General features: G+C 66.5%; 110 protein-coding genes, 2 tRNA genes, 1 pseudogene and 1 riboswitch (2 of these 114 running past the window's edge). Of the genes and pseudogenes, 57 read left to right on the top strand and 56 right to left on the bottom strand.

The window, feature by feature from the left end:
- From L7H23_RS04765 to L7H23_RS04735, 7 genes are all read left to right on the top strand, one after another.
- On the top strand, window positions 1-1,060 hold the 3' portion of the coding sequence (locus L7H23_RS04765; protein ID WP_237838211.1) for a heme lyase CcmF/NrfE family subunit. Its footprint begins 911 nt before the window's first position; 1,060 of the gene's 1,971 nt are visible here — the last part of the coding sequence; its start codon lies off the left edge, out of view; it ends in the stop codon at window positions 1,058-1,060.
- On the top strand, window positions 1,057-1,587 hold the full coding sequence (locus L7H23_RS04760) for a DsbE family thiol:disulfide interchange protein (RefSeq protein ID WP_237838210.1): 531 nt from the start codon (window positions 1,057-1,059) through the stop codon (window positions 1,585-1,587). Before L7H23_RS04765 ends, L7H23_RS04760 begins: the two co-directional genes overlap by 4 nt.
- 26 nt (window positions 1,588-1,613) lie before the next feature.
- Window positions 1,614-2,027, top strand: a complete 414-nt coding sequence (locus L7H23_RS04755; protein WP_237839115.1) for a cytochrome c-type biogenesis protein — start codon at window positions 1,614-1,616, stop codon at window positions 2,025-2,027.
- The gene (locus tag L7H23_RS04750) at window positions 2,024-2,674 is read left to right on the top strand and encodes a cytochrome c biogenesis factor (protein WP_237838209.1); all 651 of its coding nucleotides are present in this window, start codon (window positions 2,024-2,026) and stop codon (window positions 2,672-2,674) included. Before L7H23_RS04755 ends, L7H23_RS04750 begins: the two co-directional genes overlap by 4 nt.
- Before the next feature lie 56 nt (window positions 2,675-2,730).
- Window positions 2,731-4,692, top strand: a complete 1,962-nt coding sequence (locus tag L7H23_RS04745) for a potassium transporter Kup (protein ID WP_237838208.1) — start codon at window positions 2,731-2,733, stop codon at window positions 4,690-4,692.
- A gap of 106 nt (window positions 4,693-4,798) precedes the next feature.
- On the top strand, window positions 4,799-5,602 hold the full coding sequence (locus L7H23_RS04740; protein ID WP_237838207.1) for a hypothetical protein: 804 nt from the start codon (window positions 4,799-4,801) through the stop codon (window positions 5,600-5,602).
- Window positions 5,599-6,087, top strand: coding sequence for an AHH domain-containing protein (locus tag L7H23_RS04735; RefSeq protein WP_237838206.1), 489 nt, complete (start codon window positions 5,599-5,601; stop codon window positions 6,085-6,087). The genes L7H23_RS04740 and L7H23_RS04735 overlap by 4 nt, the downstream gene beginning before the upstream one ends.
- Here L7H23_RS04735 and L7H23_RS04730 read toward each other — a convergent pair.
- The 4 genes and pseudogenes from L7H23_RS04730 to L7H23_RS04715 all read right to left on the bottom strand — a co-directional run bounded on the left by L7H23_RS04730 (window position 6,077) and on the right by L7H23_RS04715 (window position 9,492).
- Window positions 6,077-7,048, bottom strand: a complete 972-nt coding sequence (locus L7H23_RS04730; RefSeq protein WP_237838205.1) for a nitronate monooxygenase family protein — start codon at window positions 7,046-7,048, stop codon at window positions 6,077-6,079. The genes L7H23_RS04735 and L7H23_RS04730 overlap by 11 nt on opposite strands.
- Window positions 7,049-7,132: 84 nt before the next feature.
- Window positions 7,133-7,996: pseudogene (locus L7H23_RS04725) on the bottom strand (carbon-nitrogen hydrolase family protein); the annotation flags it as partial.
- 116 nt (window positions 7,997-8,112) lie between these two features.
- A complete protein-coding gene (locus L7H23_RS04720; protein ID WP_237838203.1) occupies window positions 8,113-8,607 on the bottom strand; it encodes a hypothetical protein in 495 nt (164 codons plus the stop codon).
- A 57-nt stretch (window positions 8,608-8,664) separates the two neighbouring features.
- The gene (locus tag L7H23_RS04715) at window positions 8,665-9,492 is read right to left on the bottom strand and encodes an alpha/beta hydrolase (protein ID WP_237838202.1); all 828 of its coding nucleotides are present in this window, start codon (window positions 9,490-9,492) and stop codon (window positions 8,665-8,667) included.
- Between the two features lie 139 nt (window positions 9,493-9,631).
- On the opposite strand from L7H23_RS04715, the gene L7H23_RS04710 reads away from it, so the two are divergent.
- The 4 genes from L7H23_RS04710 (at window position 9,632) to L7H23_RS04695 (ending at window position 12,513) form a co-directional block, all read left to right on the top strand.
- Window positions 9,632-10,642, top strand: coding sequence for a GlxA family transcriptional regulator (locus L7H23_RS04710; RefSeq protein ID WP_237838201.1), 1,011 nt, complete (start codon window positions 9,632-9,634; stop codon window positions 10,640-10,642).
- On the top strand, window positions 10,642-11,250 hold the full coding sequence (locus tag L7H23_RS04705; protein WP_237839113.1) for an SRPBCC domain-containing protein: 609 nt from the start codon (window positions 10,642-10,644) through the stop codon (window positions 11,248-11,250). The genes L7H23_RS04710 and L7H23_RS04705 overlap by 1 nt, the downstream gene beginning before the upstream one ends.
- Complete coding sequence (locus L7H23_RS04700) at window positions 11,226-11,915, top strand: DUF6445 family protein (protein WP_237838200.1); 690 nt, start codon at window positions 11,226-11,228, stop codon at window positions 11,913-11,915. Before L7H23_RS04705 ends, L7H23_RS04700 begins: the two co-directional genes overlap by 25 nt.
- A 253-nt stretch (window positions 11,916-12,168) precedes the next feature.
- Window positions 12,169-12,513, top strand: a complete 345-nt coding sequence (locus L7H23_RS04695; RefSeq protein ID WP_237838199.1) for a hypothetical protein — start codon at window positions 12,169-12,171, stop codon at window positions 12,511-12,513.
- A 25-nt stretch (window positions 12,514-12,538) separates the two neighbouring features.
- Here the strand turns inward: L7H23_RS04695 and L7H23_RS04690 are convergent, their stop codons facing one another.
- Entirely contained in the window at window positions 12,539-13,501 is a 963-nt protein-coding gene (locus L7H23_RS04690) for an SDR family NAD(P)-dependent oxidoreductase (protein ID WP_237838198.1), read from the bottom strand.
- Window positions 13,502-13,713: 212 nt separating this feature from the next.
- Between L7H23_RS04690 and L7H23_RS04685 the strand changes: the two genes are divergently transcribed.
- The gene (locus tag L7H23_RS04685) at window positions 13,714-14,589 is read left to right on the top strand and encodes an AraC family transcriptional regulator (RefSeq protein ID WP_237838197.1); all 876 of its coding nucleotides are present in this window, start codon (window positions 13,714-13,716) and stop codon (window positions 14,587-14,589) included.
- Here L7H23_RS04685 and L7H23_RS04680 read toward each other — a convergent pair.
- The 23 genes from L7H23_RS04680 to miaA form a co-directional block, all read right to left on the bottom strand.
- Window positions 14,586-14,966 carry an acyl-CoA thioesterase gene (locus L7H23_RS04680; RefSeq protein WP_237839111.1) on the bottom strand — a complete coding sequence of 127 codons (381 nt, stop codon included), beginning with the start codon at window positions 14,964-14,966 and terminating at the stop codon, window positions 14,586-14,588. The two genes, L7H23_RS04685 and L7H23_RS04680, sit on opposite strands and share 4 nt — an antisense overlap.
- Window positions 14,967-14,982: 16 nt before the next feature.
- Window positions 14,983-17,301 carry a 5-methyltetrahydropteroyltriglutamate--homocysteine S-methyltransferase gene (metE, locus tag L7H23_RS04675; RefSeq protein ID WP_237838196.1) on the bottom strand — a complete coding sequence of 773 codons (2,319 nt, stop codon included), beginning with the start codon at window positions 17,299-17,301 and terminating at the stop codon, window positions 14,983-14,985.
- Between the two features lie 116 nt (window positions 17,302-17,417).
- Window positions 17,418-17,622: riboswitch (cobalamin riboswitch) on the bottom strand.
- Window positions 17,623-17,683: 61 nt separating this feature from the next.
- Entirely contained in the window at window positions 17,684-17,890 is a 207-nt protein-coding gene (locus L7H23_RS04670) for a hypothetical protein (RefSeq protein ID WP_237838195.1), read from the bottom strand.
- A gap of 27 nt (window positions 17,891-17,917) precedes the next feature.
- Window positions 17,918-18,052 carry a hypothetical protein gene (locus tag L7H23_RS18505; RefSeq protein WP_275671223.1) on the bottom strand — a complete coding sequence of 45 codons (135 nt, stop codon included), beginning with the start codon at window positions 18,050-18,052 and terminating at the stop codon, window positions 17,918-17,920.
- 121 nt (window positions 18,053-18,173) lie between these two features.
- Window positions 18,174-18,437 (bottom strand): translation initiation factor IF-1, encoded by a 264-nt coding sequence (gene infA, locus L7H23_RS04665; protein ID WP_058457547.1) that lies wholly within the window; start codon window positions 18,435-18,437, stop codon window positions 18,174-18,176.
- A 2-nt stretch (window positions 18,438-18,439) separates the two neighbouring features.
- Window positions 18,440-18,646, bottom strand: coding sequence for a cold-shock protein (locus L7H23_RS04660; RefSeq protein WP_237838194.1), 207 nt, complete (start codon window positions 18,644-18,646; stop codon window positions 18,440-18,442).
- A 490-nt stretch (window positions 18,647-19,136) separates the two neighbouring features.
- Complete coding sequence (leuA, locus tag L7H23_RS04655) at window positions 19,137-20,801, bottom strand: 2-isopropylmalate synthase (protein WP_237838193.1); 1,665 nt, start codon at window positions 20,799-20,801, stop codon at window positions 19,137-19,139.
- A 360-nt stretch (window positions 20,802-21,161) separates the two neighbouring features.
- The gene (locus L7H23_RS04650) at window positions 21,162-21,533 is read right to left on the bottom strand and encodes a hypothetical protein (protein WP_237838192.1); all 372 of its coding nucleotides are present in this window, start codon (window positions 21,531-21,533) and stop codon (window positions 21,162-21,164) included.
- 69 nt (window positions 21,534-21,602) lie between these two features.
- The gene (locus L7H23_RS04645; RefSeq protein WP_237838191.1) at window positions 21,603-22,097 is read right to left on the bottom strand and encodes a rhodanese-like domain-containing protein; all 495 of its coding nucleotides are present in this window, start codon (window positions 22,095-22,097) and stop codon (window positions 21,603-21,605) included.
- A gap of 63 nt (window positions 22,098-22,160) precedes the next feature.
- Window positions 22,161-22,802 (bottom strand): YceI family protein, encoded by a 642-nt coding sequence (locus L7H23_RS04640; protein ID WP_237838190.1) that lies wholly within the window; start codon window positions 22,800-22,802, stop codon window positions 22,161-22,163.
- Between the two features lie 86 nt (window positions 22,803-22,888).
- The gene (locus L7H23_RS04635) at window positions 22,889-26,311 is read right to left on the bottom strand and encodes a CHAT domain-containing protein (RefSeq protein WP_237838189.1); all 3,423 of its coding nucleotides are present in this window, start codon (window positions 26,309-26,311) and stop codon (window positions 22,889-22,891) included.
- A gap of 95 nt (window positions 26,312-26,406) precedes the next feature.
- Window positions 26,407-26,814 (bottom strand): hypothetical protein, encoded by a 408-nt coding sequence (locus L7H23_RS04630; protein WP_237838188.1) that lies wholly within the window; start codon window positions 26,812-26,814, stop codon window positions 26,407-26,409.
- Between the two features lie 171 nt (window positions 26,815-26,985).
- Entirely contained in the window at window positions 26,986-27,381 is a 396-nt protein-coding gene (locus tag L7H23_RS04625; protein ID WP_237838187.1) for a DUF805 domain-containing protein, read from the bottom strand.
- A 161-nt stretch (window positions 27,382-27,542) separates the two neighbouring features.
- Entirely contained in the window at window positions 27,543-28,799 is a 1,257-nt protein-coding gene (locus tag L7H23_RS04620) for an adenosylmethionine--8-amino-7-oxononanoate transaminase (RefSeq protein ID WP_237838186.1), read from the bottom strand.
- On the bottom strand, window positions 28,796-29,404 hold the full coding sequence (bioD, locus tag L7H23_RS04615; RefSeq protein ID WP_237838185.1) for a dethiobiotin synthase: 609 nt from the start codon (window positions 29,402-29,404) through the stop codon (window positions 28,796-28,798). The genes L7H23_RS04620 and bioD overlap by 4 nt, the downstream gene beginning before the upstream one ends.
- Window positions 29,401-30,543, bottom strand: a complete 1,143-nt coding sequence (locus L7H23_RS04610) for an 8-amino-7-oxononanoate synthase (protein WP_237838184.1) — start codon at window positions 30,541-30,543, stop codon at window positions 29,401-29,403. The genes bioD and L7H23_RS04610 overlap by 4 nt, the downstream gene beginning before the upstream one ends.
- Before the next feature lie 40 nt (window positions 30,544-30,583).
- Complete coding sequence (locus L7H23_RS04605) at window positions 30,584-31,189, bottom strand: DUF6151 family protein (RefSeq protein WP_237838183.1); 606 nt, start codon at window positions 31,187-31,189, stop codon at window positions 30,584-30,586.
- A 40-nt stretch (window positions 31,190-31,229) separates the two neighbouring features.
- Window positions 31,230-32,270, bottom strand: a complete 1,041-nt coding sequence (gene ilvC / locus L7H23_RS04600) for a ketol-acid reductoisomerase (protein WP_056371067.1) — start codon at window positions 32,268-32,270, stop codon at window positions 31,230-31,232.
- Window positions 32,271-32,329: 59 nt separating this feature from the next.
- Window positions 32,330-32,797 (bottom strand): hypothetical protein, encoded by a 468-nt coding sequence (locus L7H23_RS04595; RefSeq protein WP_237838182.1) that lies wholly within the window; start codon window positions 32,795-32,797, stop codon window positions 32,330-32,332.
- Window positions 32,794-33,309, bottom strand: a complete 516-nt coding sequence (ilvN, locus tag L7H23_RS04590; RefSeq protein ID WP_237838181.1) for an acetolactate synthase small subunit — start codon at window positions 33,307-33,309, stop codon at window positions 32,794-32,796. Before ilvN ends, L7H23_RS04595 begins: the two co-directional genes overlap by 4 nt.
- Window positions 33,306-33,632, bottom strand: coding sequence for a hypothetical protein (locus L7H23_RS04585; protein WP_237838180.1), 327 nt, complete (start codon window positions 33,630-33,632; stop codon window positions 33,306-33,308). Before L7H23_RS04585 ends, ilvN begins: the two co-directional genes overlap by 4 nt.
- Window positions 33,632-35,386 carry an acetolactate synthase 3 large subunit gene (locus L7H23_RS04580; RefSeq protein ID WP_237838179.1) on the bottom strand — a complete coding sequence of 585 codons (1,755 nt, stop codon included), beginning with the start codon at window positions 35,384-35,386 and terminating at the stop codon, window positions 33,632-33,634. The genes L7H23_RS04585 and L7H23_RS04580 overlap by 1 nt, the downstream gene beginning before the upstream one ends.
- Window positions 35,387-35,472: 86 nt before the next feature.
- Complete coding sequence (gene miaA, locus L7H23_RS04575; protein ID WP_237838178.1) at window positions 35,473-36,435, bottom strand: tRNA (adenosine(37)-N6)-dimethylallyltransferase MiaA; 963 nt, start codon at window positions 36,433-36,435, stop codon at window positions 35,473-35,475.
- Here miaA and serB point away from each other — a divergent pair.
- Together serB and L7H23_RS04565 are read left to right on the top strand one after the other, a co-directional pair.
- Window positions 36,434-37,318 carry a phosphoserine phosphatase SerB gene (gene serB / locus L7H23_RS04570; protein WP_237838177.1) on the top strand — a complete coding sequence of 295 codons (885 nt, stop codon included), beginning with the start codon at window positions 36,434-36,436 and terminating at the stop codon, window positions 37,316-37,318. The genes miaA and serB overlap by 2 nt on opposite strands.
- Window positions 37,319-37,399: 81 nt before the next feature.
- The gene (locus L7H23_RS04565) at window positions 37,400-38,056 is read left to right on the top strand and encodes a hypothetical protein (RefSeq protein ID WP_237838176.1); all 657 of its coding nucleotides are present in this window, start codon (window positions 37,400-37,402) and stop codon (window positions 38,054-38,056) included.
- On the opposite strand, the gene L7H23_RS04560 is transcribed toward L7H23_RS04565, so the two are convergent.
- Window positions 38,013-38,915, bottom strand: a complete 903-nt coding sequence (locus tag L7H23_RS04560; RefSeq protein ID WP_237838175.1) for a LysR family transcriptional regulator — start codon at window positions 38,913-38,915, stop codon at window positions 38,013-38,015. The genes L7H23_RS04565 and L7H23_RS04560 overlap by 44 nt on opposite strands.
- Window positions 38,916-39,010: 95 nt before the next feature.
- Between L7H23_RS04560 and bla the strand changes: the two genes are divergently transcribed.
- Window positions 39,011-39,931, top strand: coding sequence for a subclass B3 metallo-beta-lactamase (gene bla / locus L7H23_RS04555; protein WP_237838174.1), 921 nt, complete (start codon window positions 39,011-39,013; stop codon window positions 39,929-39,931).
- Between the two features lie 34 nt (window positions 39,932-39,965).
- On the opposite strand, the gene L7H23_RS04550 is transcribed toward bla, so the two are convergent.
- Window positions 39,966-41,204: an SPOR domain-containing protein gene (locus L7H23_RS04550; RefSeq protein ID WP_237838173.1), complete on the bottom strand. Its 1,239-nt coding sequence runs from the start codon at window positions 41,202-41,204 to the stop codon at window positions 39,966-39,968.
- Window positions 41,205-41,473: 269 nt separating this feature from the next.
- Between L7H23_RS04550 and L7H23_RS04545 the strand changes: the two genes are divergently transcribed.
- The 4 genes from L7H23_RS04545 (at window position 41,474) to L7H23_RS04530 (ending at window position 44,980) form a co-directional block, all read left to right on the top strand.
- Entirely contained in the window at window positions 41,474-42,196 is a 723-nt protein-coding gene (locus L7H23_RS04545; protein ID WP_237838172.1) for a ParA family protein, read from the top strand.
- Window positions 42,197-42,213: 17 nt separating this feature from the next.
- The gene (locus L7H23_RS04540; protein WP_237838171.1) at window positions 42,214-42,876 is read left to right on the top strand and encodes a hypothetical protein; all 663 of its coding nucleotides are present in this window, start codon (window positions 42,214-42,216) and stop codon (window positions 42,874-42,876) included.
- A gap of 21 nt (window positions 42,877-42,897) precedes the next feature.
- Window positions 42,898-44,331: an SPOR domain-containing protein gene (locus tag L7H23_RS04535; protein WP_237838170.1), complete on the top strand. Its 1,434-nt coding sequence runs from the start codon at window positions 42,898-42,900 to the stop codon at window positions 44,329-44,331.
- A gap of 130 nt (window positions 44,332-44,461) precedes the next feature.
- Window positions 44,462-44,980 carry a hypothetical protein gene (locus tag L7H23_RS04530; protein WP_237838169.1) on the top strand — a complete coding sequence of 173 codons (519 nt, stop codon included), beginning with the start codon at window positions 44,462-44,464 and terminating at the stop codon, window positions 44,978-44,980.
- Between the two features lie 17 nt (window positions 44,981-44,997).
- Here L7H23_RS04530 and L7H23_RS04525 read toward each other — a convergent pair whose 3' ends face one another.
- From L7H23_RS04525 to L7H23_RS04500, 6 genes are all read right to left on the bottom strand, one after another.
- Window positions 44,998-45,825: a hypothetical protein gene (locus L7H23_RS04525; RefSeq protein ID WP_237838168.1), complete on the bottom strand. Its 828-nt coding sequence runs from the start codon at window positions 45,823-45,825 to the stop codon at window positions 44,998-45,000.
- A gap of 84 nt (window positions 45,826-45,909) precedes the next feature.
- Window positions 45,910-47,133, bottom strand: a complete 1,224-nt coding sequence (locus tag L7H23_RS04520) for a dihydroorotase (RefSeq protein WP_237838167.1) — start codon at window positions 47,131-47,133, stop codon at window positions 45,910-45,912.
- Window positions 47,124-48,119 (bottom strand): aspartate carbamoyltransferase catalytic subunit, encoded by a 996-nt coding sequence (locus L7H23_RS04515; protein WP_237838166.1) that lies wholly within the window; start codon window positions 48,117-48,119, stop codon window positions 47,124-47,126. Before L7H23_RS04515 ends, L7H23_RS04520 begins: the two co-directional genes overlap by 10 nt.
- 13 nt (window positions 48,120-48,132) lie before the next feature.
- Window positions 48,133-48,450 carry a DUF1294 domain-containing protein gene (locus L7H23_RS04510; RefSeq protein ID WP_237838165.1) on the bottom strand — a complete coding sequence of 106 codons (318 nt, stop codon included), beginning with the start codon at window positions 48,448-48,450 and terminating at the stop codon, window positions 48,133-48,135.
- An 11-nt stretch (window positions 48,451-48,461) separates the two neighbouring features.
- The gene (gene ruvX, locus L7H23_RS04505) at window positions 48,462-48,920 is read right to left on the bottom strand and encodes a Holliday junction resolvase RuvX (protein ID WP_237838164.1); all 459 of its coding nucleotides are present in this window, start codon (window positions 48,918-48,920) and stop codon (window positions 48,462-48,464) included.
- Between the two features lie 96 nt (window positions 48,921-49,016).
- Window positions 49,017-50,285, bottom strand: coding sequence for a DUF3089 domain-containing protein (locus L7H23_RS04500; protein WP_237838163.1), 1,269 nt, complete (start codon window positions 50,283-50,285; stop codon window positions 49,017-49,019).
- A gap of 80 nt (window positions 50,286-50,365) precedes the next feature.
- Between L7H23_RS04500 and L7H23_RS04495 the strand changes: the two genes are divergently transcribed.
- From L7H23_RS04495 to L7H23_RS04465, 7 genes are all read left to right on the top strand, one after another.
- Entirely contained in the window at window positions 50,366-52,132 is a 1,767-nt protein-coding gene (locus L7H23_RS04495; RefSeq protein WP_237838162.1) for a DUF4153 domain-containing protein, read from the top strand.
- A gap of 73 nt (window positions 52,133-52,205) precedes the next feature.
- Complete coding sequence (gatC, locus tag L7H23_RS04490) at window positions 52,206-52,508, top strand: Asp-tRNA(Asn)/Glu-tRNA(Gln) amidotransferase subunit GatC (protein WP_054587141.1); 303 nt, start codon at window positions 52,206-52,208, stop codon at window positions 52,506-52,508.
- Window positions 52,508-53,989, top strand: a complete 1,482-nt coding sequence (gene gatA, locus L7H23_RS04485) for an Asp-tRNA(Asn)/Glu-tRNA(Gln) amidotransferase subunit GatA (RefSeq protein WP_237838161.1) — start codon at window positions 52,508-52,510, stop codon at window positions 53,987-53,989. The genes gatC and gatA overlap by 1 nt, the downstream gene beginning before the upstream one ends.
- A 1-nt stretch (window position 53,990) precedes the next feature.
- A complete protein-coding gene (gatB, locus tag L7H23_RS04480; protein ID WP_237838160.1) occupies window positions 53,991-55,457 on the top strand; it encodes an Asp-tRNA(Asn)/Glu-tRNA(Gln) amidotransferase subunit GatB in 1,467 nt (488 codons plus the stop codon).
- 47 nt (window positions 55,458-55,504) lie between these two features.
- Window positions 55,505-56,134: a hypothetical protein gene (locus L7H23_RS04475; RefSeq protein ID WP_237838159.1), complete on the top strand. Its 630-nt coding sequence runs from the start codon at window positions 55,505-55,507 to the stop codon at window positions 56,132-56,134.
- 3 nt (window positions 56,135-56,137) lie between these two features.
- The gene (locus tag L7H23_RS04470) at window positions 56,138-57,022 is read left to right on the top strand and encodes a hypothetical protein (RefSeq protein ID WP_237838158.1); all 885 of its coding nucleotides are present in this window, start codon (window positions 56,138-56,140) and stop codon (window positions 57,020-57,022) included.
- A complete protein-coding gene (locus L7H23_RS04465) occupies window positions 56,991-58,358 on the top strand; it encodes an amidohydrolase family protein (RefSeq protein WP_237838157.1) in 1,368 nt (455 codons plus the stop codon). The genes L7H23_RS04470 and L7H23_RS04465 overlap by 32 nt, the downstream gene beginning before the upstream one ends.
- Here the strand turns inward: L7H23_RS04465 and L7H23_RS04460 are convergent.
- The 4 genes from L7H23_RS04460 to L7H23_RS04445 form a co-directional block, all read right to left on the bottom strand.
- The gene (locus tag L7H23_RS04460; protein WP_237838156.1) at window positions 58,355-59,266 is read right to left on the bottom strand and encodes a hypothetical protein; all 912 of its coding nucleotides are present in this window, start codon (window positions 59,264-59,266) and stop codon (window positions 58,355-58,357) included. The two genes, L7H23_RS04465 and L7H23_RS04460, sit on opposite strands and share 4 nt — an antisense overlap.
- A 62-nt stretch (window positions 59,267-59,328) precedes the next feature.
- Window positions 59,329-60,078, bottom strand: coding sequence for a hypothetical protein (locus L7H23_RS04455; RefSeq protein ID WP_237838155.1), 750 nt, complete (start codon window positions 60,076-60,078; stop codon window positions 59,329-59,331).
- Entirely contained in the window at window positions 60,075-60,797 is a 723-nt protein-coding gene (locus L7H23_RS04450; RefSeq protein WP_237838154.1) for a hypothetical protein, read from the bottom strand. Before L7H23_RS04450 ends, L7H23_RS04455 begins: the two co-directional genes overlap by 4 nt.
- Before the next feature lie 153 nt (window positions 60,798-60,950).
- Window positions 60,951-62,636, bottom strand: coding sequence for an amidohydrolase (locus L7H23_RS04445; RefSeq protein WP_237838153.1), 1,686 nt, complete (start codon window positions 62,634-62,636; stop codon window positions 60,951-60,953).
- Window positions 62,637-62,781: 145 nt separating this feature from the next.
- Between L7H23_RS04445 and L7H23_RS04440 the strand changes: the two genes are divergently transcribed.
- From L7H23_RS04440 to L7H23_RS04425, 4 genes are read left to right on the top strand one after another with little or no spacing between them, the layout of a single operon-like run.
- Window positions 62,782-63,363, top strand: coding sequence for a hypothetical protein (locus L7H23_RS04440; RefSeq protein ID WP_237838152.1), 582 nt, complete (start codon window positions 62,782-62,784; stop codon window positions 63,361-63,363).
- Window positions 63,360-64,244, top strand: coding sequence for a hypothetical protein (locus L7H23_RS04435; protein ID WP_237838151.1), 885 nt, complete (start codon window positions 63,360-63,362; stop codon window positions 64,242-64,244). The genes L7H23_RS04440 and L7H23_RS04435 overlap by 4 nt, the downstream gene beginning before the upstream one ends.
- A gap of 13 nt (window positions 64,245-64,257) precedes the next feature.
- Window positions 64,258-64,803 (top strand): hypothetical protein, encoded by a 546-nt coding sequence (locus L7H23_RS04430; protein WP_237838150.1) that lies wholly within the window; start codon window positions 64,258-64,260, stop codon window positions 64,801-64,803.
- Window positions 64,800-65,687, top strand: coding sequence for a hypothetical protein (locus tag L7H23_RS04425; RefSeq protein ID WP_237838149.1), 888 nt, complete (start codon window positions 64,800-64,802; stop codon window positions 65,685-65,687). Before L7H23_RS04430 ends, L7H23_RS04425 begins: the two co-directional genes overlap by 4 nt.
- Here the strand turns inward: L7H23_RS04425 and L7H23_RS04420 are convergent.
- The gene (locus L7H23_RS04420; protein WP_237838148.1) at window positions 65,684-65,878 is read right to left on the bottom strand and encodes a hypothetical protein; all 195 of its coding nucleotides are present in this window, start codon (window positions 65,876-65,878) and stop codon (window positions 65,684-65,686) included. The two genes, L7H23_RS04425 and L7H23_RS04420, sit on opposite strands and share 4 nt — an antisense overlap.
- Window positions 65,879-66,057: 179 nt before the next feature.
- Between L7H23_RS04420 and L7H23_RS04415 the strand changes: the two genes are divergently transcribed.
- From L7H23_RS04415 to L7H23_RS04405, 3 genes are all read left to right on the top strand, one after another.
- A tRNA-Leu gene (locus L7H23_RS04415) sits at window positions 66,058-66,142 on the top strand.
- Window positions 66,143-66,230: 88 nt separating this feature from the next.
- Window positions 66,231-67,799, top strand: coding sequence for a trigger factor (gene tig, locus L7H23_RS04410; RefSeq protein WP_237838147.1), 1,569 nt, complete (start codon window positions 66,231-66,233; stop codon window positions 67,797-67,799).
- Window positions 67,800-67,913: 114 nt separating this feature from the next.
- The gene (locus L7H23_RS04405; RefSeq protein WP_237838146.1) at window positions 67,914-68,438 is read left to right on the top strand and encodes a hypothetical protein; all 525 of its coding nucleotides are present in this window, start codon (window positions 67,914-67,916) and stop codon (window positions 68,436-68,438) included.
- A gap of 4 nt (window positions 68,439-68,442) precedes the next feature.
- On the opposite strand, the gene L7H23_RS04400 is transcribed toward L7H23_RS04405, so the two are convergent.
- From L7H23_RS04400 to L7H23_RS04390, 3 genes are read right to left on the bottom strand one after another with little or no spacing between them, the layout of a single operon-like run.
- A complete protein-coding gene (locus L7H23_RS04400; protein ID WP_237838145.1) occupies window positions 68,443-69,030 on the bottom strand; it encodes a GNAT family N-acetyltransferase in 588 nt (195 codons plus the stop codon).
- Window positions 69,027-69,428, bottom strand: coding sequence for a ketosteroid isomerase-related protein (locus L7H23_RS04395; protein ID WP_237838144.1), 402 nt, complete (start codon window positions 69,426-69,428; stop codon window positions 69,027-69,029). The genes L7H23_RS04400 and L7H23_RS04395 overlap by 4 nt, the downstream gene beginning before the upstream one ends.
- A gap of 34 nt (window positions 69,429-69,462) precedes the next feature.
- Window positions 69,463-70,080 carry a DNA-3-methyladenine glycosylase 2 family protein gene (locus L7H23_RS04390; RefSeq protein ID WP_237839109.1) on the bottom strand — a complete coding sequence of 206 codons (618 nt, stop codon included), beginning with the start codon at window positions 70,078-70,080 and terminating at the stop codon, window positions 69,463-69,465.
- A gap of 103 nt (window positions 70,081-70,183) precedes the next feature.
- Here L7H23_RS04390 and L7H23_RS04385 point away from each other — a divergent pair, with 103 nt between their 5' ends.
- Together L7H23_RS04385 and L7H23_RS04380 are read left to right on the top strand one after the other, a co-directional pair.
- Window positions 70,184-70,501 (top strand): 2Fe-2S iron-sulfur cluster-binding protein, encoded by a 318-nt coding sequence (locus tag L7H23_RS04385; protein WP_237838143.1) that lies wholly within the window; start codon window positions 70,184-70,186, stop codon window positions 70,499-70,501.
- An 18-nt stretch (window positions 70,502-70,519) separates the two neighbouring features.
- Window positions 70,520-70,834, top strand: coding sequence for a DUF6678 family protein (locus L7H23_RS04380; RefSeq protein ID WP_237838142.1), 315 nt, complete (start codon window positions 70,520-70,522; stop codon window positions 70,832-70,834).
- Window positions 70,835-70,838: 4 nt separating this feature from the next.
- Here the strand turns inward: L7H23_RS04380 and rlmB are convergent, their stop codons facing one another.
- Window positions 70,839-71,609, bottom strand: coding sequence for a 23S rRNA (guanosine(2251)-2'-O)-methyltransferase RlmB (gene rlmB / locus L7H23_RS04375; RefSeq protein WP_237838141.1), 771 nt, complete (start codon window positions 71,607-71,609; stop codon window positions 70,839-70,841).
- A 78-nt stretch (window positions 71,610-71,687) separates the two neighbouring features.
- On the opposite strand from rlmB, the gene L7H23_RS04370 reads away from it, so the two are divergent.
- Window positions 71,688-71,773 (top strand) — tRNA-Tyr (locus tag L7H23_RS04370).
- 109 nt (window positions 71,774-71,882) lie between these two features.
- Here L7H23_RS04370 and L7H23_RS04365 read toward each other — a convergent pair.
- On the bottom strand, window positions 71,883-72,863 hold the full coding sequence (locus L7H23_RS04365) for a nitronate monooxygenase family protein (protein WP_237838140.1): 981 nt from the start codon (window positions 72,861-72,863) through the stop codon (window positions 71,883-71,885).
- 180 nt (window positions 72,864-73,043) lie between these two features.
- Here L7H23_RS04365 and L7H23_RS04360 point away from each other — a divergent pair, with 180 nt between their 5' ends.
- From L7H23_RS04360 to L7H23_RS04335, 6 genes are all read left to right on the top strand, one after another.
- Window positions 73,044-73,715, top strand: a complete 672-nt coding sequence (locus L7H23_RS04360; RefSeq protein ID WP_237838139.1) for a hypothetical protein — start codon at window positions 73,044-73,046, stop codon at window positions 73,713-73,715.
- Window positions 73,716-74,116: 401 nt separating this feature from the next.
- Complete coding sequence (locus L7H23_RS04355) at window positions 74,117-74,878, top strand: SDR family oxidoreductase (RefSeq protein WP_237838138.1); 762 nt, start codon at window positions 74,117-74,119, stop codon at window positions 74,876-74,878.
- A gap of 24 nt (window positions 74,879-74,902) precedes the next feature.
- Window positions 74,903-75,322 (top strand): hypothetical protein, encoded by a 420-nt coding sequence (locus L7H23_RS04350; RefSeq protein WP_237838137.1) that lies wholly within the window; start codon window positions 74,903-74,905, stop codon window positions 75,320-75,322.
- 28 nt (window positions 75,323-75,350) lie between these two features.
- Window positions 75,351-75,935: a glutathione S-transferase N-terminal domain-containing protein gene (locus L7H23_RS04345; protein ID WP_237838136.1), complete on the top strand. Its 585-nt coding sequence runs from the start codon at window positions 75,351-75,353 to the stop codon at window positions 75,933-75,935.
- Window positions 75,936-75,939: 4 nt separating this feature from the next.
- The gene (locus tag L7H23_RS04340) at window positions 75,940-77,166 is read left to right on the top strand and encodes an alpha/beta fold hydrolase (RefSeq protein ID WP_237838135.1); all 1,227 of its coding nucleotides are present in this window, start codon (window positions 75,940-75,942) and stop codon (window positions 77,164-77,166) included.
- Window positions 77,163-77,912 carry an NAD(P)H-binding protein gene (locus L7H23_RS04335; RefSeq protein ID WP_237838134.1) on the top strand — a complete coding sequence of 250 codons (750 nt, stop codon included), beginning with the start codon at window positions 77,163-77,165 and terminating at the stop codon, window positions 77,910-77,912. Before L7H23_RS04340 ends, L7H23_RS04335 begins: the two co-directional genes overlap by 4 nt.
- Before the next feature lie 6 nt (window positions 77,913-77,918).
- Here the strand turns inward: L7H23_RS04335 and L7H23_RS04330 are convergent, their stop codons facing one another.
- The 4 genes from L7H23_RS04330 to L7H23_RS04315 form a co-directional block, all read right to left on the bottom strand.
- Window positions 77,919-78,338 carry a DUF1810 family protein gene (locus tag L7H23_RS04330; protein WP_237838133.1) on the bottom strand — a complete coding sequence of 140 codons (420 nt, stop codon included), beginning with the start codon at window positions 78,336-78,338 and terminating at the stop codon, window positions 77,919-77,921.
- Window positions 78,339-78,344: 6 nt separating this feature from the next.
- Complete coding sequence (locus L7H23_RS04325) at window positions 78,345-78,629, bottom strand: GNAT family N-acetyltransferase (protein WP_237838132.1); 285 nt, start codon at window positions 78,627-78,629, stop codon at window positions 78,345-78,347.
- Window positions 78,630-78,717: 88 nt separating this feature from the next.
- The gene (locus L7H23_RS04320) at window positions 78,718-79,377 is read right to left on the bottom strand and encodes an NAD(P)H-dependent oxidoreductase (RefSeq protein ID WP_237838131.1); all 660 of its coding nucleotides are present in this window, start codon (window positions 79,375-79,377) and stop codon (window positions 78,718-78,720) included.
- A 12-nt stretch (window positions 79,378-79,389) separates the two neighbouring features.
- Window positions 79,390-80,841 carry a PLP-dependent aminotransferase family protein gene (locus L7H23_RS04315; protein WP_237838130.1) on the bottom strand — a complete coding sequence of 484 codons (1,452 nt, stop codon included), beginning with the start codon at window positions 80,839-80,841 and terminating at the stop codon, window positions 79,390-79,392.
- Between the two features lie 272 nt (window positions 80,842-81,113).
- Between L7H23_RS04315 and L7H23_RS04310 the strand changes: the two genes are divergently transcribed.
- From L7H23_RS04310 to L7H23_RS04290, 5 genes are all read left to right on the top strand, one after another.
- Entirely contained in the window at window positions 81,114-83,060 is a 1,947-nt protein-coding gene (locus L7H23_RS04310) for a ferritin-like domain-containing protein (RefSeq protein ID WP_237838129.1), read from the top strand.
- 28 nt (window positions 83,061-83,088) lie between these two features.
- The gene (locus L7H23_RS04305; RefSeq protein WP_237838128.1) at window positions 83,089-83,838 is read left to right on the top strand and encodes an SDR family oxidoreductase; all 750 of its coding nucleotides are present in this window, start codon (window positions 83,089-83,091) and stop codon (window positions 83,836-83,838) included.
- A gap of 169 nt (window positions 83,839-84,007) precedes the next feature.
- Window positions 84,008-84,658, top strand: coding sequence for a response regulator transcription factor (locus L7H23_RS04300; protein WP_237838127.1), 651 nt, complete (start codon window positions 84,008-84,010; stop codon window positions 84,656-84,658).
- 85 nt (window positions 84,659-84,743) lie between these two features.
- On the top strand, window positions 84,744-85,145 hold the full coding sequence (locus tag L7H23_RS04295) for a response regulator (RefSeq protein ID WP_237838126.1): 402 nt from the start codon (window positions 84,744-84,746) through the stop codon (window positions 85,143-85,145).
- Window positions 85,142-87,172, top strand: coding sequence for an ATP-binding protein (locus L7H23_RS04290; protein WP_237838125.1), 2,031 nt, complete (start codon window positions 85,142-85,144; stop codon window positions 87,170-87,172). The genes L7H23_RS04295 and L7H23_RS04290 overlap by 4 nt, the downstream gene beginning before the upstream one ends.
- 36 nt (window positions 87,173-87,208) lie before the next feature.
- On the opposite strand, the gene L7H23_RS04285 is transcribed toward L7H23_RS04290, so the two are convergent.
- Window positions 87,209-88,180, bottom strand: coding sequence for an alpha/beta hydrolase (locus L7H23_RS04285; protein WP_237838124.1), 972 nt, complete (start codon window positions 88,178-88,180; stop codon window positions 87,209-87,211).
- Between the two features lie 238 nt (window positions 88,181-88,418).
- Between L7H23_RS04285 and L7H23_RS04280 the strand changes: the two genes are divergently transcribed.
- A complete protein-coding gene (locus tag L7H23_RS04280; RefSeq protein ID WP_237838123.1) occupies window positions 88,419-89,201 on the top strand; it encodes an alpha/beta hydrolase in 783 nt (260 codons plus the stop codon).
- 155 nt (window positions 89,202-89,356) lie between these two features.
- Complete coding sequence (locus tag L7H23_RS04275) at window positions 89,357-91,168, top strand: DUF885 domain-containing protein (RefSeq protein ID WP_237838122.1); 1,812 nt, start codon at window positions 89,357-89,359, stop codon at window positions 91,166-91,168.
- A gap of 12 nt (window positions 91,169-91,180) precedes the next feature.
- Here the strand turns inward: L7H23_RS04275 and L7H23_RS04270 are convergent, their stop codons facing one another.
- Genes L7H23_RS04270 through L7H23_RS04260 form a run of 3 tightly spaced genes read right to left on the bottom strand, consistent with a single transcriptional unit; the run spans window position 91,181 to window position 96,561 of the window.
- Window positions 91,181-92,113 carry a DUF4886 domain-containing protein gene (locus tag L7H23_RS04270; protein ID WP_237838121.1) on the bottom strand — a complete coding sequence of 311 codons (933 nt, stop codon included), beginning with the start codon at window positions 92,111-92,113 and terminating at the stop codon, window positions 91,181-91,183.
- Window position 92,114: 1 nt separating this feature from the next.
- On the bottom strand, window positions 92,115-95,195 hold the full coding sequence (locus tag L7H23_RS04265; protein ID WP_237838120.1) for a TonB-dependent receptor: 3,081 nt from the start codon (window positions 95,193-95,195) through the stop codon (window positions 92,115-92,117).
- 34 nt (window positions 95,196-95,229) lie between these two features.
- Window positions 95,230-96,561 carry a dicarboxylate/amino acid:cation symporter gene (locus tag L7H23_RS04260; protein WP_237839107.1) on the bottom strand — a complete coding sequence of 444 codons (1,332 nt, stop codon included), beginning with the start codon at window positions 96,559-96,561 and terminating at the stop codon, window positions 95,230-95,232.
- 207 nt (window positions 96,562-96,768) lie between these two features.
- Between L7H23_RS04260 and L7H23_RS04255 the strand changes: the two genes are divergently transcribed.
- The 8 genes from L7H23_RS04255 to L7H23_RS04220 all read left to right on the top strand — a co-directional run bounded on the left by L7H23_RS04255 (window position 96,769) and on the right by L7H23_RS04220 (window position 108,793).
- Window positions 96,769-98,523 carry an ATP-binding protein gene (locus L7H23_RS04255; protein WP_237838119.1) on the top strand — a complete coding sequence of 585 codons (1,755 nt, stop codon included), beginning with the start codon at window positions 96,769-96,771 and terminating at the stop codon, window positions 98,521-98,523.
- A complete protein-coding gene (locus L7H23_RS04250; protein ID WP_237838118.1) occupies window positions 98,520-99,857 on the top strand; it encodes a sigma-54 dependent transcriptional regulator in 1,338 nt (445 codons plus the stop codon). Before L7H23_RS04255 ends, L7H23_RS04250 begins: the two co-directional genes overlap by 4 nt.
- A gap of 139 nt (window positions 99,858-99,996) precedes the next feature.
- A complete protein-coding gene (locus tag L7H23_RS04245) occupies window positions 99,997-102,330 on the top strand; it encodes a TonB-dependent receptor (RefSeq protein WP_237838117.1) in 2,334 nt (777 codons plus the stop codon).
- 81 nt (window positions 102,331-102,411) lie between these two features.
- Entirely contained in the window at window positions 102,412-103,647 is a 1,236-nt protein-coding gene (locus tag L7H23_RS04240; RefSeq protein WP_237839105.1) for an MFS transporter, read from the top strand.
- Window positions 103,644-105,269, top strand: coding sequence for a carboxylesterase family protein (locus tag L7H23_RS04235; protein ID WP_237838116.1), 1,626 nt, complete (start codon window positions 103,644-103,646; stop codon window positions 105,267-105,269). Before L7H23_RS04240 ends, L7H23_RS04235 begins: the two co-directional genes overlap by 4 nt.
- Window positions 105,266-106,852, top strand: coding sequence for an AMP-binding protein (locus L7H23_RS04230; protein WP_237838115.1), 1,587 nt, complete (start codon window positions 105,266-105,268; stop codon window positions 106,850-106,852). The genes L7H23_RS04235 and L7H23_RS04230 overlap by 4 nt, the downstream gene beginning before the upstream one ends.
- Window positions 106,839-107,579, top strand: coding sequence for a TetR/AcrR family transcriptional regulator (locus L7H23_RS04225; protein ID WP_237838114.1), 741 nt, complete (start codon window positions 106,839-106,841; stop codon window positions 107,577-107,579). Before L7H23_RS04230 ends, L7H23_RS04225 begins: the two co-directional genes overlap by 14 nt.
- Before the next feature lie 35 nt (window positions 107,580-107,614).
- The gene (locus L7H23_RS04220) at window positions 107,615-108,793 is read left to right on the top strand and encodes an aminotransferase (protein ID WP_237838113.1); all 1,179 of its coding nucleotides are present in this window, start codon (window positions 107,615-107,617) and stop codon (window positions 108,791-108,793) included.
- Here the strand turns inward: L7H23_RS04220 and L7H23_RS04215 are convergent.
- Window positions 108,790-109,566 carry an ABC transporter ATP-binding protein gene (locus L7H23_RS04215; protein ID WP_237838112.1) on the bottom strand — a complete coding sequence of 259 codons (777 nt, stop codon included), beginning with the start codon at window positions 109,564-109,566 and terminating at the stop codon, window positions 108,790-108,792. The two genes, L7H23_RS04220 and L7H23_RS04215, sit on opposite strands and share 4 nt — an antisense overlap.
- Before the next feature lie 10 nt (window positions 109,567-109,576).
- Window positions 109,577-110,344, bottom strand: the 3' portion of a protein-coding gene (locus tag L7H23_RS04210; protein ID WP_237838111.1) for an ABC transporter permease. 78 nt of this gene lie beyond the right edge of the window; only the last 768 of its 846 coding nucleotides appear in the window; its start codon lies beyond the right edge, outside the window; it ends in the stop codon at window positions 109,577-109,579.

The following is a 110,344-nucleotide window of genomic DNA, read 5'->3' as shown; positions in this document are numbered from 1 at the left end:
TGCCGTCGATCCCGAGCGCGGGACTTTCCTGCTCGTGCTGATGGCGCTCTATATCGGTGGCGCGCTGACGCTGTTCGCGCTGCGTGCGGGCGCGGTCGCCGAAGGCAAGAAGTTCGCGCTGATGAGCCGCGAAGGCTCGCTCGTCATCAACAATCTGTTGCTCACGACGATCCTCGCGCTCGTGCTCCTGGGCACGCTCTATCCGATCGTCGCCGAGGCGATGGGCGAGAAGATTTCGGTCGGTCCGCCCTATTACAACAAGGTCGCGGGACCGCTCGCGTTGATCCTGTGCCTCGTCATGGTCGCGGGACCGCTGCTGAGCTGGCGCAAGGACGATGGCAAGAAACTGTGGTCGCGCCTGCCTGCGGCCGTGTTCGCGGGGGCGGTCGTTCTGTTCGGCTTGGTGCTGTTCGGCGGCAAGGTCGGCGTGCTGCCGCTGCTCGGCATGACCGTGGCGGGCATCGTTGGCGTCGCAAGCCTCGCCCCCCTGTGGAAGCGCAACCTGCGCCGTACGCCGCTGCCCACATGGGGCATGGTGATCGCGCATTTCGGCGTTGCGGTCGCGCTTGCAGGGATGGCGGCCGAAAGCGCCTTCATCAAGGAGCGGCTGGTTGCCGCAGCGCCGGGCGAGACGGTGAAGGTCGACGATTTCGCGGTGAAATTCGCAGGCGTGAAACCCGTCGCAGGCCCCAATTACACCGCGATCCGCGGGACGCTGATCGCGACGACGCCGTCGGGTGCATCCTTCACGCTGCATCCCGAGGCGCGCATGTTCCCCGGGTTGATGGGAACCGCGCCGACCGAGACCAACGAGGCCGCGTTGCTGACGCGGCCGGGCGGGCAGCTTTATGTCGTGCTCGGGCAACCGGTCCCGAGCGCCGATGGCGCATCGGCCGACCGTTATCAGCTGCGCCTGTGGTGGAAGCCGCTGGTGTGGTGGATCTGGCTTGGCGGTGCGCTGATCGCGATCGGCGCGGCGTTGTCGCTGCTGGGACGAGCGCAGTTGATCGAAATCTGGCGCGCGCGGCGCGCGCGCAAGTCTCAGGAGCGCTTCGCATGAAGAGGAGCTGGGTCCTGTTCGTGCCGCTGGCGATCATGGGGCTGTTGTTCGGCGCCTTCATCTATCGCCTGACGGTGCCCGCCGAGACGCTGATCCAGTCGCAATGGATCAACAAGCCGATGCCGCTGTTCGACCTGCCGCCCGCGACCGCGGGAGTCGAGGGGTTGAAAAGCAGCCAGCTTTCCGACGGAAAGCCGCGGCTGGTCAATGTGTTCGCGAGCTGGTGCATTCCGTGCCGCGCCGAGGCGCCGCAACTCGAGGCACTGAAGGCCGCGGGCGTGCCGATCGACGGCATCGCGATCCGCGACCGGCCCGAGGATGTCGCGCAGTTCCTGGCCGAGAATGGCAATCCGTTCGACCGGATCGGGTCGGACGTGCAGAGCAGCGTCCAGATCGCGCTCGGGTCGTCGGGCGTTCCCGAAACCTTCCTGATCGATGGCAAAGGGATCATCCGCGAACAGATTCAGGGGGTGATCCTGCAGGAACAGGTCCCCGAGATCATCGCCAAGCTGGAGGCGATGAAGTGAGGGCGTATGCGCTTCCGCTGGCGCTGATGGCGCTGGTCGCGACGCCGATTGCCGCGCAGGACCGTCTGCCCCCCGCGCCCTATGCCTATCAGCAGCTGCGCGATCCCGCTCAGGAGGCGCAGGCCAAGGAGTTGATGGAAACGCTGCGGTGTCTGGTCTGTCAGGGCCAGTCGATCGCCGACAGCGATGCGCCGCTGGCGGGCGATATGCGCAATGAGGTGCGCACGAAGATCGCGGCAGGCGAAAGCCCCGACGCGATCCGCAAATGGCTCGTCGCGCGCTATGGCAACTGGGTGACCTATGATCCGCCGCTTGACGCTGCGACCGCGCTGCTGTGGTTCGGGCCGCTGCTGTTCCTCGCGCTCGGCGGGTGGCTGGCGTTCGGGCGGTTTCGGCGCGGAGAAGGCGAAGAGGAGAGAGGGGGGGAGCGCGGGGCATGATCTGGCTCTGGATATTCCTGTTCGCCTTGCTGACCGTCGGCGGCATCTTCTGGCTCGGCAAGCTTCCCGCCGCCTCGCGGCCGCTTGCCGGGGCAGCGGTGATGCTCGGTCTTGCCGGCTATGCGTTGCAGGGGAGTCCTTCGCTGCCGGGTCATCCCGTCGCGAAGGCGGCGGAGCCCGACGGCTTCGGCGAAGCGATCACGGACCGGCAGCAGGGCATGGCCGACCGCTTTGGTCCCGCGGCGCAATGGATCGGGATGTCCGACGGCTTCATGCGGACGGGCAAGACCGAGCTGGCGTCGAAAACGCTCGAAAAGGGGCTCGAGAAATATCCCGACAATGTCGACCTGTGGGTCGGTCTGGGCAATGCGCTTGTCGCGCACGGCGGCGGCGTGATGTCGCCCGCCGCCGCGCTGGCCTTCGACGAGGCGGCAAAGCGCGACCCGACGCATCCGGCGCCGCCCTTTTTCGCGGGGCTTGCGATGGCGCAAAGCGGCGATCTGAAGGGTGCCGAGGGCGTGTGGAGCCAGCTTCTCGCGCGCTCGCCCGCCGATGCGCCGTGGCGGCCCGACCTCGAAATGCGGCTGGCCCAGCTGCGGCAGGCGATGGGGCCGCAGCTGCCCGCCGAGGCGCCCGCGGGCCCGTAAGGTGCGTCCCGATTTGGAACCTATTATCGCCGCGCAAGCTCGTCTAAAGGCGCGCAATGACTGCTGAGTCGCAACAGGCGGCAAACGGGGCGGGTTCCGCCGCGACTGCTGCCGCCGAAACGGTCCATTACGGCCACGGACATCATAGCGATAGCAAGCTGAAGCTTGCCGTCGGCGCGGTCGGCGTCGTGTTCGGCGATATCGGCACGAGCCCGCTCTACGCGTTCCGCGAAACGTTCGCAGGCCATCACTCGATCGAGGCCGACCGGTTGCACATCTATGGCGTGCTGAGCCTCGTCTTCTGGTCGATGATGCTGGTCGTCACGTTCAAATATGTGCTGACGATCATGAAGGCCGACAACAAGGGCGAAGGCGGCAGCCTCGCGCTCCTCGCGCTGATCAGCCGCCAGTCGGAGGGCAAGCGCTGGACCTGGCCGATCGTCCTGCTCGGCGTGTTCGCGACCGCGCTCTTCTATGGCGACAGCATGATCACGCCGGCGATGTCGGTGCTGTCGGCGACCGAGGGTCTGCAATATGTGAGCCGCGGGTTCGAGCCCTATATCGTGCCGATCGCGCTCGCGATCCTGATCGGGCTGTTCGCGATCCAGTCGCGCGGGACGGCGAAGGTCGGCATGCTGTTCGGGCCGATCATGCTGCTCTATTTCACGATGCTCGCGGTGCTCGGGGTGATGCACATCCTCGACCATCCGACGATCGTCATGCACACGCTCAATCCGGTCAACGCGCTGCGCTTTTTCTATTATGACGGGTTCACGGCGTTCATCGCGCTGGGCGCGGTGGTGCTCGCGGTGACCGGCGCCGAAGCGCTCTACGCCGACATGGGGCATTTCGGGCGCGCGCCGATCGGGCTCAGCTGGATGTGCTTCGTGCTGCCGGCGCTGATGCTGAACTATATGGGGCAGGGCGCGATGGTGCTCGCCGCCGAGGTCGCGCCGACCGCGCAGCTGATCCAGGATCCCTTCTTCCTGATGATGCCCGATACCTGGCGCGTACCGGTCGTCATCCTTGCGATCCTCGCGACGATCATCGCGAGCCAGGCGGTGATTTCGGGCGCCTTCTCGCTGACCCAGCAGGCGATCCAGCTGGGCTTCATGCCGCGGCTGCGCGTCGATCACACCAGCGCGTCGGCGCAGGGGCAGATCTATATCCCGGTGGTCAACTGGGGGCTGATGGTGATGGTCATCCTGCTCGTCCTCTTCTTCGGATCGTCGAGCAACCTTGCCGCCGCTTACGGTATTGCGGTGACCGGCGCGATGTTCATCGACACCTGTCTGATGAGCGTCGTGCTGTTCGTGCTGTGGCGCTGGCCGGCGTGGAAAGCGCTGCCGATCCTGGCGGTCTTCTTCGTCGTCGACATCGCCTATTTCGGCGCGAATTTGATCAAGGTGCCCGACGGCGGCTGGGTGCCGCTGGCGATCGGGCTGATCATCTTCACGATGCTGACGACCTGGTCGCGCGGGCGCAAGCTGATGCAGCAGGAAATGGCCGAGGGGGCGATGCCGATTCCGGTGTTCGTGAAGTCCGCGGCGAACAGCGCGACGCGCGTGCCGGGGACCGCGGTGTTCATGACCTCGTCGTCGGACGGCGTGCCGCACGCGCTGCTCCACAATTTGAAGCACAACAAGGTGCTGCACGAACGGATCATCCTGCTGACGATCAAGATCGCCGACGTGCCCTTCGTTCCCGAGAGCAAGCTCTGCCAGCTCGAGGCGCTGGGGCAGGGGTTCCACCGGCTGATCCTGAACTATGGCTTCATGCAGCCGGTCGACGTTCCCGAAGCGCTGAAGCGCACCACCGGCTGCGGCGGCGAGTTCAAGATGCTGGAGACCAGCTTTTTCCTGTCGCGTCAGACGCTGATTGCGGCGAGCAAGCCCGGTATGCCGATCTGGCGCGAAAAGCTGTTCGCATGGATGCTGCGCAACTCGGAAAGCGCGATGGAATATTTCCGGTTGCCGACCAACCGCGTGGTCGAACTGGGAAGCCAGGTCGCAATCTGATCCGGTCCGGCGCGGTTAACTTGCCGCAATGCCCGAATAAGCGTTTGAACATTCTGGCAAGTCTTGCGATGCAAGGGCGAACCCTGGGCTAGGGGCGGCCGATATCGTGCAAGTGGGGCATGGCGACAATCCGATCTTTCCGATGCTATCGGAGCCCTTCGCCCTGATCGCAGGGCGGGCGCTTGCGGACCGCACAGACGATATGGTCGAGACCGCGTTGCGGCATATGGGGCTCCAGCCGCAACGGGTGGGTGGGGATTCGGCCGACGGGCCGCGTTACCGGGTGCATTTCGCGGCGTTATCGCTGCTCGCCAGCCGGGCGCCGTCCGACTTCCTCGACCTCGCCGATCCCCGCGATTCCTCGACGAGCCTGCTCGCCGCGAGCCTTCCCGACGATTGGCGGGAAGGCGGTCATTGCTGGCTGTTCTTTCCGGAGGCGAGCGAGGATGCGGCGTCGCAAACGCTGCGGATGCGCGAGTTCTTCAAGACGATGGTGCTATTGATCGATCTGTTCGATGCGAGCCATGTCTTCTGGTCGCCGGCAAGGCTGTGGTCCGACGCACCGCAGTTTCGTGCCTCGATCGCCGAGATGCTGAAGAGCGGCATGCCGCCGGTGCTCCATCTCGTGGCGTTTCGCCAGCAAGATGCCGGCGACGGGGCTTTCGTCCGTACGCGTGGGCTTGCGATGTTCGGTGGACAAGAGCTCGAAGCGCGCATCCCGTCCGGCTGGACCGTCGCAGAGATGGTCAAGCGGCTCGCGCGGCTGGCGCTCGACATCATCCTGTACGGCCCCGTTTCCGAGAGGCGGCGCTTGCGCGGGCTGGGTGCAGGCGAATGGGTCTCGCTCTCGCCGCAGGGCGGAACCTCGCCATCGACCGTCGTCGTCGAGTTCGGCAGCGATTTTGGATGACGCACCGCGGCTGGCACCGTGCGCCGCCGCCGCAACCGGGTTTTCAGCGCCATCATCTGATTCCCCTCGCGCTTCTGCATCGGCCCCAGATGGCGGCGATGTTCGATCATTTGCGCACCGACGGCTTCCTGCTGCAGCAGTTCGGCAGCAACGGGCTGGTGCTTCCGGCGTGCGAGGCGACGGCCTTATGGTCGGGTCACGCGCTCCATCGCGGTCCGCATCGGGGCTATAATGATGTGGTCGCCGCGCGGGTCGAGCGTATTCGCGTCCATTTCGCCGGGCAGTCGGCCGCCGACCTTCGCACCGCGAGGCGCACCGCTGTGATGCGGCTGCGCCTGTTGCAGGATGCGACGCGGCGCGCGCTGACCGACCGGCATGGCTGCGCCTTCTGGCTCAATCGCCGTGACCCGATGCGGCTGTTCGCCGACCGGCCTTATCTGGACGACGCGATCGAGCAGTTGTTCGGTGACATGATCAGAGTCTGACCTTGGCCTCAAGCTCGCGGCGTGCAGCGATATATTGCGCTTCGAGTTCGGCGACGAAGTCGGCGACAGGGCGCACTGCGGTGACGGGGCCGATGCCTTGGCCCGATCCCCAGATGTCCTTCCACGCCTTGACCTTGGTGTTGCCGCCCGAACCGAAATTCATCGTCTTGAGATCGCCTTCGGGCAGATTGTCGGGGTCCATGCCCGCCGAAACGATCGACTGGCGGAGGTAATTGCCGTGCACCCCGGTAAACAGGTTCGAATAGACGATGTCGGCGGCGCGCCCTTCGACGATGCCGTCCTTGTAGCCCTGATCGGCATTGGCTTCGGCGGTCGCGATGAAGGCGCTGCCGATATAGGCGAGGTCGGCACCGCAGGCCTGCGCCGCGAGGATCGAGCGGCCGTGGCCGATCGCACCCGACAGCGCGACCGGGCCGTCGAACCATTCGCGGATTTCCTGAATCAGCGCGAAAGGCGACTGGCGGCCGGCGTGGCCGCCGGCGCCCGCGGCGACGGGGATCAGGCCGTCGGCGCCCTTTTCGACCGCCTTGCGCGCGAAGCGGTCGTCGATGACGTCGTGGAGCGTGATGCCGCCCCAGCCATGCACCGCCTGATTCAGCTCCTCGCGCGCGCCGAGCGAAGTGATGGTGATCGGCACCTTCCACTTGGCGCAGGTCGCGATGTCCTGTTCGAGCCGGTCGTTCGATTTATGGACGATCTGGTTGACCGCATAGGGCGCCGAGAGGCGGTCGGGATTGTCGCGGTCCCATGCCGCCAGTTCCTCGGTGATCTGGTGGAGCCATTCGTCGAGCAACGCCTGCGGCCGCGCATTCAGCGCCGGGAAGCTGCCGACGACGCCGGCCTTGCACTGGGCGATAACGAGTTCGGGCCCCGACACGATGAACAGCGGCGAGCCGATGACGGGCAGGCGCAGGCGGTCGAAGATCGGGGGAAGGGCCATTGAATCACTCTCTCCAGTTGCGGTTTGAAACTTACCTTAACGTAAAGGGAAGGTCGCGCAAGAGGCGATGCGCTGGGGTTATCGCTAGCTCCAGTCGACGCGATAAAGATCGTGGCGACGGTCTGCCAGATTTCGGACGGCGCCATTGGCGCGTGCCTGACGCAGGTCGGCGAGCGAGAGGTCGGCGATGGCCATGCCTTCGGTGTTGGGCGTGACTTCGGCGGCGATGCCGTCGCGCGCGAAGGGCATGTCCGACGGGGTCAGGATCGCGCTTTCGGCGTGGTGGATGTCCATGTTGTGGACGTTCGGCAGATTGCCGGTGACGCCAGCGGTCACGACATAGCATTGATTCTCGACCGTCCGCGCGGCGCAGCAATAGCGGACGCGGAGGTGCCCGCGGCGGTCGTCGGTGCAATAGGGGACGAACAGGATTTCGGCGCCCCGATCGACGAGGCGGCGCGGCAACTCCGGAAATTCGCTGTCGTAGCAGATCATGATGCCGACGGGTCCGCAGTCGGTCTCGATCACATCGGCGTCGCGCGCGGTGCCACCCTCGATCCCCCAGGCGTCGCGTTCGGAGGGGGTGGGGTGAAGCTTGTCGCGATGATGGAGGCTGCCGTCGCGCAGGAAGATATGGCAGCGGTTGCGGGTCGCGCCGCTGTCGATGCGGACGGGATGCGAGCCGCCGATGATGTTGATGCGATATTGCTGCGCGAGGCCGGTCATGAAGGCGGTGAAACGCGGGGTGAGCGCGTCGATCGCGGTTATCGCTTCCGCAGCCGCGAGGCGTTCGCCCGCCGAGAGAAGCTGCATCGGGAAGAGTTCGGGGAAGGTTATGAAGTCGCAGCCATAATCGGCGGCAGAGATGACGAAATATTCGGCCTGCCGTTCGAACTCCTCGGGGCCGGAGATGCCGCGAAGGCCATATTGGACGGCGGCGACGCGGACTTTATCGGGGCGGGTGGGTGCGGTCATGAAGCGGCTTCTAGGCGGTTCGGCGACTTTCTGTCCATCGGACATGATAATGGCGGCCGCGCGGGCCGCCATTACGGAGAACAGCCGGTTCAGGCGGCCGCGCGGCGGCGGCTTGCCTTGAAGGCGAAATAGCCGAGGCCGATCATCAGGATCAGCAGCCCGCCCTGCGCCGCCGCGAATGGGGGCTCGGTTCCCGTCGGTGCGAGCGCGTTGAGCGCGGGAACCTTCAGGAAGGACTGGACGACCAGCACGAACAGGTTGAGCCAGAGTCCGATCGTCGCGGTGACGGCGTAGACCGGTGCGGCGCGGCCGGCGAGCTTGCGGCCGTACCAGCTCCAGAAGGCGATCGCGAGCACGAGCGTCGAGACGATCCCGGTACCGAGCGCCGGGGTGAAGGCGACGATCGGGAAGAGGAAGCCGGTCAGGCTGGTGAGCAGCGTGAACCAGAGGAAGATCACATTCGCGCGAGGCAGGATATGGCCGCGCGCGAAGGCGGGGAGGGCGATCAGGCCGGCGATGATGCCGACGAAGCTGATCAGGACATGCAGCGTGGTGAATTGCGGAATGGTGAGACCGAGGATCATGGCACGTCTCCTTTGAAGCAAGAGGAGGCGCGGTTGGGGGCCCGCGCCTCGTTTGTATCAGCTGTTGATGAAGTCGAGAAGGTCGGCGTTGAACCGGTCCTGATGGGTGATGGTCAGCCCATGATCGGCGCCTTCGTAGATCTTGAGCACCGCCTGCTTGACGATCTTGACGGTTGAGCGGGCCGAGGCGTCGACGGGGACGATCTGGTCGTCGTCGCCGTGGAGGACGAGGGTCGGCTTGTCGAACTTCTTGAGATCCTCGTTGAAGTCGCTTTCCGAAAAGGCGCGGATGCTGTCGAGCAGGCCCTTGAGGCCGCCGTTCAGGCCCTGACGGACGAAATCGTCGCGGACCGCTTCGCTGATCACGGCGCCTTCGCGGTTATAGCCGTAGAAGGGGAGGGTCAGATCCTTGAAGAACTGCGGGCGGTTGTCGAAGGTGCCCTTGCGGATGCCGTCGAAGACTTCGATGGGCAGGCCGATCGGATTGGCTTCGGTCTTGAGCATCAGCGGCGGGACGGCGCCGATCAGCGCGATCTTGGCGACGCGGTCCGTGCCATGGCGGCCGATATAGCGGGTGACTTCGCCGCCGCCGGTCGAGTGGCCGACGAGGATGATGTCTTTCAGATCGAGCTGTTCGATCAGTTCGGCGAGGTCGTCGGCGTACTGGTCCATATTGTTGTTGTCCCAGACCTGATCCGAGCGGCCGTGGCTGCGGCGGTCGTGGGCGATGGTGCGGAAACCCTTATTGGCGAAGAAGACCATCTGGGCGTCCCACGCGTCGGCGCTGAGCGGCCAGCCGTGCGAGAAGATGATCGGCTGGCCATCCTTCGGACCCCAGTCCTTGTAGAAGATGTGCGTGCCGTCGGTGGTGGTGATCGTGGTCATGTCGTGGTTCCTTTCGCTTCGTGAGAGGCGGGTCGTCCGCCGGTGAAAGGAGAGATAGGCTGGCTTGGGGTTGTGCGGCATTGGCGGACGCGACAATATGCGGGCCGATTCCGACAAACGCGTGATTGGGGAAACCGCCATGCCGAAACTGAAGGTGCCCGATGCGCCGCCGGCGCTCGTCGAGGTGGGGATGATGCTCTATCCCGACTGCCAGATCGGCATGGTCCACGGAATCACCGACCTGTTCCATGTCGCGGGGCGTTTCGCGGTCGATCACGGGCGCCAGCCGATCCGCGTCAGCCATTGGCGGTTGCAGGACGGTGGCGGCTTTGCGCGCTGCTTCGACAGCCATCCGGAAGAGGCCGCCGGCAATTCGCCGGGCGTCATCATCGCGCCGGGGAGCCTGCACAAGCTGCTCGAGGCCGAGGAAGCGGCGCCTTACGCGCGCTGGCTGCTCGACCGCCATGCGCAGGGGACGACGCTGGCGTCGAATTGCGGCGGAGCCTTTGCACTGGCGGCGACCGGGCTCCTGAGCGGCCGGCCGGCGACGACGCACTGGTTCTTCGCCGAAGAATTTCGCGACCGCTTTCCCGACGTGCGAATGGAAGCCGACCGGATGGTGGTCGATGACGGCGACATCATCACCGCGGGTGGGCTGATGGCGTGGACCGACCTGGGGCTCCGGATCGTCGAGCGGCTTTTGGGTCCGTCGGTGATGATGGAGACCGCGCGCTTCTTTCTGATCGACCCGTCGGGACGCGAGCAGAAGAATTATGCGAGCTTCGCGCCGAAGCTGACGCACGGCGACGAGGCGGTGCTGAAGGTCCAGCACTGGTTGCAGGCAAAGGGCGTCGGGCCGGTCGCGGTCGCTGAGATGGCGGCCGAGGCGGGGATGGAGGAGCGGACCTTCCAGCGCCGCTTCAAGGCCGCCACCGGCATGACTCCGGTCGAATATGTCCAGCATATCCGCGTCGGCAAGGCGCGTGAGCTGTTGGAGTTCACCAAACGGACGGTCGACCAGATCGCGTGGAGCGTCGGTTACGAGGACGCCGCGGCGTTCCGCAAGCTGTTCCACCGTATCACCGGGCTGTCGCCGGGCGAATATCGCCAGCGCTTTCAGGTGGCGCAGGTCGCGGCGGAAGCGGCGTGATGCGCGGGCTGGCGATGATTGCAGCGCTGCTCGTTGCGGGGCCGGTTGCCGCGCAGGAGGTGCCGGAGGAGCCGGCCGCCGAAGTCGTGGCGCCGCCGCCGGTCGAGGTTGCGACGCGAACCGAGGCCGACGGCACGGTGACGTTGACGCACAGCGCGCTGGTTGCCGCGCCGGTCGCCGAGGTGTGGACCGCCGTCTCGACGCCCGAGGGCTGGGCGACCTGGGCGGTGCCGCTGGCGCGCTGGGCCGAGGGGGAGAGCGATATCCTCGAGACGAGTTACAATCCGACCGAACTTGCGGGCGGGCCGGGTGCGATCTGGCAGCAGTTCGTCGCGCGCATTCCGGGGCGCCTGCTGGTATTCCGGACGATCAAGACCCCCGACGATTTCCCCTATGGCGATGAGTATAAGAAGGTCACGAGCATCTTCGAACTGACCCCCGAGGGGGAGGGGACGCGGGTGCGGCTGACGTCGACAGGATATCCCGACAGCGAGGGCGGGCGGGTGCTCGCGGGCTTCTTCGCCAAGGGCAATGCGGCGACGCTTGAAAGCCTGCAGCGCCGGTTCGTCGAGGGGCCGAAGGTGTGGGCGGCGCAGCCGGCGGAATGACCGTCCGCGTCGAAAGCATCGGCGCCGAGGCGCAGCCGCTGGTCGTCCTCGACGATTTCGCCGCCGATCCCGACGCGCTGCGCCGCTTTGCGATCGATGCGGCGTTCGAGCCGGCGCGCAACCATTATCCGGGCGTCCGCGCCGCGCTGCCCGCTGCCTATCTGGCGGCGCAGCTGCCGGTCATCGCGGCCGCGGCCGCTGAAGCCTTCGGGCGCAGCGGGCCGGTGCAGGTGATCGACGCCAGCTTCTCGATCGTCTCGACTCCCGCCGACGCGCTGACGGTGCCCCAGCGGCTGCCGCATGTCGATGCGTTCGGGTCCGACCGGATTGCGCTCGTCCATTATCTGGCGCCGGACAATGGCGACGGGACGGCCTTCTTCCGGCACCGCGCGACGGGGTTCGAGACGGTGACCGAGGAACGGCGCGATCTCTTTTTCCGGCACCTCGACACCCAGCTCCGCCACGGCGGGCCGCCCCCCGCGGGCTATGTTTCGGGTGACAGTGAGCTGTTCGAATGCATGCACACGGCCGTGGCAGCGTACAACAGGGCGCTGCTTTATCGCAGCTGGAGCCTGCATAGCGGCGCGGTCGGGCCAGCGACCAATCTATCCGCCGACCCGCGAGACGGGCGGCTGACGGTAACGGCGTTCCTGTCGATCGGCTGAGCCCCGGGCCGCCGTTGGTCGATTCGAAGCGGTCGCCGGTCGAAAGCGGCGGCACACGACGGGCCGTGTCATGAGAATGAAATCCCTGTGATTTTTTGCAAGGCCATCGGCGCTGTGGGAGCGTCGGCGTGCCGGCGCCGCTCGCGGTGAGGAGACGCATAGCAGACCAGATCCATTTCGCCCGGCGGCGGCGACGGCCTTTCGGCCTTTGCTCGCGGCCCCTTCGTTTCCCCCCATCGAAGGCCTGACCCAAGTGAAGAATCCCAGCCCTCATCAAGAAGAGCCATCGCGCGGCGGCTGCGATTGCCTGCCGCACCCCGCCGAGACCGAGGCAGCGGCGGAACCTGCGCCGGAACCCGGCCCCACCTTCGCGGTCGATCCCGCGGTGGCGGGCACCGCCTATGTCCTGCGCTACGAAGATCGCTGGTTCGGTTTCGAGAAGCGCGTCGCCTTTTCGGCGGACGATATCGCGGCGGCGATCGAGATGATGGAGCATGAACCGATCGGCCGCTGGGCCGAACTGTGGCACGAAGGACAACTCGTCTGCCGCCGCGGTCGCGCCGCAAGCGGCGAGGCCGATTACTGGACGATCGACTGACGGCGGCAGAGAGAAGCCGGTCTGGTTAGAAGGTCTCGCCGACCATTTCCTCGCTCTTCGCCCACAGCGCCTTCGCATTGTCGGGGTCGAGCGCATAGGCGCGGACACCTTCACGCAGGCCCTCATTCTCGGCGAGCTTTGCGACGTGGCAATCCTCGAGATAGAGCCCGCCGATTTCTTCCGGATCGGCGACCGCGGCGGCCCAGACCGAGGTCGCGGCGCCCTGCGGGATCGACTTGAACTCGAAATTTTCGCCGCCGGCTTCGCGGGCGGCGGCGTTGATCCGCTCGACAAGCGCTTCGAGCGCGCCTTCGTCGAGGTGGCGGCCGAGCTCGGTGTGGATGCCGCCGGGGTGAAGCGCGGCGGCGCGGACGCCGCGGCCCTTGTGGCGGCGGTCGAATTCGACCGCGAAGAGGATGTTCGCGGTCTTCGAGCGGCCATAGGCGACCCACGGCTCATAATCGCCGCGGTCGAAGTTGGGATCCTCGAGATCGACGTTCGAGAAGCGATGCCCCGACGAAGCGAGGCTGACGAGACGCCCGCCGTCCCTGATCAGCGACGCGATGCGATTGACGAAGGTGAAATGGCCGAGGTGATTGGTGCCGAACTGGGTTTCGAAACCGTCTTCGGTCTTGCCGAAGGGCGCGGCCATCACGCCGGCATTGGTGATGACGACGTCGAACGGACGGCCGTCGGCGACGAGCGCATCGGCGGCGGCGCGGACGCTGGCGAGCGAGGCGAGGTCGAGCTGGATCAACTCGAAGCTGCCGCCAGCGGCAGCTGCGGCGTCGCGGACGACGGCGGTCGCGGCTTCGGCCTTGGTAAGGTCGCGCGCGGCGCCAACGACATCGGCGCCGTGGGCGACGAGCGCGCGCGCGGTTTCGACGCCGAGCCCGGCCGACACACCGGTGACGAGGAAGCGCTTGCCCGACAGGTCGACGCCGGCCAGCACGTCGTCGGTGGTCGATTTGGCATTGAACTGGGTCATGAGGAACTCCTTGGGATGCAGGGCGGAGGAGGGGGTGCCCTGACCCGGACAAGATAAGCGCGCTGCGCCCGTTTCCGCTGCCCGATCATGGCGTTCGCTTGCCTATTTCTCTCAATGCGTGCCACGCTGATGTTGCGCAGCTTGCGCTTCGCGGGCGTGCATCCGATGTTGGTGCCATGCAGGACAGGCTCGACTCGCTCCGGTCGCAGGTAATGCGGCACGTGGATTCCCAATATTATGAGGCGCCGATCCCGCGCGTCGTGATCAGCCGGATGACCGGACCGACGAGCGGCACCGCTACGCTCTATGAACCCGTCACCTGCCTGATCCTGCAGGGGACGAAGCGCGTCGTCATCGGCGACACGGTCATCACCTACGACGCGTCGAGCTATTTTGTCGCCTCGCTCGACCTGCCCGCCGTCGGCAAGGTGATCGAGGCGACCCCCGACAAACCCTATATCGCAGTCGCGCTGCGCATCGACCGTGCGGTGTTGACCGACCTGATCGCCAGCATGCCGCCCGAGGCGATCGGCACCGAACCCGCCGAGGCCGATCAGGCAGGCTTTGCAGTGTCCGAAGTGACTCCCGACCTGCTCGACGCCTGGGCGGGGCTGCTCGGGCTGCTCGACCGGCCGGGCGACATCGGCATGCTGGCGCAGATGCGCGAGCGCGAGATTCTCTATCGCCTGCTGCAGGGGCCGCTGGGGCACCAGCTTTGCGCGATTGCGCAGGACGACAGCCGGCTGTCGCGGGTGCGGCGGGCGATCGAGTGGATCCGGGCGCATTATGATCAGGCGCTCCGCACCAATGCGCTCGCCGAGATTGCGGGGATGAGCGTCGCGTCGTTCCACCGGCATTTCAAGGCGGCGACCGCGATGAGCCCGTTGCAGTATCAGAAGACCTTGCGGCTCCATGCGGCGCGCCGCCTGCTGGCGGGCGGGGCCGAGGCGAGCCGCACGGCCTATTCGGTTGGGTACGAGAGCGCGTCGCAGTTCAGCCGCGAATATAGCCGCGCGTTCGGCGCACCGCCCTCACGCGATGCCGAACGGCTGCGCGGGATGGCGCCGCTCGGCATCGGCGCGGTTTAGCCTGGCGCGGCCGGCGGGACCGCCCGCGGTCTGCGGTCGGGACCGACGGCGACAAAGATGAAGATCGCCTGCGTCACCTTGTGACTATCCTCGGAATGGCGGTCGCGTGCCCAGGTTTCGACCTCGACGTGCATCGAGGTGCGCCCGACCTTTACGAGGCGGCCGAAGACCGAGACCTCGTCACCGACGAAGACGGGGCGGTGGAAGGACATGCCCTCCACCGAGATCGTCACCGCGCGGCCGCGCGCGTGGAGCGACGCGACCGACGAGGCGGCAAGGTCCATCTGCGCCATCAGCCAGCCGCCGAAAATATCGCCATAGACATTGGCGTTGGCGGGCATGGCGGTGACGCGGACGGCGGGCTGGCCCGTCGGCATCGCGTTGTGCGCGGCATCATTTGGCAAGATAGGCCTCCTTCACGAGCGCGCGGGCGCGCATCGATTTCGCCGCGGCGACCATCGCGATCAGCGCGGGGCGCACCTCGTCCCACTTGCGCGTCTTGAGCCCGCAATCGGGGTTCACCCAGATCTGCGCTGCGGGGACATGCTTTGCGGCCAGCGTCAGCAGGTCGGTCATCTCGCGCTCCGCGGGGATGCGCGGCGAGTGGATGTCATAGACGCCGGGGCCGACCTCGTTGGGATAGGCGTAGGAGGCGAAGGCGTCGAGCAGCTCCATCTGCGACCGTGCGGTCTCGATCGAGATGACGTCGGCGTCCATCGCGCCGATCGCGCGGATGATGTCGTTGAACTCCGAATAGCACATATGGGTGTGGATCTGGGTGTCGTCGCGGACGCCGCTGGCGGCGATGCGGAAGCTTTCGACCGCCCAGTCGAGATAGGCCTGCCATTCGCTGCGGCGGAGCGGCAGGCCTTCGCGCAAAGCCGCTTCGTCGATCTGGATGATCGCGGCGCCGGCGGCCTCCAAGTCCTGCACCTCGTCGCGGATCGCAAGCGCGATCTGGCGGCAGCTTTCCGCACGCGGCTGGTCGTCGCGGACGAAGGACCAGTTGAGGATGGTCACCGGGCCGGTGAGCATGCCCTTCATCGGCTTGTCGGTCTGGTCCTGCGCATAGCGCCACCAGTCGACCGTCATGGCCTCGGGGCGCGAGACGTCGCCGTAGAGGATCGGCGGGCGGACGCAGCGCGAGCCATAGCTTTGCACCCAGCCGGCGCGGGTGAAGGCGAAGCCGGCGAGCTGTTCGCCGAAATATTGCACCATGTCGTTGCGCTCGAACTCGCCGTGGACGAGGACGTCGAGGCCGATCTCCTCCTGCCATTTGACCGCGGCGCGCGTTTCGACGCGGAGATATTGCGCATAGGCCGCGTCGTCGATCTCGCCCTTGAGGTGTGCGGCGCGGGCCTTGCGGACTTCGGGGGTCTGCGGGAAGCTGCCGATGGTGGTGGTGGGGTAGGCGGGGAGGTTCAGGCGCGCTTGCTGCGCTTCGCGGCGGGCGGCGAAGGGGGATGCGCGGTTCGTGGCGCCAGCGTCGAGGGCGGCGAGGCGCTGGGTGACCGCCGGGTCGTGGATCTTCGGCGAGGTCTGGCGCGCGACCGCGGCGATGCGCGAGGCGGAGAAGGCAGCGAAGCTCGCGTCCTCGCCTTCGTTGAGCGCCTTGGCGAGTGCGGCGAGTTCCTCGACCTTTTGCACGGCGAAGGCGAGCCACTGGGCGATTTCGGGGTCGAGCGACGTTTCGAGCGCGAGGTCGACGGGGACGTGGAGGAGCGAGCAGCACGGCGCGAGGATGAGGTCGCGCTGGGCCGCGAGCGCCTTGAGGCGCCAGTAGAGGTCGGGGAGGTTGGCGCGCCAAATGTTGCGGCCGTCGATCACGCCCAATGAGAGCAGGACATGCGGCTGGAGCTTCGCGAGCGCGGGCTCGAGCTGGTCGGGGGCGCGGACGAGGTCGAGGTGAAGGCCGTGTACCGGAAGCTCTGCGACGAGGTCGAGATTGTCGCCGAGGCCGCCGAAGTATGTGGTGAGCATCAGCTTCGGCCCGCGGGTGGCGAGCGCGGAATAGGCGCGTTCGAAGGCGATGCGCTGCGCATCGGTCAGGTCGAGGACAAGGCAGGGTTCGTCGATCTGTACCCAGTCGGCGCCCAGCGCCGCGAGACGCGACAGGATTTCGGCGTAGACCTCGAGGAGCCGGGGCAGCAGGGCGAGCGGCTCGACCGCCTTGCCCTTTGCCAGCATCAGATAGCTGACGGGACCGAGGAGGGCGGGGCGCGTCTGATAACCCAGTGCCTTGGCCTCTTCATATTCGTCGAAGATCTTGGTCGAGGCGATGCGGAAACTCTGGCCGGCCACGAGTTCGGGGACGAGGAAATGATAGTTGGTGTCGAACCATTTGGTCATTTCCATCGCCGTCGTGTCGCCGCCATGGGCGTGCCCGCAGGCGGCGGGCTGCTGCGCGCCGCGGGCCATGGCGAAATAGAGGTCGGGGTCGACGCTCTCGCCCGCCCAGTCGTAGCGCGGCGGGACGGCGCCGATCAGCGCGCTGGTGTCGAGGACATGGTCGTAGAGCGAGAAGTCGTTCGACGGCAGGATGTCGGCGCCGAGCGCTTTCTGGCGGTTCCAGTTCAGCGCACGGAGGCCGGCGGCGGCGCTTTGCAGGTCGGCGAGGGTCGATTTGCCCGACCAGTAGCTTTCGAGCGCATGCTTGAGTTCGCGGCGAAGGCCGATGCGGGGGAAGCCGAGGGTGGCGACGGCGACGGTCATGTTTTCAGCACCTTGCGTTGGGCAAGGGCGGCGGACGGACGCGACGGCACGGTGATCCGCACCCCAAAAGGCAAGACGGGGCGCAGCCATGCATCGGCCAGCCCGGACACCCCGCCGGAGGACGTATCTGACGAGGCAGGTCTCCTGGCTCGCGGGTCAGTGCTGCGGTCGGGCCTTCCCGGTTCCTTGCCGAACCAGTGACACATGGTGACCGCCGCTCGCCGCTTACAGTTGCGGGGGCAGCGCCGGTTTCGCACCGGCTTCCCGTCTTAGCTTCGTGCCGTACGAACGGCGCGAAGAACCTCGACAGTCTTCAGCATAGGCGGCGCGGCGGCCGTGTCAACCATGATATAAAGAATTCTTTATATCATGGTCGGGGCGATCAGCCCGCGTCGGGGGTGGCCGCGATCGCGGCAAGCCGTTCCTTGTCGGCGCGCAGTTTTTCGCTGTGGAGCAGCTTGTCGGCCATCGCCTGCCACGCCGCCGCGGCGCGCAGATTGCGGTCGCGGACCTGCGTCAGCGGCGAGGCGTCGGCCTCGGTCCGGCACTTGTCCGCCTGTGCGATATAGAAATCGGTAGTGGCCGACATGGCTGCTTCCTTGGCGCTTACGGTCGATCAGTCGACCATATCGGCGATGATACGCCGGAGCTCGCGGCGCGACAGCGTCGGGCGGCGGCGGCGCGACGGACTGGCCGTCTGGGCCTTGCCGGCCAGCGACAGCGCGGGCAGAGCGGGAAAAATCGAGTTCATATTCGTATACATAGTCATCATCTTTATCTTTGATTTTACGTGTTTTGTTGTTGGAGACCGGCGCCGGATGCGCCGATCCCTGCAGTTCGGAGCCGGCGCCGTTTGCGCTGGCTCTCTTCGTTCAGAGCCCGCGCCGTTTGCGCTGGCTCGGCGGAACCGGCCCGCCCCCGCGTTCGCGGTAGACGAGGCGGCCCTTGCTGAGGTCATAGGGCGTCATCTCGACGCGCACAGCGTCGCCGACGACCGACCGGATGCGGAAACGCCGCATCCGGCCCGCCGTATAGACGATGACCCGATGACCGTTTTCGAGCACGACGCCGAAGCGACCGTCAGGCAGGATCTCGTCGATCTGCCCCTCGAAGGTCATCAGTTCCTCCTTGGCCAAGATCAGGCCGACTGGAGGTTGACTGCCGAAGTCTTGCCGTTCTTGCCGGTTTCGAGTTCGTAGGAGACGCGCTGCTCCTTGTTGAGCGTGTCCATGCCCGCGGCCTGGACCGCGGTGATGTGGACGAAGCTGTCGCCCGAGCCGTCTTCATTCTCGATGAAGCCATAGCCCTTGTCCTGGTTGAAGAATTTTACGGTGCCGATCGGCATGGGGTGTTTCCTTTCACGAAAACAGGGAATCCACCGGCAAAAGCACCGGCGGAGCTGGTAGCGTGTGAAGGGAAGAGTCTGCCCCAAGGGGCCGTCAAATTCCGTCGCATGCGACGTTAGCTTCCCGGATATGGGCGGTTTTCCTTGAAAAGTCAAGGTTGACGCCGATCGGGTGCCATCCGGCCGTGGTTTTGCGGGTAGTAAGCCGTCGCCGGGCGCGCGATCAGCAGCGCCGCGGCGCAGCCGATCCGGAGCGCCGCGCCCTCGGGCCGCTGTCCGGCTGATAGACGGCGGCGGGCGACATGCAAACCTTCGCCGCCGAAATCTTCACCGACCCGTTGGTAGCGAAAGCCTCCAGAAACTCGCGCTGGAGCCGCGGCGTCCAGTGGTGGCTGCCGGGGGCGGGGATATGTGCCGGTTAGTTCCGGGGATCGTGCGGGGCTAACGTTCCTTCGACCAATCGCTGCGCGATTGGTCGAAGGCCCAGCCTTTAAGCCCCATTCGCTGCCGACAAAATCGCCCGCACGCTGGCTGTCGCGACGTCGGTATCGAGCCCGCATCCGAACAGGCTTTTGCCGTCCGCGGTGCGGCACTCGACATAAGCCGCGGCCTGCACATTGCTGCCCTGGCCGATCGCGTGCTCGCTATAGTCGACGATGTCCATCACCGGGCCGCCGCTTTCGCTCAAGGCCGCGATGACGCTCGACATCAGGCCGTTGCCGCGGCCGCTGACGCTGCGCTGCATGCCGTCGATGGTGAGCTTGCCGGCGAAGATGCGGTCGGCGCCCGAATGCGTCTCCGACCAGTCGACGAGCTGGAAGCGTTTGGCTTCGGTGGTCAGATACTGGCCCTCGAACGCGTGCCAGATATCCTCGGCGCCGAGTTCGCGGCTCGTCTGGTCGGCCAGCGCCTGCACGACATGGCTGAAGCTTGCCTGCATCTTTTTGGGCAGTTTCAGGCCCTTGTCCTGTTCGAGCACCCATGCGACGCCGCCCTTGCCCGATTGGCTGTTGACGCGGATTACCGCTTCATAGCTGCGGCCGAGGTCGGCGGGGTCGATGGGCAGATAGGGGACTTCCCAGCGCTCGTCATTCTGGCGTTCGCGCGCGGCGAAGCCTTTCTTGATCGCGTCCTGATGGCTGCCCGAAAAGGCGGTGTAGACGAGCTCGCCGCCATAGGGGTGGCGCGGGTGGACGGGCAGGTTGTTGCAATATTCGACCGTCTGGATGACCTCGTCGATGTTCGAGAAGTCGAGCTCTGGGTCGACGCCCTGCGTGTACATGTTGAGCGCGATGGTGACGAGGCAGGTGTTGCCGGTGCGCTCGCCATTGCCGAATAGGCAGCCCTCGACGCGGTCGGCGCCCGCGAGCAGGCCGAGTTCGGCCGCCGCGACGCCGGTGCCGCGGTCGTTGTGCGTGTGCAAGCTGATGATCGCGCGGTCGCGATTGGGCAAGTTCTTGCAGAAATATTCGATCTGGTCGGCGTAGATGTTCGCCGTCGAGGCCTCGACCGTCGCGGGCAGGTTGAGGATGATCGGCTTGTCGGTCGTCGGCTGGAGAATATCCATCACCGCCTCGCAGCAGGCGATGCTGAAATCGAGCTCGGCGGTCGAGAAGGTTTCGGGGCTGTATTCGAAGCGCCAGTCGGTGCCGGGCAGGCGCGCGGCATTGTCGCGGAGCTGCTTCGCGCCCTCGATCGCGATGCCCTTGATCTCGTCCATCTCCATGCCGAAGACGATCTTGCGCCAGGCGGGGCTGACCGCGTTATAGACGTGGACGATCGCGGTTTTCGCGCCTTCGAGGCTGTCGAAGCTGGTGCGGATGAGGTCGGCGCGGCTCTGCGTCAGCACCTGCGGCGTGACGTCGTCGGGGATGCGGCCGTTCTTCACGAGCCCCGAGATGAAGTCGAATTCGGTCGCGCCCGCGCTGGGGAATCCGACCTCGATCTCCTTGAACCCGCATTTGACGAGCAGGTCGAAGAAGCGCGCCTTTTTCTCGGCATCCATCGGGTCGATCAGCGACTGGTTGCCGTCGCGCATGTCGGTGGAGAGCCAGATCGGCGCCTGGGTGGTGACGCGGCCGGGCCATTCGCGGTTCGTCAAGGGAACCTGCGGGAAGGCGCTGTACTTGACCGAGGGGTCGCGGAGCATGGTCATGGTGGGAAAACTTCTTCTGCTGTCGGTTGCGGTGCTTCGTCGATCGGACCCTTGAGCGGGTGGCCGCGACTAGCGCGCAGCCAGTGTCACGCCCAAGGGCGTGTAAGTCCCAGAAGAAGAAGGGCGTTGCCGCGCATGGGGGTGCCAATGATGCAAAATGTCGCGCTTGGCAAGGGAAAGGTGTCTAAAATTTCGCGGCAGACCGCCGCGGGGCAGAAAATGTCGCCGGGCGGCAAAGCGGCTTTGCCGCCCGGCGAAGTGCAGGGGAAGCATCCGTCATTCCGGCGAAGGCCGGAATCTCACCTTGGCGTCATGCGGCTACGGCGAGATCCCGGCCTTCGCCGGGATGACGTAACAGGATTAGGCTGCTTCGCTTTCTTCGTCGTCGCTGTCCCACGGGCCGAAGACTTCTTCCTCGAACATATTGTCGACCGCGTGGACGCGGACGCCGATGCACCAGTCCTCGAGCGGACCTTCGTAGCCCGCCTCGACCTCGGTGAGGGCGTCGGTGGCGGCGCCCTCTGAAGACATTTGGGGAGGACGATCGCCGACGAGGTCGAAGTCCTGGAAGCCGTCGTCTGGCGCGTCGATATAGGTGTGGGGTTCGAGGCGGACGCTGGTCCAGCCGCCGGTGGGGGCAAGCCCCTCGACATCGACGACCAGCAGCGGGTTTTCCTCGTCGCCTTCGATGCCGGCGTTCACTTCGACGATTTCGCGTACCAATTCGCTCATGGGAGACTCCTTGCGAACAGGGGATGGCGCGCCCCTGTTAGCGGAGTCGTGTGACAGATTGGCGGAGGGCTAGCCCGCCGACGTCACCCAGCCGACCTTCGGGTCGTTGAAATCGACGACGTCGGCGAGTTCGTACACATTGGGATAGCCATAGCCGACGAGGTTGATGAAGGTCTGGATATTGAGCGCGAGCGGCGCCGATTTGAGCGGCACGGGGGCGCGGTGGTTCGAGAAATTATTGTTGCAATAGATGAGGATGGCGCGGTCGGGGTTGGCGCCGATGACCGCGGCGAGGCTTTCGGCGGTGAAGTCGGTGAGGGGGAGGTTGACCGCGCCCTTTATGTGGCCGCGCGCGAAGGCGTCCTTCGAGCGGGCGTCGAGGAGCAGGACCTCCTTCTTCGCGGCCTCGGCCTTGAAGGCGTCGAATTTGAGCAGGCGGTCGGCGCGGGCGGTGCCGACGCTCGCGGTGAGCGTCTGGAACGCCGGATAGTCGATCTGGGGATTGGCTTGCCCGAAGGCGGGGGTGGCGACGAGCGCCGCGGCGAGCAGCAAGGCTTTGCGCATAAAATCCTCCCTTGAACGGAGAGGGTTATGCGCGCGCCTTGCTGGCTCTGCGATGAATGCGGCTTACTGCTTTTCGAACGCGGCGTGGATCTTCAGCTCGACCTCGTCGCTGACGTAGGGAATGCCCATGGTGATGCCGAAGTCGCTGCGCTTGATCGTCGCCTCGGCCTCGAAACCGACGGTTTCCTTCTTGCCCATGCCCATGCCGGCGCCGTGGAAGTCGACGTCGAGGGTGACGGGCTTGGTGACGCCGTTGAGCGTGAGGTTGCCGGCGACCTTGGCTTCGTCGCCGTCGGCGTCGACAACGACGCTGGTCGAGACGAATTTGGCGTCGGCGGGGGCGGCGCCGAAGAAGTCCGGCTTGCCGCCGTCCTTGCCCGCACGAAGCAGGTGCGCGGTGAGGCCGGCGCTGGCGGTGGTGACCTTCGACACGGGGATGGTCACGTCGACCTTCGCCGCGGCGGGGTTGGCGGGATCGAGGACGAGCGTGCCGGTGACGTCGCCGAAGATGCCGGTGTAGTTCGAGAAGCCGAGGTGATCGACTTCCCAGACGACCATCGTGTGGCCGGGATCGGCCGCGTAAGTGCCCGCGGTGACGCGCGACTTGTCGGGAGCGCCGGGAGCGCCGGGCGACTGGGCGATGACGGCGGGGACGACGGCGAGGATCGCGATGGCGACGGCGGCGATGGGAGCGAAGCGGCGCATTGGGGGGACTCCTGTTCTGAAGGACGCGCGACGCTAGGCGAGCCGGAGGGGCCGCGTCAATCAGGCCGATGGAAACGCTGGGTTTCCTAGCGCACCGAATCGCCGATCAGCGAGAAGGGCGCCCACGCGCTGGGGTGCGACCAGCTTTGCAGATAGTCGTCCTTGCGCGGATCGTTGCGAATTTCCTGCTCGGCGCGTTGCAGGGCCTCGGCGCGCGAGAGCTTCGGATCGGCCTTCATCAGTTCGAAGATGCGCACCGTGAGCACCGCCGCGACATCATCGCGCACCGGCCAGTGCGAGGCGAGCAGGCTTTCCGAGCCGGCGAAGAAGAAGGCGCGCGCGAGGCCCGAGAGACCGGGCGCACCCTCGGCGCCGTCGCCCGCGGCGGTGTTGCACGCCGAGAGGATCACCCAGCGCGCGCCGAGGCGGAGCGCCGCGACCTCACTGGCGGTGAGCAGGCCGTCGTCGTCGGCGCTCGCCGTGGCGGGCGGCGTGAAGACCAGCCCGGGCTCCGACACGCCCTTGAGCTCGCCCGCGACGAGGCCGTGGGTCGCGAGGAAGAGCACCGACAGGCCGGTGAGATTGCCGTGCTTCATATTCTTCTCGGTCGCCTGATCGGCGAGATAGAGGCGCGCGTTGGCGGTGCCGAGCAGGCCCTGCATGGCTTTCAGCTCGGTCTCGGTTCCCGGCAGCCGCGCGAGCTTGCGGAGCACCGCGGGATCGGCGAGCGGCGCAGTGCCGCCATAGTTCGGCTGAAGACCTTCGGACATGGCGAGTTCGCCGCCGCGCGTACCGCCGCCGCGCCCGCCCGCACCGCGCGGGCTGGGCTTGCCGTCGAGGACCGGGTCGCCGAAGCCGATCATCCGCTCGCCGGTCTTCGTCTCGCCGCGCGCCGCGACCGCGCGGAGGAGCTGGAGCGACTGGAGCGAAGGAAGCTGGAGCAATGCGGGGCCATCGGCGAGCCATTTGGTCGCGCGCAGCACCTTCGGGTCGCCGTCGGCGCCGACAGGCTTTTCGGTGACGAGAATGCCGAGCGGCAAGGACGAGAGCGATCCGGTCGCGGCGGTGAAGAGGTGGCGCTTGCCCTTGAGGTCGGCGGCGAAGGGCGACAGCAGCTCGTCGTAAAGGAGGAAGGCGGTGCCGCGGTCGAAGGGGAAATCGCCCTGACCCTCGGCCATCCATTTGTCCTTTTCCTCGTCGGTGGCGCCGACGTTGGCGCCGGCGTCCCAGAGCAGGCGGCGGACATGCTGCGCGAGTTCGGGCGCCTTCATGTCTGCGCGACGCCAGATGAGCTTGTCGTGCGTCACGAGGATCGCGTGGGTACCGAACTCCGACGGCACGAGCATGACGAAGGCCTCGTCGGGTGCGAGCAGCGCCTGCGCCTGCGCCGCCGTGAGCGCCTTCGGCCGGATCAGCGCGAAATAGTCGGGGGTCGCGGCGGCGACTTCGGCGTCGATCTGCGCGCGGCGGTCGCTCTTGCGGGCGATCTCCGACTGGAGCGCAGAGGCCTGGGCCTGACGGTCCGGGCCAGCGAGAAGGGTTTGGCTACGGGTTTCGAGGGCCTTGATTTCATCGTCGATGCGGCGGCGCTCTTCGATCAGCGGAGTGACCGAGGCGCGTTCGGCCGCGCGGTCGGCGGCGGCCTTTGCGACCGCGCGGCTCGCGGTGCCCGCCATCGCCTCCTGCAACGCCATGAAGGCGCGCTCGGCGGCGACGCCGTCATGCTGCCCCGCGGCCCAGAGCGCATCGGCTTCGAGCACGAAATAGTCGGCATAGCGGCGCTGGCCGAGAAAGGCCCAGGGATCGGATAGCGACCATTCGAGATTCATCTCGTCGAAGCGGTCGAAGCCGAGCGCGTCGCGATAGCTGGTCATCCCGAGCGTCGCGTGGCTTGCGGCCGTGAGCGCGCGCGCCGGATCGCGTCCGGAGCGGAGAAGCAGCGCCGCAAGCTCGCCGTTCATCTTGTTGAGCTGGTCGTCGGGGTCGCCCAGCATGCCGCGGCGGGTCGAGCGGCGATCGGGGTCGGTGTAGAGCGCACGGTGGTCGGCCGCGGGATCGCTCAGCACGTCCGATAGCGCCTTGGCCGCTTCGTCGTTGCGGCCGCGGCGGGTCAGAAAGTCGCTGAGGTTTCCAAGCGCATAGAGCGGGCGGAAGTTGTCGGCAGGATAAAGCCCGCGATTGACCGCGAGCGCTTCGCGGAATTTCGCCTCGGCCTCGGCATCGTTCGCGGGGATGTCGTCGAGATCCCAGGCGAGGTCACGCAGCGCCTCGGCATATTCGTCGCTTTGCTTGCCATAGCGGCTTTCGAACAGCGCCAGCTTTTTGCGGCTGTTGGCGATGCGCTCTTCCTCGTCGCCGAAACTGTCGATCTTGCTGCGCTCGGCTTTGATCGCCTCATATCGCGCGTCGAAATCGACCGTTGCCTGCTGCGCACCGACGAAGCCGTCATAGCCATAAGGGGCGAGTAACTTGCGCGCGCGGTCGCCCTTGCCGGCGGCGAGCGCGGCCTTGGCATAGGCTTCGGCGATCGCGGCCGTGTCCTCGACCATGTCCTTGTCGAAATATTCGGTGCTGCCCGCCTTGCCGCGCTTGTAATGCGCCGAGCCGGTAAAGACCGGGATCATCTTTTCGTCGAGCGCGAGCACGTCGTCTGTGCGGCCAAGCTCGTTCAGCGTGGCGCGCAAGGCGCGGTAGTGGCCGGCGAGCCGGAAATCGGGGCCCTCGCAATCCTCGCCGGTGCAGGCGTCGATCGCGGCAAGCGCTTCGTCCAATATTTCGCGGCGCAGCGCGAGCGAGGCATCGAGGCGGCCGTTGATCGCGAGCAGCTGCGCGTAGCTGCCGCGCATTTCGCGGCGCTTTTCGCGGGCGTCGACGCACTTCGTTCCCCATTGATCGGTTTCGCAGGCGGCCCAGCGCGGTTCGAAGCGCGCGAGCGCGGCGTCGAACGCGGCGATGCCTTCGTCGCCGCGGCCGACATCCTTCAGGATCCGGCCATAGTCGACGAGCGTCTCGCCGAGCGACACCTCGTCACGCGCGCAGCCCATGACCATGCCCGGGACGCGCCTGCCGCAGCCATAAGCCTCTTCGGTGAGGGCACGGACATAGTGCGAATAGGGTTCGACGGCTTCGGCGTCATAGCCGTTCATGCGGAGGGTGATCGCGTAGGAGCGCTCATAGTCGGCGGCGACATAGCTGTCGGGGCCATAGAGCTTCTTCGCGATGCCGACCGCCTTCAGCATCACCTGCCGCGCCTCGGGCGTGCGGCGCGCGAAGCTGAGATTGGTGCTGTGGACCATCAGTTTTTCGAGATATTCGCGGCTCTCTTCGCCCGTGTCGGCACCGATGACCTTCAGTATCTGTTCGGAGATCGCGGCCTTGTCGGCGAGGTCGGCGGTCATCTCCTTCGCTTCGAGCTCGGCGACTTTGGTTGCGGCGGCGGGCGACAGGTTGTTCGGAAGCTGTGCGGCGGCAGGAAGGGTGGCGCAAAGCAACGCGGCGGCAAGCCCCATCCCGATTCTACGCAAATATCGCATCGCCCCGTCGCCCCCGTTTCGACCAGACCCGCCAACGGGTTAGGGGAAAGCGATGCGGGGTGTAAAGCCCGTCAGCGGCCGTCGGCGCGCTTCGCCTCGAACCAGTCGCGGATCAGCGCCGCGGTGCAACCGGTCCAGCCGTTCGAGCCCACCGCCGAACAGCTGTTGGGGCGGCCGGTGCGGGCAATATTCTCATAGCCCTCGACCGCCGAAGCCCAGCTGCCGCCGCCAGCGGGGGCGGGGTCCTTCAACTCCTTGCGGAGTTCCTTCGGCACACGATAGCGTTCGGATTCGGGGCGCTGCGCGCAGACGACGATCTCGTCGCCCTGCGCCTGGGGGCAAGGTTCGTCGCCGTAGGTGTAGAGGATCGACATCTTCTGGGGCGGCTGGCTCGACTGGCCGAGCGGTTCGTCATCCTGCGCGAAAGCGGGCGCGGCGACGGCAAGCAGAAGGAGCAGATACGGGGCAGGTCTTTTCATTACGCGCATTCCCTGGCGACCATCCCCAACGGTCAAATTAGGCCGCCAAGATGAACCTCAGCCGAACTGGCGAACGAAAAGGCGCCCCAGTCCGATCGTCGAAGCGGAATGCCGGTGGCGTTTGTCGGCGAAAGGCGGGGTTCCCTGCGCAAATGCAGGGAACCCGCCCGGTCAGCCGAAGATGTCGGCGTGGCCGCCCTTCGGGTCCGGCCCGAACCGGTTCGACCCGTTGGTGCCTTCGATGCACATGAACACAAAGACGACGAGGCCGCCGATATAGGGAATGAAGCCGAGCAGATAGAACCAGCCCGACTTGTCCTGATCGTGAAAGCGGCGCACCGTTACCGCAATCGACGGTACGATGGTGCCAAGGGCATAGATGCCGATGAGCACAAGAAACAGCGTGCCGGGTCCATCGCCGCTGCTAAAGCCGCCGAGGAGCATCGTGATCAGAAAGATCGCGGCGACGACGATGACATTGAACAAGGTGAACATCCAATATTCCATCCGCTGCGATCGCCCCGAAAAATCGGCGTAGCGGCGAAACGGCATAAGCATCCAGTCCATATTTCCCCCTGATTTACGTTAGATACCCCCGCCGCGGCATTCCGCGACGATGTGGCAGAATATCAATTGATCGCAGCTCCACAACCTGTTGTGTCGAGGTCGTGTCCCGATTCAGTGCGATAATGGACCGTAGGGGTTTCGGCAGCGACGCGAAGCGCGCGTCAGGTTGCTTCGATTTTTCCGAGTGACGAGGCGATCGCGCTCCATATCCGGTTCAGTTCGGCGGACGCGGTGCAATAGGGCGGCATCACATAGACAGTGTTGCCGAGCGGACGAAGGAGGACGCCCTCGTCGCGGTAGAAGGCGATCAGGCGCGGGGCGAGGTTCGAGAGATAACCCGAGTCCGGCACGATGATGTCGAAGGCGGCGATAGTGCCGAGGCGGCGGGGTTTGGCGACGCGCGGGTCGTGCGACAGCATCGCGAGATGCGCGCCCTGTGCGTCGGCGAGCGCTTCGATGCGCTGTTGCACCGGCTCGTCGCGCCAGATGGCGAGATTGGCGTTCGCGGCGGCGCAGGCGATCGGGTTCGCGGTGTAGCTCGACGAATGATAGAAGGTCTTCGCGCGGTCCGTCGAGAAATGCGCTGCGAAGATCGGCTCGATGCAGAGCGTGACCGCGAGCGGCAGGCTGCCGCCGGTCAGGCCCTTCGACAGGCAGACGATGTCGGGGATCACGCCCGCCTGGTCGCAGGCGAAGCGCGTGCCGGTGCGGCCCCAGCCGGTCATCACCTCGTCGGCGATGAAGAGGACGCCGTGGCGCGCGCAGATCGCGCGCATCTCGGCGAGCACCCACGCGGGATAGATCAGCATGCCGCCGGCGCCGAGGATCAGCGGTTCGACGATGAAGGCGGCCGGTTTGGCAGCGCAGGCGGCTTCCAGCGCATCGAGGGTGGATTGTTCGAGGCCTTCGTGCGGGAAGGGGATGGTGTCGACGTCGAACAGCAGGGGCTGCCAGGCGCGGTTGTAGACGCCGCGCTCGCCGACCGACATCGTGCCGATCGTGTCGCCATGATAGCTGTGTTCGAGGACGAGGATGCGGCTGCGCGCCTCGCCGATGTTGTACCAGTAGCCGAGCGCCATTTTCAGCGCGACCTCGACGCTGGTCGAACCCGAGTCCGAGAAGAAGACGCGGGTCAGCGGGTCGGGGGTGATGCGGATCAGCTCGGCGGCGAGCGTCTCGGCGGGTTCGTGCGTCCAGCCGGCGAAGATGAGCTGGTCGAGCCTTTCGGACTGGTCGCGGATCGCGGCCATGATGCGCGGGTGCGCGTGGCCGTGGGTGGTGACCCACCAGCTGGAGATCGCGTCGATCCAGTGATTGCCGTCGGCGTCGTAGAGCCGCGCACCCTCGCCGCGGGCGATGAGCGGGATCGGGTCGCCGAGGCCGTGCTGGGTGAAGGGGTGCCAGACGGGGGATGTCATGCGAAATCGGCGCGGTCGAAATGGGCCGCGAATGCCTGCGCGAGCGTCTCGGGCGTCAGCGGATCGAGGAGCGGCAGGCGGCCTAGGCGGCGGACGCCACCGAGGGTGGCGATGATCGCTTCGCTGTCCTCGACCGCCTCGCCGAGAAAGGCGATGCCGTGGATCGGGGCGCCGCGGCTTTTGAGCGCTTCGATCGTCATCAGGCTGTGGTTGATCGTACCGAGGCTGGTGCGCGCGCAGACGATCACCGGGATCTGCCAGCGCGCGAAGAGGTCGGCGTAGAGCAGGGTGCGTGTGACGGGAACAAGCGCGCCGCCGGCGCCTTCGACGACGAGCGGGCCTTCGGGCGGCGAGAGCGCGCCGGGGTCGAGGGTCACGCCGTCGATCTCGGCAGCGAGATGCGGCGAGGCGGGGGTGATCAGGCGGTAGGCTTCGGGGAGGACGGGCACGCCGGCGAGGCGCTCGACGGCTTCGCTGTCGGCTTCTTCCTCGAGGCCCGACTGGATCGGCTTCCAATAGGGAAGGCCGAGCGCGCCCGCAAGCGCGGCCGAAAAGACTGTCTTGCCGATGCCGGTGTCGGTGCCGGTGATGACGAAGCGGGTCATGCCGCGGCCATAGCGGCGGCAAGGCTCTCCGTCATCGCATCGATTTCGCGTTCGCCGACGTTGAGCGTGATTGCGATGCGGAGGCGCGCGGTGCCGTGCGGGACGGTCGGCGGACGGATGCCGCGGATGTCGAAGCCGCCCGCCTGAAGCGCGCTCGCGATGCGCATCGTGCGGGCGTTGTCGCCGATGACGACGGGCAGGATCTGGCTGCCGCTGGCAGGAAGGCCGAGTTTGGCGAGGCGATCTTCTGTGTAGCGGACGAGCGCATGAAGGCGCGCGGCACGCTCGGGCTCGTTCGCGACGATCTCGAGCGCGTGGCGGACGAGCCACGCCATCAGCGGCGAGGGGGCGGTCGAGAAGATGAAGGGGCGACCGCGGTTGACGATGAAGTCGCGGACGATCTGCGGGCCGCAAAGAAGCGCGCCTTCGACGCCGAGCGCCTTGCCGCAGGTGTGGAGGGTGATCAGGTTTTCGCGGCCGGCGAGGTCGTGCGCGAGGCCCTGACCCGCGGGACCATAGACGCCAGTCGCGTGCGCTTCGTCGACGATCAGCACGGCATCGTGGCGGTCGGCGACGGCAGTGAGATCGGCGAGCGGCGCGCGGTCGCCGTCCATGCTGTAAAGGCTTTCGACGGCGATCCACGGCGTGCCGGTGCCGCCCGCGCGGCGCCAGCCGGCGATCGCATCTTCAAAGGCTTGCGGGTCGTTGTGCAGTGCCGATGCGCAGTCGGCGCGGCCGAGCTTCATGCCATCGTGCGCGCTCGCGTGGATCAGTTCGTCATGGACGATCAGGTCGCCGCGCTGCGGCAGCGTCGCGAAGAGTGCGGCGTTGGCGGCGAAGCCGGTCGGGAAGAAGAGTGCGGTCTCGCTGCCGTAGTGGCGCGCGGCATGCGCTTCGAGCGCTTCATGTTCGGGATGGTTACCGCGGAGCAGGCGCGATCCGCCCGATCCGGCGGGGAGGCCGCGTTCGAGGCCGCGCGCGAGCGCTTCGTTGAGCGCGTAGGAGCCGGCGAGCGCGAGATAGTCGTTCGAGGCGAAGTCGATGCCGGTACGCGGCGCGAGCGCGCGGCGGCGGTTTCCGGCGGCGAGGGCTTCGAGGTCGGCGCGGTGGGCGGCGAAGGGCGGGGGGCGGTCCGTCATGTGCGCTCCCTAAGCCGAAAGCCGTTCGCGGCAAGCCGATTCAATCGCGTTGCAGTGCCTGTCGTTCTTCGGCGGTCAGCCGGTTCGGGGTGGAGACCGGTTCGAGCGTTCGGGCGTCGAACAGCTCGCAGCGCCGGCGGTCGCCCGACAGCATGTCGCGGATCATGCGCGGGAAGAACCGCCGCATCAGCTTGCCCATGCTCATCTGCGGCAGTGCGCTGGTGTCGCCGATGCCGTCGGCAGTGAAGAGATGGCCGAGCGGCGCGCCGGTCAGCCGTTCGCGCGCTACCGGATCGCAAGCCGCGAGCTGGGTCGTAATGTAAGGAATCTTGCCGTTCCGGTAGCTGTTGAACAGCGGCATGCGGCAGCAGGCGGCGTACCAGCGGAGCGTCGGCTTGTCGGTCAGATGGACGCAGGCGAGCTGCTCGCGGCCCGAATGGAGCGTCATGCGCGCGCAGCGCGACTGGTAGAGCGCCGTGCCGCCATGCGCGTCGAGCACGCGGCCGGCCTGACCCAGATAGTGCGTCAGGTCCTGACAGTCGGTGCAATGGCATATGACATGGTCGCCCTCGGCGGGGCCGACCTCGATCAGCGACCCGGTAACGGTGCCGCAGGTGCAGGAAAAGCTGAGGTCGGACGATGCCATCGCCCGACCCTAGCCGCTTGCCCGCGATTGCGGAAGGCGATCAGTTCTTCGACTTGTCGACGAGCTGGTTCTTCGCGATCCACGGCATCATGGCGCGCAGTTCGGCGCCAGTCTTTTCTAGCTGGTGCGCGGCAGCGGCCTTGCGGCTGGCCTTCAGTTCGGGCTGGCCGGCCTGGTTGTCGAGCACGAAGTCCTTCACGAAGCGGCCCGACTGGATGTCGGCGAGGACGCGCTTCATTTCGGCCTTGGTCTCGTCGGTGATGATGCGCGGGCCGGTCTTGATGTCGCCATATTCGGCGGTGTTCGAGATCGAGTAGCGCATGTTCGCGATCCCGCCCTCATAGAGGAGGTCGACGATCAGCTTGGTCTCGTGGAGGCATTCGAAATAGGCCATTTCGGGGGCGTAGCCGGCCTCGACCAGCGTTTCGAAACCCGCCTGGATGAGGTGGGTGATGCCGCCGCAGAGCACCGCCTGTTCGCCGAAGAGGTCGGTTTCGCACTCTTCCTTGAAGGTGGTTTCGATGATGCCGCTGCGGCCGCCGCCGACGGCCGAGGCGTAGCTGAGGGCGAGCGCCTTGGCGAAGCCGTTGCCCGACGAACCCGCGCCTTGGGCTTCCTGCGCGACCGCGATCAGGCAGGGGACGCCGCCGCCCTTCTGATATTCGCTGCGCACCGTGTGGCCGGGGCCCTTGGGCGCGACCATGAACACGTCGATGTCGGGGCGCGCGTCGATCAGGCCGAAGTGGATGTTAAGGCCGTGCGCGAAGGCGAGCGCGGCGCCGGGCTTCATGTTCGGGCCGATATCGTCGGCGTAGATCTTCGCCTGATGCTCGTCGGGGGCGGCGATCATGATCACGTCGGCCCATTCGGCGGCTTCCTTGTTCGAAAGCACCTTGAAGCCTGCGGCTTCGGCCTTCTTCGCGGTCGCCGAGCCGGGACGGAGCGCGATCGCGACATCCTTCACGCCGCTGTCGCGCATGTTCTGCGCGTGCGCGTGCCCCTGGCTGCCATAGCCGACGACGGCGACCTTCTTGCCCTTGATCAGATCCTGGTCGGCGTCGCGATCGTAGTAGACTTGCATGATATTTCTTTTCCTTGGTGTGAACTGCCCGGAGGCAAAGCTGTGAAGAACCAGAAAGGCTAGAACCGCTCTACCGTCGGCGGATTGCCGTCGGATGCGAATGAAAGCTCGTAAACTTCCCCCGGTCGCGTCGCCTTGCATTCGATATGAGCGGGGTCGGCACCGGAGTCGGTGAAACGGCATTCGCCGTCCGCGTCGAGAACATCTGCGCCCTTGGCAAAGGGCAGGGTGACGAGGATTTTGGTGATAGCCAGCGTTGCGGTGTCGCCGTTTGCCGTCCCCTCATTGCCGTAAAAACCGATCAAAATGTTGCCGGCCACCGCTATGCGAAAGCTGGAGCGCCCGTCGCGATACGCGATGCGGGCGATCTTGCCGGCGCAGCGCGCGGTGTTGTCACCGCCGCCCGGCAGGATCAGCTTTTGACAGGTGCCTTGCAGCGTCGTCGTGCTGGCGATCCGGCTTAGATCGGGTCGGTCGGCAGCGGCGGGCGCCATGGCAAGCGCCATCGGGAGCAACATGCCGATCATAGCGCCTCCGACCCGCGGCCGATGGCGACGACGCCGGTGCGGCCGACCTCGACCAGTCCGCATTCGCGCATCAGTGCGATGAAGCGGTCGACCTTGTCGCTCGTTCCGGTGATTTCGAAGATGAAGCTGGTGAGCGTCGTGTCGACGACCTTCGCGCGGAAGACGTCGGCCATGCGCAGCGCCTCGATGCGCTTGTCGCCGGTGCCCGCGACTTTCACGAGTGCGATCTCGCGTTCGACATGCGCGCCGCCGTCGGCGAGGTCGGTCACCGAATGGACGGGAACGAGCCGGTCGAGCTGCGCGATGATCTGGTCGATCACCGGCGGCGGGCCGTTGGTGACGATCGTGATGCGGCTGAGCGCATGGTCGGCGCTGATGTCCGCCACGGTCAGGCTTTCGATATTATAGCCGCGCGCCGAGAAGAGCCCGGTGATCTTGGCGAGAATGCCCGCCTCGTTATCGACGGTGATGGCGAGCACATGGCGCTCGCCGGCTTCGGTCTTGATTTTCATTGTTTTTTCCGAGCGTGATACGTGTCGATTTCGAGACCGGTTTCGAGCAGGTCGGCTTGCTCTTCGCTGATCTCCCGCGCTCCGGAAATGCGATTGTCCAATATGGTCAGCGCAAAGTGACGCATATCGGTCCCCATTGTCCAAGCCGGCACGATGATTTCGTACGGCGAATTAGCTGTCGGAGGAAGCTCATCCAACGCCCACTGGATTTCGTCGCCGATCGCATATTCGATCTCGCGGCGAAATCCGTACCGGAACTGCAAAAATACCGAGTGACCGGGTCGCGCCGGATCGGCGACGGAGACGTAACTGCTGCTTCCCATTAGACGAGCGCTTTCGCTTCGTCGTCCATCGTGCCGGTGACGTCGCTCGGCTGAAGGAGCATTTCGGTGTGCGCGGCTCCCGACGGGATCATCGGGAAGCAGTTGGCAAGCTGTGCGACGCGGCAGTCGACGATCACCGGACCCGGAGTCTCGATCATCGTCTTGATGCCGTCCTCGAGCTGGCCGAGTGTATCGATCCGGATACCCGTCCAGCCATAGGCGTCGGCGAGCTTCACGAAATCGGGCAGGCTGTCCGAATAGCTGTTCGAATAGCGGCTTTCGTAGGTCAGTTCCTGCCACTGGCGGACCATCCCCATCCATTCATTGTTGAGGATGAAGATCTTCACCGGCAGGCGATACTGGCTGACCGTGCCCATTTCCTGGATGTTCATCTGGAGCGAGGCTTCGCCCGCGACGCAGATGACGAGGCGGTTCGGATGGGCGATCTGCGCGCCGACTGCGGCCGGAAAACCGTAGCCCATCGTGCCGAGCCCGCCGCTGGTGAGCCAGCGGTTGGGGGCCGAGAAGCCGAAATGCTGCGCCGCCCACATCTGGTGCTGGCCGACCTCGGTCGTGATGATCGGGTCGCGGCCGCGCGTCGCGTCGAACAAAGCCTTCACCGCGCGTTGCGGCATGATTTCGGCGTCGGCTTCCTTCTTTTCGGGGAAGTCGAGGCAGCGCGTCGCGCGCCAGCCGTCGACGCGGCGCCACCATTCGCCAAGGTCGCGCGCCTTGTGACCTTTGTCGGCCCAGGCGGCGATCAGCGCGTCGAGCGCGCGGCCGGCGTCGCCGACGATCGCGAGGTCGACGGGGACGATCTTGTTGATCGAGCTGCGGTCGATATCGATGTGGATCTTCTTCGAATCGGGCGAGAAGGCGTCGAGGCGGCCGGTCACGCGGTCGTCGAAGCGCGCGCCGACCGCGATGATCAGGTCGGCGCGGTTCATCGCCATGTTCGATTCATAAGTGCCGTGCATGCCGAGCATGCCCAGCCACTTCGGATCGTCGGCGGGGAAGGCGCCGAGGCCCATCAGGGTCGAGGTGACGGGCGCGCCGGTCAGCGACACGAGCTGGCGTAGCGCCGCGCTGGCGTCCGGCCCCGCGTTGATGACGCCGCCGCCGGTGTAGAAGACCGGGCGCTCGGCCGCGGCGATCATGTCGATGGCTTGCGAAATCGCATCGGCGTCGGGTTCGACCTGCGGACGATAGCTTTTGTGCTGGATCTTTTCGGGCACGACATATTCGCCCGTCGCGACCTGAACATTCTTCGGAATGTCGATCACCACCGGACCGGGGCGGCCATGGGTCGCGATATGGAAGGCCTCGTGCAGGATCGGGCCGAGGCGATCGGGGTCCATGACGAGATAATTATGCTTGGTGCAGTGGCGCGTGATGCCGACGGTGTCGCATTCCTGGAACGCGTCGGTGCCGATCAGCGCGGTCGACACCTGCCCGGTGAGCACGACCATCGGAATGCTGTCGAGCAGCGCGTCGGTGATGCCGGTGACGGCATTGGTCGCGCCGGGGCCGGAGGTGACGAGCACGACGCCGGGCTTGCCGGTCGAGCGGGCATAACCCTCTGCGGCGTGGGTCGCCGCCTGTTCGTGGCGGACGAGGATGTGCTTGATCGTCGGGTGCTTGAAGAGCGCGTCATAGATGGGAAGGACCGCGCCGCCCGGATAGCCGAACACCGTGTCGACCCCGAGGTCGACCAGCGCCTGAACCACCATGTCGGCACCACTCATTTCCGCCACGACGAAACTCCTTTCTTCATACCCGCTGTTTTCAGAATTCGCGCGTTGTGCGTTGCAGCAGGTCGGCGGGCAATAGGTGTATGATTCTATCCTGTCAACAGCTTATCACGTAATTTAATTGCGAAATCATTGATAGAATCATTGTTTAATGATTCTTCGTGGCGCGGCCAATCGGCGGGTGGCTGGTGCCGGAACCACGTAAATTGGCGCTTCGCATATTGGCGGGTGGCGGCCTGCGCCGCTTCGAGCGCTTCGGCGCGGGTCAGGTCGCCGCGGAGGTACGCCGCGATCTGGGGCACGCCGATGGCGCGCATGACGGGGAGGTCGGGGTCGAGATCGTGCGCAAGCAGCGCCTCGACTTCTTCGATGGCGCCTTGCTCGAACATCTGGACGAGCCTGCGGTCGCACCGCTCGCGGAGCCAGTCGCGCGGAGGCAGGAGGATCAGCGGGGCGAGGGCGATGTCGTCGGCGATGCCGCCTTCGCTCGCCTGTTGCCAATCGGCGAGCGTGCGACCGGTTGCGCGGACGACCTCGAGCGCGCGGGCGACGCGGGTGGTGTCGGCGGGGTTGAGCCGCTGTGCCGCTTCGGGGTCGGCTTTCCGCAGCGCGACATGGGCTTCGGCGACCGGAAGCGCGCGGACAGCCTCGCGAACCTGCGGGTCGATCTCGGGCACGGGCGCGATCCCGTAGAGCAAAGTGCGCAGATAAAGGCCGGTGCCGCCGACGAGAACGGGAACCTTCCCCGCCGCATGCGCGTGAGAGATGACGCCGCGTGCCTCGTCGGACCAGCGCGCGGCGTTGTGCGCTTCGGCGCCGTCGATGTGGCCGAAGAGGCGGTGGGGCACCCCTTGCATCTCTTCCTCCGACGGACGCGCCGACAGCAAGGCGAGGTTGGCATAGACCTGGCTCGCGTCGGCGTTGACGACGACGGCATCGCCCGCCATTTGCGCGAGCGCGACCGCCAAAGCGCTCTTGCCGCTCGCGGTGGGTCCGGCGATAAGTGCGACGGGCGTTCGCCCGCGAACGAAAGAGACAGAAGGAGACGCCATGTTCGTAGCGACGCTGATAGCAGCCGGAAAGCTGACCGACGAGGTGGTTCGCGAAGCGATCGACCGGCTCGACGCGACGGGGCACGATGTCGGCGCTCCGCACTGGCTCGACGTCGGCGATGCGGCGGATATCGTCTTTCAGGGCAGTCTGGTCAGCGCGCGCAAGGAACTGGCGCTGATGGACCATGGCGCGCTCGACGTCGTCGTCCAGCCGATGGGCGACCGGACGAAGAAGCTGATCGTCGCCGACATGGATTCGACGATGATCACGGTCGAGTGCATCGACGAGCTTGCCGACTATGCGGGGATCAAGGATCAGATCGCGGCGATCACCAAGCGCGCGATGAAGGGCGAGCTCGATTTCCGCGCCGCGCTGCTCGAACGCGTCGCGTTGCTCGGCGGGATGGCCGAGAGCGTGCTCGTCGAATGCCGCATGGAGCGGGTGAAGCTGACCCGTGGTGCGCGCACGCTGGTCCAGACAATGAAGGCACACGGCGCTTATTCGGTGCTGGTGTCGGGAGGGTTCACGGCTTTCGCGGGGCCGGTGGGCGAGGCGATCGGTTTCGACATGGTCGTCGCGAACGAGCTGGGGATCGCGGGCGGCAAGCTGTCGGGCACGGTTTCCGAACCGATCGTCGATGCCGCCGCCAAGCTGGAGACGCTGAAGGCCGAAGCCGCGAAGCACGGGCTGCCGCTGGGCGAGGCGCTGGCGGTCGGCGACGGCGCGAACGATATTCCGATGCTGACCGCCGCGGGACTGGGGGTCGGATATCATCCGCACGCCGCGGTCGGCGAGGCGGCCGACGCGGTGATCCGCCACCACGACCTGACCGCGCTCCTGTGGGCGCAGGGCTATCCGCGGCGGAGCTGGGTGCTGGGGTAAGGGCGGCGGAGCCTTCCGTGGCTCGCGCTCGCGAGACATAAAAAAGTTTCATTATCAGCATTTTGCCGCCATCATGCGGGCATGCTGATATTTGCCATGGCGCTTGCCACTTCTTCGCTTCCGGCCTTCGACACCGGATCGGCCATCGCGCGCTGCGTCGACGAAAGCGACGCCGGCGACTTCGATGCGCAGACCGAATGCATCACCGGCCGGATCCGCGACTATCGCGAGCTGTCGGCCGTATACCGCTATGCGAAGCCGCCGTTGCGCGAGGCGATCGACCGCTGCGTCGCGGAATATAGCGAGGACGGGGCACAGGACTGGAACATGATCCAGATCTGCGCGAACGAGGACGAAACGCTGCTGACCGAGGTGTCGATTGCCGACAGCAAGTTCGATCCGGAGCGCGCCCGGGCGCATTGCCGGCGCGAGCAGCAGGAGCGGCCGGGCGTCGTCCCCGCCGAATGCTTCAAGGACGCGGTCATCGGCAACCGCAACTTCACCCTGTTCAAGGCGGTTTATACGGACGCGCGGATGCGCGCGCCGTTTGCGCTGTGTCTCGATCGCTGGACGAAGGACGGCCTGACCGACTGGGACATGGTCAGCTATTGCGCGCAGGACCAGCTTGACGGCGTCGAGCAGCTCGCGCGCCTGTATCCGGGCGGCGCCCTGCCGCCGGCGAAGCGCGCCGCCGTCACTCCGGCGCCGGAGCCGGATGCGCCCCCGACGAAAAACTGAGCGCGTCGAGCAACCAGTTCCGGAACCGGGCCATCGCGTCGCTTTCGGGACGCGACATCAGGCGGGTCAGCCAATAGCGGCCGGCGTCGATTTCGAGGGCGAAGGGCTGGACGAGGGTTTCGGTCGCCAGCTCGCGGGCGAACATGGCGGCGGGCACCAGCGCAACGCCGTACCCCGCGGCGGCGGCGGTCGCCATCAGCGCGCTGCTGTCGAAGATCGGGCCGCGGAGGACGGGCGCGGGCAAGCCCGCAGCGGCGAACCAGCGCGCCCATTCGTCGGTGCGGTACGAGCGGAGCAGCGGCTCGTGCAGCAGGTCGGCGGGGGTTTTGAGGCGTCCGGCGACGGCCGGGGCGCAGACGGGCGCCATGGGTGCGGCGAGCAGCGGTTCGGCGTGGGTGCCGTGCCAGGCGCCGTCGCCGAAGCGGATCGCGAAATCGAGCGCTTCGCCGGCAAGGTCGACGCGGTTGTTGTTGGTCGAGATGCGCAGGTCGATCCCGGGATGCGCGCGGGCGAAACCGGCGAGGCGCGGGAGCAGCCAGCCGGTCGCGAAGGTGCCGACGACGCCGACTTTCAGCGCTTCGCGAAAGCGGCCGCCCGAATATTGGTCGAGCGTCGCGGCGACGCGGTCGAAGGCGTCGGCGACGACGGGAACGAGCGCGTGCCCCTCGTCAGTGAGCGCGAGTCCGCGCGGCAGGCGATGGAAGAGGCGGGTGCCGAGGCGGCGTTCGAGCTGTGCGACCTGATGGCTGACCGCGCCCTGGCTGACGCAGAGTTCGATCGCCGCGCGGGTGAAATTGAGGTGGCGTGCCGCGGCCTCGAAGGCGCGGAGGGCGTTGAGCGGGAGCTGGGCGCGATCCATGCTGCGTCATCAATTATTCTCATGGCTTTGTCGAGAAATCATGCTTTGCGGGCAGGCTGGGCGCTTGGCATTTCCCGCGGCGAAGGGAGATGAAAATGATTGCGATGATAATGATTTCCGCGGCGCTGGCGGGCGTGAGTCAGGTACCGCCTCCGGTGGTCGAGGAAACGAACCTGCAGGTTGTCGCGGGCGGCGTTGCGCCGGCAGAAGACCCGCTTGTCAAACCGATGGCCGTCGAACGCGCCAAGACCTGGCTCGCGCCGCAGCCGCCCGAGCGGATATTCGGCAAGACCTGGCTCGTCGGCTTCAAGGGCATGAGCGTCGCTATGATCGACACGGTCGACGGGCTGGTGCTGATCGACGGCGCGCTGCCGCAAGCCGCGCCGGCAATTCTTGCCAATATCCGCGCGGCGGGGTTCGACCCCGGAGACATCAAATATATTCTGAGCACCGAGCCGCACTTCGACCATGCCGGCGGGTTGGCGGCGCTTGCGCGCGATACCGGCGCGACTGTGGTGGCGAGTGCCCGCGGCGGCGCGGGATTGCGCGCGGGGGTGCTGGCGGCGGACGATCCGCAGCTTGCCTATGGCGGAACATGGCCGGCGGTGACCACGCGGGTGCGCGTCGTGAAAAATGGCGAGGTGCTGGACCTGGGCGATACCCGGATCACCGCGCATGCGACCCCGGGCCACACGATGGGCAGCATGAGCTGGAGCTGGGACGCGTGCGAGGGCAAGGTCTGCAAACAGATCGTGTTCGGTGCGAGCCTGAACCCGGTGTCGGCCGACGGCTATCGTTACACGTCCGCAGCGGGGAAGCCCTTCGTCGCGGGGTTCGGCAAGAGCTATCGCATCATGGACGCGCTGAAGTGCGACGTGCTCATCTCGGCCCACCCCGACAATGCGGGCGAGGGGCGGTTCAACGACAAGCCCGGCGCGTGCCGCGCCTATGCCGAACGCTCGCGCGCGATGCTGGCGAAGCGGCTGGCGGCGGAGAAGGCCGGAGCGGCGAAGTGAAGGGGAGGCCCCGGCGAAAGCCGGGGACCCCGACCTATTTCGAGACCACCATGCACGCCTGACCGCCCTTGCGGACGGTGGCGCAGAAGCTTTCGGCGTCGCCCTTGTTGGCGAAGCCGCCGGCCTGGAGGCGGGTGACCGCGCCGGCCTTCACCATATAGGGCTGGCGCGCGGCGACGGCGGGATATTTTCTTTCGAGCGACGCCCAGAGGCTGCGCGCATTGGCTTCGACGCCGAACGCGCCGAGCTGCGCGCGCCACGGGCTGTTGCCGGTCGCGGCGGGTGCGGGTTTGGGCGCGGCCGGTTTGGGAGCGACGGGCTTTGCGTCCGCGACCTTCACCGGTGCGGGCTTTACGGGCGCGGGTTTCGCGGCCGGAGGCAGCGTTCCGCTTTCGGGCGGCGCTTCATAGCTGGTCCCCGGCGCCGCAGAGACGGTTTCGACGGGCGCCGGCTTGCCGATCGCGGCGGCGGCGACGGTGGCGTCGGCAACCGAGGTCGCCTCGGTCGCGGCGCTGGCGGCGGCCTTTGCCGCGGGGGTGAGCGGCTTCGCCGGGACGGGCGCCGGTGCGACGACCGGAGGCGGCGAATAGCTGGTGCCGGGCGTCGACGCCGGGAGGCTGGCGGTCCTGATCGGCGACGGTTCGGATTTGGCGGGCGCGACCGGCGCGGCGGCGTTGACGGCGGCGAGGCGCGCCCGCGCCTCGTCCTTTTCCATCTGCGGCAGCAGCGACAGGCCGAGCTGGCGCTGTTCGAGCGGGATCAGGCGATCGAGCTGGGCGAGCCGCGCCGAGGCGATTTCGAGCCCGGCGTCGCTCGCGCGCTTGGTGAGCGCATAGGACCGCGGCCAGTCCTTCGGCGCGAGGTCGCCGTTGAACATCGCGGTGCCGAGGACATATTGCGCCCGCGGTTCGCCGCGCGCGGCCGACGCGTTGATATAAGGCATCGCCTCGTCGCGCTTGTTTGCGGTGAAGAGGATGAGGCCGAGATTGTCGCCGGCCTGGAGGTGGCCCTGTTTCGCGGCGCGGCGGTACCACACTTCGGCCTGTGCGAGGTCGGCGGGAACGCCGCGGCCGAGCTTGTACGCCTGTCCGAGGTTGAATTGCGCATCGGGATCGCCGGCGACGGCGAGCGGGCGCCATTCGGCGACGGCCTTCTGATAGTCGCCCGCGTCCCAGGCATCGACCCCGTCCTTGACGTCGGCGAGCGCGGGCGCCGCGAAAGCAAGCGCCGAAAGCGGGAGCGCCAGAAGGGCGAGGGTGCGGAATGGACGCATGTTATTCTCCAATGACTTGCGCTGCTTGCGGGCCCACACCCGGGCAATCGCAGTCCCCGCCCGGGCCTTACGCCATAAATGGCTAACAGCGCGTTAGCATCATATGCGGGCGACCCGATTCCGTTCCGTAACGGGACAGAAAGACGTTAAGTCGCCATTTACCATAGATGCGAGGAGGTCGTTCACCTTCTTTTTATCATCGTTAACTCAATTTTAGCGCCCTCCATGCCATTCCTCCGGCCGATTTTGGTTTTCCTAGGGGGACAGCAGTGCGCGTTCTGGCATTGGCTTCACAAAAGGGCGGGTCGGGTAAAACCACCTTGTCGGGTCATCTTGCGGTGCAGGCGCAGCTTGCCGGCGCAGGCCCGGTCGTCCTGATAGACATCGACCCGCAGGGTTCGCTCGCCGACTGGTGGAACGAGCGCGAAACCGACCTTCCGGCCTTTGCGCAGACCACCGTCGCGCGGTTGGCCTCCGACCTCGAGATCCTGCGCCAGCAGGGCTTCAAACTGGCCGTCATCGACACGCCGCCGGCGATTACCATGGCGATCCAGAGCGTCATCAGCGTCGCCGAGCTGATCGTCGTCCCGACGCGTCCCAGCCCGCACGACCTGCGCGCCGTCGGCGCCACCGTCGACCTGTGCGAACGCGCCGGCAAGCCGCTGGTGTTCGTGGTCAACGCCGCGACCCCGAAGGCAAAGATCACCAGCGAGGCCGCGGTCGCGCTGTCGCAGCACGGCACCGTCGCGCCGGTCACGCTGCACCACCGCACCGACTATGCCGCGTCGATGATCGACGGCCGCACGGTGATGGAAGTCGATCCGAACGGCCGCTCGGCCGAAGAGATCCGCCAGCTGTGGACCTATATCAACGATCGCCTCGAAAAGAATTTCCGCCGCACCGTCTTCAGCTCGCCCGTGCCGCCGCAGCCGGGTTACGGCACCGTCCGCCCGATGGGTGGTGGCTTCGGCCGCCGCATCGCCGGCCAGTGACGGAAGGAATCGGGAACATGGGCGAACCCAAACCGCTTGCTTCGCTGTCCGCCGGGCTTCTGGCCCGCAAGGGTGGCGCGCGTCCCGCGATGCGCCGCCAGCCGCTGGGCAGCGGCCCCGCCGCGCCGATGATCGAGGGCTATGACGACCTCGGCTGGAACGACATGGGCTATGACGTCGACCCCGACCAGAATGCCGCCGACACCGGCCGGCTCGTCGACCTGAAGCCGCTGCTCGCCGGATCGGTGCTGCATCACAATGTCGAGGCCGAGCATGCCGTCGACGATACGCCGGGTCATGAACTGACCCCGATCGTCGAAGGCGCGTTGGCCGACGATTTCGCGCCGGAAGCGGCCGAAGTGCCCGAGATCGTGCGCCAGCAGGAATCGCTGATCGACCGCGTCGCCGCCGTCGCCCGCAAGGTCGAGGCGCGTCCGGCACCGAAAGCGCCGAAGGAACGCGCCCCGCGTGCGCTCCGCGCCCGCGAGAAGGCGGCATTCACGCTGCGCCTCGATGCCGAGCGCCACCTGCGCCTGCGCCTCGCGAGCGCGGTGACGAACCGCTCTTCGCAGGTGATCCTGACCGACCTGCTCGACGAATATCTGGCCACACTGCCCGAGATCGACGCGATGGCGAGCCGCTTGCCGGCAGCCCGTCCCGCGCGCCGGACGCAGCCGTAACGAATGATGGGGGGACCGAAGATGAACCGCAAAGTCCTGATGAACCTGGCCGTTTCGGGCTTCGTGCTGAGCGTGGCCACCGGCTGCAGCGGCATGTCGAAGATGGCCAATGCCGCGCCGTCGAGCGAACCCGTGCCGGCATCGGCATCGAAGGCCGCCGACAAGGCGCGCGACGCGCTGGAGGAAGGCAAGGTCAGCAAGGCCGTGAGCCTGGCCGAGACCGCGGTTGCCGCAAGCCCCCGCGACGCGGGTTTCCGTGCGCTGCTGGGTCAGGCCTATCTTTCGGACGGGCGCTTTGCCTCGGCGAGCACCGCGCTCGGCGAAGCGATGGATCTGGGCGCGAAGGACAGCAACACCGTCATCGCGCTGACCCTGTCCTATATCGCGCAGGGCAAGAATAGCGAAGCGAGCGACCTTCTGAAGCGCAATTTCGACGTCGTTCCGGCGTCGGACCTGGGCCTTGCACTCGCCTTGTCGGGTGACACCAATTCGGCGATCTATGTGCTGACCGAAGCCGCACGCGCGCCGGGCGCCGATGCGCGGACGCGCCAGAATCTGGCGCTTGCGTTCGCGCTCGACGGCCGCTGGGCGCAGGCGCGCCTTGTCGCCTCGCAGGACCTGTCGCTGGCGAAGATCGAAGCACGCATGGCCGAATGGTCGAAGCTGGCCGACCAGCCGAACCCGCAACTGCGCGTCGCGAGCCTGCTCGGCACCAAGGCGCAGGACGACGCCGGGATGCCGGTGCGCCTTGCGCTCGCCAATTTCCCCGAATTGCAGATGGCCGCGGCCGATGCGCCGGTCGAACTCGCCAGCGCCGATCCGGCCCCGGTCGAGGCCTATGCCCCGCCGCCGCCGGCCGAAGAAAAGCCGGCCGCCGTGCTGGCATCGGCCGAACCCGCCGCGATCCGCACGGTCGAACTGCCGATGCCGAAGCGCGACGAAAACGGCGTCGTTCCGGTGACCGAACTGCCGCAGCCGCAGGCCGCCAAGCCGGCCGAAACGATCATGGCCGACGCCAAACCCTATCGCGCCGCACCGCGCGTCGCGGGTGCACGCGCCGAAACGGTTCGCCCCGTGCAGAAGCAGGCGCTCGATCTGGCGACCCGCGTCCTGCCCAAGGCAATGGCTTTCGATTCGAAGAAGCCGACGGGATGGGCGGTGCAGCTCGGCGCCTATGACAGCCTGGGCATCGCCAAGGAAAAATGGGGCGTTCTCAAGAAAAAGAGCAACATGCTCGCGAATTATCCGGCGTCCAGCCATGCCGCGACGGTCAACGGCCGCAACTTCTATCGCCTGACGGTCAACGGTCTTGCGACGCGCGCCGATGCATCGAAGCTGTGCGGCGAGCTGAAGGCGAAGGGCCAGACCTGCTTCATCCGCCAGATGGGCGGCAGCGAGAGCATCCAGTGGGCCTCGGCGGCGACCGCCAAGCCGATCCGGATGGCGTCGCGCTAAACGATATTGGGGGGCCTCCGCCACGGCGGAAGCTCAGGGGAGGGGCGCGGCCTGCGGGGGCCGCGCCCTTTTTCGTGTGCAGTGCATTGCCTCCGTTTGCGATATTGCCGGTTCGTATTATGCCATTGGCATGCTGCGCCTTCCGCTTTTGGTCATTCTGCCCGTATCGATGCTCATGACCGCCTGCGCGCCCCGCAATGCGCAGCGGTTCTGCATCACGCCGGGCGAGACCTATGTCTATCGCGGGCCGGAGAGACTGGAGTACCGCTTCACCGTCCACGATGCGACCACGATGACCGAGGATCTGCGCGAAGACGGCGAGCCCGTGGGAGGCCCTGTCGATGCGACCGTTTCGGTCGGCGGAACGCGCTTCGAGCATAGCCTGTTTGCCCTCAACCGCGACATGTGGAGCATGGACCGGTGGGAGAGCGAAAAGCTGATCTGCGAGCGCGACCGGGGGTTCAAGCGGCCCGACGGGTTTACCATCGCCTTTTCCTGCCGCCTGCCGGGCGCAACCGAGTCCGGGCATTTCCTCTTCGACAAGCGGGTCGGCATCACGAAATTCCGGCCGGCCGTTCTCGACGGCGACCGTTACTTCGAACTCGCCAGTGCGCAGGCGCTGGCACACCCTTGCCAGGGCAGGCGCTGAACGCGCGACTGCTTCGGCTATTCGCCGGTATCCTTGACCAACGCCCCGACGAGCTTGCCGCGCTGGTAGCGGCCCTTGCGCTCGTGCGGCATCGCGTAGAGTTCGGTCAGGAAGCGCTTGTCCCATTGGGTGAGCTCGCGCCGGCCCTGACGGTCGTCGAACAGGCCGAGGATCGATTGCGACTGGGGATCGGCGCGGATGCGGATGCCGCTCAGCGCGACGAAGGCGGCATAGTCGGTCACGGCGCGCAGCGTTGCGCCCTCGGCGTCGTTGACGTCGATGACGATCGTCGCGCCCTCGATGCTGCGGAGGGTCTGCGGCCCGATCAGGCTGATTCCTCCGCTCGTCCGGCGGACCGAATACCACCAGCGCACCGGCTTTTCGAGCTCGACGAGGTCGCGGATATCGGGTCCGGTCATGTCGGCGAACTGGCCGGGATAGCGCGCCTTGAACAGCTTGATGAACTTCGCGCCATCGTCGACGAACAGGAGGAGCACGTTGGTGTCGCACTTGCCGTCGGCGACCGGCGCGCGGGCGCTGCGCGCGGTATCGCGGAACCAGCCTTCGACGAGCGCGGCATGTTCGTCCGAGAGGCCGAGCGCGCGCGGGCACAGCTTGATCCTCCACCGCGCGACGCTGTCCTGGGCATATATGCCCGGCGCGACGCCGAGCGTGCGAATGAAGGCGTTGGCGCGCTTTTTCGCCTCCTCGCGCGTCAGCCGCTCACCCTCGACAACAATGTCGTCGGGCGAGCGGAGCGTCGGGTCGGGGGCGGGCTGGGCCAGGGCGGCCGGAGCCGGGGCAAGCAGCGCGGCGGCGAGCAGCAGGCGGGAGAGGAGAGGCATCGACCTGTTTCCTTCTGATCAGGAAACAGGTTTAACCCGTTAGGAACGCTGATGAAAGGGGCATCGCATCCGATGCGGGCGGGGTCAGCGGATTCGCTGGCCGCCCTTCCACAGCATCGTCGCGCGGCCTTGCACGGGCATGCCGTCGAAGGGGGTGTTCCCCGCGTAAGCCGCCATCTTCTTTGCGTCGACCTGCCACGGGGTGCCGGCGTCGACGAGGATGAGGTCGGCTTCCTTGCCGACGGCCAGGCTGCCTGCCTCGACGCCGAGCAGGCAGGCCGGCGTGCCGGCGAGCAGCTCGAACAGGCGGCCGGGCGAGATAAGCCCGTCGCGCACGAGGTTCAGGCCGAGCGCGAGCAAGGTTTCGGCGCCCGCCATGCCGGGCTGTGCCTCGGCGAAGGGGAGGCGCTTGTCCTCGGGCCCGCGCGGGTCGTGGCCCGACGAGAGGATGTCGATCGTCCCGTCGGCAATCGCGGCGAGGCAGGCCTGCCGGTCGTCCTCGCTGCGCAGCGGCGGGGAGAGGCGCGCGAAGGTGCGGAAATCGCCGATCGCGGTGTCCGAGAGAAAGAGATGCGCGGGGGTGATGCCGCAGAGCACCGGAAGCCCCTTCGCCTTGGCGGCGCGGATCAGGTCGAGCCCGCGCGCGGTGGTGACCTGGCGGAAACAGACCGGCGCGCCGGTTTCCTCGACCAGCGCGAGATCGCGCGCGATCGCCATCGCCTCGGCGATGGCGGGGGCCGAGGCGAGGCCGAGGCGCGTCGCCATCTCGCCGTCGGTCGCGACGGCACCGGCGGTGAGGCCCTCGTCCTCGGCGTGGATGATCGTGACGAGGCCGAGCGCGGCCGCGTACGATAGGACGCGGCGCATGACGCCGGCGTCGGCGATGCGGCCGCGGCCGGTCGCGACGGCGCGCGCGCCCGCCTGTTTCATCAGGCCGATCTCGGCAAGTTCCTTGCCCGCGAGGCCTTTGGTCGCGGCGGCGAGGGGGTGGACCCACAGGTCGGGCTTGCCGCCCTTCGCGGCGCGTTCGACGAGGCCGGCGCCGTCGAGCGGGCCGTTGTCGGGCATCAGGGCGGCGCGGGTGATGCCGCCGAAGTGGAAGGCGGGCTTGTCGGTCGCGAAAACGCCGAGGTCGATGATGCCGGGGGCGAGCCACTGGCCCCGGGCGTCGACGACCTCCGCCCCTTCGGGAACTTCGGCGGGGTCGAGCGCGGCGATGCGGCCGTCGACCACGAGCAGGCTGCCGTCGCGCGGGGTGTCGGCGCTGACCAGCTTCGCATTGACGATATGGGTCGGGGTCAGTTCCATCCGGGCACTCCCCGCTTGCGGCGCGTCAAAATGTCGAGGCAGGCCATGCGTACCGCGACCCCCATCTCGACCTGCTCGGTGATCGTCGAGCGGGTCGGGTGGTCGGCGACGCTGCTGTCGATCTCGACCCCGCGGTTCATCGGGCCGGGATGCATGACGATCGCGTCGGGCTTCGCCTTTTCGAGCCGCTTCGGCGTCAGGCCGTAGAGCGCGTGATATTCGCGCGCGCTGGGCAGATAGGCACCGTCCATGCGCTCGTTCTGGAGGCGCAGCATCATTACGACGTCGGCGTCCTTCAGCCCCTCGTCCATATCGGTGAAGGTGGTCACATGCATGCGGTCGATCGCGGGCGGGGTCAGCGTCGGCGGCGCGATGACGCGCACCTCGTTGCCGAGCAGGGTGAGCGCGAGGATGTTCGAGCGCGCGACGCGGCTGTGCAGCACGTCGCCGCAGATCGCGATCGTAAGGCCCTCGACGCGGCCGAGGCGGCGGCGGATGGTGAGCGCGTCGAGCAGCGCCTGCGTCGGATGCTCGTGGCGGCCGTCGCCCGCATTGAGGACGGGGCAGTCGACCTTGTCGGCGATGAGCTGCACCGCGCCCGAGCTCTGGTGGCGGATCACCATCGCGTCGGCGCGCATCGCGTTGAGCGTCATCGCGGTGTCGATCAGCGTCTCGCCCTTCTTCACGCTGGACTGCGCGGCGTGCATGTTGACGACGTCGGCGCCGAGGCGTTTGCCCGCGATCTCGAACGACAGCAAAGTGCGCGTCGAATTCTCGAAAAAGGCGTTGATGATCGTCAGCCCTGCGAGCCGGCCGTCATGCTTGGCCGCCCCGCCGCGGTTCATCTCGACCCACTCTTCGGCGGCATCGAGAACGTAGGAAATCTCCCACGGGGTGAGCTGGGCGATGCCGATCAGGTGGCGATGGCGAAAGGCATCGCCACCGGGCGGATAGTCGCTGGCGGGTCGGGTGGTTGCGCTTGTCATTAAAGCCACGCCTCTAGGCGGCTGCGGCGATTCTCGCAAGCGCCGAGGCGAGCCAAGGCTGCAATATTCCGAGCCACCAGAGGAGGAGCAGGATGATGTCGACCCAGAGCCAGATGAGCATCCATGTCGCGAAGGGTTGCTTGCGCGTCTTGTGACGGACGAGGCGCGCGGCGAGGACCGTGCCGAAGGCGCCGCCGAGGAAGGCCCATAGGAGCAGATTGCTCTCCGGAATGCGCCGCTGGCCGGCTTCGGCGTATTTCTTGTCGAGAACCATCTGGACGAACGCGATGAGGTTCATCGCGATCAGCCAGTAGAGGATATATTCGTTCAAGCGCGCGACGCTCAACGGGTGAGGGCGTCGATCGCGCCCTGCAGGATGAAGGCGGCGGCGGCGCTGTCGACGCGTTCCGCCCGTTTTGCCCGACTCACGTCGGCGGCGATCATCGCGCGTTCGACCGCGGCGGTCGACCAGCGTTCGTCCCAGAGGAGGATCGGGAGGCCGAGCGGCAGCAGGTTGCGCGCGAAGGCGCGGGTGCTCTGCGTGCGCGGGCTGTCGGTGCCGTCCATGTTGAGCGGCAGCCCGACGACGAGTCCGACGACCGATTGTGCGGCAAGGACCGCTTTCAGCGCCTCGAGGTCGAGGCTGAATTTCTTGCGGATGATCGTCTTGTCGGGCGACGCGAAGCTCCAGCCGGCGTCACAGAGCGCGACGCCGATGGTTTTCGTGCCGACGTCGAGCCCGGCAAGGCGGCCGGCTGCGGGCAGCGCGGCGGCGAAATCGGAGGCGGCGGTGGTAATCATATCCGCCCCTTTACCTGTTCGTGTCGAGCGAAGTCGAGACACCCTTAGGTCGCGCGTGACTTTGGGGCATCTCGACTTCGCTCAATGCGAACTGGATCAGGATTTAGCCGCTGGCGTGGTCGGGGAAGCTGCAGGTGCCGGAACCGGCGCCGCCGGCGGCGGGACCGGCGAGGGTTTGCCTTCGAAGGTCGCGAGGCGCCGGAGGACGTCGGCGCGGACATTCGCCCAGAACAGGGTGATGTCGAAGACATGATAATTGTTGCCGGGCAGCACATAGCTCGGCGCATAATTCTGTGCTGCCTCTGCATCGCCGATCAACAGGAAGCCGCGGTCGTCGTCGCATTTTGCGCCGACCTTCTGGGCGATCAGCACGCCTGCCTTGAAGCCCTCGCTCGGTTTCAGCGTGCCGATATTGGCGTCGGGGCCGGCAGCCGTGTCGGGAATGCCGGTGAGCGGATTGGTGCACAGCATGCGCGTGCCCGCACGCGGGCGGCCATCGAAGCCGATCGTGCCGTCATAGGCGCCGGTCACCATCGAGGTGTCGGCGGGCTCGGCGAAAGTGGCCCAGCTCAGGATACAGCCTTTCTGCTCGGGCGTCTCGCACGCGGGGAGGCCGAGGCCGGCGAGGTCGGTGTCGCGACTGATCGGCCAGCCGATGACGTAAGCGGCGACGATGCGCTTCGCGAGCGGCGTGCCCGCGATGCGGTTCCTGAGCAGGGTCGTCAGGTGAAGCGCGCCCTGGCTGTGGCCCGCAAGGATGATCGGCTTGTTCTTCGGTTGGGCGGCGAGAAAGGCGTCGAAGGCCTGTTCGACGTCGCGATAGGCGGCGTCGATCGCCTTGCCCGCGGTGACGCGGTCGGTCGCGAGGAACGCGCCCAGCGTGGCCTGCCGGTAGCGCGGCGCCCAGACCTCGCCCGCGTCGCCGAACGCGCTCGCCATGCCCTGCATGAACAGCTTGGCGCGATAATTGGCGTCGGCGTCGTCGAGCGGGGCGTTCCAGCTCGCCTTGCTGTAATAGCTGGTCGGGTGGACGAAGAAGATCGCGGCGTCGCCCTTGGGGGCTTCTTCGGTATCGGCCGCCGTTGCGGCCTTCGCCGGCGGAATCAGCTTGTCGGCGGGCTTCGCCGCTTCGGCACCATCCGCGGGCGGGCGCCAGTCGGCCGGATCATTCTCCATCCCCGGGCGCGCGAGCCACATTTTAGGATCGTCATAGGCGTTCGGTTCGGCGACCTTCTGTTCGACGAACTCGCTCGACGGCACGAACGCGACACGCCCGAACCAGCCGGGATTGATCTGATAGGCGACGCCGAAGCCGAAGATGATGAGGATGATCGCGGCGATGATGTAGAGGAATTTGCGGGCCAAAAGGCGCTCCATGCGGGGAGAGGGGCGGTCGCGTGCTATCTGGCTTGCGAAGCGCCGCGAAACAAGCCCAGATGTGGAGCATGACCGATGCGCCCGCAACTCCGCCCGTCCCCGAGTCGAACCGCCTCGACGGAAGCGACCCGCCCTGGCCGCTGCGGCCGTGGATCATGGCGGCGATCTGTGCGCTCGCGGGGCTCGCCTTTCACCTGACGATCGACTGGCGCTACGCACCCGATCATGATCCGGGCCGCAACGCGTTCGCGGCGTTCATCACGGTCGCGACTTTGGTCTTCGTTCTGGGGGTCGAGCTTCGCCGCTGGACGTGGGCGGCGGGCTTCGCGCTGGCGTGGGGCGCGGTGATCGCGCTGATCGTCTGGACCTCGGCGGGCTATAATGTCGACGCATCGCCGTTCGAATGGCCTTTCTGGTCGGGATTGCTCGCGGTGCTGATCGCGACGCCGCTGTTCCAGACGCGGCGCGACGTGGCGCCCGACTGGCGCTTCTGGAAGCTGTGGCAGATGCCGTACGAGCGGCTGCACAGCCACGCTTGGGCCGACGCGGTGATCGGCGCTGCGGGGCTTGCCTTCACCGGGCTGACCTTCCTGCTCGTGCTGCTGATCGGGTCGATGTTCGAACTGATCGGAATCAAGCTGATCATGAGGATGTTCGAGACCGGCTGGTTTCCGTGGATGCTGGCGGGCGCGGCGTTCGGCGGCGCCGTCGGTCTGCTGCGCGAGCGCGACAAGCTGGTCGCGACCCTGCAGAAGCTGGTGATGATCGTGCTCGCGGTGCTGGCGCCGGTGCTGGCGGTCGCGGTGGTGCTGTTCCTGTTGTCGCTGGTCGGCACGGGGCTGACGCCGCTGTGGGAATCGGGCTTTTCGACCGCGGCGCTGATGATGGGCGCGGCCGCCTTTGCCGTGCTGCTCGCCAACGCAGTTATCGGCAACGGGCGCGAGGAACGGTCGGGCAACCGTTTTCTGCACGGCGCGGCGGCGGTGCTCGTCGTGGCGGTACTGCCGCTGGCGATCATCGCCTTTTACTCGATGCATTTGCGCGTAATCCAGTACGGCTGGACGCCCGAGCGCATATGGGGCGCGATCGCGGCGATGGTCGCGCTCGCCTATGGCGCGGTCGGGCTGTGGGCAGTGGTTCGGGGCAAGCGCGATTTCGACGATGTGCTGCGTCCGTTGCAGCAGAGACTGGCGATCGGACTGACGCTGGTCGCACTGTTCCTCGCGCTGCCGATCATGGATTTCGGCGCGATCTCGACGCGCGACCAGCTCGCGCGGCTGCAGAAGGGGACGGTCAAGGCCGACAAGTTCGACTGGGCGGCGCTGGCGTTCGATTTCGGACCGAGCGGGCGCGCGGCGCTGGCGAAAATCGCGAAATCGCCCGACAAGGCAAAGGCCGATCTGGCGAAATGGGCGCTCCAGACGAAGAATCGCTGGGATCTGACCGTCGCCGGCGAACCGGTCGATGCCGCCGATGTCGCCTATGGTGCAAGGCCGATCCGCGAGAAGGTGCGCGTGCTGCCCGCGGGGCAGTCGATCGGCGACGACGCCTACAAGGCGATCGAGGATCGCGGACAGTGCCGCACGGCGCCGTGCGCGGCCTATGTGCTGGACGCGGACAGGATGCTCGTGGTCGGCGAAGGCAACAATGTCGTGCTGTTCGCACGCGATGCGAAAACGAAGGCGTGGCAGGAGGATTATCAGGCCTTCTCGGGCGGCGCGGTGGCCCCGGGGCCGACGAGCGACGAGGTCGAAAAGGCTGCGATCGAGGTGCGCCCTGTCACGCGGCGGCAATTGTTCGTGAACGGCAAGCCGGTCGGCGAGGATTTCGAGTGAGAATCGCGCGCCTGCCTTGAAGCGGACGGGGGAGGATGCTAGCGGCGCAGCTTCTCCCGATAAGGCGACAAGAATGGCAATCGATCAGGCAACAGTCAGGAAAATAGCGTCGCTGGCGCGCATCGCGATCAGCGATGCCGAGGCCGCCGCGATGGAAGGCGAACTCAACGGCATTCTCGGCTGGGTCGAGCAACTCGGCGAGGTCGATGTGACCGGGGTCGAGCCGATGACTGCGGTGATCCCGAACAACTTGCGGCTGCGCGACGACGTCGTCGACGCCGACCCGCTGACCGGCGGCAACCGCCGCGACGATATTCTCGCCAATGCGCCGGCGCCGCAGCACGGCTTTTTCGGCGTTCCCAAGGTAATCGAATAATGACCGATCTTACGAACCTGACCGTCGCCGGGATTCGCGACGGGCACCGCGCGGGCGATTTCAGCGCCGTCGAGGTCGCCGAGGCGTTCAACGCCAATGTCGCGGGCGCCAAGGCGCTCAACGCGTTCATCGTCGAGACGCCCGAGCATGCGCTCGCGGCGGCGAAGCAGGCCGATGCCGACCGGTCGGCTGGCAGCCTGAAGCCGTTGTCTGGCGTGCCGATCGGGATGAAAGACCTGTTCGCGACGAACGGCGTCCAGACCACCGCCGCGAGCCATATGCTCGAAGGCTTCGTACCGCGCTATGAATCGACCGTGTCGCAGAAATTGTGGGACGCGGGCGCGGGGATGCTCGGCAAGCTGAACCTCGACCAGTTTGCGATGGGGTCGTCGAACGAGACGTCCTACTTCGGCAATGTGATCAGCCCGTGGAAGCGCAACGACGGCGGTAATGCCGCGCTCGCGCCGGGTGGATCGTCGGGCGGCAGCTCGTCGGCGATCGCGGCGCGGCTGTGCCCCGCGGCGACGGGGACCGACACCGGCGGCTCGATCCGCCAGCCCGCGGCCTTCACCGGCATTTCGGGGATCAAGCCGACCTATGGCCGCTGCTCGCGCTGGGGCATCGTGGCGTTTGCCAGCTCGCTCGATCAGGCGGGGCCGATGGCGCGCGACGTGCGCGATTGTGCGATCATGCTCGAAAATATGGCGGGCTTCGATCCGAAGGATGCGACGAGCCTGAACATGGCGGTTCCCGATTGGGAAGCGGCCTTGTCAAGCGATCTCAAGGGCAAGACGGTCGGTATTCCCAAGGAATATCGCCTCGAGGGCATCGACCCCGAAATCGACGCAATGTGGGATGCGGGCATCGCGATGCTGAAGGATGCGGGGGCCGAGGTCGTCGAGATCAGCCTGCCGCACACCAAATATGCGCTGCCGACTTACTATATCATCGCGCCCGCCGAGGCGTCGTCGAACCTCGCACGCTATGACGGCGTGCGTTATGGTTTGCGCGACCTGCCCGAAAAGGCGGGGCTGCAGGACATGTACGCCGCGACGCGCGCCGACGGTTTCGGGCCCGAGGTCAAGCGCCGCATCATGATCGGCACCTATGTGCTGTCGGCGGGCTTCTACGACGCATACTACACGCAGGCGCAGAAGGTGCGGACGCTGATCGCGCGCGATTTCGAGCAGGCTTTTGCTAGCTGCGACGTGATCCTTGCGCCGACTGCGCCGTCGGCGGCGTTCGGGCTGGGCGAGAAGATGGCCGACCCGCTGGCGATGTACCTCAACGACGTGTTCGCGGTGCCCGCGAGCCTCGCGGGCCTGCCCGCAATGTCGGTCCCCGCGGCGCTGAACCGCGAAGGACTGCCGCTGGGCTTGCAGATCATCGGCAAGGCGTTCGACGAGCAGGGCGTGCTGAACGCGGGGCTGGCAATTGAAGAGCGGGCGGGCTTCAATGCCCGTGCCGAGAAGTGGTGGTAAGATGAGCGACTATCGCATCAAGGGCGAAACCGGCGAGTGGGAGGTCGTGATCGGCCTCGAGGTCCATGCGCAGGTCACCTCCAACGCCAAATTATTCTCGGGTGCCGCGACGGCGTTCGGGGCGGAGCCGAACACGCAGGTGAGCCTCGTGGACGCGGCCATGCCCGGCATGCTGCCGGTGCCGAACCGCGAGTGCATCCGCCAGGCGGTGCGCACGGGCATGGCGATCGAGGCCGAGATCAACAAATGGTCGCGCTTCGACCGCAAGAATTATTTCTATGCCGATCTGCCGCAGGGTTACCAGATTTCGCAGCTTTATCATCCGCTTGTCGGCGAAGGTTCGCTGATGATCGAGGGGGATGAGAAGGCGGGGATTCCCGAGCCGAAGCGCATCGGGATCGAGCGTATCCATGTCGAGCAGGACGCGGGCAAGCTGATGCACGACCAGCATCCGACGATGTCGTACGTCGACCTCAACCGCTCGGGCGTCGCGCTGATGGAAATCGTCTCGCGCCCCGACATGCGCTCGCCCGCCGAGGCCGGCGCCTATGTGCGCAAGCTGCGTTCGATCCTGCGCTATGTCGGATCGTGCGACGGCAATATGGAAGAAGGTTCGATGCGCGCCGACGTCAATGTCAGCGTGCGCAAGCCCGGCGACGAATTCGGCACGCGCACCGAGACGAAGAACGTCAATTCGGTACGCTTCGTGATGGCGGTGATCGAGGGCGAGGCGAAGCGCCAGGTCGAGCTGATCGAAAGCGGCGGCAGCGTGGTGCAGGAAACGCGGCTTTACGACCCCGACCGCAACGAGACGCGCTCGATGCGGTCGAAGGAAGATGCGCATGATTACCGTTACTTCCCCGATCCCGACCTGCTGCCGCTCGAACTCGACGATGCGTTCCTCGACGAATGCCGCGAGAGCCTTCCCGAACTGCCCGACGCCAAGCGCGCGCGCTATCTGGCGGCCGGGATTTCGGCGTACAACGCCGACGTGCTGACCGCCGAGGTCGAAAGCGCGCTGTGGTTCGATACGCTGCTCGAGACCGGCGCGAAGCCGGCTGCGGCGGCGAACTGGGTGTCGAGCGAGCTGTTCGGGGCGCTCAACCGCCTCGGCAAGAGCTTCGAGGATTGTCCGGTCACGCCGGCGCAGGCGGGCGAACTGCTCGGTCTGGTCGCCGACGGCACGATTTCGGGCACGATCGCCAAGCAGGTGTTCGAAAAGATGCTCGAAAGCGGCGACGCGGCGGGCGTGATCGTCGAGCGCGACGGCCTGAAGCAGACCAGCGATACCGGCGCGATCGAAGCCGAAATCGCCAAGATCCTGACCGCCAATGCCGACAAGGTCGAGCAGTATAAGGGCGGCAAGGAAGCGCTGTTCGGCTTCTTCGTCGGGCAGACGATGAAGGCGATGCAGGGCAAGGCGAACCCGCAGGTCGTCAACGAACTGCTGAAGAAGGCGCTGGCCTAAAATCCCGCCGCGTCTAATCTCCTCCGAAGACTCGGGGGAGGGCAAGGATGCGGTATAAGGCGTTGAAAGGCTGGCGGCTTGCCGTGCTGGGGTGCGCGCTCGCGGCCCCGCCGGCGCTGGCTCAGGAAACGGCGGAGGCTGGCGGCGATGGCGAGGATATCGTCGCGACGGTGACGATGCCCGCGGCCGACGAGGTGATCGACCCCGCAACGATCGCGATGCCCGCGCTGGCCTTTGCCCCCGATCCCAAATGGGAAAAGGACTTCGACAAATATTATTACTTCAACCGCGCCGACACCGATTTCGCGACCGCGCTCAAGGATCTGCGCGAGTGCGACGGGCTGTCGCGCGGACTGGCGAGCCCGTTCGGCAACAGCGACGTGCCCTATCCCTATAACAGCACCACGTCGGGGCTGGTCGGCGGTGCGATCGCCAATGTGATGATCGCGGCGATCGTCGGATCGGCGCAGCTCCGCGCGACGCGGCGGGTGAACATGCGCCGCTGCATGTTCTTCAAGGGCTACGACCGCTTCGGCCTGCCCAAGGATATGTGGCAGACGTTCAATTTCGAGGAAGGCTTCGGCGGCCTGCCCGAGGAGGAGCGGCAGGGGTTTCTGAAGCAGCAGGCGCGCGTCGCATCGGGGCCGCGGCCGACGACGCCGGCGCTGGGGAGGTAAGTCATGAGACCGTCGATCCTCGCGCTCGCGCTGCTCGCCGCCGCGCTTCCCGTTTCCGCCCTCGGTGCCGACGCCGAAGAGTTTGCGGCCGTCGGCGACAAGGAGGTCATCACGCTGGACCCCGCGGCCAGCTATGTCGTCCTGCAGACCAATTCGGACAGCTCGATGTATTCGTTCGGGCTGACGCTGCTGCGGCGGCCGACCGACGCCGACCGTAGCGACTATATCCGTCGACGCGGCGAGGCGCTGGCGAAGGCGCACGCGAAATGGGAACGCAAGCATGCGAGCTGGGCGGCCGATGCCGGGCGCTGGGACGCGATGAAGCCCAACCAGCGCGCCGGCAAGCGTCCCGTCGAGCCGGTCGAACCGACCGACGCGAACCTGGCTTTCCCGCCGATCGACCGCGAGAATATGGTTCAGGTCGGGCCGTTCGACCGCTTCGCGAAGAAGGACGGCCGCTCGACCTTCGTCCACAAGGTGAAGCCCGGACGCTATGTCTTCTATGGCCCGATCATCTTCAACGCGAATGCCGCGGGCGGTACCTGCATGTGCATGGGGTCGATCGAATTCGAGGTGCCCGAAAGGACCATCGTCCATGCCGGCATGATGACGCTCAACTGGATGGACGAGCGCGCGAAGGCGAAGGCCGAGGGGCGGCCGGTGCCCAAAACCGACCTCGACCTGCCGCCCGAAATGAACGCCGTGAGCTGGGAGCTGCCGCGAGCAGGGGCGAGCATCGATCCGCGGCTGTCCGCCTATCGCATCGTTCCCGCGGAGATGCGCGCGGCAGGTCCGTTCCCCAATTATTTCGGGGTCGGGATCGACCGGATCACCGCCATTCCCGGTATCATCACCTATGATCGCGACAGGATCGTTGCTGCGAATTGAGCGCACCGTCGCGGCAGCGCTGATCGCGCTGTGGCTGCTGCTTGCGGGCGCCACGGCGCACGCCGCGACGATCGTCCTGACCGACGTCAACGTCGTGCCGATGGACCGCGAGCGAGTGATTCCGCGCACGACGGTGATCGTGACCGACGGGCGGATCGCGAGCATCGGGATCAAGGCGAAGCTGCCTGCAGGGACGCCGGTGGTGGACGGCAAGGGCGCGTGGCTGTTTCCCGGGCTTGCCGACATGCACAATCATGTGAGCGACCGGAACGACCTGCCGCTGCTGCTTGCCAACGGCGTGACGACGATGCTCAATATGGGCGGCGCGACCAACGCCTTTGCCGGACGTATCCGGCTGGCGGTCAATCGCGGCGAGCTGCCCGGTCCGCATATCTTCACCGCCTTCGTCGTCGACGGCAGCGAGCAATATGGCCATTTCGTCGTCCGGACGCCCGAAGAGGCGCGCGCGATCGTGCGGCTGGCCAAGGCCAACGGCTACAGCTTCATGAAGGTCTATACGAACCTGTCGGCCGATGCCTTTGCGGCGCTTGCCGACGAAGCGCGGATGCAGGGCATCGGGGTCGTCGGGCATAATGTGCAGGCGGTGGGACTCGCCAGGCAGCTTGCCGCGGGGCAGTCGCTGGTCGCGCACATCGAAGAATTCTTCTACGGCTTCTTTCCCGAGCCGCCGGCCGACGACCAGCAGGCGCCGCCCGACGAGGCGCGGATTGCCGATGCGGTCGCGCTGATGAAGCGGACCGGGGCCTATGCGACGTCGGACCTTTTCACCTATCGCACGATCGCGGCGCAATTCGGAAAACCCGGGGTCGTAGCGGCGTATCTGGCGGCGCCCGAGGCGCGCTATCTTTCCCCCTCCGACCGGATCGACTGGGCGCGGTCGGGCTATCAGAAGAAGGAGGTCGACCTGTCGCGCCGCGTCGCGTTCGAAGCGCGCTTCGTAAAGGCGCTTGCCGACGCCGGGGTGCCGCTGGTCACCGGCGACGACGCGCCGTCAATCCCCGGCATCGTACCGGGGTTCTCGGTCCATGCAGAGATCGATGCGATGCTCGGCGCCGGCCTGACGCCGTGGCAGGCGCTGTCGGCCGCGACGCGGACGCCGGGCGAATTTATCGCGAAAACGGCACCGGGCGAGGAAAGGTTCGGGGTGATCGCGCCGGGCTATCGTGCCGACCTGCTGCTCGTTGCCGACAACCCGCTGGCAAACCCGGCAACCCTGCGCAGGCCGCTGGGCGTGATGGTGGCGGGCCGCTGGCATGATGCGGCGGCGCTGAAGGCGATGCTGGCAAAGGTCGCAGACGAACGGACGGTGCCCTAGGCGGCGGGCAGGGTCCGGATGTGGATGAGGCCGTCCTTCGTCCAGATCAGCAGATTGTCGGGATTGTCGGCGTCGCGTGCGACGAGCGGGCCGTAGAAGCCGCCGCCGAAGCCTTTCTCGCGGTCCTTGGCGGTGAAGGCCTTCACGTCGGCGGCCCCGAGGCCAAGGGCATAGGGGATCAGGCGAGCGTTTTCCGCAAAGCCCGCCTTGAGCGCGGCCTTGGCAAGATCGGCCTGGTTCGCGTTCCACAGCGCCACATTCTCGCGGGGCTCATAGCTCCGCTTGCCGAGCTGGACGATGCTGGTCACGGTCTGGCGATAGAAAAGGGGTGATGCGGCGGCGGTTCCCTTTCCCTTTGTCCGGTGCTGCAGCATGATTTCGGCGGTAACGCGGATCTGGGTGAAATCGGGCGACAGCGAATAGCGCCATGTCACGAAGGCGACCTGCGGCGTGGTAGCGGCAAAGGCGAAGGCGCTGCGGCCGGCGGGCGAGACTTCCTTGCTGAGCGTCACGCCTTGCGGCTGGAACCAGTCGGTCGCCGACAGTGCCGACGTGGTTGCGGCGAGCGCAAGGGCATCGACGTCGAAACCCGCAAGCGTATCGCGCAGCGGCGCGACGGCCGCCTCCGCCCGCGCATTCGCCGAATCGCTGAGGCGCTGGCGCTTGTCGTCCATGCCCGAAACGATCAGTGCGCCGATCAGGTCGCCGCCCGTGGCTGCCGCGACGCGCCCGACGTCGATGCTCGTTTCGATTTCGGTCTGGGCGATGCCGACCTGCACGGCGCGGCCACCCTCGACCCGGCGATATTGTTCGGCGACGACCGACGGTGCATCGGGCGCCTTGGGTGCGGCGACGGCAAGCGAAGGCGCAAGGGCCGCGGCGAGAAACAGGGCAGTGAGGGTGCGCACGATCGGCTCCGCCTGAGGGAAAGGACGGCGGGGACGGAAAGGACGCCCCCGCCGTGCCGGACTTATTTCGCGGGCTTCACGCCCTTTGCGAATTCAAGGAAGTTCTTGACGAAAACTTCGCGCAGCTCGTTCTCGGCTGCTTCGGTCTCGTCGGTGGTCTTCGGCGGGAAGTGCGACAGGCCATTGCCGCCGCGGCCCTTGACCAGCGCGGCCTTGTCCTTGCCGGTGCGGAAGTCCTTGACGATGAAACGGTTGTTCAGCGACCGGCCGTAGATCGCCTTTTTGGTGTAGAAATTCTGCGTGATCACCAGTTCGACATAGCAGGGTGCCTTCGAGCTGCTGAGGCGGGTTGCGGCCTTGGTCGTGATCTTGCGGTCGGCGATCGGCGTTTCATAGATGATCTGCGAGGGCGGCAGGCTCAGCGCAGCGACCGGATCGATCGACTTCAGCGCGTCGATCTGCATCTGCGGACCGAGAGCGTCCTTGAGATAGTCGGCGTCGCTGATGTTGCGGTTCTTGTTCGATGCCGCGTCCGCGACCGCGCCGACGATGCCGAAGCCCGACAGCCAGCCGGTCGTCATCGCCTGACCCTCGAGCGTCGGAAAGACGTGGAGTTCGCAGGCGGGCGGCGGTGCGACGGGTGCCGCCGCGACTTCGGCCGCCGGTGTCGGCTCGGAAGCGGCCGCCGCAGCCGCTTCGGCTGCTGCCTCGGCCGCCTTGGCGGCGCTATCGTCCTGCGCAAGCGCCGGTGCGATCGCGATACATGATGCGGCGATCGCGATCATTGCCGTTCTGGTCGGGGTAAATTTCATTGCTGTCCTCCTGTTTGACTCTGCTCTGGCGTATCTGCCGGTGTTTCGGGGGCGACGGTCGCCGCGGCGGGGGTATCTGCAGCTGGGGGGGCGGGATCTCCGGCAAGGATCGCGGCGTCGGCGATCGGCGCCGGCGGCGTTGCGGAAATGCCAGGCGTGAAGATGATCGGCTCGCCGGTTCGCGCCTTCAGCTCGCGCCCGCGCGGAATGACGCCGGGCTTGCCCTTGATGAAGGCGGAAAAGACTCCGACCGCGAACATCGTTGCTGCGGTTGCCCCGTCCTTGTTCGCACCTTCCTCGCGGTAGCGGCCGCTCAGCGCAAACTGGCGGTCGCCGATCTGGAGGTGACGCAGGGTGATGCCGATGATGCCGGGTTTGCCGAAGCTGCCCTTGTTCGTCGTGAAGGTGACTTCGCCATATCCCGTCGCTCCCTTGGGGATCACGATGGTGTCCTGTTCGACGACATCGTGCAGGACGACGACCGGAAAGCGGTCGCCGAGCACGGCGGTCATCGTCGACAGGTCGGCATCGAGCATGACGAAGACGGGCGTTCCTGCTGCGAGCGTCGCCGGAACGACCGGCGCGGCGGACAGGATCGGAGCGGCGGGAATCGCCGGATCGGTCACCGCCACGGCGGAACCGTCAGCGACCACCGGTTCGGTGGCGCCGGCGACGAGCGCAAGACTCCAACAAGCAGCCGCCGGCAAACCGGCGACCATTCCCCCAAAACGCATTGCTGCGACCCCCGTATCCGGACACAAGTCCGGATAAGCCGGTGCTAATTATTGCTTACATCTTTGCAAGCGGTTTTTGTTTCGGCCCCGGAAATTGCACAAACTATAAGAATCCGATCCGGTGATATCGGGCGCGGGTCATCCAGTGGTCTTCCACACGCTCTTTCCTTCCTTGATCGTTTCGAGCACGCGAATGCCCTTGATGGCTTCAACGGGCGTCGTCAGCGGATTTTTGTCGAGGATCACGAAGTCGGCGAGCAGGCCGGGCTTGATGCGGCCCTTGCGATCTTCCTCGAACGCCTGCCACGCGGGGCCGGTGGTGAGCGCCTGCAACGCTTCATAGGCGCCGAGCCTCTCGTCGGGGCCGCTGACGACGCCGGTCGGCGAGACGCGCGCCATCGAGGTCCACAGCATGAAGCGCGTGTCGAGCGGGGTGACGCTGTAGTCGCTGTGGTTCGATGCGATCAGCCCGGCACGCTTCGCCGAGCGAAGCGGGCTGATGAAATCGACCACCTCCTTCGGGAAGTTGGTCCGGTGGACGTCGGCCCAATACCAGGCATGGTTCGAGAAATAGGAGGGGCCGACCCCGATGCGCTTGTAGGCTGCAAGCTGGTCGGGCCGCTGGAACTGCGAGTGGATGACGATCGGGCGGCGGTCGTCGGCGGCCTTGATCCCGAGTGCATCGAAGCCGCGGATCGCCATGTCGATCGCGGCGTCGCCGTTGGCGTGGACGAAGAGCTGCCAGTGGCGGTCGTTCGCTTTCTTCGCCTGCGCGATGAACTCCTCTTCGGACAGGACCGGCTGGCCGTGCCAGGGGTGCGTGCCTTCGGGGCTGCCGCGGGCATAGTCGCGGGTGAAATAGCCGGTGCGCGCCTGCACCGATCCGTCGAGGACGAACTTGATCCCCTGCAGCTTCACATGGCCCCGATATTCGCCGAACTTCACGTCAGGCTTTGCCAGCAGCGCGTCGAGGCCGGGCGAGAAGGGAAGGAGCGCGAGGTCGATCTTCAGCCGCTCGCGCGCCGCGGGCGAGGTGAGAAACGCCACGTCGGGCGGCTGTGTCGCGCCGTCCTGCGCGTGGGTATAGCCCTCGGCGAAATAGGCATTCTGCGCGGCGTCGAGCGCGGCAAGTTTCTGCTCGGGCGTTGGCTGCGGCAATTTGGCGAGCAGCAGGAACATCGCCTTTTCGAGGAGGACGCCGTTGAGCTTGCCCGCGTCGTCGCGGAGCATCATGCCGCCGGGCGGGACGGGCGTCGCCTCGTCGATGCCGACCGCCTTCAGCGCAGCGCTGTTCGCGACCGCGCCGTGCAGCGAGACGTGGAGCAGGACGATCGGCCGGTCGGAGGCGACCGCGTCGAGTTCGGCGCGGGTGATGTGGCGCTTCTCGGCCAGCCCTTCATGATCATATTGCCAGACGACGACCCAGCCGCCGGGCGGGATCGCACGTGCGGCGATATAGTCGCGGATCGCCGCTTGCAGCTTCGGGATGTCGGTGACCCCGGCGTGCGCCTTGTCGCGAAGATCGAGCCCGCCCGCGCTCATCGTCGCGACGGTGAAATGCGAATGCGCGTCGATGAAGCCGGGCAGCATCGTCGCGCCCTTGAGGTCGTGGATGGCGGCATCCTTGCCGGCTTCCTTGCGCGCCGCCTTTTCGGATCCCGCAAAGGCGATGCGGTCGCCGCGGGTCACGACCGCCTCGACCGTTTTCGGCGTGTCGCCGTCCATCGTGACGATCGGGCCGCCGCGATAGAGGATGGTGTCCTGCGCGATCGCGGGTGTCGCGATCATCGCCAGCAGTGCGGCCAGGCCGGTCGATAGTTTCATTCGTCTCTCCCCCGGCGGCCATCGTGCGGAGCGACGGCGGCGAGTCAAGTATCGGAACGCAAGTTATCGGGGCGAAGCCGCGGAAGCTGCTTGCGAAACCGATCCCGGCGTCGCATGAAACGGGCAGGGGAGCAGGGGGATTTTCATGCGATTGATCTGCGCAGCGACGATGCTGCTGGCGGTTCCGGGCGCGGCGACGGCGGCGGGACCCGAAGCGGCGCCGCGCCATTTTACCGAAAGCGAAGTCGCGGCGGTCGAGATGCCGAAACTGGCGTTCACGCCGACCGCCGAGGACATCGGAACCTACGACAAATATTACTATTTCCACCGCGAGGACACGAGCTTTGACGAGGCATTCGCCGACGTCAGCGAATGCGACGCGCTGGCGAGCGGGATCAGCTACTATCGTGGCGGCAGCGAGCCCTATCCCGGCTATTATGCGACGCAATATGGCATGGGCGGGGTGATCGGCGGGATGATCGGCGAGGCGCTGGCCGATGCGATTTTCGGCTCGTCCGAGCGGCGAAAGGTGCGCCGGATCAACATGCGCAACTGCATGGGGTTCAAGGGCTATCAGCGCTACGGGCTGAGCAAGGATTTGTGGCAGGCGTTCAATTTTGAGGAAGGAAACGGACGCGAGGATGAGGCGACGCGCAATGCGGCGCTGATGAAGCAGGCGCGCGTGGCATCGGGCGACAAGCCCCGGCAAGCGGCGATCGAACTGTGAGGGCGGCGCTGATCCTCGCCGCGCTGCTCGGTATTTCGGGCGCTGTCGTCGCGGCGCCCGCCGACTCGCTCGACGAGAAGAAGGTCGTGAGCGGCAAGACCGTCCTCGACCCCGCGACGGGCTATATCCTCCTTCACGGCCCCGGCCGGCAGGGCGGGACTTTCATCCGCGTCCCCGATGCCGAGGATCTGGAGGCGTTTCGCAAGGAACGCGCAGAGGCCTTTGCGAAGGCCGAAAAGCGGTACCAGAAGAAGCTTGCAAGCTGGGACGGCGAGGCGAAGCTCGCCGCGGCGCAGAAGAAGGCGCCGCCCGCAAAGCCCGTCGCGCCCGACGAGGCGACCTTCTCGATCGGCGACATCGAAGCGCGCACCGCCGTCCAGTTCGGTCCCGATTTCGCCTATATCAAGGACAAGGCGAACGAGCGGTACAGCTATGCGATGGCGGTCAAGCCCGGCACCTATATTTGGTACGGGCCGGTGCTGTTCGATCCGGGTCAGGGCTTCGTCGGGCTCTGTTATTGCATGGGCAGCGTTCGCTTCGAGGTAAAGCCCGGCGTTGTGACCAATGTCGGCAATTTCCTGACCGCCGCGCCGCTCGCCGAGCAGCAGAAGAGCGCGCCCTTGCTCGACATCCGCCACAATGGCGGCTGGGCCGGGTTCAAGGTCGAGGTTCCGACGGCGTCGGTCCCGGTCGATTATGGCGTGCCCGCTTCGCTCGACAAATGGCCGGTCGAACAGGCGGTTTTCACCGCGAGCGGCAAGTTCAACAATATCTATGGCGTGATGGTCTCGCGCCTGCCGCCGGTGCCCGGCGTCCTCGCCTATGATCGCGACCGGGTGATCGACGCGAAGAGCGGTGCGCCGGTCGCGAGCGGTTTCTGACGGGGAAGGGCGGATGAGGTTGCGAACGGGATGGGCGCTTGTGACGGCGCTGGCCGCGGCGCCTGCGAATGCACAGACCGTGCCGCCCGATCCGGCAGGCATCGCGGTGCCCGACCTGTCGGGATCGGATGCGCCCGCGGTGGTCGATAACGGCTGGAAATATTTCTTCTACCACCGCGAGAATACGAGTTTCGCCGAGGCCTATGCCGATGTCGCCGACTGCTATCGCTTCCTCGCGCCCGCCGGCTGGGCGAATGTCGCGATCCCGCGCTTCATCCCGTGGGTCGAGCGCGTGCCGGGCGAGCGAGCCGCGACCGGCTATTTCGAGCATTCGGGGCTGGTCGGGCTCGCGATCGGGGGGATGATCGAAGGGACGCTGACCCGCCGCGACCGGCAGGCGAAGATGCGCCGCTGCATGGAGCCGCGGGGCTACACCCGTTACGGTGTTGCCGAGGAAATCTGGGAAAATGTCGCCGAGCTGCCGCCCGAACAGGGGATAGCGGTGCAGGCGAAGATCGCGTCGGGGCCGACGTGGGGCGGAAAGGTGCCGGTGAAATGAGGCGCTTAGCGCTGATGCTGCCGCTGCTCGCCGCGCTCGCCTTCCCCGCCGCGGCGCATGCCGAAGACAGGAAGGCGCCCGACGAGCTGGTCGAGATCGACGGCAAGAAGCCGTTCGAGATCCGGCCCGACCGCGCCTATCTGTTGTTTCGCGTGAAGGGCAAATGGTTCGCGCCGGTGTTCATGCGTGTGCCGACCGCCGCCGAGGTCGAGGCCTATTATGCCGCGAAGAAAGCCGCGTTCGACAAGGCATTGCCCGACCTCAGGAAGGCGCGCGACGCCGCGCTCGCGAAGCAGGCGGCGGCGAAGGGCGCGAAATCCGACGACGACATCCCGCCCGAGCCGAGCCTTGCGACCTTCGACTATCACCATCCCGACGTCCAGAATCTGCAGTCGATCAACCTCGGCAAGACGCTGGAGAAGGGGAAGGATGATCGGCTGATGCTGATCGAGGCGGTGCCCGGCAGCTATGTCCTCTATGGCGCGGGCAACCAGAATGCGATGCTCGCGTGCATGTGCCTCGGCAGCGTCGGCTTCGATGCGAAGGCCGGCGAGATCACCGATCTGGGCGCGGTGCATGTCGCGATCGCGTGGCAGAAGTCGGAGGATCCGGTGCTCGCGGATGAAACGGGTCTCGGCGCCAGCGTCAACGGCCATTGGGTGATGCCGGCGATGGGCGTCTCGCCGCCTGCGGCGGGAGCGCCCGCGCCGGCATCGCTCGCCGGAAAGCCGATCGTCGCGGTGCAGTATCGCGCGGTCGGCAAGTTCGTCGGGCCGCCGGTGTTCAACGTCAACCGGCTGGCGCCGGTGCCCGGCATTCTTTCCTATGACCGCGGCGCGGTGATCGATGCGCGGACCGGCGCGCGCGTCCCCGACAATTATTAGACCTGCTGCGGCGGGACTTCGGCGGGGCCGCGGCCGGGGGCGTCGAAATCGCCGCCGGGGTTGCCCGGAATTTCAGGTGGCTGGCCGGCGGGGTCTTCCTGCGGGGTCGGTTGAACCGGTTTTTCGGGCGGCGCTTGCGGCTCGATGGTGTCGGGCTTCGGCTTGGGAAGCGGGTCGGGGGCGCTCGTCATCGTCATTCTCCTCGATTAACCAACGAACGGGCGCATGGCATGTTCCGGCTGCTGCAAGGCGGGGGATTTTCGCGGCTTTCCGCCCTTGCCCTCGGCGATGCGTCTGCTATAGCCCCGCGCGGCCCGCACGGGCGTGCGCGGCAGCGCGCGATGTCGTGCATCCCGGCCGAAAGCTCTCAGCGGGCGTGGCGGAATTGGTAGACGCGCTGGTTTTAGGTACCAGTATCGCAAGATGTGGGGGTTCGAGTCCCTTCGCCCGCACCACCTTCGCGAGCAGAGACCGGGAATGGGGAACTTCGTCTGTCAGGCGGGGTTCGGACATGAGATTTTGAGCAAGGATAAGACCAAGGCAATGAAGACCGTCGAAACGCTGAACGAAGGCCTGAAGCGCGAATATCGCGTCACCATCACCGCGAAAGACATCGACGCGCGCGTCGACGACGAAGTGAAGGCGATCGCGCCGACCGTTCGCATGCCCGGCTTCCGCCCCGGCAAGGTTCCGCCGAACCTGATCCGCAAGATGCATGGCGAGGCGCTGAACGCCGACGCGCTCAACAAGGCGATCGATCAGGGCGTGCGCGACCTGATGGCGAAGGAAAAGCTTCGCCCCGCGCTGCAGCCCGGCGTTGCACTCGCCGACGGCTATGAGCGCGGCAAGGATGCCGAGATCACCGTCAGCCTTGAAGTGCTGCCCGAGATCGAAGCGCCGTCGATCGACGGCCTGAAGCTCGAGCGCCTTACCGTTCCCGCCGACGACAAGGCCGTGATGGCCAAGATCGAGGAATTCGCCGCGCAGATGAAGCGCTTCGAGGAAGCGCCGAAGACGAAGAAGGCCGCGACCGGCGACCAGGTCATTATCGACTTCGCCGGCAGTGTCGACGGCGTTGCCTTCGACGGCGGCACCGGCGAGGACATGGCGGTCGAAATCGGTTCGGGCCAGCTGATCCCGGGCTTCGAGGACCAGCTCGTCGGCGCCAAGACCGGCGACGAAAAGACGATCAAGGTCACCTTCCCCGAGGAATATCCGGTGGAGAATCTGAAGGGCCAGCCCGCCGAATTTGCGATCACCGTCAAGGAAGTGAAGGTCCCGGCGGCGTCGAAGATCGACGACGAGTTCGCGAAGTCGCTCGGCCTCGAAAGCCTCGACAAGCTGAAAGAGCTGATGAAGGATCAGGTCGAGCAGGAACTGAACGGCCTGACCCGCACCTATATGAAGCGCAAGCTGCTCGATCAGCTCGCCGCCAGCCATGACTTCGAAGTGCCGCCGACGATGGTCGAGGCGGAATTCGGCCAGATCTGGCAGCAGCTCGAGCATGAAGCCAGCCACGAAGCGGACCCCGAAGCGGCGAAGGCCGAGCTGGAAAAGGATCGCGACGAATATCACGCGATCGCGGTGCGCCGCGTCCGTCTGGGCCTGCTCCTCTCGGAAATCGGCCAGGCGCACGGCGTCCAGGTGTCGAACCAGGAAATGCAGCGCCTGATCATGCAGGCGGCGCAGCAGTATCGCCCCGAAGATCGCGGCCGTTTCATGGAATATGTCCAGCAGGACGCACTCGCCGCCGCACAGCTTCGCGCCCCCCTCTATGAGGACAAGGTCGTCGACTTCCTGTTCGAGAAGGCCGACATCACCGATCGCGAAGTGACCCGCGAAGAGATCGAAGCGGCGATCGAAGCCGACGACGATCACGTCCATGGTCCGGGCTGCGGCCACGATCACGACCATGACCACAAGCCCGCCAAGAAGGCCGCCGCGAAGAAGCCGGCCGCCAAGAAGGACGCGGTGAAGGAAGAGGCCAAGGCCGAGGAAGCGCCCGCGAAGAAGCCGGCGGCGAAGAAGGCCGCTGCTCCGAAGGCGGAAGCCGCGGAAAAGGCCGAACCCGCCAAGAAGGCTCCGGCCAAGAAGGCGGCCGCCAAGAAATAAGCCTGGCTTTTACGAGCTACGCAGGGAAGGCCGGGTGGAGCGATCCACCCGGCCTTTTTCGTTGTGGTGCGGACAGGTATCGACACGCGCCGACGCCCGTCCGATAAGCGCGCGATGATAAGGATCTGTTCTCCGGCCGTTTTCCTGTCTCTCGTCGCGAGCGTTCCCGCCGCGGCAGGCGAGGTCGCGGCCTCACCGGCGGTGGCGCCGGACCGGGCGGCCGAGGCATTTGGCGAGCTTGCTTCGCTTGCCGGGGTCTGGCGGATCGCAGACAGGCCCGACTCCACCCTGCGCATCCGCTTTTCGCTGACGGCAGGAGGTACGGTGATCGTCGAAAGCTGGGAGCGCGCGGGCCAGCCCCATTCGCTGACCCTCTATCACCGCGACGGGGCGAGCCTCGTCGCCACCCATTATTGCCCGCAGGGAAACCAGCCGCGCCTGCGGCTCGCCCGGGAGGCGGTATCGGGCAAGCCCGTCTTTTCGTTCAGCGACGCGACCGACCTCGATGCGGGAGAATCCTATCTCCACGATCTGCGGTTCGATCTCGCGGCTCCCGACCGCATTGTCCGGTCGGAAATCTACCGCCGCGGCGACGCCGCCGAACCGTCGTCGCTGGTGCTCGTGCGCGAGGCGCCCTGAAGGGTCAGAGGCTGCGCGTCCAGTATTGGAGCCGGTGCGGTTCTTCGACTGCGCTGCCGACAGTCTTCCAGTCGAACGATGCCGTGACGCCGTCCAGCGGCGCATAGCCGCGCCCGCGCCAGAAGGCGTCGAGGGCGCGGTAACCGACGGGACGGGCAGGGTGATCGGCAGCGCGTACGACGCTGCAGAAAGCGGCGTGCGAGGCGCCATGTTTGCGGGCCTGCGCTTCGCGATGGTCGAAAAAGGCGTGGCCGATGCCCTGGCCGCGATAGTTGTCGAGCAGCACCGATTCGCCGAAATGGAAGGTGCGGCCGATGTCGAAGCCGGCGGCGGCCAGCGGCTCCTGCCATGCGGCGTCCTGCGTGGCAAGCGGCGCGGCGGTGGCGGCGCCGACGATCCGCTCGCCATCCCGCGCGACGACGATCACCGCGCCGTCGGCGGCGGCAAAATCGGCGAGATAGCCGGCTTCATAGGCCGCGTCGCCATCGTAGAGATAGGGGAAGTCGCGGAACACCATAATGCGCAGCCGGGCGAGGGCGGGGATGACGTCGACCAGCCCCGTACCGGTGACCGGCGCGACGCCGATCGTCATGCGCCGACCTGCTTCAGCCAGTCCTGCAGATTATAATAGGTGGTGACGCGGTCGATCAGCCCATCGGCATCGACCGACAGGAACGCGCCGCCGGGCAGGCGGTAGGTCTGGCCGCTCGCTTCGGGCAGCCCCTCGTCGGTTGCGAGATAGGTGCCGCCCACGATGAATTCGGCAGCGGCGCGATCGCCCTCGGCAAAGATCACCATGTCGGTGAGCTGCTCGCGGTAGCAGCGGGTCATATGCGCGTTGAATTCGGCGAACAGCGCCTTGCCGTGGCGCGGTTCGCCCTGATTGACGTCATGACGCATGTCGTCGGCGACGAGCGCGAGCATCGCGTCGGTGTCGCCGGCATTGAAGGCGGCGTAATAGGCGGTGACGATGTCGCGGGTGGTGGTCATGCGAATCTCCGTTCGGTGTTTCGCGGCTCCCTTATCAGATCACGTCCATATTGTAGCAGTGCCAGCTGAAGATCGCCGCGGCACCGCGGTGGGGGCGCCAGGGTTCGGCGAGCTCACGCACGGCTTTCTCGCTCGGGCGGGCGCCGAGCAACAGGATGCGGCCGACGGCCTCCTGCACCGCAAGATCGCCTGCGGGCCAGATATCGGGGCGGCCCTCGGCGAAGAGGAGATAGATTTCCGCCGACCAGCGGCCGATCCCCTTGACCTTGGTGAGCAGCGCGATCGCTTCCTCGTCATCGGCGGGAAGCGAGGCGAAGTCGAGCTCGCCGTCGACGACGAGCTGCGCGAGGCTCTTGGCATAGCTTTGCTTCTGCGCCGACAGGCCGCAGGCGCGCAGCGCGTCGAATTCGGCCGCCGCCATCACTTCGGCCGGACAGCCCTCGCCGAACCCCGCCTCGAGCTTGTTCCAGATCGAGTTCGCCGCGGCGACGCTGACCTGCTGGCCGACGATCGTGCGGAGCAGCGTGGGATAGCCGCGGTCGCGGATGCGCGGTTCGGGATAGCCGGCGTTGCCGAGCGCGCGCGCGAAATTGGCGTCGCGCTCCGCCAGCGCGTCGATTCCGGCGTTCAACTGCTGCTGGCTGAGGCCCATCGGCATATTCTCCTTTTGTTCCGGAGGCTATCACTAGCAACGCTTGATTTGCCGCGCAACGCACGACATAGCGCCTCCAACAAAGAAGCTACGAGGGATTAGCATGGCCAAGCTGATTGTGGTGACGCGCGACGGGACCGAGCATGAGATCGAGGGCGATACCAGCCTGACCGTGATGGAAAATATCCGCGACGCGGGCTTCGACGAGCTGCTGGCGCTGTGCGGCGGCTGCTGCTCGTGCGCGACGTGCCATGTTCATATCGAGGGCGGCGACAAGGGCGCTATGCCGGCGATGAGCGAGGACGAGAACGACCTGCTCGATTCGACGACCGACCGCGACGACAATTCGCGCCTGTCGTGCCAGATCCCGTTCAGCGATGCGCTCGACGGCCTCCGCGTGCGGATCGCCGCCGAGGACTGAGGCAGGCGGGACGAGCCCATGCGCAATCCCGTCATGAACAATACCAAATGGGACGAGCTTCGGCTTGCGATGTACGCGCTGGACCCGACTCCGGCGTGGAGTACGCTGTCGACCAACGGATATCAGTCGAGCCGCGACACGGAATGGTTCCATCATTTCCGCGATGGCGGATATGCCGATATCGTCCATGTCGATATCTTCGCCACCGATGAGGCGATGCGGCAGCGCGTCGGGGACGCGCTACGGTCAATCCATGTGCCGGGCGAGGAGACTGCGGAAGGCTTTCGAGTCTTTGGCTATGCCGCGAACGGCAAGTTCGTCGACTATCTCTAGGGCGCTATGACACGCCCGCCGTTGCGACCGCGTAGAGCGCGATCGCTGCGGCGTTCGAGATATTGAGGCTCTCCATCCGCGGCGAGATGGGGAGCTTTGCCAGCACGTCGCAATGTTCCATGACGTTGTGGCGCATGCCGTCGCCTTCGGAGCCGAGCACCAGCGCGACCTTGCTGCCGTCGAGCGTCTCGCCCAGCGTCGTTTCGGTGTCGCCCATCAGCCCGATCCGCCAATATTGCGCCTCGGCAATCTCCTCGAGCGCGCGCGACAGGTTGACGACGCGGACCCACGGCACGGTTTCGAGCGCGCCCGACGCCGAGCGTGCGATGACGCCGCTTTCAGGCGGGCTGTGGCGATCCTGCGTGATGATCGCGGCGGCGTCGAAGGCTGCCGCCGAGCGGAGCACGGCGCCGATATTGTGCGGGTCGGTGACCTGATCGAGGACGACGAGCGGGCGCCGGCTTTCCGTATCGACTTCCTGCTGCAGCAGGTCGCCGAGATAGATTTCCTCGAGCGGATCGACCTCGATCACGAGTCCCTGATGCGGCGCGTCGCGCGCGACGAGCCGCGCGAGGTCGGCGACATCGGCGTAGGTGATCGGAACCACCGGCGGCAGGTCGAGCTGGCCCAGCGCTTCGCGGGTGCCCCAGATGCGCTTGACGGTGCGTTCGGGATTGGCGAGCGCGGCGAAGACGGCGTGGCGGCCCCAGAAACGGACGGCCTGACCGCGCGGGCCCGGGCCCTGCGGGCGGCGGTGACGGGAAAATTGTCTCATGCGCGCGCCTTTCCCATGACTGCCATTGACAGGCAAGCCTCGTTTCGCCATTGGACCGCTTCCCAAAGCGGGCCCCAAGGACAGGTGGCCGAGTGGTTAAAGGCAGCAGACTGTAAATCTGCCCGGTTTTCCGTACGCTGGTTCGAATCCAGCCCTGTCCACCAGGGGTTTCCCCCATATATCGCGCGCTTCGATTAAAGGACCGTCCTTGCCGGGCCTTTCGGCGAGTCGTGCCTGCGGACACCCGAGCGGTCCGCAGGCTTCCGGTCTTTCCTATTCCTGTGATTGCGTCAGCCGCTCCCGCACGCGTTCGGCCTGTTCCATGATGTTCTGTACGAGCTGGGCGCAGGTCGGGATGTCGTGGATGAGCGCCTGGCTCTGGCCGCTGGTCCAGATGCCGCCGTCGACGTCGCCGTCGCGGAGCACATTCTCGCGGCCGCGGACACCGGCCATCAGGTGACGGACATCGTCGAAGGTCTTGGTCGGGTCGCGCTGGATCTCGGCGACCTCGACCGACACCGCATTCTTTGCGACGCGCGCGGTGTTGCGCAAGGTACGGCCGACCAGAACCGTATCGAGCTCGGTGGCATCGACGATGCGCTGCTTCACATTCTGGTGGATCACTGCCTCGACAGTCGCGCAGAAGCGCGTGCCCATGTTGACCGCATCGGCGCCCAGCGCGAGCGCGGCGACGAGGCTGCGCCCGTCGGCCATGCCGCCCGAGGCGATGATCGGGGTATCGGGCAGGGCGTCGACCGTCGCGGGCAACAGCACGACGAGGCCGACATCGTCCTCGCCCGGGTGGCCCGCGCATTCGAAGCCGTCGATGCTGATCATGTCGACGCCCTTGTTCACCGCCGACGCCGAATGGCGCACCGAGGTGCATTTGTGGATGACGGTGACGCCGGCTTCCTTGAAGCGCGGCAGATGATCGGTCGGGGCGCGGCCCGCGGTCTCGACGATCGTGATCCCGCTCGCGATGATCGCCTCGCGATATTCGTCATAGGGGATGGGGTTGATCGACGGCAGCAGGGTGAGGTTCACGCCGAAGGGCTTGTCGGTCAGCTTGCGCGTCGCCTCGATCTCGTCGAACAGCGCCTGCCCGCTCGGGTACATGTGCGCGGTGATGAAGCCCAGCGCCCCGGCATTGGCGACTGCCGCCACCAGCGGGCCGTAACCCACGCCCGTCATCCCGCCCATGATGATCGGGGTCTCGATCCCGAACCTTTCCGTAATCCGCGTCCTGATCGCCATACCGCCTGTCTCCCTTTTTCTTCCGTTCTGCCATCACGTTGCAGCCTGCATGATAGCGGCTTTGGCGGCCGGACCTAGTGCCAGAATTACCAGCTTGCGACCGGACGGGAGCCCCGATCGTCTTCCGGGACCGATCCCGCCGCTATTGAAGATCGGGCGCATGTCGCGCATTCCGGCGACATGAGCAGCAAGTTCAGCCAGAGCCCGAAGGGGCTGCGCCAGTTTCTAGATATCGGGGATCAGGAGGCGTGGCTGGAGGGCGCCGTGGTGCCGGCCGACGCCGAGGAGCGCGAGGATTCGATCGAGCAACGGATGCGATATGCGTCCCGCTTCGAGAAACTGCTTCGCCGGCCGCAGGCGCCCGCACTGTTCGCCATTCTGGAGCTGTACGGCCGGACCTGCATTCCCGTGCCGCGCGCGACCGAGCGCGCCTACTGGTCGGTCTCGTGCCTCCCGTCGTCCTCCGACAAGCCTCTGGTACGCGTCAATGCAAGCTGGATGGAGTTGTTCACCCTGTACGCCGATGGCGACGATCTTCGTGCGCGGTTCATCCTCCATCTTTCGGATTTCACGATCGACCGGTCGTTTGCGCCCGAAGCGATCGACGGGGAGCTTCCCGGGCAACTGGCGGGCGCGCCCGATGACGTGGATTATTCGTGCCCCGGCAGCCGGGATCTTTTCGTCGTCAGGGTACGAAGCGCCGCGTCGATCCGGGCGTTTCTGACCGCCCCGCGCGCATTGCGCGCGATCCGGAGGTTCAACCTGACCTACATGAACCGCGGCAGGAATGCGTATCAGGCCAGCCACTCCTATAGCGTGGCCGACTATATGCTGGGCGAAGGCGAACCCTGAAGCCGGCGCGGACGGGCATCCCGGCAAAAGCGGTGGAGCCGGACAGGTGGGATGCTCGCCTGCCAATTCGTCGGCCATGAGGAGAAACCGGAAAAATCCCCATGTTCATCATCCCTGTCGCGTCCGATTGACACGGCTCCACAAGGGTCCGCAGCGCGGTCCGAGGGGTGGCGAGACGGACCGGCGGAGGAGGCCGCGATCCGTCTCGTGCCCCTTTTCGGTGCGGAAGCCTGTCGGGATAAGATGCGAGATATGCCCGGCGCATTGTACCAAGCCGCCGGGAGTGCGGCGTTCATGGTACACTGGCTTTTGCACCACTCGGGCCTCCATCACGCACCGGCCCTCCGATAGCTTTCGATGCATCGGACGCGACTGGCGTCGCATCAGGGAAAGGCAAGATCATGAAGATCGTGGTAATCGGCGGAACCGGGCTCATCGGCTCGAAAGTCGTCAAGAAGCTTACCGACAAAGGGCATCAGGCGATCGCCGCGGTGCCCGCGACCGGCGTCAATGCGCTGACCGGCGAAGGGCTGGCCGAGGCGCTGGCGGGCGCCGAGGTCGTCGTCGACCTCGCCAATTCGCCGGCGTTCGACGACAAGACCGCGATCGACTTCTTCACCACCGCGGGCAAGAACATCGCCGCGGCCGAACAGGCGGCGGGCGTGAAGCATCATATCGCGCTGTCGGTCGTCGGCACCGAGAAGCTGCAGGGCAGCGGCTATTTTCGCGGCAAGCACGCACAGGAAGAGCTGATCCGCGGCAGCGGCATTCCCTATACGATCGTCCACGCGACGCAGTTCATGGAATTCCTGCGCGGAATCGGCCAGTCGGCGATCATCGACGGCACGGTGCGCCTGCCGCACGCGCTGATCCAGCCGATCGCCGCCGAAGACGTCGCCGATGCCGTCGCCGCGATCGCGCTGGCCGAACCGGCGAACGGCATCGTCGAGATCGGCGGGCCGCAGAAATATCCGATGGACGAGATCGTCGCGAAGGTCCTCGCCTTCGACAGCGACCCGCACCCTGTCGTTGCCGATCCCGACGCGACCTATTTCAGCGTGAAGCTCGACAGGGATTCGCTTGTGACCGGGCCGGACGCGAAGCTCGGTGCGACGACGTTCGACTGGTGGCTGGTCAACGTGCCGCCGCCGCCGAAGAAATAATCGCAACAGAGGAGGAGGTTCACGATGTTGAAGAAAAGCTGTCTCGGCCTGGCCGTCGTCATGGGCGTATTGGCCGAACTCAACGGGCTTTACATGCTCGTGTCGCCGGCGAGCTGGTATTTCGCAGTGCCCGGCGTGACGACGACCGGCCCGTTCAACCAGCATTTCATCCGCGACATCGGGCTGATCTTCCTTTTCGTCGGGACGGCCTTCCTCGTCGGCAGTTTCCGGCCGCAATATCGCGTGTTGCTGTGGGCGACCGCGACGCTGTGGCTTTGCGCGCACGCGCTATTCCATTTCTGGGAAGTCGCGGTCGGCATCTGCGGTCCCTCGGCGCTCGTGCGCGATTTTCCGGCGGTCACGCTGCCGTCGATCTTGGGCATCCTGCTGACGATCTGGGCCGTCGCCGAAGCGCGGCAGACACGCACCGCACCTCAACTTTAACCCTCATTCTCCCGAAGGAGCCGCTTCGATGAAACTCTATTACGGCCCGTGGGCCTGCAGTCTCGCCGCGCATATGGTGCTTCACGAAGTCGGCGAGCCGTTCGACAGCGAGAGCGTCAATCTCAAGACCAAGGTCACCGCGACCGGCGGAGATTTCAGCGAGGTCACGCCGAAAGCCTATGTGCCCGCGCTCGAGCTCGAGGACGGCGAGATCGTGACCGAGAATATCGCGGTGCTCGACTATCTCGCGAGCCGCTATCCCGACTATGGCCTTGAAGGCCCGATGGGGCGGACGCGGCTGCTCGAACTGCTCGCCTATCTCTCGACCGAGATCCACAAGAGCTTCAAGCCGTTCTGGCATAATGGCACCGACGAGCAGAAGGCGGTCGCGGGCGCCTACATCACCGCGCGGATGCGCTATCTTGCCGACACGATGCGCGGCGATTTCCTGTGTGGCGATCAGCCGCGCGTCGCCGACTATTATGCGCTGGTCATGATGTTGTGGGCGGGCCGTTTCGGCATCGAGATTCCGTCCGCGCTCGCCGCACTCGGCGAACGGCTGAAGGCGCGCCCTGCGGTGCAGGCGGCGCTGAAGGTCGAAGGGATCGTCTGATCCGATGCCGACGCGCCCCTTCGACTTTCCCAATGCGACCGGCGAGCGCCTGTCGGGGCGGCTCGAATATCCGGTCGGTCCCGCGCGGGCGTGGGCGCTGTTCGCGCACTGCTTCACCTGCGGCAAGGACAACAAGGCGGCGGTCCGTATCTCGCGCCGGCTCGCCGGTGCCGGTATCGGCGTGCTGCGCTTCGACTTTACCGGGCTCGGACGGAGCGAAGGCGAATTCGGGGCGTCGGGCTTCGCGCATAATGTGAAGGATCTGGTCGCGGCGGCCGAAGCAATGGCGGCCGAAGGCATGCCGCCGATGCTGCTCGTCGGGCATAGCCTGGGTGGTGCGGCGGTGATCGCAGCGGCGGGCTCGCTGCCGGACGTCCGCGGCGTGGCGGCGATCGCCGCGCCGTTCGAGGTCGATCATGTGCTGAACCAGTTCGATCCCGATGCGCTCGCACGGGTCGAGCTCGAGGGGCAGGGCATGGTGTCGATCGGCGGGCGACCCTTCGCGGTCGGGCGCGAGCTGGTGCAGAATCTGCGCGAGCAGGAACTGGGCGCACATCTTGCGACGCTTCGGCGCCCGTTACTGTTGCTCCATTCGCCGGTCGACCAGACGGTCGGAATGGACAATGTGACGAGTCTCTATCTCGCGGCAAAACACCCCAAAAGCTATGTCTCGCTCGACGGCGCCGATCATCTGCTGACCAACGCGCACGATGCCGATTTCGCTGCGGACATGATTGCGGCGTGGGCCAGACGCTATCTGCCCGAACCGCTGTCGACCGCGCTCAGCCCCTTCGACGCCGAGGCCGAGGAGACGGGGCTTGGCAAGTTTCAGCTTGCGATGCGCGCCGGCAAGGCGAGCTTCATCGCCGACGAGCCCGAACAGCTTGGCGGGCTGGGCTCTGGGCCGACGCCGTTCAATCTTCTGTCGGCGGCACTTGCCGCCTGCACGACGATGACGCTGCGCCTCTATGCCGGGCGCAAGGGCTGGCCGGTCGAGCGCATCCGCACGGGGGTGCGCCACCGGAAGGAAGCGGGCGCCGATGTGCCCGACGTCTTCAGCCGCAGCGTCGAGATCGAGGGACCGATCGACGAGGCGCAATATGCCGAACTGATCGGCGTTGCCGACCGCTGCCCCGTCCACCGCACGCTCAATGCCGGATCGCGTTTCGACCCGACCGAGGCGGGATGGGGCGCCGACGAGGATATGTCAGCAAGGAGTGAATTGTCATGAAGATCACGATCCTTGGGGGAACCGGCCTGATCGGCCGCAGGCTCGCCGCCGAGCTGCGCGGGCAGGGGCATGAAGCGGTCGCGGCGGCGCGATCGACCGGCGTCGATCTGGTCACTGGCGATGGCCTCGCCGAAGCGCTGGCGGGCGCGGAGGTGGTCGTCGATGCGTCGAACCCCGGCTATGCCGATGCGGCCGCGATGGAACGCTTCTTTGAGACCTCCGGCGCCAACCTGGCGGCAGCGGCGCACGCGGCCGGGGTTCGCCATCTGGTGGCGTTGTCGGCCGTCGGGGCGGACGGGATCGACGGGGGCTATTATCGCGCCAAGCGGTTGCAGGAAGCGCGGCTTCGCGATGCAGGGCTGCCCTACACGATCGTGCGTTCGACGCCCTTTTACGAGTTCATCTACAAGATCGTCGATGCCGGCGGCGAGGGCGATACCGTTCGCCTGCCGCCGGTGCATATGCAGCCGATCGGCGCCGACGACGTCGCGGCGGCGCTGGCGCGGATCGCGCTCGGCGGCGCTGCCAACGGGGTTGTCGAGATTGCCGGCCCTGACCGGTACCGGCTGTCGGATCTGGCGCTGACGATCCTGACCGCGAACGAGGATTCGCGCTCGATCGCGGTCGATCCCGAGGCGCTCTATTTCGGCGCACGCTTCGATGGCGAGGCGCTTACGGGTGAACATCCGCGCTTTGCGCACACGAGCTTCGAGGACTGGCTGCGCGACTGGTTCGCGACCGTCTGAACCGGATCAGCTATATTGGCTGATCCGGACGATCGTGTCCTCGTCGACCAGATTGTCGAACCAGGTGATGAGCACCGAGCGAAGCAGCACCTCGTTCGACGCCTCGGCGAAGAGAGTGAGCGAGGCGTGGAGCTTTTGCGCATCCTCGTCGCCGAAGACTTCGCGCGCGCTGCTCTGCACGAGCTTGAACAGCGTCTCGACGCATTCGCGGTAGCGGTTGCCGATCGGCTGGAAGTCGAGATAGGCGCGCGCCGCGTCGAGCGAGGCGAGCGCATAGGGCTCGTCATCGGCCCCGCGCACGAGGCGCGGGAAGATGAAATCCATATAGGGCGTACACATCGCGCCGCGACGCAGGATGTCGATCGCATCGTCATAGGCGCCCGCTTGCGCTGCGACGAAGCGCTGGAGATCATAGTCGTCGGTCATCGCCGGTCACCCGGCCACGACGTCGGCATATTCGGGATGCCGGCCGAAGAAATTGACCATGAACTGGCAACGCAGCACGGCCTTGCGGCCCGCCTGGCGCATCAGGTGGAACGCGCCGGCCGCAAGCTGGCTCGCGATGCCCATGCCCCAGAATTCGGGCGGGACTTCGGTGTGGATCAGCACGAGCCGTCCTTCCTCGTCGACACGATAGTAAGCCGCGGCGGTCGAGCCGTCGGGCAGGTCGAGTTCGAAGCGGCGCTGGTCGGTGTTGTCGAAAACTTCGGCGTCCATGATCGTTCACCTTGCTGGAGAAGAGACAGGGACAGATTAGGCGGCCGGCGAGTCCGCGACAGACCCAAGGGATGCGAATGGAAGGGTACTATCCGGCGCGCGACAACGCGGGACGAAGCTCGTCGGCCCAGTTTCGGGCGGTTTCGGCGAGTTCGCGCTTCGCCCGGCGCAGCGCGTCGGCGCGCTCGATCTCGTGCGCGAATTGCAGGGGCTGCGCATCGACGAACTCGGGCGCGTCGACCCCGATAAAGCCGAAGGCGGCGCGGAGCGACGGGGTCAGCATGTCCATCGCCGCAAAGGGCGTACCGGCGCGGAGGTCGACGCCGCGCGTGGTCAGGAACAGCGTCCTGCGCCCACCGAGCTGGCCGACATAGCGGCCCTCCTCCGTCGCGACATAGGTGATCCCGCCGCGGACGATCGCGTCGACATAGGCCTTGAACGCCGCGGGCATCGTCCAGTTGTGCATCGGCATTGCGAAGAGCAGGGCATCGGCATCGAGGAGGCGGCGGCAAAGCGCGTCCGACGGGGCGAGCGCGCCCTGCATCGCGTCGGTGCGCTCGTCGGCCGGCGTGTAGGTCGCGGTGGTGAAGGTCTCGGTGATCACCGGCGCGGGTTCGACCGCCAGATCGAGATAGTCGACCGAGAGCGCGGGTAGCCGGCGGCGCAACTGATCGACGAAGAAGCGCGACAGCGCACGCGACGAGGAGGTGGCGCTTCGGGGGCTCGCGTCGACGTGGAGCAGTTTCATCTGTCCCTCCTGTCAGGCCGCCTGGGCGCGGACGAGCGTCGCGCCCCGATCGCCGATCAGCGCTGCAAGCGCATCGCACGCCTTGTCGACGAGCGGCTTGCGAAGATTGGTCACGCACAGGACCAGCCCGGGCTGTGCGTCCGCGGGCCGGGCGCTCCACACAGATAGCGGCGCGGGAGCTATGCCAAGATCGGGTGCGCGCTTTGCGAGCGCGAGATCGTCGGTGCCCTTGGGGAGATGCGCGATCACCGCGAGCCCGGCGAAAGCCTCGACCGCGATGTCCTTGTCCAACCGCGCGTGGAGGTCGTCGCGGCGTTCGCGGTACAGCGCCTTCATATGGCGCAGGTGGCGCAGGAAATGGCCGTCGCCGATGAAATCGGCCAGCGCGAGCTGCGTCGTCACATTGGGCGCGGGATTGAGATAGCCCGCGACCTCGCCGAAGCGCGCGGCGAGCGAAAGCGGCGCGACGACGAAGCCGAGCCCGAGCGTCGGGCTGATCGTCTTGCTGAAGGTGCCGACGTGGATCACGCGGCCCGAGCGATCGTCGGCTGCCATCGACGGCGCGGCACGTCCGCCAAGCTGAAGTTCGCCGAGATAATCGTCCTCGATCACCCAGGCCTCCTCGCGTGCCGCCCATGCGAGCAGCGCGGCGCGGCGTTCGGGCGAGAGGGTGACGCCGGTCGGCGCCTGCTGCCCGGGAGTGACGATCGCAAGCGCGGCATCGGGCGCGGCACGGACGCCGTGGTCGACCCGAATGCCCTTGGCGTCGACGGGGACCGGCACGGGCTTGAGGCCGGCGATTTCCAGCGCCTGCCGCGCGACCGGGTAGCAAGGATCCTCGACCCATGCGGTACGCCCGTGCGCCCCCAGTGCGAGCAGCGTCAGCGCGAGGCCGTTCTTGTAGCCGCTGGTCAGGATGACCTGATCGGGGTGGCAGCTGATGCCGCGCGTGATCGCCAGATTGGCGGCGATTTGCGCACGCAGCTCGGGCTCGCCGCGCGGGTCGGTCGGACTGAGCGGCGCCATCGCATTGGCGCGGCACGCGCGGGTGCGAAGGCGCGCCCATATCTTTGCGGGGAAGGCGTCCTGTGCGGGGACGCCCATCTGGAAAGGCAGCGGCTTCAGCGAGAAACCGCGTTCGAGATCCTGCAGCGGGCGGGGGATGTCGATGGTCGGGACCGCGACCGGGCGCGGTGCCTGCCGTTCCGCGACGCGCGTGCCTGCCGCGCCGGCCGAGAAGACGAGGAATTCGTCGGTCAGCGCTTCATAGGCGGCTTTGACCGTCCCGCGCGACACCCCGAGCTGTGCCGCGAGGTCGAGCCACGACGGCAGCCGGGTGCCGGGGCGCAGCCGCCCGTCGAGGATCGCGGTACGCAGCGTCGATGTGATCTGCGCGGTAATCGGCGTCGATTGTGAACGGTCGATGGAAAATGCGACACGTCCGGGGTCCCATGGTGCATTCATTTCGTCACCTCATGGTACTGTTGAAAACTCTCTGGATGACGGCGAGGCTAAGTCCGCGGGGGCGGTACTGTCGAGACGGGGGGCACCTATACGAAAGGTCAGGTCGGGCCCGCTCCGGGGTCAGGATCGTGACCGTATTGCAGCCCTTTCCGACCCCGCGGCGGTGATTTGGTACACTCGCCTTGTCGTCTCTCGCGTCTAACCCGTTCCGTCCGCCGACCTATTCTGCCCCGTCATCCGGCCTTCGACGGCCGCACAAGGAGGGCCAGGAAATGGACGACCCCAGGACTGCCGTAAGCCGCGAGAAAATCCTGCACGCGCTGTACGAAGCTGCCGAACTCGAACAGAATCTGATGTGCACCTATCTCTACGCCGCCTTCAGCCTGAAGGATGGCGAGAGCGAAGGGCTGAGTGCCGAAGAGGCCGAGGCCGTCGCGCGCTGGCGGCGCGCGATCCTCGACGTTGCGATCGACGAGATGAGCCACCTCGTGGCGGTGTGGAACATCACCTCGGCGCTGGGCGGTTCGCCGCGGTTCGGCCGCTCGAACTTCCCGATCACGCCGGGCTATCTGCCCGCCGATATCGTGGTCAAGCTCGCGCCCTTCGGCCCCGCCGTCATCCAGCATTTCATTTTCCTCGAACGGCCGGACGGGTCCGCCGAGCCCGAGGGCGAGGGCTTTGCGGTCGCCGATCCGGCGACACGCATGACGGTCGCGCCGCGGCTGACGCCTTCGGGGTTCGACTATGCGACGATCGGCGATTTCTATCTGCGGATCGAGAACGACCTGCGCGCGCTGGTCGATGCGATCGGCGAGGAAACCGTGTTCTGCGGCGATCCGGCGCTGCAATATTCGTCCGACGAGGTGAATTTCGCGGGTGCGCAGGTCGTGACGAACCTTGAAAGCGCGCTCGCCGCGCTGACCGAGATCGTCGTCGAAGGCGAGGGGGCGCCCGAGCATCGCGAGAATTCGCATTTCCAGCGCTTTTTGAGCGTGCGCGACGAACTGGCGACCTTCTCGGCCGCGAATGCGGACTTCCGGCCCGCATATCCGGCTGCGGTGAACCCCGTGCTGCGCAAACCGCCGCAGACGGCAGGGCATGTGTGGATCGAGGATGAAGAGGCGGTCGCGGCGGTCGATCTTGCCAACGCGATCTACGCGCTTGCGATGCGGCTGCTCGCGGGCGCCTTTGCGCTACCGCGGCCCAACCCCGACAAGTCGCTCTATGTCGGCTGCGCGATCGGGCTGATGCACGCGCTGACCGCGGTCGCCGAGCGCGCGGCGCGGCTTCCTGCCGGGCAGTCGAATCCGGACTGCAATGCCGGCGTATCCTTCACGGCGCTGCGCGATGCGGGCTCGTTCCCGCAAGGCGCGAGCGCGCGGCACCTCTATGTCGAGCGGGTCGAGGAACTGGGCGCGGTCGCCGCCGCGATGGATCAGTCCGATACCCGCATCGCGCGCGCGGTACGGATATTGCAGAAGCAGGCCGACCGCCTGAAGGCGGCGCCGGCACAGGCGGCACCTGCACCCTCCACGCCGGTTGCGGCCGCGCCGTCACCCGTCGCCGCACCCGCTTCGACGGAGGTCGACGGCGTCGAACGCGCCGAGGGCAGGGACCTTACGGTCAAGTTCGAAGGCAAGCGCTGCATCCACGGCCGCGTGTGCGTGACGCAGGCCTCCGACACGTTCCTCGGCAATGTCGAGGGGGCGTGGATCATCCCCGATGCTACCGACACCGAAATCCTGTGCGGGGTGATCCGCCAGTGCCCGTCGGGGGCGCTCACCTATGAGCGCCGCGATGGCAAGGCCGAGCCGGCGCCGCCGGTGAACCTGATCGCGACGCGCGAGAACGGCCCTTATGGCGTCCGCGCCGATCTGGTGCTCGACGGCAAGCGGCCGGGTTTCCGCGCGACGCTGTGTCGCTGCGGTGCGTCGAAGAACAAGCCCTTCTGCGACAAGTCGCACAAATATATCGGCTTCGAGGCGACCGGCGAACCGCCCATCAAGGACACGCCGGTGCTGGCGGTGCGCAATGGCCCGCTCGCTATTGATCCCGAGCTCGATGGACCGCTCGTGGTCCAGGGCAATCTGGAAATCGTCAGCGGCACCGGACGATCGGTCGCCTGTGTGCAGAAGGCGCGCCTCTGTCGCTGCGGCGGCAGCGCCAACAAGCCCTTCTGCGACAACACCCACCGCAAGATCGGCTTTCGCAGCACCTGAATTCTCTCCCCCCGAAGAAAGGAAAACCATGAAAAGTCTGGACGGAAAGGTCGCGGTGATCACCGGCGGCAACAGCGGTATCGGCCTGGCAACGGCAAGGCTGTTCGCCGACGAGGGCGCGAAGGTCGTGATTACCGGTCGTCGCAAGGATGTCGTCGATGCGGCGGTCGAAGCGATCGGCCCTGCCGCGAGCGGCATCCAGGGCGACGTCGCCGATCCCGCGCACCATGCCCATGTCGCGGAGTTCGTCCGCGAACGTTTCGGACATGCCGACATCTATGTCGCCAACGCGGGGGTCAACACGATCACGCTGTCGCAGGATGTGTCCGAAGCCGAATATGATGCGCAGTTCGCGATCAACGCGCGCGGCACCTTTTTCGGCGTCCAGAAGATCGCGCCGCTGCTGCGCGACGACGCCTCGATCATCCTCGTCGGCTCGCTCGCGAGCGACAAGGTGCTCGAAGGTCATGCGGTCTATGCGGGCACCAAGGCGGCGATCAATGCGTTCGCAAGGAGCTGGGCCATCGAGTTCAAGGAGCGCGGCATCCGCGTCAACATGCTGAGCCCCGGACCGACTGAAACGGCGATCCTCGAGAAGCTGGGCGTCGAGCCCGAAAATCGCGACGCGTTTGTCGAGATGATGGCAGGCGCGATCCCGCTCGGCCGGCTGGGCCATCCCGACGAGCTGGCCCGGGCGGCGTTGTTCCTCGCGTCCAGCGCGAGCAGCTTTGTGACGGGCATCAACCTGCGCGTCGATGGCGGCATGGCGCTGCTGTGAGAACGCATCGCCCCTTCGGGTCCGATAGCGAGGCGAGGGGGCCGGTCCTTGCCTCGCGAGAGGGGCAGTTGTACGATGACCGGGCGCGTGCGATGAGCAGCGCCCGAGGGGTAGGCCGGCGTCTCTCGATACAGGATTTCGCTCATCGCATTTCCCCAGGGGGCCAGTCATGACCAATACCGCCATCAGCGAAGACGCGCCGCTCGTCCTGATCGTCGACGACGATGTCGAGGTGCGCACCGCGATCGGCGAGCTGATGGAATCGGTCGGGATCGAGGCGGAAAGCTATGGGTCGACGCGCGAACTGCTCGACACGCCGCTGCCCGATCGTGCCGGTTGCCTAGTCCTCGACGTACGGATGCCGGGATCGAGCGGGCTCGACCTGCAGCAACAGCTTGCGAGCGCGGGGATCGCGAAGCCGATCGTCTTTCTGACTGGGCATGGCGACATTCCGATGTCGGTGCAGGCGATGAAGGCCGGCGCGATCGACTTCCTGACCAAACCGGTGCGCGACCAGACGCTTCTCGATGCCGTCGTCGCGGGGATCGAGCAGGATCGGGCGCAACGCGCCAGCGCGCGGGTGGTCCAGCAGCATGTCGACCGTTTCGCGACGCTGACCCCGCGCGAGGGACAGGTGATGCGCGAGGTCGCGCGCGGCCGGCTGAACAAGCAGATCGCCTATGACCTCGGAATCACCGAGATTACGGTGAAACTTCACCGCAGTAATGTTATGAAGAAGATGCAGGCGGCATCGGTTGGCGAACTGATCCGCGCGTGGGAGAAATTGCCCGCGCAATTGCGCGAAAGCGGCACGCTCTAGACTATGGTATAGTTACAATGGCTTGCAACCTGGACGACAAAGGCGGCGTTGACCCACAGGGTCGTATGCAGAAGGGTCAAGCCGCTTGCCCAAGATTCCCCTTGTCGCGGTGGTGGACGACGACGAAGCCGTTCGCGAAGCCTTGTGCGATCTGCTGATGGTTACAGGGCTGGCCTGCCGCACGTTCGAAAGTGCGCCAGCCTTCCTCGGCGACGCGGCTTCGCGTGATTGCGACTGCCTGATTACCGATGTCCGGATGCCCGGGATGAGCGGGATCGATCTGCTCGAAAAGCTGCGCAGCGACAGCTCGGATCTGCCGGCGATCGTCCTGACCTCGGTGGTCGACGAGCATCTGCGCGCGCGCGCCGACGCGCTGGGCGCCCTGGCATGGCTGCCGAAGCCGGTCACCGACGATGTGTTGCTCGGGCATCTGAAGGCCGCGCTGGAGGGAGGCGGTCTGGTCTGGCCCGAAGACCCCGGACCATGAGCGGGAGCGCGGGCGGCGAGCCCGACATAGCCGACCTTGCCTCCGAGAGCGTCGTCGTCTTCGATACGTCCGGAGTGATCCGGTACTGGAACCCGGCATCCGAAGCCCTTTATGGCTGGCCCGCGATGAGCATGGTCGGCCAAGGGATCGGCCATCTTTCCGAGCGGACCGTTGACGAGGGCGAGCATTGGCGCCTGTTGCTGCAGGAGGGCAACTGGCAGGGCCTCGTCAGCCGGCGGACGCCCTCCGGCGTGCAGATCGCGGCCGACGTCCGCCAATATGTCCGGTTCAACGCCGACGGGACCGCGCGGGACGTCGTCGAATATGGGCGTCGTGCGCAGAATCAGGAACAGCAGGGCGGGGGCGACTGGCACATTCCGGACCGGCTGATGGCGGCGAGCTGGGAAATGGACGTGTCGGAGGCGCTGCCGCTCATCCCCCTGATACTGGAGCAGAAGGCCGCGGCGGACCCCGATCCGGCGCGGCTGACCACGCTCGGGCTGGAATTCGTTCAGGCGATGCGCGTCCTCAACGTCAACGAACGTGCGGCGCGGCTGGTTGGCGGAAATCGCGGGCCGGAGCTGATGATCGGGCAATCGGTTGCGGTTTTCTGGCCGATCGAGGCGCGTGCGCCGCTCGCCGATCTCGTCATCGAAGCGGTGACGGCCAATGACCCCGGAACGACCCATCGCCGCCAGCTTCCGTCGGATGGCATCTTGCGCGATCCCGTCATGTCGGTGTGGTTGCCGCCGGGTCGCGACGTACCGGATCGGGTCTTCGTCGCGGCGAACGGCACGGCCGATGACGATCGGTCCTATCTCTATCTGCGCGCGAGCGAGGCGCGCTATCGCAAGCTCGTCCAGTTCATGCCGATGGCGATGTGGCAGGTCGATGCCAGCCACATGGCGAAAATCTATGCCGATGTCCGCGGGCAGGGCGTGGAGGACTTCGACGCCTATCTGACCGAGCATCCCGAATTGATCGAATTTGCGGCGACGAGCGTGTCGGTCACCGACGTCAACCGCAGCGCGGTGCAGCTTTTCGGAGCGGAGAGCTCCCACGACCTGATGCGTCACGTCGGCTATCTGTTCACGGCTACGCCGTCGGCGCTGCGCAAGGTGATGATCGGCCGGTTCAACGGGCAGCAGAACTGGACCGACCTGATCAAGGTTCACACGCTCGACGGGCGCACGCTCGACGTCCAGTTTTCGGTGACCTATCCCAAGCCGCCGGCCGAGCTGGATGTCACGATTTTCGGCATGATCGACGTGACCGAGCGCATCCAGATGGAAACCGAACTGCGCCAGCTGCAGGCCGACTTTACCCACGCTGCGCGTATCTCGACGCTCGGCGAGCTTACGACCTCGATCGCGCACGAGGTCAACCAGCCACTCGCCGCGATCGTCACCAATGCCGAGACGAGCCTGCGCTGGCTGTCGCGCGACGAGCCCAATGTCGAAAAGGTCAAGGAACTGACGACGCGTATCGCCGCAAGTGCGCGACGCGCGAACGAGATCGTTCAGCGCATCCGCAACATGGCCGCGAAACGCGAGCCAGAGCGCGTCGCGCTCGATCTCGACGAGGTCGCGCAGGAAGCGCTGATGTTCGTCCGCGATGAGGTCGAGGTGCGGGCTATCCGGATCGCAACCGATTTCGCCAAGGACCTGCCCAAGGCGATGGGCGACCGGGTCCAGTTGCAGCAGGTGCTCGTCAACCTGCTCGTCAACAGCGCGCAGGCGCTGGAGGTGCAGAAGCAGGGCGAGCGCGAGATCAGGCTGGCGACGAGCCGCGACGCCGACGGCCGGATCGCACTGACGCTGCACGACACCGGTCCCGGCATGGCGGAAGACCATATCGACCGTGTGTTCGAGGGATTTTTCACGACCAAGGACAATGGCATGGGCATCGGTCTTGCCATCTGCCAGTCGATCATCGCCGAGCATGGGGGATCGATCTCGGCGTCGAATCATCCCGACGGCGGTGCGCAGTTCCGCTTCGCGATCCCCGCGCACGCAGCCGACGCGTGACGGAAGGCGGCCCGGGAGCCGCCTCCCGCCGCCGCTTCACCTCGCCGCGAAAACCCGGCGCAGGAAGTCGGTCGCCTGCATCACCGCACCGCGGGCGGCGGGCGTCTTTGCGATCGGGTTCAGCATCATGAAGTCGTGGATCGTGCCGTTGTAACGCGTCGAAATGACCTTGACGCCCGCCTGTGCGAGCTTGCGGCCATAGGCTTCGCCTTCGTCGCGCAGCACATCATTCTCGTCGACGATCAACAGCGCGGGCGGCAGATCCCGAAGCTGTTCGATCGAGGCGTTGACGGGCGAGGCAAGGATGTCGCCGCGGCGGTCCTTGTCGGGAAGATACTGGTCCCAGTACCACGCCATGGCCTTTGCGGTGAGCCAGGGACCGTCGGCGAATTCGCGGTACGAGGCGGTGGCCATCGAAGCGTCGGTCACCGGATAGAAGAGCAGCTGGGCGTTGAAGGCCGGCCCCCCGCGATCCTTTGCCATCAGCGTCACCGCCGCGACCATATTACCGCCGACGCTGTCGCCCGCGATGACGAGGCGGGCCGGATCGGCACCGAATTCGGCGGGGTTGTCGGCGACGTGGCGTGCAACGGCATAGGCCTGTTCGATCGCGTTCGGGAACCGGCTTTCGGGCGAGCGCTGGTAATCGACGAAAATCAGCACGGCATTCGCACCGACCGCAAGATCGCGCACCAGCCGGTCGTGCGTCTGCTTGTCGCCGAGAACCCAGCCGCCGCCATGGATATAGATGATCGCGGGCAGCGTGCCGGTCGCGCCGGCGGGACGGACGACGCGGATGGCGGTCGCGCCCGAGGGGCCCACGGCGAGCGTGCGATCCTCGCTGTCGACCGCAAGCAGGTCGGGGTTCACCGACTGCTGGACCGCGGACAGGACGCCGCGGGCGTCGACGGGGCTCAGCGTATAGATCGGCGGACCGTCGGGCAGGCCGTCGATGAACGCCTGCGTCGCGGGTTCGAGGGGGGAGATATCGGGAATGGTCCTGGACATGGTTGGTTCCTTTCGAGAGCGGAGGGTTTCCGTCCGGACCAACGGGTGCCAGCAGGCGGCGCGCCGCTGCTATCGTGCCGAAGCAGGCGCTTTATTGGCGAAAAATTGCGGGCCCCCTATGCCTTGGAAGAGGATCGGCGAGACCCCTGTGGGCGCGTGGGCATACTTTGATCTGATAGGTCGCGACGCAGCGATGCGGCATCCCTGCGGGCAGGAAAAACCAGCAAGGAGAATGACCATGTATCGTTCCGTTCGCAGCCTCGCGCTCGCCGCGCTGATGATGGCGGGTACCGCCACCGCGCAAGCCGCAGAGGATGAAGGCAAGCCCACCGTAATTCTGGTCCACGGCGCCTTTGCCGACTCCTCGGGCTGGAACGACGTGATCGCCCGGCTTGAAAAGGACGGCTATCCCGTGATCGCCGCCGCCAACCCGTTGCGCAGCGTCGCGGGGGATGCCGAGAGCGTCTCCGCCGTCGTCCGCTCCGTTCCCGGCAAGGTGGTGCTGGTCGGCCACAGCTATGGCGGCGTGGTGATCACCGAAGCCGCGAAGGACAATCCCAATGTGACCGCGCTCGTCTATGTGGCGGGCTTTGTCCCCGACGCGGGCGAATCCGCGCTGACGCTGTCGGCGAAATTTCCGGGCAGCACGCTTGGCGCCGCGCTGTCGCCGGTGAAGCTGCCCGATGGCGCAACCGATCTGTACATCCAGCCCGCGAAGTTCCACGACCAGTTCGCTGCCGATGTTTCCGGGCCGCAGGCGGCGCTGATGGCGGCGACGCAGCGTCCGGTCACGCAGGCCGCCCTGACCGAACCCTCGCGCTATGCCGCGTGGAAGAGCCTGCCGAGCTACGTCATCTATGGTTCGGACGACCGCAATATTCCCGCCGCTGTGATGCGGTTCATGGCGGAACGCGCGCATTCGCGCAAAACCGTTTCGGTGGAGCATGGCTCGCACGCGCTGATGGTCTCGCATCCGGCCGAGGTCGCGGCGCTGATCGAGGACGCTGCGAGCGCGAACTGAGGCTTCGGTCCGGCCATGCGCCGGCTATCGGCCCTTGGCGGGGATAGCCGGCGCATGGCGGCGCGCGATGCAGCGGGTCGGCGACTGCAGCCCGACAGATTGTTGCGCGGCCCTTCTTCTTGGGTAACAAGCGGATAGCTCAACAGGAGACTATCATGCGCCTTGCCCTCGTCCTTGCCCTGTCAACCGTGCTGCCGCTGGCCGCCGCGAACGCCATGTCCGAGGCGCCGGCCGCACAGGCGGAGTCGCAGGACGAGGCACTGCTGCATTTCCTCGATCAGGCGTTCGACGCGCGGGTCGCGCTGTCGCCCGAATCGCAGACGCAGCTGGGACTCAAGACCGGCTATGACCGGCTGGACGACTATACCGCGGCGGCGGCGGTTCGCGAGCAGGAGCTGGCCGAACGGCAGCTGCAGGACATGCACGCGCGCTTCAAGCCCGAACAGCTCGGGGATCGGGCGCGGGTCAGCTATCGGCTGTTCGAATATGAGGTCGAGCGCGGCCGGGAATCGCTCCGCTTTCGCAAGCTGCGCTTTCCGGTGACGACCAATGGCAGCCCCGCGGGAGACATTCCCGTGCTGCTGATCAACAACCACAAGGTCGATACGGTCGCCGATGCCGAGGCCTATATCGCGCGGCTGCGCGACACCGACCGTGTGATGAACGAGGTCGCGGCAGTGATGCGCGAGCAGGCGGCGGCGGGGATCATCCCGAACAAGGTCAATTTCGCGCCGGCACGCGCCGATGCGAAGAAAATTCTGGTCGGCGCGCCGTTCGACGGTGGACCCGATTCGACGCTGATGGCCGATTTCCGCAAGAAAGTGAGCGCACTCGACGCGCCCGCCGCGACGAAGGAGAAATTGCTGCAGGATGCCGCCGCCGCGATGACCGGACCGTTCCGGAACGGCTATACGGTGCTGCTCGGCGCGCTCGACGAGATCGAGCCGCTGTCGAAGGGCAATTTCGGCGTGTGGAACCTGCCCGACGGCGCTGCCTATTATGCCGACCGGCTGAAGGGATCGACGACCACCGACCTGACCGCCGACCAGATTCACGAGATCGGCCTGAAACAGGTCGCCGCGATCCGGCAGGAGATGGAGGGGATCAAGCGCGAGGTCGGCTTCGACGGCACGCTCGAGCAATTCTTCGACCACATCCGCACTGATCCGAAGTTCAAATATCCGAACACCGAGGCGGGACGCGAGGAATATCTGAAGGATGCGCGGGGCGTGATCGCGGCGTCGATGGCCGCCGCGCCGCGCTATTTCAGCGTGCTGCCGAAAGCGCCGCTGGAGGTGCGCGCGGTCGAGAAATGGCGCGAGGGGACGGCGTCGACCGCCTTTTACAACCCGCCGTCGGCCGACGGATCGCGGCCGGGCATCTATTACGTCAACCTGGTCGACATGAACCAGACGCAGAAGGTCCAGGTCGCGGCGATCGCCGCGCACGAGGGCGCGCCGGGACATCATTTCCAGATTGCGCGCCAGCAGGAGCTGGTCGGGATTCCCAAGTTCCGCAAGTTCGGCGGCTATGGCGCCTATGTCGAAGGCTGGGGACTCTATTCGGAGCGTCTCGCGAACGAGATGGGGGTGTACAAGGATCCGTATGACCGGTTCGGGATGCTGTCGCTGCAGGTCTGGCGCGCGATCCGGCTGGTGCTCGACACGGGCATCCATTCGAAGCGCTGGACGCGCGAACAGGCGATCGCCTATTTCCGGGCGAACAGCTCGGTCTCCGACACCGACATCGCGCGCGAGGTCGATCGCTATTTCAACTGGCCGGGGCAGGCGACGAGCTACATGGTCGGGCAGCTGAAGATCGCCGAGCTTCGCGCGCGCGCCGAAAAGGAGCTCGGGCCGCGCTTCGACATTCGCGAGTTCCATGAAGCGGTGCTGGGCGAGGGCGCCCTGCCGCTGAATATTCTGGAAGAGCAGGTCGACCGCTATATTGCGGCGAAGCGCCGCTGACCGGGCAGCAGGTCAGCCCGCGGCGAGCGTGTCGCGGGCGATCCGTTGCAGCGCCGCGGCCTGCGCATCCGACAGCCCGAGTTCGTCCGCCCCCTTTTCGTGCGGGCCGAGGCTCGTCGGATCGCGGCCGGTGATCGCGCCGAAGGTGACGAGCGCCGAGAGATAATAGCCCGCGACGCTGGCGTGATAATGGTCATACGCCCAGAGATCGAGCTGGTCGTAGGCGATGCCGTCATAGGGATCGGGGTCGGCCACGCCTTCGGTCATCGCGCGATTCCACGCCTGTCCGACGGGCAGGATTCCCGCGACCGCGGGGTTGGCGGCGCGCGCACGGTCGGCGGCGGCGCGAAGGTCGTCGGCCATCGCGGTCACCGGCTTGCCGTACCAATGCCCCTCGGGCCGGTAGGTCTGGTCGGCGCGCGTCCAGGTCGCCGCGAGGCGGATGTCGACCGCAGGATTGCGCGCCTTGAAGAGCGCGGCGAGCCGGTCGACGTTGCGCATGTAGTCGGCGGGATCGCCGGGATTGGTACGGTCGAGCGTGCTGAATTCCTGCAGTACGACGACGTCCCACGCCTTGTCGAACAGCTGGCGACGCTCGTCGTAGTGGAAACCGAGCGACTTGCCGCCCTGCGTCTCGAGGCTGACCTCATAGTCGAGGCCCGCCTGTTCGCAGAAGAGTTTGAACAGCGCCGGCACCCCGCCATAGCCCGCCCCGTTGAGATCGGTGACGCTGCCCGCGCGCCAGTTGCGCGCCGCCGAATGCGCGCCCTGGGTGAAGCTGTTGCCGATGAACAGGATCGTGCGCGGCGCGGCTTTCGGCGCGGGGGCAGGGGAGGTCGCGCCGGCGGCGGTCGGCGCGGGCGCGCTCTCCTTTGCCATTGCCGCCGGCGCGACGGCGAGCGCGGCAGCGCCGATCAGAAACCAGATGCCGTGCCCGTATCGCATATCAGAACTCCGTGGTGACCGACGTGTACCAGTAGCGGCCATAGGGGTTGTAGAGCGACCCCAGATAGCCCTCCGACGACAGCGGCGGCTTTTCGTTGGTAATGTTGCGGACCCCGACGCGCCAGCGCATGTCGCCGCCGAGCCCGGCCGTATCGCGGATGCGGATCTGCGCATAGAGATTGCCCGTCACCTGCGACTTGATCCGCCACGGATTGCCGTTCGCATCGACGAAGGCGAGCTCGTCGACCGCACCGGTATAGCGGGCGAAGGCGCCGATCTGGAAATCGCCGAGCGACCAGGTGAGCGAGGCGGTGCCGCGCCATTTCGGGCGGCCGTTCGCCTCGATCAGATTCTGCGTCTCGGGCAGCGGGGTGGCGGCGTTGATATCGCCATCGGCGCGCGCCGCGACAAGCTGGTCGACGGTATCGCCCGGCGGGCGCGAGAATTTGAGCAGCCGGGTGGCGTTGATCGAGAAGTCGAATTTGCCGGCGTCGGTTTTCGGCGTCGTCCAGTAGAAACCGAAATCGAGCCCGCGGACCGTCTGCGGCTGGAGGTTGATGAACTGGTCGCGCACCGTCGTGATGCGGCCGACCGGGGCGATGCCGGTGCCGGCAAAGGCGGCGACGTCATCGGCGTTGGCGGCGTCGCGAATGACGTTGGGGTTCGACGACCCCTGGAGGCGCAGCAGATAGTCGAGCGCGATCGCGGTATCGTTGCCGAGGATGCCGACGATGCCCTTTTGCCGGATCGACCAATAATCGACGGTGAAGCTGATCTTGCCGAGATCGGGCGAGAGGAAGTCCGGTTCGAACACCGCGCCGAGATTATAGTTGGTGCTCTTTTCGGGCTTGAGGTCAGGGTTGCCCGACACGCGGCGCGAATAGCCGACATTGTTGCCGCACGCGGTGAAGCTGGTGATGCGCCCGGCGCGCAGATCGACCTCGCAGCGCAGGAAGTCCTGGCTGGTCGCGAGGCGCGCATATTCGACGGCGTTCACCTGTTCGAGGTTCGGCGCGCGGAAGCCCTGCGAGAAGGAGCCGCGGAAGCGGAAGCCGTCGAACACGTCCCACGCGGCGGCGATCTTCGGACGCGCGACGCTGCCGAAATCGCTGTAATGTTCGTAGCGGCCGGCAAGCTGAAGGTCGAAGCGGCGGATCAGCGGGATGTTCATATCCTCCGACACAAGCGGCACCGCGAGTTCGGCATAGGCCGCGGCGACGGTGCGCTTGCCATAGGTGTCTGGGTTGTCGCTGACCGCGGCCGCGTCGCTGATCGTCACCGCGCCGCTGACCATGTCGACAAAGGGACTCGACCCGTCGACCGCGGAGTCGCGGTCGTCGCGCTGTGTCTCGCGGCGGACCTCGGCGCCGATCGCGATGCCGACATCGCCGCCGGGCAACGCGAAGAGATCGGCGCGCGAGGCGCGGAAATCGCCCATCGTCAGCGTCGTCTTCGAACGGCGCCGGAGCTGGAAGGTGATGGCGTCGATCGCGGCCTGCGAGCTGGGCGTGCAATCGCCATAGCTGAGCGTGGTCTGGCAGCCGCCGTTGAAGGGGTTGTAGGCATCGGGCGTCGAGAGCGCGAGGCTCTGCTGGAGCGCGGAGCTGCGGACGGCGACGCTGCTGTCGACCGCCGAGGCTTCGGAATAGACGAAGGCGCTGTCCCATTTGAAGCCCGCGGTCTCGCCGCGGATGCCGATCAGGCCGCGCAGTTGCTCGCCCGTGACCTTCACCGTCTGCGGCCCGGTATCGACGAAACGATAGGTGGTGAGCAGAACCGGCAAACCCTCGGCGGGGACGTTGGTCAGCCCCGGGATGCGGTTCGGGTTCGGCTGGCCGTTGATCGTCGTGGCACCGAAGGGATTGTAATAGTTGCTCGCCGGGATCCAGATCTGGTTGAGATTGATCACCGGCGGCTGCTGGCGGATCGTGCTCGAGCTGTAATAGCCGAACTCGCCGAACAGGGTCAGCGTGTCGGTGAGGTCATAGTGGCCGTTGGCGAAGGCGTTGTAGCGCTGAACGCTCGGCATCACCGTCGTGCCGACCGCGGTGTCGTAGCGCAGATTGCGGAAGGCACCGGTCGTTGCGAGCGCGGTGTTCACGAGGCAGAGGTCGGCGGTCAGCGCCTGCGTACAGCCGCCGAGGCTGGTCGGACGCACGGTGAAGGCGCCCGCCGCGGTCGTCAGGTTGGTGGTGCCGCGGCGCGGACGGCCGCCGGTGACGGGCACCATCAGCGCGGGCCATGCGCCGCGCGTCGCACGCGCGTCGGGCGTCGTCGAGCCTGCAAAGTCGGGATAGTCGGCGAAGAGCGGCCGGAGGTCGGCGGAGGCCGTGAAATCCTGATCCTCGGCCCGCAGGGCCGAGCGGTCGGTGAATTCGAGCGAGACGGTGATATTGCCGCGCTCGAAGCTCTTGCCGGCAAGGATATTGCCCTGGAACTCGCGGAGGTGAGTGCCCTCGGCACCGCCATATTGCGCCTGCAGGCGCAGGCCGTCGTAATTGTCCTTGAGCACCGTGTTGACGACGCCCGCGACGGCATCGGAGCCATAGAGCGCCGCAGCGCCGTCGAGCAGCACTTCCAGCCGCTGCAGCCCCGTGGTCGGGATCGCGTTCGAGTTATAGCTGAGCACGGGCACCGTGCCGGTGTCCGACAGGCCCTGGCTCGCGGGGTGGGTGACGACGCGGCGCCCGTTGAGCAGCACCAGCGTGTTGCCGACGCCGAGCGAGCGGAGGTTGACCGAACCGACGTCGCCGCGCGCGGCGTTGCTGGTCTGGGCGTTGTTGCCGGGGTTGAAGCTGACGTCGCCCATCTGCGGGATCGCGCGGATGAGTTCGTCGCCGCTGACGGCACCAACGGCGTCGATCTTGTCCTGGCCCACGACCACGACGGGCAGCGCCTCGGTGACGCGCGCCCCCTCGATACGGGTGCCGACGACGACGATGTCGGTCGGCTGGCCTGCCTCGGCTTCGCTGCTCTCGTCAGCCTGGTCCGCCGGCGCGCCCTCCTGCGCGCGGGCCGGTCCGCAGGCGAACAGGCAGATCGCCGTGCTCGCGAGCAGCATTGCCGAAGTGGTACCCCTCATTGTTCTTCTCCCTTTATTCCAGGTCTTTGCGACCCTAGTCCGTGTCCTGTTCGACCGGCGGCGCGGCCAGTGGAGACGCCGCGCCGCCGTCCAGCGCCAGCCGCAACTGCTCGCGGTCCAGCGCATTGTCCCAGCGGGCGACGACAACCGTCGCGACCGCGTTTCCGATGAAATTGGTGAGGCTGCGACACTCGCTCATGAAGCGGTCGATGCCGAGGATCAGCGCCATGCCGGCGACCGGCACCGACGGCACGATCGACAGCGTCGCAGCGAGCGTGATGAAGCCCGCGCCGGTGACGCCCGCCGCACCCTTCGAACTGATCATCGCGACCGCGAGCAGCGCGATCTGGTCGCCGAGCGACAGGTCGACGTTGCAGGCCTGCGCGATGAACAGCGCGGCAAGCGTCATGTAGATGTTGGTGCCGTCGAGGTTGAAGCTGTAGCCGGTCGGCACGACCAGCCCGACGACCGACTTCTCGCATCCCGCGCGTTCCATCTTTTCCATCAGGCTGGGCAGGGCGCTTTCGGACGAGGAGGTGCCGAGGACGAGCAGCAATTCGGCCTTCAGGTAACGGATCAGCTTGAAGATCGAAAAGCCGGCGAGGCGCGCGGCGAGACCGAGAACCACGACCACGAAGATGAGCGAGGTGAGATAGAAGGTCGCGAGCAGGCCCGCGAGATTGGCGAGCGATTCGACGCCATATTTGCCGATCGTGAACGCCATCGCGCCGAATGCCCCGATCGGCGCCGCGCGCATCAGGATGCCGACCAGCCGGAAGATGACGAGGCCGACGCGCTCCAGCAGGTCGCGCACCGGTGCGGCGGGTTCGCCGACCATCGAGAGCGCGATCCCGAACAGGATCGAGACGAGCAGGACCTGCAGCAGCGAATCCCCGGTGAGCGCCGAGACGAGCGTGGTGGGGATCGCCGCCATGATGAAGTCGACGAGGCCGCTGTGTTTCGCCTTCTCGACATAGGTGTTCACCGCGCCCGCATCGAGCGTCGCGGGGTCGATGTTCATCCCCGCGCCCGGCTGGACCGTGTTCGCGACGATCAGGCCGACGATCAGCGCCAGCGTCGAGAAGAAGAGGAAATAGGCGAACGCCTTGCCCGCAACGCGGCCGACCGACCGGAGCTCGGTCATGCCGGCGATGCCGGTGACGAGAGTGATGAAGATCACCGGACCGATGATCATCTTGACCAATTTGATGAAGCCGTCGCCGAGCGGTTTCAGCGCTTCGCCGGTGGCCGGCCAGTAATGGCCGATGATCACGCCGAGCAGGATGGCGGCGAGCACCTGGACGTAGAGGTGGCGATAGAACGGTTTCGTTCCCGCCGGCACCTGTCCGGACCCGTCGATTGCAATGACAGCCACGCGTACATCCTCCCGAGCGCGGCCTTTCGCCGCTGCTTCTGCAAAATTATGGCCGGCACCATTGCCGGTCCAAAAGTTTCGGAATTCGAATTAAATATATGAAAATATTAGTCTAATTATGATTCATTCAGCTCATGCGTCGATATTATGTGCGATAATCCGCTTATCAATTCCGATTTTGTGCGATAATTCGCACATATGGTCGAGACAAGCCCCTCGCATGATTCGCGCATAGCCGGTGTCGGGCGCAGACTCATCTGGGCATCGCTGCTCGCCTTTCTTCTGCTCGCACTGATCGCCGTGGCGGCCTTTGGCTGGGCGCGCGATCATGCGCGGGCGGCGTCCGATATCGCGGCGCAGCAGCAGGCGCGCAGTGCAGCAAGCCGTCTGGCCGGCGAATTGCAGAAATTCCGCCTGCTGCCGCTGGTGCTGATCGAATATCCCGAGGCGCACACCGTCCTTGCCGGGGGCGACGCGGCGGCGGTCCGCCGGATGAACAGCAAGCTCGAACTGCTGGCCGACCGGACCGATGCCGCGGTGATCTATCTGATCGACCGCGACGGCAGGACGATCGCGGCGAGCAACTGGCGCACGCCGCAGAGCTTCGTCGGCCAGAGCTATGGCTTCCGGCCCTATTTCCGCGATGCGATGGCAAAGGGCGGGGCGGAGCTGTTCGCGCTCGGCACGGTCAGCGGGCGCCCGGGCCTGTATATCGCACGGCGTGTCGAGGAGAGGGGGCGCACGCTTGGCGTGATCGTCGTGAAGGTCGAATTCGACCGGCTGGAGTCCGAATGGGCGCGCCAGCCGCTGACGACCTTCGTCACCGACGACCATGGGGTTGTCATTATCACCAGCCGTCCCGACTGGCGCTTTCGCACGCTCGCGCCGATCGACGAAAAGACGCGCGCGGCGATCCGCGCGGCGTTGCAGTTCGGCAACCTGCCGCTGACGCCCCTGCCGCCGGCGCGCGAGGGCAAGACATGGACCGGGGGCGATGTCCGCTATCGCGAAGCGGCGGTCACGATCCCGATGCCCGGCGCGCGGCTCCATGCGTTCCAGCCGCTCGCGCCTGCCGAGGCGAGTGCCAATGCGACCGCGCGCACCGCGATCCTGATCGCCTTCATCCTGCTTGCCGCGCTGCTGACCTGGGTGTTCCGCGCGCGCGAAAAGCAGCGGCTGCAGGAGGAAGCGCGCCGGATGCTCGAGGTCGAGGTTGCCGCGCGCACCGCCGACCTGGTCGAGGCGAACCGCCGCTTCCGCTCGGCGCGCGAGGAACTGGCACAGGCAAGCCGCCTCGGCACGATCGGACAGATCACTGCCGGCGTTGCGCACGAGATCAACCAGCCGGTGGCCGCGATCCGCGGCTTTGCCGAAAATGCGGGAACCTTTCTCGATCGCGGCGAAGCGGGCAGGGCGCGCGAGAATCTGGGCACGATCGTGTCGCTCACCGAACGGATCGGCGCGATCGTCACCGAGCTTCGTACCTTTGCGCGCCGCAGCACCCCGGCGCTCGGCCCGGTCGAGATCGCGGTCGTTATCGACGGGGCGCTGCTGCTCGTCGGCGATCGCATCCGCGAACGGGGCGTGGCGATCGAGCGCGAGGGCGCCGTTGCGGGACTCCGCTGCGTTGCCGATCGTGTCCGGCTGGAGCAGATTCTCGTAAACCTGATCCAGAACGCGCTCGACGCGCTTGGCGGGTGTGCCGGGCCGCGCATCCGGATCAGCGTGGAGGCAGGCGACGAGGTCGAAATCACGGTCGCCGACAACGGCCCCGGAATTGCGCCCGAGGTCGCCGATAACCTGTTCACGCCCTTCGTCACCGGCAAGGCCGACGGGCTCGGCCTCGGGCTCGGCATCGCGCGCGACATCGCCCGCGAATTCGGCGGTGCGCTTGATCAGGTGCCGTCGCCGCTCGGCGGGGCGGCGTTCCGGCTGACGGTGCGCCGCGCATGAGCGAGTTCGTGTCCCGCCAGCATATCATCTTCGTCGATGACGACGACGCGCTGCGCGCTGCGACGACGCAGTCGCTGGAGCTTGCCGATATCGAGGTGCACGCCTTTGCCGACGCGACAGGCGCGCTCGCCGGGATCGATGCCGGTTTCGCCGGCGCCGTCGTCACCGATATCCGCATGCCGCGGCTCGACGGGCTGGAGTTCTTCGCGCGTATCCGCGCCATCGATCCCGAAATTCCGGTCATCCTGATCACCGGCCATGCCGATGTGCCGATGGCGATCGGTGCGCTGAAGGACGGCGCGTTCGACTTTCTCGCCAAGCCCTATGCGGCCGACCATCTGATCGCCTCGGTGCGCAAGGCGCTCGAGACGCGTCGGCTCGTCCTCGATAACCGCCTGCTCCGTGCCGCCGCCGAAACGAGCGTCGACAGTCCGCTGATCGGCGACAGCCCGGTCATGGCGCAGCTCCGCGCGACGATCCAGCAGATCGCGCGTGCCGACATCGACGTGCTGGTCGAGGGCGAGACGGGAACGGGGAAGGAGCTTGCGGCGCTGCTGCTCCATCGCAAGGGGCCGCGCGCGGGACGGCCGTTCGTCGCGGTCGATTGCGGCGCGCTGACCGAGCAACTCGCCGAGGCCGAACTTTTCGGCCACGACCGCGGCGCGGCGGGCTATGGCCCGATCGCGCGTGAAGGCCGGATCGAGCAGAGCCATCGCGGGACGCTTTTCTTCGATGGCATCGACAATATGCCGCTGGCGATCCAGGCGAAGCTGCTGCGCGTGATCGAGGAGCGCAAGATCCAGCCGCCGGGCGCGAGCGAGCCGCGCGGGGTCGATCTGCATATCGTCGCCTCGACGCGCCGCGACCTGCAACAGGCGATCCGCGACGGGGCGTTCCGCGAGGATCTTTTCTACCGGCTCAACGTCGTGCGGCTGCGGATGCCGCCGCTGCGCGAACGGCGCGCCGACATTCCGCAGACCTTTGCCTTCTTCGTCGAGGAAGCGCTCGGCCGGCTGGCGGTGCGCGACTTCAGCCTGAGCGATGCCGCGCGGCGGCATCTGATCGAGCACGACTGGCCGGGCAATGTGCGCGAGCTGCGCAATTTCGCTTTCAGCGAGGTGCTGGGGCTCGAGACGCCCGCAGCGGCGGACGACGAGCACCGGATGGCGCTTCCGGAGCGCGTCGCGCAGTTCGAGGCGCATGCGATTCGCGACGCGCTGGCCAGTGCCGAAGGCGATATCGCCGCGACGCTGGCGCTGCTGAAAATCCCGCGCAAGACGCTGTACGACAAGATCGCACGGCACGGAATCGATCCCAAAACCTACCGGAAGTAACGATTTTCCGCGCTATCGGGCTTCGGGTCTCATCGTCTCGCAAGTTATTCACACACGTGAGAGTGAATATTGACTCGGTGCCGGATTGCTGTCACTCATCGACCATGCCGACAAACGATCGGCGAGGATGGGAGAGGGCATGATGAGGGCAATTTTGTTTGCGTCCGTTTGCGCGGGCGCGCTGATCGCGATCCCGGCGGACGCTGCGGCGCAGGACGCCGCCGACACCGCCCAGCACAGCGAGGAACCGCGCGGCGGCGATATCATCGTCACCGCGACGCGGCGCGAAGAGCGCATCCAGGACGTGCCGCTCAGCATCTCGGCCTATTCGCAGGAAGAACTGACCGAGAAGGGCATCGTCGGTTACGAAGGCATCGGGCGCGAGACGCCGGGCGTCGTGCTGAACAAGCCGACGGCGAACTTCAACAATTTCACCGCGCGCGGCATCGCGACGAACGGCTATAATGCCAATCTGCAAAGCTCGGTCGCGATCTATATCGACGAGTTGCCGGTCTCGACGATCGGCAACACCACCGTCGTCGACCCCAATCTGTTCGACGTCGAACGCGTCGAGTTCCTGCGCGGGCCGCAGGGGACATTGTTCGGATCGGGGTCGCTGTCGGGCGCGATGCGCATCCTGCAGAAGAGTCCGGACCTCAATGATTTCGACGCTTCGGTGCTGGTCGATTTCGGCCTCACCGGATCGGATTCGCTGCGCCAGCGCTACAATGCGATGGTCAATGTGCCGCTGGTCAACGACCGGCTCGCGGTGCGCGCGGTCGGTTTCTACCGGCACGAAGAGGGCTATCTCGACAATGTCGGGACCGGCGTCCACAATTCGAACACGCTGGTCGACTATGGCGGCCGGGTGACGCTGAAGTGGCAGCCGACCGACCGCCTGTCGATCAAGCTGCTCGGCTCGTACGAATACAGCAACCCGCGGGACTCGTCGCTGACCAGCCCGTCGCTCGGCCGCAACAAGCGCGTTTCGGACGAACCCGACCGCTTCACGGGCAAGCAGGCGATCGCCAATGCGACGATCGACTATGAATTCGATTTTGCGAAGCTGACCAGTTCGTCGACCTATTCGGATTTCGACCAGCGCTTCTACGTCGATCTGGCGGGCACGTTCCAGCCGGGATCGTTCGCAGGCGCACCGATCGCTTTCGGTCTCGACGCCGACGGTTATGACAAGGTGTTCGTCCAGGAAACGCGCCTTGCCTCGACGCTTGACGGTCCGTTCCAGTTCGTGGTCGGCGGATTCTATCTCAACCGCCGCCGCGACGTCGATTATTTCTATCGCTCGAACCCGGCCTTCCTCGCGGCGCGCAACATGACCGGGTTGCCCGACAAATATTATCAGAAGCAGTACACGCATTCGACCAGCGAGGAACTCGCCGGCTTCGGCGAGCTGACCTATCGCTTCTCGGACAATTTCTGGCTGACCGGAGGGATGCGCTATGGCGAGATCTCGGCACAGGGCTTTACCGAAGCGGGCGGATATCTCGCGACGGCATCGGGATTCTTCAACCTGAACTATCTTCAGGCCGCCCTTGCCGGTCTGAAGGGCCCGACAGGCGCCTATCTCCCGGTCAATTTCGACACCTTCACGCCCTACGCCGCCGTGACCGGCATCAAGGCAAAGGGGTCGAAGCCGTCATGGAAGGCGAGCGCGACCTTCAAGCCCAGCGAGAGCGTCACGACCTACGCCACCTTCTCGACCGGTTTCCGGGCGCCGATCGTGAACGCTTTCGCCGGCCGGGCGAGCGTCGTCGATGCGAACGACATCATCATCCCGTTCGGCGCGAGCTCCGACGATCTCAAAAGCTACGAGATCGGCGCGAAGGGGCGCTGGCTGGGCGGGCGCGTATCGATCAACACCGCTTTCTATCTGATCGACTGGAGCAACATCCAGACGCAGGCGAACCGCGTGTCGGACTCGGTCCAGTTCGCCACCAATATCGGCGCCGCGCGCAGCAAGGGCTTCGAGTTCGAGATCGGCGTGATCCCCGCGACGGGATGGGCGATCGGGGTCAACGGCGCCTATAATGACTCGAAGATCACCAAGCTGACGCCCGCCGAAGCCGCGATCTCGGGCGCGGTGCTCGGCCACCGGCTGTCCGCGCCGCGTATCCAGGGCGCGGCCTATCTCGCCTATACCTTCAATCTTGCAAGCGACGTTCCGGCGACCTTCGCGGTGAACGCCCAGCATATCGGGGCGTACAACAGCAGCTTTCCGAACACGCCCGGCAATCCCAATCTGCCGCTGGCGACCTTCGGCAAGACCGACGCCTACAGCAACGTCAATCTGAGCTTCGGGATCAAGAAGGGCGATCTGTCGGCGCAGCTCTATGTCGAGAATCTCTTCGACGATCACTCGATCACCTACATCCACCCCGAGGCGTTCCTGAACAGCCGTTTCGGGACGATGCGCCCGCGGACGTTCGGCATCCGCCTTGGCTACGGGCTCTGATCGATGGCGAACGGCGGCATCCCGCTTTCCCCGGCCGCAGCGTCCACGCGGCCGGGGAACAGGCCGTCCTTCGTGCTGGGGATGCTGTGTTTCGTCTATGTGCTGAACTTTCTCGACCGCCAGCTGCTCTCGATCCTCGCGAAGCCAATCCAGGACTCGCTCGGGATCAGCGACAGCCAGCTCGGGCTGATCAGCGGGCTCTATTTCGCGATGTTCTATTGCTTCATCGCGATCCCCGTCGGCTGGTTCGCCGACCGGACGAGCCGCGTCGGGGTGCTGTCGCTCGCCTGCGCGGTCTGGAGCGGCGCGACCGTCGCATGCGGCATGGCGGCGAACTACGGCCAGCTGGCCGCAGCGCGGATGGTCGTCGGCTTCGGAGAGGCGGGCGGTGTGCCGCCCTCCTATGCGATCATCACCGACACCTACCCGCCCGGCAAGCGCGCCGCGGCGTTCGGCATCTTCAACCTGGGGCCGGCGATCGGCGCGGCGGCGGGCGTCGCCTTCGGTGCGGCGATCGCCGCGCAGTTCGGCTGGCGCATTCCGTTCATCGCGGTCGGCTCGATCGGGATCGTCACGGCGATCGCCGTGTGGCTGACGGTTCGCGAACCCGCGCGCGGTGCGACCGACGCCGGCGGGCCCGCATCCGCTGAAAAGGCCGATTTCTGGCCGACGGTCCGCATGTTCCTGTCGCACCCGGTGCTGATGCTCGCGGCGCTTGGCGGCGGCGCGACGCAATTCGTCACCTATGGTCTCGGCAATTTCGCGGTGCTGTTCCTGATGCGCGAAAAGGGGATGGAACTCGGCGAGGTGGCGATCTGGTATGCGTTGGTGCTGCTGATCGGCATGGGCGGCGGGATGATCGCGTCGGGCCGGGTGATCGACCGGATGGTTCGCAAGTCGCGGGCGGGCTACGCAACCGCTCCGGCGCTGTCGCTGGCGATTGCCATGCCCTTCTATCTCGCTTTCGTCTGGGCGCCGGGCTGGCCGCTGGCGCTCGCACTGCTCACCGTCGTGATGATCTTCAACTATTTCTACCTCTCGGCATCGGTCGCGCTGGTGCAGGAGGAAGTGAAGCCCAACCAGCGCGTGCTGTCGGGCGCGCTGCTGTTGCTGATCATGAACTTCATCGGGCTAGGGCTGGGGCCGACGTGGGTCGGCTTTGCGAGCGACTGGTTCAAGGCGGCGGGCGATCTCCACGGCCTGCAAACGGCGCTTTACACGCTGACGCCCTTTTACGTGATCGCCATCGGTCTTTTCCTCTGGCTCGCGCGGCTGCTCCGCCGCGAGGGCGACCGGGCTCCGGAGACAAGCGCATGAAAATCCTTTCGTCGGCCGTGGTGGCCGCCAGCCTGATGATGGCCGGGTCCGCCTCCGCAGCGCCCGTCGTGACCGCGCCTGCAGGGACGGTCGAAGGCAAGGCCGTGGGCAAGGTCGCGGTATTCAGGGGCATTCCCTTCGCGCAGCCGCCGGTCGGTCCGCTCCGCTGGAAGCCGCCGGTCGCACTTCCGGCGTGGGAAGGGGTGCGCAAGGCGCAAAGCTTTGGCGCCGCCTGCATCCAGCCGCGTTCGCCGGGCATCAGCATCTATACCAACCCGCCCGAGAAGATGTCGGAAGACTGCCTGACGCTCAACATCTGGGCGCCCGAAAAGACCAAGGGCGCTCCGGTGATCGTGTGGATCCATGGCGGCGCGCTGCTTGGCGGATACAGCCATGAGCGCATGTATGACGGCGCGAAGCTCGCCGCGCGCGGGGCGGTCGTCGTGTCGATCAATTATCGGCTCGGCGTCCTTGGCTATTTGGCCCATCCCGGGCTCAGCGCGGAATCGCCCGACGGGGTTTCGGGCAATTACGGCCTGCTCGACCAGATCGCCGCGCTCGAATGGGTGAAGGCGAACATCGGCGCCTTCGGCGGCGACGCCGACAATGTCACGATCGCCGGCGAGTCCGCGGGCGGGCTGAGCGTCCTGTACCTGCTGGCATCGCCCAGGGCGCGCGGGCTGTTTCACAAGGCGATCGCGCAAAGCGCCTATATGATCTCGACCCCGTCGCTGAAGGAGGAACGCCACGGCGAACCCGCAGCCGAAGCGACGGGCCTGAAGGTCGCGGCGGCGCTGGGCGCGAAGGATCTGGCGGCGCTGCGTGCGATCGACGCGACCGCGCTCTCCGACGGCGCGCTGAAGGCGGGCTATGGGCCGTGGGGTACGGTCGACGGCAAGATATTGCCGCGCCAGCTGGTCGACACCTTCGACCGCGGCGAACAGGCGCCTGTGCCGGTGCTTGCGGGTTTCAACATCGGCGAGATCCGTTCGCTGCGCATCCTTGCGCCGCCGGTTCCGGCGGGTACCGCCGCCTATGAAACCGCAATCCGCGCGCGTTACGGCGATCTGGCCGAGGCATGGCTGAAGCTCTATCCGTCGCGCGATCTCGCCGAGGCGATCCTCGCGACGCCGCGCGACGCGCTCTATGGCTGGACCTCGGAACGCCTTGCGATCAAACAGAGCGCGCTCGGCCAGAACGCCTATCTCTATCTGTTCGATCATGGCTATCCTGCCGCCGACGAGAACGGGTTGCACGGATTTCACGCTGCCGAAATCCCCTATGTATTCGGCACCGCGAGCGAGACGCCCCCCTATTGGCCGAAAATTCCCGAAAGCGTTGCCGAACGCCGCTTCGCCGCTGCGATGGGCGATTATTGGGTGTCCTTCGCAAGGACCGGCCAGCCGGTCGCCGAGGGGCAACCGGCGTGGCGTCCCTATGGCAAGGATGCGGCCTTCATGGCATTCGCCGACGTCCCGCGTGCCGGCGTGCGGCTGATGCCGGGCATGTATGCGCTGCACGAGGCGGCGGTCTGTCGCCGCCGCGCGGCGGGCAATCTGCCATGGAACTGGAACACGGGGATCGTCTCGCCCGTCCTGGCGAAGGGCGCCGATTGTCCATGATCCACGGTTCGATGCAGGATTTTCCGCTGACGCTCGACAAGTTCCTGACCCACGCGGCGCGCTGGCATGGCGACGCCGAGGTGGTGACGGCGCGCGAGGAAGGCGGCGTCGACCGGGTCGGTTATGCAAGGCTGCGCGAGCGGAGCCTTGCGGTCTCTTCGCTGCTGCAGCGCTTCGGTTTCGCCGAGGGCGACCGCGTCGCGACGCTTGCATGGAACAGCCAGGCACATGTCGAGGCCTGGTATGCGGTGATGGGGATCGGTGCGGTCTGCCAGACGCTCAACCCGCGCCTGACCGCGCCGCAGCTCGCGGCGATGGCGGTGCAATCGGGCGCGAAGCTGCTGATCGTCAGCGCCGACCTGTTGCCGCTCGCCCGCTCCGTCGTCGAACGCGCACCCGCGATCGGCCGCGTGCTGGTGATCGACGGCGAGGCGGGCGAGTGGCCGGCGAGCGCGCCGCCGCTCGACCGGCTGGAGCCATTGATCGCCGACGCGCCCGGCGGGGCGACATGGGGCGGCTTCGACGAACGGGCACCCGCGGGTCTGTGTTTCACGTCGGGAACGACCGGCGCGCCGAAGGGCGTCACCTATACGCATCGCGCCAGCTTCCTCCACACGCTGCGCGCCCTGCAGGCCGACGTCATGGCTTTCACCAGCCGCGATGCGGTGCTTGCCGTGGTGCCGATGTTTCACGCCAATGCGTGGGGGTTGCCCTTTGCGCTGCCCGCGGTGGGCGGAAAGCTGGTGTTGCCGGGGCGGCAGGCCGACGGTGCAAGCCTCGCGCGGTTGATCGAGGCCGAAAGCGTGACGATCGGGGTCGGCGTTCCGACGGTGTGGCTGGGCGTCGTCGAGCATCTGGAGGCGGCGGGCGGTGAACTGCCGTCGCTGAAACGCATCATCGTCGGAGGTGCGCCGATGGCGCCGGCGTTGATGGAGCGGATCGAACGGCGGCTGGGCGTAACCGTCCAGACGAGCTGGGGGATGACCGAATTGTCGCCGCTTGGCGTGATCGCACCGCCCGATGATCCGTATCGGTCGCCCGCCGTGTCGGGGCGGCCCGCGGTCGGCGTCGACCTGTTGCTCGCCGACGCGGCCGGTATCGCGCTTCCCGAACAGCGCGGGGTCGAGGGGCATCTCCATGTCCGCGGCGCCGCGGTGGTCGAGCGCTATTTCGGTCAGGAGGAGACCGCGACGGATGCGGACGGCTGGTTCGCGACCGGCGACCTCGCGCGGATCGATGCGAAGGGCAATCTCGCGATCACCGGCCGCGCGAAAGACCTGATCAAGTCGGGGGGCGAGTGGATCAATCCGGCCGAGATCGAGGCGGTGATCGGCGCGTTGCCGCAGGTGTCGCTTGCCGCGGTGATCGGGCGACAGGACGTCAAATGGGGCGAGCGGCCGGTGCTGCTGGTCGAGATGTGCGACGGCGAGGATCTCGACGATGCGGCCCTGCTGGCGCCGCTTGCGGGCCGGGTCGCGTCCTGGTGGATACCCGATGCCGTCGTCCGGCTGCTCGCCATGCCGCTGGCGCCGACCGGAAAAATCGATAAGATTCGCTTGCGCAACGATTATGGCGGGGCTTGAGGTGCGCGCGGTTGCGGGAATTGCCCGCGAACAGGGATCGGACATCGGACGAGTGGCAGAGCAGGCGAAAACGCGCCGACGGTCGACCAAGGCCGAGCAGCGCGCCGAAATGATGGAGCAGATCCTCGACGAGGCCGAGTATCTTTTCTCGAAGCACGGCCTGCACGGGGTGACGCTGAAGGATGTCGCAAAGCGCGTCGGGGTGCACCACACGCTGCTCAACTATTATTTCGAGGACAAGAAGAAGCTGTTCGACGCGGTGTTCGCGCGCCGCGCGGTGGTGACGAGCACGCGGCGGATGGAAGCGCTCGACAGCTATGACCGGGAAAGCGGCGGCAAGCCGACGATCGAGGGCGCGCTCCACGCGTTCCTCGATACCGACCTCGATCTGTATATTCACGGCGGCGAGGGCTGGAAGAATTATGGCGCGCTGGGCGCGCAAGTCGCCAACACCCCCGAATGGGGCGCCGAGCTGATGGACAGTCATTTCGACCCGGTCGTGCTGCGCCTGATAGACCTGCTGAAAAAGGCGATGCCCGATTGCGCCGAAGAAGACATCTTCTGGGGCTATCACTTCGTCACCGGCGCGCTGATGGTCACGCTGGCGCGGACCGGGCGCATCGACAAATTGTCCGACGGTGTGTGCCGGTCGGAAGATTTCGAGGCGATCAAGGCGCGGATGGCGTCGTTCATGGCGGCGGGGTTCCGGCAAATCTGCAATAGCTGATGTCCGGCGCGCGAAATTCGGATAACGCTTTCCCGATGAGCCGCGTGCATCCGATCTATGACGCGATGGAGCCGACGATCTTCGAATATATGTCGGGGCTCGCGAACGCCCATGGCGCGATCAATCTGGGGCAGGGGTTTCCCGACCAACCCGCGTCGCCCGACATGATCGAGGCGGCAGTGCGGGCGCTGCGCGAGAAATCGAGCCAGTATCCACCGGCCTTCGGTCTTCCCGAGCTTCGCGACGCGATCTGCCGTTTCTATGCGCGCCGCCAGCGGCTGGATTTGCTGCGCGAGCAGGTGATCGTGACCTCGGGCGCGACCGAGGCGCTTGCCGCATCGCTGCTCGCACTGGTCCGGCCGGGCGACGAGGTGATCCTGTTCCAGCCCGCCTATGACAGCTATGCGCCGATGATCCGCCGTGCCGGTGGCACACCGGTTTCGGTACACCTCAGTCCGCCCGAATGGCGATATGACGCCGAAACGCTCGAGCCGGCGATCACGCCGCATACCCGCCTTTTGATGTTCAACGATCCGCTCAATCCCGCGGGTAAGGTCGCGAGCGATGCCGAACTGGAGCTGATCGCGGACGCCTGCCGGCGCCATGACCTGATCGCGATCTGCGACGAGGTCTGGGAGGATGTACGGTTCGATGGCAGGCCGCACCGGTCGCTCTGGTCGTTCGCCGGGATGGCGGAGCGTGTCGTGAAGATCGGTTCGGCGGGCAAGATTTTCGGGCTGACGGGGTGGAAGACGGGTTGGCTGTGCGCATCGCCCGATCTCGCGCGGACGATCGGGCGTGCACATCAGTTCCTGACCTTCACGACGCCGCCGGCGCTGCAATGGGCGGTCGCCGAAGGACTCGACCGGCCCGATGAATGGTTTGCGGGCCAGCGAGACGGCTGGGCGGCGTCGCGCGAGCGGCTGTCGCGCGGGCTGTCGGATGCCGGCTTCGCGGTACTGCCGGGCGAGGCGACGTGGTTCCTGTGTGTCGATCTGATGGCATCGGGGCTGGACATCGACGACCGCAGCTTCAGCGAGCGGGTGGTGCGCGAGGCCGGGGTCGCGTCGATCCCGGTATCGGCCCTGCTCGAAGGCGACGGACCGCGACATATCCTGCGCCTCTGCTTCGCCAAGGAGGCCGGGGTCCTCGACGAAGCGGTCGCGCGGCTGGCACGATTCCGCGATGTGCTGTTGGCAGAGCGCGCCGCCTAGTTCCGATCGGCCTGCGGGACGCCAAGTTCGGCGAGCAGCGTGTCGCGAAGCGCATCGAAGGCTTCGCCGCCCGCGCGGCGCGGGTGGGGCAGGCCGACGCGGGCGTCGAAGCCGATACCACCTTCCTTCAGCACGAGGATCCGGTCGGCGAGCAGGATCGCCTCCTCGACGTCGTGGGTGACCAGCAGGGTCGCGGGTCCGTGCACTTGGCACAGTTCGGCGATCAGCCGCTGCATCCGGAGCCGGGTGAGGGCATCGAGCGCGGCGAAGGGCTCGTCGAGCAGAAGTAGGCGCGGTTCGCGTACAAGCGCGCGGGCGAGTGCCGCGCGCTGGGCTTCGCCGCCCGACAGCGTCGCCGGCCAGGCGTCGATGCGGTGGTCGAGTCCGACCTCGGCAAGCGCCGCTTTGGCGCGGTCGCGCGACGCCTGCCGGCCCGACAGCCCGATCACGACATTCTTCCAGACCTTTTTCGACTGGACGAGGCGTGGCTCCTGAAAGACCACGGTGCGCGCCTCGGGCACCCGGGCCTCGCCCCCGTCGGGCGCGTCGAGCCCGGCGAGGATGCGCAGGAGGGTCGTCTTGCCGCTGCCCGAGGCGCCGAGCAGTGCGACGAATTCGCCGCTGCGGATGGTCAGGTTCAGATTGTCGAGGACGGTGTTGCCGTCGAAGGTGCGACGGACGTCGCGGACCTCGACGGCGACGGGGCGATGCATGAAACCGGGTTCGGCGACGCGTTCGGCGGCGGCGAAATCGATCGAAAGGACGGCGGTCATCGAGAAACTCCTATCGGACGGCGATGCCTGCCCGCCACGGCATGAACAGCCGTTCGAGCGAGCGGACGATCAGGTCGGCGCTGAGGCCGAGGGCGGCATAGATGGCGATGCAGATCAGGATGACGTCGACCTGCTGGTACATTTGCGCGCTGTTGAGCAAATAACCGAGCCCCGCCGAGGTGTTGATCTGTTCGGCGGCGATGAGCACGAGCACCGAGACGCCCAGCGCGAAGCGGAGCCCGGTGAAAATCTGCGGGAGCGCGAGCGGCAGCACGACCTCGAGGATCAGCCGGCGTCCGCCGAGGCCAAAGCTGCGCATCGCCTCGATCACCTTGCGATCGACGTTGCGCACGCCGGCATAGGTGTTGAGATACATCGGAAACATGGTCGCGAGCGCGATGAGGAGCAGCTTTGGCGCCTCGCCGATCCCGAACCAGACGATGAACAGCGGAACGAGCGCGAGGAAGGGAATGGTGCGCAGCATCTGGAGCAGCGCATCGAACAGTTCCTCGCCAAGTTTCGACAGGCCGGCGACGGTGCCAAGGGTCAGCCCGACGAGAATCCCGACCGCGCCGCCCGCAAGCGCGCGGGCAAGCGAGGTGGCGATCTGCGACGCGAGATCCTGTTCAGTCCAGAGTTGTTGCCACCCCTTGGCGAGTCCCGCCGGCGACGGAAGGATCGACGGGTCGATCCAGCCACTGCCCGTCGCGATGGCCCAGAGCGCGACGACAATCAGCGGACCGATGGCGCGGCGTGCGAAAGAGAGGCGTCCCGGAGC

This window comes from Sphingopyxis sp. BSN-002 (assembly GCF_022024275.1).
Taxonomy (GTDB): Bacteria; Pseudomonadota; Alphaproteobacteria; order Sphingomonadales; family Sphingomonadaceae; genus Sphingopyxis.
This window is presented reverse-complemented; position numbering and strand designations above follow the sequence as displayed.

Coding starts and splice junctions, on each gene's coding strand:
- metE (WP_237838196.1), bottom strand. CDS start 17,301: ATGACCGTCGCCGTCGCCACCCTCGGCTTCCCCCGCATCGGCCTTCGC.
- L7H23_RS04365 (WP_237838140.1), bottom strand. CDS start 72,863: ATGGCGATCAGGACGCGGATTACGGAAAGGTTCGGGATCGAGACCCCG.
- L7H23_RS04750 (WP_237838209.1), top strand. CDS start 2,024: ATGATCTGGCTCTGGATATTCCTGTTCGCCTTGCTGACCGTCGGCGGC.
- L7H23_RS04250 (WP_237838118.1), top strand. CDS start 98,520: ATGAGCGAGTTCGTGTCCCGCCAGCATATCATCTTCGTCGATGACGAC.
- L7H23_RS04670 (WP_237838195.1), bottom strand. CDS start 17,890: ATGTCGGCCACTACCGATTTCTATATCGCACAGGCGGACAAGTGCCGG.
- L7H23_RS04430 (WP_237838150.1), top strand. CDS start 64,258: ATGAGGTTGCGAACGGGATGGGCGCTTGTGACGGCGCTGGCCGCGGCG.
- L7H23_RS04400 (WP_237838145.1), bottom strand. CDS start 69,030: ATGACGATCGGCGTCGCGCCGGTCACCGGTACGGGGCTGGTCGACGTC.
- ilvN (WP_237838181.1), bottom strand. CDS start 33,309: ATGAAAATCAAGACCGAAGCCGGCGAGCGCCATGTGCTCGCCATCACC.
- gatC (WP_054587141.1), top strand. CDS start 52,206: ATGGCAATCGATCAGGCAACAGTCAGGAAAATAGCGTCGCTGGCGCGC.
- L7H23_RS04660 (WP_237838194.1), bottom strand. CDS start 18,646: ATGCCGATCGGCACCGTAAAATTCTTCAACCAGGACAAGGGCTATGGC.
- L7H23_RS04760 (WP_237838210.1), top strand. CDS start 1,057: ATGAAGAGGAGCTGGGTCCTGTTCGTGCCGCTGGCGATCATGGGGCTG.
- L7H23_RS04475 (WP_237838159.1), top strand. CDS start 55,505: ATGCGGTATAAGGCGTTGAAAGGCTGGCGGCTTGCCGTGCTGGGGTGC.
- L7H23_RS04635 (WP_237838189.1), bottom strand. CDS start 26,311: ATGGGGCTTGCCGCCGCGTTGCTTTGCGCCACCCTTCCTGCCGCCGCA.
- L7H23_RS04280 (WP_237838123.1), top strand. CDS start 88,419: ATGTATCGTTCCGTTCGCAGCCTCGCGCTCGCCGCGCTGATGATGGCG.
- L7H23_RS04265 (WP_237838120.1), bottom strand. CDS start 95,195: ATGAGGGGTACCACTTCGGCAATGCTGCTCGCGAGCACGGCGATCTGC.
- L7H23_RS04605 (WP_237838183.1), bottom strand. CDS start 31,189: ATGGCATCGTCCGACCTCAGCTTTTCCTGCACCTGCGGCACCGTTACC.
- tig (WP_237838147.1), top strand. CDS start 66,231: ATGAAGACCGTCGAAACGCTGAACGAAGGCCTGAAGCGCGAATATCGC.
- L7H23_RS04330 (WP_237838133.1), bottom strand. CDS start 78,338: ATGACCGACGACTATGATCTCCAGCGCTTCGTCGCAGCGCAAGCGGGC.
- L7H23_RS04550 (WP_237838173.1), bottom strand. CDS start 41,204: ATGCGTCCATTCCGCACCCTCGCCCTTCTGGCGCTCCCGCTTTCGGCG.
- L7H23_RS04720 (WP_237838203.1), bottom strand. CDS start 8,607: ATGATCCTCGGTCTCACCATTCCGCAATTCACCACGCTGCATGTCCTG.
- L7H23_RS04465 (WP_237838157.1), top strand. CDS start 56,991: ATGATCGCGACAGGATCGTTGCTGCGAATTGAGCGCACCGTCGCGGCA.
- L7H23_RS04230 (WP_237838115.1), top strand. CDS start 105,266: ATGATCCACGGTTCGATGCAGGATTTTCCGCTGACGCTCGACAAGTTC.
- L7H23_RS04525 (WP_237838168.1), bottom strand. CDS start 45,825: ATGCCTCTCCTCTCCCGCCTGCTGCTCGCCGCCGCGCTGCTTGCCCCG.
- leuA (WP_237838193.1), bottom strand. CDS start 20,801: ATGACCATGCTCCGCGACCCCTCGGTCAAGTACAGCGCCTTCCCGCAG.
- serB (WP_237838177.1), top strand. CDS start 36,434: ATGTTCGTAGCGACGCTGATAGCAGCCGGAAAGCTGACCGACGAGGTG.
- L7H23_RS04405 (WP_237838146.1), top strand. CDS start 67,914: ATGATAAGGATCTGTTCTCCGGCCGTTTTCCTGTCTCTCGTCGCGAGC.
- L7H23_RS04650 (WP_237838192.1), bottom strand. CDS start 21,533: ATGAGCGAATTGGTACGCGAAATCGTCGAAGTGAACGCCGGCATCGAA.
- L7H23_RS04240 (WP_237839105.1), top strand. CDS start 102,412: ATGCTGTGTTTCGTCTATGTGCTGAACTTTCTCGACCGCCAGCTGCTC.
- L7H23_RS04420 (WP_237838148.1), bottom strand. CDS start 65,878: ATGACGAGCGCCCCCGACCCGCTTCCCAAGCCGAAGCCCGACACCATC.
- L7H23_RS04450 (WP_237838154.1), bottom strand. CDS start 60,797: ATGGTCGCCGGTTTGCCGGCGGCTGCTTGTTGGAGTCTTGCGCTCGTC.
- miaA (WP_237838178.1), bottom strand. CDS start 36,435: ATGGCGTCTCCTTCTGTCTCTTTCGTTCGCGGGCGAACGCCCGTCGCA.
- L7H23_RS04595 (WP_237838182.1), bottom strand. CDS start 32,797: ATGATCGGCATGTTGCTCCCGATGGCGCTTGCCATGGCGCCCGCCGCT.
- L7H23_RS04730 (WP_237838205.1), bottom strand. CDS start 7,048: ATGGCCCTTCCCCCGATCTTCGACCGCCTGCGCCTGCCCGTCATCGGC.
- gatB (WP_237838160.1), top strand. CDS start 53,991: ATGAGCGACTATCGCATCAAGGGCGAAACCGGCGAGTGGGAGGTCGTG.
- L7H23_RS18505 (WP_275671223.1), bottom strand. CDS start 18,052: ATGAACTCGATTTTTCCCGCTCTGCCCGCGCTGTCGCTGGCCGGCAAG.
- L7H23_RS04445 (WP_237838153.1), bottom strand. CDS start 62,636: ATGAAACTATCGACCGGCCTGGCCGCACTGCTGGCGATGATCGCGACA.
- L7H23_RS04610 (WP_237838184.1), bottom strand. CDS start 30,543: ATGACGGACCGCCCCCCGCCCTTCGCCGCCCACCGCGCCGACCTCGAA.
- gatA (WP_237838161.1), top strand. CDS start 52,508: ATGACCGATCTTACGAACCTGACCGTCGCCGGGATTCGCGACGGGCAC.
- bioD (WP_237838185.1), bottom strand. CDS start 29,404: ATGACCCGCTTCGTCATCACCGGCACCGACACCGGCATCGGCAAGACA.
- L7H23_RS04705 (WP_237839113.1), top strand. CDS start 10,642: ATGCGCGGGCTGGCGATGATTGCAGCGCTGCTCGTTGCGGGGCCGGTT.
- L7H23_RS04245 (WP_237838117.1), top strand. CDS start 99,997: ATGATGAGGGCAATTTTGTTTGCGTCCGTTTGCGCGGGCGCGCTGATC.
- L7H23_RS04300 (WP_237838127.1), top strand. CDS start 84,008: ATGACCAATACCGCCATCAGCGAAGACGCGCCGCTCGTCCTGATCGTC.
- L7H23_RS04620 (WP_237838186.1), bottom strand. CDS start 28,799: ATGACATCCCCCGTCTGGCACCCCTTCACCCAGCACGGCCTCGGCGAC.
- L7H23_RS04520 (WP_237838167.1), bottom strand. CDS start 47,133: ATGGAACTGACCCCGACCCATATCGTCAATGCGAAGCTGGTCAGCGCC.
- L7H23_RS04515 (WP_237838166.1), bottom strand. CDS start 48,119: ATGACAAGCGCAACCACCCGACCCGCCAGCGACTATCCGCCCGGTGGC.
- L7H23_RS04325 (WP_237838132.1), bottom strand. CDS start 78,629: ATGGACGCCGAAGTTTTCGACAACACCGACCAGCGCCGCTTCGAACTC.
- L7H23_RS04645 (WP_237838191.1), bottom strand. CDS start 22,097: ATGCGCAAAGCCTTGCTGCTCGCCGCGGCGCTCGTCGCCACCCCCGCC.
- L7H23_RS04390 (WP_237839109.1), bottom strand. CDS start 70,080: ATGGGCCTCAGCCAGCAGCAGTTGAACGCCGGAATCGACGCGCTGGCG.
- L7H23_RS04235 (WP_237838116.1), top strand. CDS start 103,644: ATGAAAATCCTTTCGTCGGCCGTGGTGGCCGCCAGCCTGATGATGGCC.
- L7H23_RS04690 (WP_237838198.1), bottom strand. CDS start 13,501: ATGACCCAGTTCAATGCCAAATCGACCACCGACGACGTGCTGGCCGGC.
- L7H23_RS04535 (WP_237838170.1), top strand. CDS start 42,898: ATGAACCGCAAAGTCCTGATGAACCTGGCCGTTTCGGGCTTCGTGCTG.
- L7H23_RS04425 (WP_237838149.1), top strand. CDS start 64,800: ATGAGGCGCTTAGCGCTGATGCTGCCGCTGCTCGCCGCGCTCGCCTTC.
- L7H23_RS04380 (WP_237838142.1), top strand. CDS start 70,520: ATGCGCAATCCCGTCATGAACAATACCAAATGGGACGAGCTTCGGCTT.
- ilvC (WP_056371067.1), bottom strand. CDS start 32,270: ATGCAAGTCTACTACGATCGCGACGCCGACCAGGATCTGATCAAGGGC.
- L7H23_RS04495 (WP_237838162.1), top strand. CDS start 50,366: ATGACCGATGCGCCCGCAACTCCGCCCGTCCCCGAGTCGAACCGCCTC.
- L7H23_RS04335 (WP_237838134.1), top strand. CDS start 77,163: ATGAAGATCACGATCCTTGGGGGAACCGGCCTGATCGGCCGCAGGCTC.
- L7H23_RS04560 (WP_237838175.1), bottom strand. CDS start 38,915: ATGGATCGCGCCCAGCTCCCGCTCAACGCCCTCCGCGCCTTCGAGGCC.
- L7H23_RS04735 (WP_237838206.1), top strand. CDS start 5,599: ATGACGCACCGCGGCTGGCACCGTGCGCCGCCGCCGCAACCGGGTTTT.
- L7H23_RS04350 (WP_237838137.1), top strand. CDS start 74,903: ATGTTGAAGAAAAGCTGTCTCGGCCTGGCCGTCGTCATGGGCGTATTG.
- L7H23_RS04215 (WP_237838112.1), bottom strand. CDS start 109,566: ATGACCGCCGTCCTTTCGATCGATTTCGCCGCCGCCGAACGCGTCGCC.
- L7H23_RS04305 (WP_237838128.1), top strand. CDS start 83,089: ATGAAAAGTCTGGACGGAAAGGTCGCGGTGATCACCGGCGGCAACAGC.
- L7H23_RS04685 (WP_237838197.1), top strand. CDS start 13,714: ATGCGGCACGTGGATTCCCAATATTATGAGGCGCCGATCCCGCGCGTC.
- L7H23_RS04640 (WP_237838190.1), bottom strand. CDS start 22,802: ATGCGCCGCTTCGCTCCCATCGCCGCCGTCGCCATCGCGATCCTCGCC.
- rlmB (WP_237838141.1), bottom strand. CDS start 71,609: ATGAGACAATTTTCCCGTCACCGCCGCCCGCAGGGCCCGGGCCCGCGC.
- ruvX (WP_237838164.1), bottom strand. CDS start 48,920: ATGATTACCACCGCCGCCTCCGATTTCGCCGCCGCGCTGCCCGCAGCC.
- L7H23_RS04540 (WP_237838171.1), top strand. CDS start 42,214: ATGGGCGAACCCAAACCGCTTGCTTCGCTGTCCGCCGGGCTTCTGGCC.
- L7H23_RS04715 (WP_237838202.1), bottom strand. CDS start 9,492: ATGACCACGATCACCACCACCGACGGCACGCACATCTTCTACAAGGAC.
- L7H23_RS04340 (WP_237838135.1), top strand. CDS start 75,940: ATGCCGACGCGCCCCTTCGACTTTCCCAATGCGACCGGCGAGCGCCTG.
- L7H23_RS04710 (WP_237838201.1), top strand. CDS start 9,632: ATGCCGAAACTGAAGGTGCCCGATGCGCCGCCGGCGCTCGTCGAGGTG.
- L7H23_RS04285 (WP_237838124.1), bottom strand. CDS start 88,180: ATGTCCAGGACCATTCCCGATATCTCCCCCCTCGAACCCGCGACGCAG.
- L7H23_RS04440 (WP_237838152.1), top strand. CDS start 62,782: ATGCGATTGATCTGCGCAGCGACGATGCTGCTGGCGGTTCCGGGCGCG.
- L7H23_RS04455 (WP_237838155.1), bottom strand. CDS start 60,078: ATGAAATTTACCCCGACCAGAACGGCAATGATCGCGATCGCCGCATCA.
- L7H23_RS04320 (WP_237838131.1), bottom strand. CDS start 79,377: ATGAAACTGCTCCACGTCGACGCGAGCCCCCGAAGCGCCACCTCCTCG.
- L7H23_RS04225 (WP_237838114.1), top strand. CDS start 106,839: ATGGCGGGGCTTGAGGTGCGCGCGGTTGCGGGAATTGCCCGCGAACAG.
- L7H23_RS04470 (WP_237838158.1), top strand. CDS start 56,138: ATGAGACCGTCGATCCTCGCGCTCGCGCTGCTCGCCGCCGCGCTTCCC.
- L7H23_RS04630 (WP_237838188.1), bottom strand. CDS start 26,814: ATGAAAAGACCTGCCCCGTATCTGCTCCTTCTGCTTGCCGTCGCCGCG.
- L7H23_RS04290 (WP_237838125.1), top strand. CDS start 85,142: ATGAGCGGGAGCGCGGGCGGCGAGCCCGACATAGCCGACCTTGCCTCC.
- L7H23_RS04625 (WP_237838187.1), bottom strand. CDS start 27,381: ATGGACTGGATGCTTATGCCGTTTCGCCGCTACGCCGATTTTTCGGGG.
- L7H23_RS04680 (WP_237839111.1), bottom strand. CDS start 14,966: ATGCCGACGGGCCAGCCCGCCGTCCGCGTCACCGCCATGCCCGCCAAC.
- L7H23_RS04220 (WP_237838113.1), top strand. CDS start 107,615: ATGAGCCGCGTGCATCCGATCTATGACGCGATGGAGCCGACGATCTTC.
- L7H23_RS04355 (WP_237838138.1), top strand. CDS start 74,117: ATGAAGATCGTGGTAATCGGCGGAACCGGGCTCATCGGCTCGAAAGTC.
- L7H23_RS04255 (WP_237838119.1), top strand. CDS start 96,769: ATGGTCGAGACAAGCCCCTCGCATGATTCGCGCATAGCCGGTGTCGGG.
- L7H23_RS04315 (WP_237838130.1), bottom strand. CDS start 80,841: ATGAATGCACCATGGGACCCCGGACGTGTCGCATTTTCCATCGACCGT.
- L7H23_RS04275 (WP_237838122.1), top strand. CDS start 89,357: ATGCGCCTTGCCCTCGTCCTTGCCCTGTCAACCGTGCTGCCGCTGGCC.
- L7H23_RS04745 (WP_237838208.1), top strand. CDS start 2,731: ATGACTGCTGAGTCGCAACAGGCGGCAAACGGGGCGGGTTCCGCCGCG.
- L7H23_RS04755 (WP_237839115.1), top strand. CDS start 1,614: ATGGCGCTGGTCGCGACGCCGATTGCCGCGCAGGACCGTCTGCCCCCC.
- L7H23_RS04385 (WP_237838143.1), top strand. CDS start 70,184: ATGGCCAAGCTGATTGTGGTGACGCGCGACGGGACCGAGCATGAGATC.
- L7H23_RS04345 (WP_237838136.1), top strand. CDS start 75,351: ATGAAACTCTATTACGGCCCGTGGGCCTGCAGTCTCGCCGCGCATATG.
- bla (WP_237838174.1), top strand. CDS start 39,011: ATGATTGCGATGATAATGATTTCCGCGGCGCTGGCGGGCGTGAGTCAG.
- L7H23_RS04530 (WP_237838169.1), top strand. CDS start 44,462: ATGCTGCGCCTTCCGCTTTTGGTCATTCTGCCCGTATCGATGCTCATG.
- L7H23_RS04565 (WP_237838176.1), top strand. CDS start 37,400: ATGCTGATATTTGCCATGGCGCTTGCCACTTCTTCGCTTCCGGCCTTC.
- L7H23_RS04585 (WP_237838180.1), bottom strand. CDS start 33,632: ATGGGAAGCAGCAGTTACGTCTCCGTCGCCGATCCGGCGCGACCCGGT.
- L7H23_RS04395 (WP_237838144.1), bottom strand. CDS start 69,428: ATGACCACCACCCGCGACATCGTCACCGCCTATTACGCCGCCTTCAAT.
- L7H23_RS04360 (WP_237838139.1), top strand. CDS start 73,044: ATGAGCAGCAAGTTCAGCCAGAGCCCGAAGGGGCTGCGCCAGTTTCTA.
- L7H23_RS04310 (WP_237838129.1), top strand. CDS start 81,114: ATGGACGACCCCAGGACTGCCGTAAGCCGCGAGAAAATCCTGCACGCG.
- L7H23_RS04270 (WP_237838121.1), bottom strand. CDS start 92,113: ATGCGATACGGGCACGGCATCTGGTTTCTGATCGGCGCTGCCGCGCTC.